Source organism: Pseudarthrobacter sp. alpha12b, assembly GCF_054130495.1.
Genome location: NZ_CP196746.1, coordinates 3413926 through 3526616 on the forward strand (window position 1 = coordinate 3413926; position 112691 = coordinate 3526616).

113 protein-coding genes (2 of these 113 only partly in view) are annotated in these 112691 nt (G+C 66.5%); 48 read left to right on the forward strand and 65 right to left on the reverse strand.

The window, feature by feature from the left end; all coding sequences use genetic code 11:
- Window positions 1–151 carry the end of an ATP-binding protein gene (locus tag ACTAQI_RS15715; RefSeq protein WP_457947063.1) on the forward strand. Its footprint begins 1166 nt before the window's first position, so only the last 151 of its 1317 coding nucleotides appear in the window; its start codon lies beyond the left edge, outside the window; its stop codon occupies window positions 149–151.
- Window positions 152–230: 79 nt separating this feature from the next.
- On the forward strand, window positions 231–779 hold the full coding sequence (locus ACTAQI_RS15720) for a flavodoxin domain-containing protein (protein ID WP_457947064.1): 549 nt from the start codon (window positions 231–233) through the stop codon (window positions 777–779).
- On the opposite strand, the gene ACTAQI_RS15725 is transcribed toward ACTAQI_RS15720, so the two are convergent.
- Window positions 746–1369 (reverse strand): HD domain-containing protein, encoded by a 624-nt coding sequence (locus ACTAQI_RS15725; protein WP_457947065.1) that lies wholly within the window; start codon window positions 1367–1369, stop codon window positions 746–748. The genes ACTAQI_RS15720 and ACTAQI_RS15725 overlap by 34 nt on opposite strands.
- 9 nt (window positions 1370–1378) lie before the next feature.
- Complete coding sequence (gene gluQRS / locus ACTAQI_RS15730) at window positions 1379–2275, reverse strand: tRNA glutamyl-Q(34) synthetase GluQRS (RefSeq protein WP_457947067.1); 897 nt, start codon at window positions 2273–2275, stop codon at window positions 1379–1381.
- A gap of 327 nt (window positions 2276–2602) precedes the next feature.
- On the opposite strand from gluQRS, the gene ACTAQI_RS15735 reads away from it, so the two are divergent.
- Complete coding sequence (locus ACTAQI_RS15735) at window positions 2603–3061, forward strand: Lrp/AsnC family transcriptional regulator (protein WP_457951081.1); 459 nt, start codon at window positions 2603–2605, stop codon at window positions 3059–3061.
- 221 nt (window positions 3062–3282) lie between these two features.
- Window positions 3283–3840: a hypothetical protein gene (locus tag ACTAQI_RS15740; RefSeq protein ID WP_457947068.1), complete on the forward strand. Its 558-nt coding sequence runs from the start codon at window positions 3283–3285 to the stop codon at window positions 3838–3840.
- Window positions 3841–3848: 8 nt separating this feature from the next.
- Here ACTAQI_RS15740 and ACTAQI_RS15745 read toward each other — a convergent pair whose 3' ends face one another.
- Complete coding sequence (locus ACTAQI_RS15745; protein ID WP_457947070.1) at window positions 3849–4304, reverse strand: Lrp/AsnC family transcriptional regulator; 456 nt, start codon at window positions 4302–4304, stop codon at window positions 3849–3851.
- Window positions 4305–4410: 106 nt separating this feature from the next.
- Between ACTAQI_RS15745 and ACTAQI_RS15750 the strand changes: the two genes are divergently transcribed.
- On the forward strand, window positions 4411–5052 hold the full coding sequence (locus tag ACTAQI_RS15750; protein ID WP_457947071.1) for a LysE family translocator: 642 nt from the start codon (window positions 4411–4413) through the stop codon (window positions 5050–5052).
- Between the two features lie 15 nt (window positions 5053–5067).
- Here ACTAQI_RS15750 and ACTAQI_RS15755 read toward each other — a convergent pair whose 3' ends face one another.
- On the reverse strand, window positions 5068–6045 hold the full coding sequence (locus ACTAQI_RS15755; RefSeq protein ID WP_457947073.1) for a hypothetical protein: 978 nt from the start codon (window positions 6043–6045) through the stop codon (window positions 5068–5070).
- A gap of 140 nt (window positions 6046–6185) precedes the next feature.
- Between ACTAQI_RS15755 and ACTAQI_RS15760 the strand changes: the two genes are divergently transcribed.
- Entirely contained in the window at window positions 6186–6416 is a 231-nt protein-coding gene (locus tag ACTAQI_RS15760; protein WP_457947074.1) for a hypothetical protein, read from the forward strand.
- 40 nt (window positions 6417–6456) lie between these two features.
- On the opposite strand, the gene ACTAQI_RS15765 is transcribed toward ACTAQI_RS15760, so the two are convergent.
- The 4 genes from ACTAQI_RS15765 to ACTAQI_RS15780 all read right to left on the reverse strand — a co-directional run bounded on the left by ACTAQI_RS15765 (window position 6457) and on the right by ACTAQI_RS15780 (window position 10572).
- Complete coding sequence (locus tag ACTAQI_RS15765) at window positions 6457–6960, reverse strand: DUF456 domain-containing protein (protein ID WP_457947075.1); 504 nt, start codon at window positions 6958–6960, stop codon at window positions 6457–6459.
- A 94-nt stretch (window positions 6961–7054) separates the two neighbouring features.
- The gene (locus ACTAQI_RS15770; RefSeq protein WP_457947076.1) at window positions 7055–8254 is read right to left on the reverse strand and encodes an NAD(P)-dependent malic enzyme; all 1200 of its coding nucleotides are present in this window, start codon (window positions 8252–8254) and stop codon (window positions 7055–7057) included.
- A 287-nt stretch (window positions 8255–8541) separates the two neighbouring features.
- Entirely contained in the window at window positions 8542–9150 is a 609-nt protein-coding gene (locus tag ACTAQI_RS15775) for a TetR/AcrR family transcriptional regulator (protein WP_457947078.1), read from the reverse strand.
- Window positions 9151–9288: 138 nt separating this feature from the next.
- A complete protein-coding gene (locus ACTAQI_RS15780) occupies window positions 9289–10572 on the reverse strand; it encodes an MFS transporter (protein ID WP_457947080.1) in 1284 nt (427 codons plus the stop codon).
- Window positions 10573–10690: 118 nt separating this feature from the next.
- Between ACTAQI_RS15780 and rraA the strand changes: the two genes are divergently transcribed.
- The 3 genes from rraA to ACTAQI_RS15795 all read left to right on the forward strand — a co-directional run bounded on the left by rraA (window position 10691) and on the right by ACTAQI_RS15795 (window position 14587).
- Window positions 10691–11188 (forward strand): ribonuclease E activity regulator RraA, encoded by a 498-nt coding sequence (gene rraA, locus ACTAQI_RS15785; protein WP_457947082.1) that lies wholly within the window; start codon window positions 10691–10693, stop codon window positions 11186–11188.
- A 98-nt stretch (window positions 11189–11286) separates the two neighbouring features.
- Entirely contained in the window at window positions 11287–12951 is a 1665-nt protein-coding gene (locus tag ACTAQI_RS15790) for an MDR family MFS transporter (RefSeq protein WP_457947084.1), read from the forward strand.
- Window positions 12952–13150: 199 nt separating this feature from the next.
- On the forward strand, window positions 13151–14587 hold the full coding sequence (locus tag ACTAQI_RS15795) for a sugar porter family MFS transporter (protein ID WP_457947086.1): 1437 nt from the start codon (window positions 13151–13153) through the stop codon (window positions 14585–14587).
- Between the two features lie 115 nt (window positions 14588–14702).
- Here ACTAQI_RS15795 and ACTAQI_RS15800 read toward each other — a convergent pair whose 3' ends face one another.
- The 6 genes from ACTAQI_RS15800 to ACTAQI_RS15825 form a co-directional block, all read right to left on the reverse strand.
- A complete protein-coding gene (locus ACTAQI_RS15800) occupies window positions 14703–15929 on the reverse strand; it encodes an MFS transporter (RefSeq protein ID WP_457947087.1) in 1227 nt (408 codons plus the stop codon).
- A gap of 28 nt (window positions 15930–15957) precedes the next feature.
- On the reverse strand, window positions 15958–16398 hold the full coding sequence (locus tag ACTAQI_RS15805) for a MarR family winged helix-turn-helix transcriptional regulator (RefSeq protein ID WP_457947089.1): 441 nt from the start codon (window positions 16396–16398) through the stop codon (window positions 15958–15960).
- A 41-nt stretch (window positions 16399–16439) separates the two neighbouring features.
- Window positions 16440–16931: an N-acetyltransferase family protein gene (locus ACTAQI_RS15810; RefSeq protein WP_457951082.1), complete on the reverse strand. Its 492-nt coding sequence runs from the start codon at window positions 16929–16931 to the stop codon at window positions 16440–16442.
- Window positions 16932–17110: 179 nt separating this feature from the next.
- The gene (locus ACTAQI_RS15815; protein WP_457947091.1) at window positions 17111–18274 is read right to left on the reverse strand and encodes a mannitol-1-phosphate 5-dehydrogenase; all 1164 of its coding nucleotides are present in this window, start codon (window positions 18272–18274) and stop codon (window positions 17111–17113) included.
- Window positions 18274–20331, reverse strand: coding sequence for a PTS mannitol transporter subunit IICBA (locus ACTAQI_RS15820; protein WP_457947092.1), 2058 nt, complete (start codon window positions 20329–20331; stop codon window positions 18274–18276). The genes ACTAQI_RS15815 and ACTAQI_RS15820 overlap by 1 nt, the downstream gene beginning before the upstream one ends.
- 87 nt (window positions 20332–20418) lie before the next feature.
- Entirely contained in the window at window positions 20419–21147 is a 729-nt protein-coding gene (locus ACTAQI_RS15825; protein ID WP_457947093.1) for a TetR/AcrR family transcriptional regulator, read from the reverse strand.
- Between the two features lie 160 nt (window positions 21148–21307).
- Between ACTAQI_RS15825 and ptsP the strand changes: the two genes are divergently transcribed.
- From ptsP to ACTAQI_RS15840, 3 genes are read left to right on the forward strand one after another with little or no spacing between them, the layout of a single operon-like run.
- Complete coding sequence (ptsP, locus tag ACTAQI_RS15830; RefSeq protein ID WP_457947094.1) at window positions 21308–22993, forward strand: phosphoenolpyruvate--protein phosphotransferase; 1686 nt, start codon at window positions 21308–21310, stop codon at window positions 22991–22993.
- Window positions 22994–23037: 44 nt separating this feature from the next.
- Entirely contained in the window at window positions 23038–23460 is a 423-nt protein-coding gene (locus ACTAQI_RS15835) for a helix-turn-helix domain-containing protein (protein WP_457947096.1), read from the forward strand.
- An 11-nt stretch (window positions 23461–23471) separates the two neighbouring features.
- A complete protein-coding gene (locus ACTAQI_RS15840; protein ID WP_457947097.1) occupies window positions 23472–24290 on the forward strand; it encodes an alpha/beta fold hydrolase in 819 nt (272 codons plus the stop codon).
- Here ACTAQI_RS15840 and ACTAQI_RS15845 read toward each other — a convergent pair.
- Complete coding sequence (locus tag ACTAQI_RS15845) at window positions 24253–25473, reverse strand: PucR family transcriptional regulator (protein ID WP_457947098.1); 1221 nt, start codon at window positions 25471–25473, stop codon at window positions 24253–24255. The two genes, ACTAQI_RS15840 and ACTAQI_RS15845, sit on opposite strands and share 38 nt — an antisense overlap.
- A gap of 234 nt (window positions 25474–25707) precedes the next feature.
- Here ACTAQI_RS15845 and ald point away from each other — a divergent pair, with 234 nt between their 5' ends.
- Complete coding sequence (gene ald / locus ACTAQI_RS15850; protein WP_457947099.1) at window positions 25708–26826, forward strand: alanine dehydrogenase; 1119 nt, start codon at window positions 25708–25710, stop codon at window positions 26824–26826.
- Window positions 26827–26930: 104 nt separating this feature from the next.
- Here the strand turns inward: ald and ACTAQI_RS15855 are convergent, their stop codons facing one another.
- From ACTAQI_RS15855 to ACTAQI_RS15880, 6 genes are all read right to left on the reverse strand, one after another.
- Window positions 26931–28004, reverse strand: coding sequence for a Gfo/Idh/MocA family protein (locus ACTAQI_RS15855; RefSeq protein ID WP_457947100.1), 1074 nt, complete (start codon window positions 28002–28004; stop codon window positions 26931–26933).
- A gap of 104 nt (window positions 28005–28108) precedes the next feature.
- Window positions 28109–29824: an ABC transporter family substrate-binding protein gene (locus ACTAQI_RS15860; RefSeq protein ID WP_457947101.1), complete on the reverse strand. Its 1716-nt coding sequence runs from the start codon at window positions 29822–29824 to the stop codon at window positions 28109–28111.
- Window positions 29825–29873: 49 nt separating this feature from the next.
- Complete coding sequence (locus ACTAQI_RS15865; RefSeq protein ID WP_457947102.1) at window positions 29874–32072, reverse strand: dipeptide ABC transporter ATP-binding protein; 2199 nt, start codon at window positions 32070–32072, stop codon at window positions 29874–29876.
- Window positions 32069–33058: an ABC transporter permease gene (locus ACTAQI_RS15870; RefSeq protein WP_457947103.1), complete on the reverse strand. Its 990-nt coding sequence runs from the start codon at window positions 33056–33058 to the stop codon at window positions 32069–32071. Before ACTAQI_RS15870 ends, ACTAQI_RS15865 begins: the two co-directional genes overlap by 4 nt.
- A 2-nt stretch (window positions 33059–33060) precedes the next feature.
- Window positions 33061–34044 carry an ABC transporter permease gene (locus ACTAQI_RS15875; protein WP_457947104.1) on the reverse strand — a complete coding sequence of 328 codons (984 nt, stop codon included), beginning with the start codon at window positions 34042–34044 and terminating at the stop codon, window positions 33061–33063.
- Between the two features lie 267 nt (window positions 34045–34311).
- Entirely contained in the window at window positions 34312–34923 is a 612-nt protein-coding gene (locus tag ACTAQI_RS15880) for a TetR/AcrR family transcriptional regulator (protein ID WP_457947106.1), read from the reverse strand.
- Between the two features lie 120 nt (window positions 34924–35043).
- Between ACTAQI_RS15880 and ACTAQI_RS15885 the strand changes: the two genes are divergently transcribed.
- The 5 genes from ACTAQI_RS15885 (at window position 35044) to ACTAQI_RS15905 (ending at window position 38792) form a co-directional block, all read left to right on the forward strand.
- Window positions 35044–35601, forward strand: a complete 558-nt coding sequence (locus ACTAQI_RS15885; RefSeq protein WP_457947108.1) for an NAD(P)H-dependent oxidoreductase — start codon at window positions 35044–35046, stop codon at window positions 35599–35601.
- A 169-nt stretch (window positions 35602–35770) separates the two neighbouring features.
- The gene (locus tag ACTAQI_RS15890) at window positions 35771–36442 is read left to right on the forward strand and encodes a GerMN domain-containing protein (RefSeq protein WP_457947110.1); all 672 of its coding nucleotides are present in this window, start codon (window positions 35771–35773) and stop codon (window positions 36440–36442) included.
- A 74-nt stretch (window positions 36443–36516) separates the two neighbouring features.
- A complete protein-coding gene (locus ACTAQI_RS15895) occupies window positions 36517–37809 on the forward strand; it encodes an aminotransferase-like domain-containing protein (protein ID WP_457947111.1) in 1293 nt (430 codons plus the stop codon).
- Window positions 37810–37853: 44 nt separating this feature from the next.
- Window positions 37854–38282, forward strand: a complete 429-nt coding sequence (locus ACTAQI_RS15900; protein WP_457947113.1) for a universal stress protein — start codon at window positions 37854–37856, stop codon at window positions 38280–38282.
- Window positions 38283–38456: 174 nt separating this feature from the next.
- Window positions 38457–38792 carry a hypothetical protein gene (locus tag ACTAQI_RS15905; RefSeq protein ID WP_457951083.1) on the forward strand — a complete coding sequence of 112 codons (336 nt, stop codon included), beginning with the start codon at window positions 38457–38459 and terminating at the stop codon, window positions 38790–38792.
- A 33-nt stretch (window positions 38793–38825) separates the two neighbouring features.
- On the opposite strand, the gene ACTAQI_RS15910 is transcribed toward ACTAQI_RS15905, so the two are convergent.
- From ACTAQI_RS15910 to ACTAQI_RS15930, 5 genes are all read right to left on the reverse strand, one after another.
- Window positions 38826–39443: a phosphatase PAP2 family protein gene (locus tag ACTAQI_RS15910; RefSeq protein WP_457947115.1), complete on the reverse strand. Its 618-nt coding sequence runs from the start codon at window positions 39441–39443 to the stop codon at window positions 38826–38828.
- 3 nt (window positions 39444–39446) lie between these two features.
- Window positions 39447–40919, reverse strand: a complete 1473-nt coding sequence (locus ACTAQI_RS15915) for a dihydrolipoamide acetyltransferase family protein (RefSeq protein ID WP_457947116.1) — start codon at window positions 40917–40919, stop codon at window positions 39447–39449.
- A gap of 7 nt (window positions 40920–40926) precedes the next feature.
- Window positions 40927–41907: an alpha-ketoacid dehydrogenase subunit beta gene (locus tag ACTAQI_RS15920; RefSeq protein WP_457947117.1), complete on the reverse strand. Its 981-nt coding sequence runs from the start codon at window positions 41905–41907 to the stop codon at window positions 40927–40929.
- A complete protein-coding gene (pdhA, locus tag ACTAQI_RS15925; protein WP_457947118.1) occupies window positions 41907–43139 on the reverse strand; it encodes a pyruvate dehydrogenase (acetyl-transferring) E1 component subunit alpha in 1233 nt (410 codons plus the stop codon). The genes ACTAQI_RS15920 and pdhA overlap by 1 nt, the downstream gene beginning before the upstream one ends.
- A 149-nt stretch (window positions 43140–43288) precedes the next feature.
- Window positions 43289–44407, reverse strand: a complete 1119-nt coding sequence (locus tag ACTAQI_RS15930; RefSeq protein WP_457947120.1) for a histidinol-phosphate transaminase — start codon at window positions 44405–44407, stop codon at window positions 43289–43291.
- Window positions 44408–44513: 106 nt separating this feature from the next.
- Here ACTAQI_RS15930 and ACTAQI_RS15935 point away from each other — a divergent pair, with 106 nt between their 5' ends.
- Window positions 44514–44939 (forward strand): phage holin family protein, encoded by a 426-nt coding sequence (locus tag ACTAQI_RS15935; RefSeq protein ID WP_457947121.1) that lies wholly within the window; start codon window positions 44514–44516, stop codon window positions 44937–44939.
- 274 nt (window positions 44940–45213) lie between these two features.
- Window positions 45214–46056: a hypothetical protein gene (locus ACTAQI_RS15940; RefSeq protein ID WP_457947123.1), complete on the forward strand. Its 843-nt coding sequence runs from the start codon at window positions 45214–45216 to the stop codon at window positions 46054–46056.
- 30 nt (window positions 46057–46086) lie between these two features.
- Here the strand turns inward: ACTAQI_RS15940 and ACTAQI_RS15945 are convergent, their stop codons facing one another.
- Both ACTAQI_RS15945 and ACTAQI_RS15950 read right to left on the reverse strand, forming a co-directional pair.
- Window positions 46087–47346: a hypothetical protein gene (locus tag ACTAQI_RS15945; RefSeq protein WP_457947124.1), complete on the reverse strand. Its 1260-nt coding sequence runs from the start codon at window positions 47344–47346 to the stop codon at window positions 46087–46089.
- Window positions 47347–47432: 86 nt separating this feature from the next.
- Complete coding sequence (locus ACTAQI_RS15950) at window positions 47433–47735, reverse strand: hypothetical protein (protein ID WP_457947126.1); 303 nt, start codon at window positions 47733–47735, stop codon at window positions 47433–47435.
- Window positions 47736–47902: 167 nt separating this feature from the next.
- Here ACTAQI_RS15950 and purB point away from each other — a divergent pair, with 167 nt between their 5' ends.
- Window positions 47903–49345, forward strand: coding sequence for an adenylosuccinate lyase (gene purB, locus ACTAQI_RS15955; protein WP_457947128.1), 1443 nt, complete (start codon window positions 47903–47905; stop codon window positions 49343–49345).
- Window positions 49346–49480: 135 nt separating this feature from the next.
- A complete protein-coding gene (locus ACTAQI_RS15960; RefSeq protein WP_457947129.1) occupies window positions 49481–50158 on the forward strand; it encodes a histidine phosphatase family protein in 678 nt (225 codons plus the stop codon).
- Here the strand turns inward: ACTAQI_RS15960 and ACTAQI_RS15965 are convergent.
- Both ACTAQI_RS15965 and ACTAQI_RS15970 read right to left on the reverse strand, forming a co-directional pair.
- The gene (locus ACTAQI_RS15965; RefSeq protein WP_457947131.1) at window positions 50155–51135 is read right to left on the reverse strand and encodes a serine/threonine-protein kinase; all 981 of its coding nucleotides are present in this window, start codon (window positions 51133–51135) and stop codon (window positions 50155–50157) included. The two genes, ACTAQI_RS15960 and ACTAQI_RS15965, sit on opposite strands and share 4 nt — an antisense overlap.
- A gap of 392 nt (window positions 51136–51527) precedes the next feature.
- Window positions 51528–52043: a MarR family winged helix-turn-helix transcriptional regulator gene (locus ACTAQI_RS15970; RefSeq protein ID WP_457947133.1), complete on the reverse strand. Its 516-nt coding sequence runs from the start codon at window positions 52041–52043 to the stop codon at window positions 51528–51530.
- Window positions 52044–52199: 156 nt separating this feature from the next.
- Here ACTAQI_RS15970 and ACTAQI_RS15975 point away from each other — a divergent pair, with 156 nt between their 5' ends.
- The 5 genes from ACTAQI_RS15975 (at window position 52200) to ACTAQI_RS15995 (ending at window position 57377) form a co-directional block, all read left to right on the forward strand.
- A complete protein-coding gene (locus ACTAQI_RS15975; RefSeq protein ID WP_457947135.1) occupies window positions 52200–52703 on the forward strand; it encodes a GNAT family N-acetyltransferase in 504 nt (167 codons plus the stop codon).
- A 62-nt stretch (window positions 52704–52765) separates the two neighbouring features.
- Window positions 52766–53200 (forward strand): acyl-CoA thioesterase, encoded by a 435-nt coding sequence (locus ACTAQI_RS15980; RefSeq protein ID WP_457947136.1) that lies wholly within the window; start codon window positions 52766–52768, stop codon window positions 53198–53200.
- 168 nt (window positions 53201–53368) lie between these two features.
- The gene (locus ACTAQI_RS15985; protein WP_457947137.1) at window positions 53369–54445 is read left to right on the forward strand and encodes an extracellular solute-binding protein; all 1077 of its coding nucleotides are present in this window, start codon (window positions 53369–53371) and stop codon (window positions 54443–54445) included.
- 47 nt (window positions 54446–54492) lie between these two features.
- Window positions 54493–55557: an ABC transporter ATP-binding protein gene (locus ACTAQI_RS15990; RefSeq protein WP_457947138.1), complete on the forward strand. Its 1065-nt coding sequence runs from the start codon at window positions 54493–54495 to the stop codon at window positions 55555–55557.
- Window positions 55554–57377 (forward strand): ABC transporter permease, encoded by a 1824-nt coding sequence (locus ACTAQI_RS15995; RefSeq protein ID WP_457947140.1) that lies wholly within the window; start codon window positions 55554–55556, stop codon window positions 57375–57377. The genes ACTAQI_RS15990 and ACTAQI_RS15995 overlap by 4 nt, the downstream gene beginning before the upstream one ends.
- Here ACTAQI_RS15995 and ACTAQI_RS16000 read toward each other — a convergent pair whose 3' ends face one another.
- On the reverse strand, window positions 57378–58433 hold the full coding sequence (locus ACTAQI_RS16000) for an FAD-dependent monooxygenase (protein ID WP_457947142.1): 1056 nt from the start codon (window positions 58431–58433) through the stop codon (window positions 57378–57380).
- Between the two features lie 56 nt (window positions 58434–58489).
- On the opposite strand from ACTAQI_RS16000, the gene ACTAQI_RS16005 reads away from it, so the two are divergent.
- A complete protein-coding gene (locus ACTAQI_RS16005) occupies window positions 58490–59029 on the forward strand; it encodes a TetR/AcrR family transcriptional regulator (RefSeq protein ID WP_457947144.1) in 540 nt (179 codons plus the stop codon).
- 49 nt (window positions 59030–59078) lie between these two features.
- Here ACTAQI_RS16005 and ACTAQI_RS16010 read toward each other — a convergent pair whose 3' ends face one another.
- From ACTAQI_RS16010 to ACTAQI_RS16020, 3 genes are all read right to left on the reverse strand, one after another.
- A complete protein-coding gene (locus ACTAQI_RS16010) occupies window positions 59079–60269 on the reverse strand; it encodes a 4-hydroxybenzoate 3-monooxygenase (RefSeq protein WP_457947145.1) in 1191 nt (396 codons plus the stop codon).
- A gap of 117 nt (window positions 60270–60386) precedes the next feature.
- Window positions 60387–61130, reverse strand: coding sequence for an IclR family transcriptional regulator (locus ACTAQI_RS16015; protein WP_457947147.1), 744 nt, complete (start codon window positions 61128–61130; stop codon window positions 60387–60389).
- Between the two features lie 62 nt (window positions 61131–61192).
- The gene (locus ACTAQI_RS16020) at window positions 61193–62257 is read right to left on the reverse strand and encodes an FUSC family protein (protein ID WP_457947149.1); all 1065 of its coding nucleotides are present in this window, start codon (window positions 62255–62257) and stop codon (window positions 61193–61195) included.
- Window positions 62258–62412: 155 nt separating this feature from the next.
- Here ACTAQI_RS16020 and ACTAQI_RS16025 point away from each other — a divergent pair, with 155 nt between their 5' ends.
- From ACTAQI_RS16025 to ACTAQI_RS16050, 6 genes are all read left to right on the forward strand, one after another.
- Window positions 62413–63249: an ACT domain-containing protein gene (locus ACTAQI_RS16025; protein ID WP_457947151.1), complete on the forward strand. Its 837-nt coding sequence runs from the start codon at window positions 62413–62415 to the stop codon at window positions 63247–63249.
- A gap of 255 nt (window positions 63250–63504) precedes the next feature.
- The gene (locus tag ACTAQI_RS16030) at window positions 63505–64860 is read left to right on the forward strand and encodes an MFS transporter (RefSeq protein WP_457947153.1); all 1356 of its coding nucleotides are present in this window, start codon (window positions 63505–63507) and stop codon (window positions 64858–64860) included.
- A 79-nt stretch (window positions 64861–64939) separates the two neighbouring features.
- Window positions 64940–65623, forward strand: coding sequence for a GntR family transcriptional regulator (locus tag ACTAQI_RS16035; protein WP_457947155.1), 684 nt, complete (start codon window positions 64940–64942; stop codon window positions 65621–65623).
- Window positions 65620–66408, forward strand: coding sequence for an aspartate/glutamate racemase family protein (locus tag ACTAQI_RS16040; protein ID WP_457947157.1), 789 nt, complete (start codon window positions 65620–65622; stop codon window positions 66406–66408). The genes ACTAQI_RS16035 and ACTAQI_RS16040 overlap by 4 nt, the downstream gene beginning before the upstream one ends.
- Before the next feature lie 31 nt (window positions 66409–66439).
- Entirely contained in the window at window positions 66440–67870 is a 1431-nt protein-coding gene (locus ACTAQI_RS16045; protein ID WP_457947159.1) for an amidohydrolase family protein, read from the forward strand.
- An 8-nt stretch (window positions 67871–67878) separates the two neighbouring features.
- On the forward strand, window positions 67879–68604 hold the full coding sequence (locus tag ACTAQI_RS16050; RefSeq protein ID WP_457947161.1) for a maleate cis-trans isomerase family protein: 726 nt from the start codon (window positions 67879–67881) through the stop codon (window positions 68602–68604).
- 25 nt (window positions 68605–68629) lie between these two features.
- On the opposite strand, the gene ACTAQI_RS16055 is transcribed toward ACTAQI_RS16050, so the two are convergent.
- The 5 genes from ACTAQI_RS16055 to ACTAQI_RS16075 all read right to left on the reverse strand — a co-directional run bounded on the left by ACTAQI_RS16055 (window position 68630) and on the right by ACTAQI_RS16075 (window position 73349).
- Window positions 68630–69550: a diacylglycerol/lipid kinase family protein gene (locus ACTAQI_RS16055; RefSeq protein ID WP_457947162.1), complete on the reverse strand. Its 921-nt coding sequence runs from the start codon at window positions 69548–69550 to the stop codon at window positions 68630–68632.
- Window positions 69551–69622: 72 nt separating this feature from the next.
- On the reverse strand, window positions 69623–70996 hold the full coding sequence (locus ACTAQI_RS16060) for an NAD(P)(+) transhydrogenase (Re/Si-specific) subunit beta (RefSeq protein WP_457947164.1): 1374 nt from the start codon (window positions 70994–70996) through the stop codon (window positions 69623–69625).
- Complete coding sequence (locus ACTAQI_RS16065) at window positions 70993–71313, reverse strand: NAD(P) transhydrogenase subunit alpha (RefSeq protein WP_457947166.1); 321 nt, start codon at window positions 71311–71313, stop codon at window positions 70993–70995. The genes ACTAQI_RS16060 and ACTAQI_RS16065 overlap by 4 nt, the downstream gene beginning before the upstream one ends.
- Entirely contained in the window at window positions 71313–72524 is a 1212-nt protein-coding gene (locus tag ACTAQI_RS16070) for a Re/Si-specific NAD(P)(+) transhydrogenase subunit alpha (protein ID WP_457947168.1), read from the reverse strand. The genes ACTAQI_RS16065 and ACTAQI_RS16070 overlap by 1 nt, the downstream gene beginning before the upstream one ends.
- Before the next feature lie 177 nt (window positions 72525–72701).
- Complete coding sequence (locus tag ACTAQI_RS16075; protein ID WP_457951084.1) at window positions 72702–73349, reverse strand: GntR family transcriptional regulator; 648 nt, start codon at window positions 73347–73349, stop codon at window positions 72702–72704.
- Between the two features lie 201 nt (window positions 73350–73550).
- On the opposite strand from ACTAQI_RS16075, the gene ACTAQI_RS16080 reads away from it, so the two are divergent.
- Both ACTAQI_RS16080 and ligK read left to right on the forward strand, forming a co-directional pair.
- The gene (locus ACTAQI_RS16080; RefSeq protein ID WP_457947169.1) at window positions 73551–74576 is read left to right on the forward strand and encodes an amidohydrolase family protein; all 1026 of its coding nucleotides are present in this window, start codon (window positions 73551–73553) and stop codon (window positions 74574–74576) included.
- A 22-nt stretch (window positions 74577–74598) separates the two neighbouring features.
- Window positions 74599–75282: a 4-carboxy-4-hydroxy-2-oxoadipate aldolase/oxaloacetate decarboxylase gene (gene ligK, locus ACTAQI_RS16085; protein WP_457947170.1), complete on the forward strand. Its 684-nt coding sequence runs from the start codon at window positions 74599–74601 to the stop codon at window positions 75280–75282.
- On the opposite strand, the gene ACTAQI_RS16090 is transcribed toward ligK, so the two are convergent.
- Both ACTAQI_RS16090 and ACTAQI_RS16095 read right to left on the reverse strand, forming a co-directional pair.
- On the reverse strand, window positions 75279–76058 hold the full coding sequence (locus tag ACTAQI_RS16090) for an IclR family transcriptional regulator domain-containing protein (protein WP_457947171.1): 780 nt from the start codon (window positions 76056–76058) through the stop codon (window positions 75279–75281). The two genes, ligK and ACTAQI_RS16090, sit on opposite strands and share 4 nt — an antisense overlap.
- Before the next feature lie 95 nt (window positions 76059–76153).
- Entirely contained in the window at window positions 76154–76993 is an 840-nt protein-coding gene (locus ACTAQI_RS16095) for a shikimate dehydrogenase family protein (protein WP_457947173.1), read from the reverse strand.
- Window positions 76994–77126: 133 nt separating this feature from the next.
- Between ACTAQI_RS16095 and ACTAQI_RS16100 the strand changes: the two genes are divergently transcribed.
- Window positions 77127–78464: an MFS transporter gene (locus tag ACTAQI_RS16100; protein ID WP_457947175.1), complete on the forward strand. Its 1338-nt coding sequence runs from the start codon at window positions 77127–77129 to the stop codon at window positions 78462–78464.
- An 86-nt stretch (window positions 78465–78550) separates the two neighbouring features.
- Here ACTAQI_RS16100 and ACTAQI_RS16105 read toward each other — a convergent pair whose 3' ends face one another.
- From ACTAQI_RS16105 to ACTAQI_RS16160, 12 genes are all read right to left on the reverse strand, one after another.
- Window positions 78551–79363 carry an IclR family transcriptional regulator domain-containing protein gene (locus ACTAQI_RS16105; protein ID WP_255173732.1) on the reverse strand — a complete coding sequence of 271 codons (813 nt, stop codon included), beginning with the start codon at window positions 79361–79363 and terminating at the stop codon, window positions 78551–78553.
- A 35-nt stretch (window positions 79364–79398) separates the two neighbouring features.
- Complete coding sequence (locus ACTAQI_RS16110) at window positions 79399–80085, reverse strand: 3-oxoacid CoA-transferase subunit B (RefSeq protein WP_457947176.1); 687 nt, start codon at window positions 80083–80085, stop codon at window positions 79399–79401.
- Window position 80086: 1 nt separating this feature from the next.
- Window positions 80087–80776 (reverse strand): 3-oxoacid CoA-transferase subunit A, encoded by a 690-nt coding sequence (locus tag ACTAQI_RS16115; protein WP_457947177.1) that lies wholly within the window; start codon window positions 80774–80776, stop codon window positions 80087–80089.
- Window positions 80776–81975, reverse strand: coding sequence for a thiolase family protein (locus ACTAQI_RS16120; protein ID WP_457947179.1), 1200 nt, complete (start codon window positions 81973–81975; stop codon window positions 80776–80778). Before ACTAQI_RS16120 ends, ACTAQI_RS16115 begins: the two co-directional genes overlap by 1 nt.
- Window positions 81972–82412: a 4-carboxymuconolactone decarboxylase gene (gene pcaC / locus ACTAQI_RS16125; protein ID WP_457947181.1), complete on the reverse strand. Its 441-nt coding sequence runs from the start codon at window positions 82410–82412 to the stop codon at window positions 81972–81974. The genes ACTAQI_RS16120 and pcaC overlap by 4 nt, the downstream gene beginning before the upstream one ends.
- Window positions 82409–83227, reverse strand: coding sequence for an alpha/beta fold hydrolase (locus tag ACTAQI_RS16130; RefSeq protein ID WP_457947183.1), 819 nt, complete (start codon window positions 83225–83227; stop codon window positions 82409–82411). The genes pcaC and ACTAQI_RS16130 overlap by 4 nt, the downstream gene beginning before the upstream one ends.
- Window positions 83220–84698, reverse strand: coding sequence for a lyase family protein (locus ACTAQI_RS16135; protein ID WP_457947184.1), 1479 nt, complete (start codon window positions 84696–84698; stop codon window positions 83220–83222). Before ACTAQI_RS16135 ends, ACTAQI_RS16130 begins: the two co-directional genes overlap by 8 nt.
- Window positions 84695–85252 (reverse strand): protocatechuate 3,4-dioxygenase subunit alpha, encoded by a 558-nt coding sequence (gene pcaG / locus ACTAQI_RS16140; RefSeq protein WP_457947186.1) that lies wholly within the window; start codon window positions 85250–85252, stop codon window positions 84695–84697. The genes ACTAQI_RS16135 and pcaG overlap by 4 nt, the downstream gene beginning before the upstream one ends.
- 5 nt (window positions 85253–85257) lie before the next feature.
- A complete protein-coding gene (gene pcaH, locus ACTAQI_RS16145) occupies window positions 85258–86130 on the reverse strand; it encodes a protocatechuate 3,4-dioxygenase subunit beta (RefSeq protein WP_457947187.1) in 873 nt (290 codons plus the stop codon).
- Window positions 86131–86171: 41 nt separating this feature from the next.
- The gene (locus tag ACTAQI_RS16150; protein WP_457947189.1) at window positions 86172–88058 is read right to left on the reverse strand and encodes a bifunctional sugar phosphate isomerase/epimerase/4-hydroxyphenylpyruvate dioxygenase family protein; all 1887 of its coding nucleotides are present in this window, start codon (window positions 88056–88058) and stop codon (window positions 86172–86174) included.
- Window positions 88058–88939, reverse strand: coding sequence for a shikimate dehydrogenase (locus tag ACTAQI_RS16155; RefSeq protein WP_457947191.1), 882 nt, complete (start codon window positions 88937–88939; stop codon window positions 88058–88060). The genes ACTAQI_RS16150 and ACTAQI_RS16155 overlap by 1 nt, the downstream gene beginning before the upstream one ends.
- A 146-nt stretch (window positions 88940–89085) precedes the next feature.
- Entirely contained in the window at window positions 89086–89952 is an 867-nt protein-coding gene (locus ACTAQI_RS16160; RefSeq protein ID WP_457947193.1) for an IclR family transcriptional regulator, read from the reverse strand.
- Window positions 89953–90183: 231 nt separating this feature from the next.
- Between ACTAQI_RS16160 and ACTAQI_RS16165 the strand changes: the two genes are divergently transcribed.
- Window positions 90184–91503, forward strand: coding sequence for an MFS transporter (locus ACTAQI_RS16165; protein ID WP_457947195.1), 1320 nt, complete (start codon window positions 90184–90186; stop codon window positions 91501–91503).
- A gap of 169 nt (window positions 91504–91672) precedes the next feature.
- Here the strand turns inward: ACTAQI_RS16165 and ACTAQI_RS16170 are convergent, their stop codons facing one another.
- Window positions 91673–92761: an ATP-dependent DNA ligase gene (locus ACTAQI_RS16170; protein WP_457947197.1), complete on the reverse strand. Its 1089-nt coding sequence runs from the start codon at window positions 92759–92761 to the stop codon at window positions 91673–91675.
- 61 nt (window positions 92762–92822) lie between these two features.
- Complete coding sequence (locus tag ACTAQI_RS16175; RefSeq protein ID WP_457947199.1) at window positions 92823–93746, reverse strand: AEC family transporter; 924 nt, start codon at window positions 93744–93746, stop codon at window positions 92823–92825.
- Window positions 93747–93898: 152 nt separating this feature from the next.
- Between ACTAQI_RS16175 and ACTAQI_RS16180 the strand changes: the two genes are divergently transcribed.
- Window positions 93899–95125: a pyridoxal phosphate-dependent aminotransferase gene (locus tag ACTAQI_RS16180; protein WP_457947201.1), complete on the forward strand. Its 1227-nt coding sequence runs from the start codon at window positions 93899–93901 to the stop codon at window positions 95123–95125.
- 122 nt (window positions 95126–95247) lie between these two features.
- Window positions 95248–95484, forward strand: coding sequence for a hypothetical protein (locus ACTAQI_RS16185; RefSeq protein ID WP_141158887.1), 237 nt, complete (start codon window positions 95248–95250; stop codon window positions 95482–95484).
- A 29-nt stretch (window positions 95485–95513) separates the two neighbouring features.
- On the opposite strand, the gene ACTAQI_RS16190 is transcribed toward ACTAQI_RS16185, so the two are convergent.
- Both ACTAQI_RS16190 and ligM (ACTAQI_RS16195) read right to left on the reverse strand, forming a co-directional pair.
- Complete coding sequence (locus ACTAQI_RS16190) at window positions 95514–96350, reverse strand: NAD(P)-binding domain-containing protein (RefSeq protein ID WP_457947202.1); 837 nt, start codon at window positions 96348–96350, stop codon at window positions 95514–95516.
- A complete protein-coding gene (ligM, locus tag ACTAQI_RS16195; RefSeq protein WP_457947203.1) occupies window positions 96340–97752 on the reverse strand; it encodes a vanillate/3-O-methylgallate O-demethylase in 1413 nt (470 codons plus the stop codon). Before ligM (ACTAQI_RS16195) ends, ACTAQI_RS16190 begins: the two co-directional genes overlap by 11 nt.
- A gap of 226 nt (window positions 97753–97978) precedes the next feature.
- On the opposite strand from ligM (ACTAQI_RS16195), the gene ACTAQI_RS16200 reads away from it, so the two are divergent.
- From ACTAQI_RS16200 to ACTAQI_RS16230, 7 genes are all read left to right on the forward strand, one after another.
- Window positions 97979–99076, forward strand: a complete 1098-nt coding sequence (locus ACTAQI_RS16200; protein WP_457947205.1) for a 4-oxalomesaconate tautomerase — start codon at window positions 97979–97981, stop codon at window positions 99074–99076.
- 35 nt (window positions 99077–99111) lie between these two features.
- Window positions 99112–100077: a VOC family protein gene (locus ACTAQI_RS16205; protein ID WP_457947207.1), complete on the forward strand. Its 966-nt coding sequence runs from the start codon at window positions 99112–99114 to the stop codon at window positions 100075–100077.
- Window positions 100078–100123: 46 nt separating this feature from the next.
- On the forward strand, window positions 100124–101614 hold the full coding sequence (locus ACTAQI_RS16210; protein WP_457947209.1) for an aldehyde dehydrogenase family protein: 1491 nt from the start codon (window positions 100124–100126) through the stop codon (window positions 101612–101614).
- Window positions 101615–101734: 120 nt separating this feature from the next.
- Window positions 101735–102631: a methylenetetrahydrofolate reductase gene (locus tag ACTAQI_RS16215; RefSeq protein ID WP_457947211.1), complete on the forward strand. Its 897-nt coding sequence runs from the start codon at window positions 101735–101737 to the stop codon at window positions 102629–102631.
- A gap of 11 nt (window positions 102632–102642) precedes the next feature.
- On the forward strand, window positions 102643–103515 hold the full coding sequence (gene purU, locus ACTAQI_RS16220; protein ID WP_457947212.1) for a formyltetrahydrofolate deformylase: 873 nt from the start codon (window positions 102643–102645) through the stop codon (window positions 103513–103515).
- A gap of 38 nt (window positions 103516–103553) precedes the next feature.
- A complete protein-coding gene (gene ligM, locus ACTAQI_RS16225; RefSeq protein ID WP_457947213.1) occupies window positions 103554–104966 on the forward strand; it encodes a vanillate/3-O-methylgallate O-demethylase in 1413 nt (470 codons plus the stop codon).
- A gap of 69 nt (window positions 104967–105035) precedes the next feature.
- Window positions 105036–105674, forward strand: a complete 639-nt coding sequence (locus tag ACTAQI_RS16230; protein WP_457947214.1) for a PadR family transcriptional regulator — start codon at window positions 105036–105038, stop codon at window positions 105672–105674.
- On the opposite strand, the gene ACTAQI_RS16235 is transcribed toward ACTAQI_RS16230, so the two are convergent.
- The 8 genes from ACTAQI_RS16235 to ACTAQI_RS16270 all read right to left on the reverse strand — a co-directional run bounded on the left by ACTAQI_RS16235 (window position 105675) and on the right by ACTAQI_RS16270 (window position 112207).
- The gene (locus ACTAQI_RS16235; protein ID WP_457947216.1) at window positions 105675–106931 is read right to left on the reverse strand and encodes an ABC transporter substrate-binding protein; all 1257 of its coding nucleotides are present in this window, start codon (window positions 106929–106931) and stop codon (window positions 105675–105677) included.
- Entirely contained in the window at window positions 106928–108046 is a 1119-nt protein-coding gene (locus ACTAQI_RS16240) for a branched-chain amino acid ABC transporter permease (protein WP_457947218.1), read from the reverse strand. Before ACTAQI_RS16240 ends, ACTAQI_RS16235 begins: the two co-directional genes overlap by 4 nt.
- Window positions 108046–108927 (reverse strand): branched-chain amino acid ABC transporter permease, encoded by an 882-nt coding sequence (locus tag ACTAQI_RS16245; protein ID WP_457947220.1) that lies wholly within the window; start codon window positions 108925–108927, stop codon window positions 108046–108048. The genes ACTAQI_RS16240 and ACTAQI_RS16245 overlap by 1 nt, the downstream gene beginning before the upstream one ends.
- Before the next feature lie 5 nt (window positions 108928–108932).
- On the reverse strand, window positions 108933–109643 hold the full coding sequence (locus ACTAQI_RS16250) for an ABC transporter ATP-binding protein (protein ID WP_457947221.1): 711 nt from the start codon (window positions 109641–109643) through the stop codon (window positions 108933–108935).
- On the reverse strand, window positions 109630–110412 hold the full coding sequence (locus ACTAQI_RS16255) for an ABC transporter ATP-binding protein (protein WP_457947223.1): 783 nt from the start codon (window positions 110410–110412) through the stop codon (window positions 109630–109632). The genes ACTAQI_RS16250 and ACTAQI_RS16255 overlap by 14 nt, the downstream gene beginning before the upstream one ends.
- 134 nt (window positions 110413–110546) lie before the next feature.
- On the reverse strand, window positions 110547–110834 hold the full coding sequence (locus tag ACTAQI_RS16260) for a MoaD/ThiS family protein (RefSeq protein ID WP_457947224.1): 288 nt from the start codon (window positions 110832–110834) through the stop codon (window positions 110547–110549).
- On the reverse strand, window positions 110827–111936 hold the full coding sequence (locus ACTAQI_RS16265) for a WD40/YVTN/BNR-like repeat-containing protein (RefSeq protein WP_457947225.1): 1110 nt from the start codon (window positions 111934–111936) through the stop codon (window positions 110827–110829). The genes ACTAQI_RS16260 and ACTAQI_RS16265 overlap by 8 nt, the downstream gene beginning before the upstream one ends.
- A 70-nt stretch (window positions 111937–112006) precedes the next feature.
- Window positions 112007–112207, reverse strand: a complete 201-nt coding sequence (locus ACTAQI_RS16270; protein WP_457947227.1) for a hypothetical protein — start codon at window positions 112205–112207, stop codon at window positions 112007–112009.
- A gap of 279 nt (window positions 112208–112486) precedes the next feature.
- Between ACTAQI_RS16270 and ACTAQI_RS16275 the strand changes: the two genes are divergently transcribed.
- On the forward strand, window positions 112487–112691 hold the start of the coding sequence (locus ACTAQI_RS16275; RefSeq protein WP_457947229.1) for a hypothetical protein. It continues 542 nt past the right edge of the window; the window shows 205 of its 747 coding nt (coding positions 1–205); the start codon lies at window positions 112487–112489; its stop codon lies beyond the right edge, outside the window.

Below are 112691 nucleotides of genomic sequence, written 5' to 3' on the forward strand. Positions count from 1 at the left end.
CTCAGGAGGCGACGTTTCCGTCCGCGAGGCGGTCCGCAAGGGGCCCTCCACACAGGACTACCTGGACGCCATCGGCGATACCCGGACTACCGTGAGCGCCGAGGTGCAGGCGGACTTCCTCGAGGACATCGAGGCGCTCGGACGGGTTTAGCCGGCAGCCCTTCGACGGGACGTATGCGGGGGACTTTTGCCCCTTTGCGCGGCTCCTGCGGGACGCCAGAGTAGTTTCCATGGCAAAGATCCTGATCCCGTACGGAACCTCGGAGGGCCAAACGGCCCGTATCGCCGACTACATCTCTGATGTGCTGCAGGCCCACGGGCACCAGGCCGACACGTTGGACCTCAAACACGCAGACCACGACCTGCCGGACGGCTATGACGCCGTCATTGTGGGCGCTTCCATCCATGCCGGGAAGCACGAAGGCTACGTGGCTGACTTTGTCCGCAGGAACCGGTCCAGCCTGGAGAACATGCCGGCCGCCCTGTTCTCCGTCAGCCTCTCAGCGCACGGGGAGCCGGAAGAGGCGGAAAAGTACGTTGCAGAGTTCGAGGACAGCACCGGCTGGCAGCCTGACAAGGTGGCCATGTTCGGCGGCGCCCTCCTCTACACCCAGTACGGATTCCTGAAGCGCATGATGATGAAGAAAATCGTCGGCGGCCAAGGCAGCCAGGACACCGATACCGGCCGCGACTACATCTACACGGAATGGGACGGGGTGCGCCGGTTCGCGGAGGAGTTCCTGGTCTATACGGAGCGGAATCCCGGGCCCGCGTCGTAGCGGAGGTTCTCGTAGTCGGTGTCGTCGGCCTCGTCCAGCTGGGCGTCGAATTCCTCCAGCAGCCAGGGGTTGGCCCGGGCCAGGATCTTCCGGACTTCTTCCACTTCCACGGCGGCGTACAGCACCGGCCTGGCATCACGGTACTTGGTGACGGGAGGCTTGTCCGGCCACTTTGCCGCGAGAGCCTGGACCCGCTCCGGCAGCGAGTTGTGCGCATTGTCAGCGATCTTGACCAGCGCGGCGTCATGGTCCTGGGCGATCTCGAGGATGCCGGCCTGGTAGTCGTCCGGGTTGCTGTGCAGGCGGTTGGTAACGCGCTCGATGATGTCCACCGAGCGCTCCGGGACCCCCATGTCCAGTAAAGCCTGCCGGGTCATGGGGGTGTCCTCCGCGACGTCGTGGAGGTATCCGGCGATCCGGATCTCATCGTCGAAGTCCGCCAGGGCATCACCCACGGCAAGGACGTGCTCCCGGTACGGGCGCTTCAGCTTGTCCTTTTGCCGGTTGTGGGCCACTTCGGCCAGGACCTTGGCTGTCTCCACCGAAAACCTGGGTGCGGGGCTCTGATCCGGAATGTGCTCGTCTGACATGCACTAAGCCTAGGGCGTGGACGCAGCCTTGAACGTCCACACCCAGGGATCCCTGGGGAGGCGGGTGGGATCAAAAGCAGCCAAGGCCTGCTCCAGCGTCCCGCCAGGCAGCCCAACGGACGCAAGCAGCCGGCCCCGAACCTCCTCCAGCGGCATTCCGGCCCCGGCGAGGTCCGCAAGCGTGACGGCACCATCGCGCTTGGCCAGCCGCGCGCCGTCGCGGTTTACCACCAGGGGGACATGCGCATATTCCGGAACAGGAATATTCAAGAGGGATGCCAGGTAGGCCTGCCGGGGAGTGGAGGGGAGCAAGTCGTCACCCCGGACCACCTGGTCTATGCCTTGGTCGGCATCGTCAACCACCACCGCGAGGTTGTAGGCGGTGACGCCGTCGTTCCGCCGCAGCACAAAGTCGTCCACCACGCCAGTGAATCCACCGTGGAGGACGTCCTGCACGGTGAATTCCGCAACACCGGCGCGCAGCCGGAGAGCCGACGGCCGGATGGAGCGCTTGAACTCCAGCTCGGCGCGGCCCAGGTTGCGGCACGTTCCGGGATAGGCGCCCTGCGGGGCATGAGGAGCCGACGCCGCCTCCTGGATTTCCCGGCGCGTACAGAAGCATTCATAGGTCAGGCCGGCCTGTTCGAGCCGGCTGATCGCCCCGGCGTAGAGGGCCCCGCGGTCCGTTTGCCGCACCACGCCGCCGTCCCAGGTGACCCCGATGGCGGCCAGGTCCCGCAGCTGCTCCGCCTCAGCCCCGGCGCGGGCCCGGTCAAGGTCCTCCACCCGCAGCAGGAACTTCCGGCCCGTGGAGCGGGCGAAGAGCCAGGCGAGGATGGCAGTGCGCAGGTTCCCCACATGCAGCTCGCCGGAAGGACTGGGGGCGAAGCGGCCGGCGGAGGTCATGGATCCACCTTAGGCGGAACAACACAAGAGCCCCTCAGCTACCGAAGACTGCGTCAGATCCGACGTCGGTAGCTCAGGGGCTCTTGCCGTGTGTATGCGAATGACAATGGTGTGAACAAGCGTCATCAGCGGCAGCGTCCTTGCGGGAAGCCTGGTCCAGGGACCGGGTGGTGTGCCGGGGCTCCTGTAGCCTGCGGGACGAGGCGGTGGCCTGCTTCCCGTGTTGCCATCATTTCAGCAGAAGACCTACATTAGGTGCAACGAGCGTGCACTCAACTGGTCAGACTGATCAACTGAGGAATCAAAGGCTCGCAGGAAGTGGTCAAATTGCAGGAACTCGATTCAACGGACCGGCGGATCCTCGCCGCACTGGACGCCGATCCCCGCGTCCCCATCATGGTGCTGGCGCAGAAGCTGGGCCTGGCGCGCGGAACTGTACAGTCGCGCCTGGAGCGGATGGCGGCGTCGGGCGCCCTCCGGCCCAACAGCAGCCGGGTACTGCCTTCGGCCCTGGGCCGCGGGGTGGCCGCAGCCGTGAGCGCGGAGCTCGATCAGAGCCACCTGAACGAGGCCATCGCCGCACTGCGCAAAATCCCCGAAGTCCTGGAGTGCCACGCACCGGCGGGGGACACCGACCTCCTCATCCGCGTGGTGGCCAAAAGCCCTGACGACCTCTACCGCGTCTCCGAAGAAATACGCCTCTGCCCCGGCATCGTCCGCACGTCCACCAGCATGTTCCTGCGCGAGGTCATCCCGTACCGCACCACCGGGTTGTTGGACGGCTGAAGGGGCCTGGCGGGGGAGTTCTGCCCATCACGGCAATGCGTTGGAGCGGTTAGGCTGGCTGGTGACTTCAACCAGGGGGAATTGTGGCGGGGGAATTTTTGCGGCGCGAACGTCGCCGCGGTGGGTACTTTGTGGGGCACCGGCGGATTGCCGCCCTCCTGGGCAGCGCACTCCTCTTGGCTGGCTGTGGAGTCATACCGTCCCAGGGAAAGATGCCGGTGGTGGCCGACGGAAACTCGCAGTTCACCGCGGACGGCATTGAGGCCGTCAAAACCAGCGGGAAGGCCTTCTTCGATTTCACCAACCTGCCGATGAACATGTCCGCCCTCGGATTTGAGGCCGGATCCGACGGGGCCCTGGTGGCTGCTGAGTCCAACAAACTGATTGACGTCAGCATGACCACACCCCAGGGTGTTGTTGAAATGCGGACGGACACCATCCGCATCCGTCCCGGGGCCGACAATAAGGTCGACCACATAGACATTTTCATCAACTACCCCGACGCCCAGGACGCCAACCAGGAAATCAGGCGGGCTGCGGATGAACTGGGATTCGTCATTCTCCAGGACGCCGAACCCATCGGCGCCGACTTCAAGGACGGCTCGGGCAAGGAGCAGTGGAATCCCGGGATGGGCAACAAGACGGGAACGGTCTTTTCCGCCGAGATCCTGGCAAACCATGACACCGGCCGCATGACGTTCATCTACTCAGTCCACCTCGCCGGGGAGTACTACACCCCTGTGGCCAAGGCGAACATCGCTTCCACAGGAAAGCCCTAAGGCGGCTCCTACACGGGCGGGCCGGCGTTCGACTTCAGGTTCTTCATGACCAGCGTTGACGTCAGCCGCTCCACACCGGGCAGGGACGTCAGCTCCGTGTCGTAGAAGCGCTGGTAGGCCGGCAGGTCCTCGGCAATGACCTTCAACAGGTAGTCCGGCGAACCAAAAAGCCGCTGCGCCTCGACAATGTTCGGGTTGTCCGCCACCCGGTTTTCGAAGATCTCCATGGTGGGCCGGTCCACCTGGCGGAGCGTGACGAACACGATTGCCTCGAACCCCAAGCCCACGGCGGCCGGATCAATGTCCGCCTTGTACCCGCGAATTACCCCGGACTGCTCCAGGTCCCGCAGCCGGCGGTGACACGGCGCCACCGTCAGGCCCACCTTTGCGGCGAGGGCGGTGGCAGTCATCCGGCCGTCCTCCTGGAGGTGGCGCAAAATATTTCTGTCGATTCGATCAAGCACGCAATAAACATACTGGATCGGCCGTGGGGCGGGCGAAAACAGGACAGCACTTTTGGCAGGATTCTCCCTATGGTTGCTCCTGAGAGCCTTTTGACAGGAGAACCCCATGAATCCGCAGCTGTTCCTGGCCTTTTTAGTGGTGGCCGCGGCCCTGGCCTGCACGCCGGGAGTGGACTGGGCCTACACCATCGCGGCCGGCCTCCGGCAGCGGAGTTTTGTCCCCGCGGTCGCCGGGCTCTGCGGCGGCTATGTCCTGCACACCGCCCTGCTGGTGGCAGGCCTGGCCGCCGTACTGGCCGGAATGCCCGGCGTCCTGGGCTGGATCACCCTGGCCGGTGCCGGCTACCTGCTGTGGCTCGGAGTGGGAACGCTCCGGTCCTGGCGCGCCGCCAGCTTCAGCGCGGATGCCGCGGTCGGCCCCGGCACCCAACTGCGCACCTTCCTGCAGGGCATGGGCACCAGCGGCATCAACCCCAAGGGCCTGCTTTTCTACGTGGCCCTCATTCCACAGTTCGTCAGCACCGACGCCTCGCTGCCGGTGCCGGTTCAGTCGGGGCTCCTGGGGATGACGTTCGTGGCGCTGGCGGGGCTGGTCTACACGGTGGTGGCCTTACTCTCGCGCACGCTGCTGCAGAGCAGGCCCGGTGCCGCGCGGGCAGTGACCCTGGCCAGCGGCATCATTATGGTGGCGCTGGGAGCTGTGCTGCTCGGCGAGCAACTGGTGCCGTTCCTGGCCAGCCGCTCCTAGTTCCCAGCGGGGTTCCTAGTCCCCGTTGAGTTGTTTCCAGTCCTGCTCCCAGATTCGCCGCATCTCCTCGTCCTTGCGGATGGGCGCAGGTGCCTCGAGTTCCCGCTGCGGTTCCGCGTCGCCACGCCGGCGTCCCCAGTCGCGCGGGTTGAGGGACCGGCGGCTCGATTCCAGCACCAGCAGCGCCCGGTCCGTCAAGGCGTCATTGCGGAGCGCGAGGTGCGTCTTGCGGCGGCGCAGGACTTCGGCGATCGCCTGGTGCGCCGCGTCCAGCCGGCCTTCCCTCCGCAGGGCCCGGGCGCGGACCAGCAGCAGGGCAGCGGAGAGATCGTCCGCGTTCAGCAGTCCCTCCGTCCAGTCGATGACGGTGCGGCTTCGGCCCAAGGTAAGCGCAAGTGAGCAGCGTGCCAAGGCCATGGGGAGCGACGGCGGCAGCCCGGCCAGTGCGTCCAGCGCGGCCTCCGTCCGGCCGGTCTCGCGCAACGAGTGGGCAAGGGCAAGGAACACCGATTCCTCGCTGAAGAGCACGGGGATTTCCACCCGCTCGGCCAGCTCGATCCGGGTGACGATCCTGGTGAGGTAAGTGGATGAGTACCTGTTGGCTTCCTCGTCGTTGCGGGTGGTGAGGCCCCGCTGGAGGAGCTCGGAAGCGCGCAGGTAGCCGCCGTGCTTGTACACCAGCAGCCCGGCAATCAGGTAGCAGAGCCCGGCCCATCCGGGGTAGGCGCGGGCCAGGGTGATCAGGCGCTCCGGTTCGCGGCTGGTGAAGACGGCTTCGTGGACCGCCCTGGCCGGTTTGGGGAGCAGGCGCTTGAGCCGCGGCACCTCGCCGTCGATGGACAGCAGTGCGGGGTTGCGGCCGCCCAGGACGCCGGTCAGCAGGCCGCCCACTCCCCCCGCAAGATCGTGGACAGGGGTGCGCAGCTGGGCCTGCCCGAAGGGGGTGAGGTCGCGGCTGTCCCAGTAAATCGGTGCGGTGTCCCCGGCGCTCATCCTTACATGCTAACCGTGAGTCCGTGGCCACAGGCCCTGCGCATGCGTACCCGCAATCATGCCTGGGCCTTGTCCCCGCCCTCATTTTCGGGAAGGGTAGCAAGCATCCTTAGTACGCAAATTACGGCAAGGAGAAACCCGTGCAAATCGACAAGAACCAGATCCTTGAGCTCCTGCGGTCACAGGGAGACCAGGGAAAAGCCGCGCAGGCAGAATCGGAACTGCCGGACCAGGTGGACACGGAACAGCATGCGGGCCTGCTCTCCAGACTCGGCATCGATCCTGCCGAACTGCTCTCCAGGCTTCCCGGCGGACTCGGCGACAAACTTCCCGGGGGCCTGGGCGACAAGCTCGGCGGGTTGGGGCTCTAAGGCGCGGTTCTACCCGCGGACCGGCACGGGTGCAATGGCTTCACCCGTTGACGGCGGCTATCCACACACCGATCACCCAGGTGCTGGCGGCAAGGCAGGCGAGCCCGAATTCGGCAAGCATTCCCAAGCCCGTGGCCTTCAGGGCCGCCCAGCTGGACCTCGCGGCGAGCGGGAAGTTCCGCGTCCGGAAAAATTCACTCGCCAGCAGTCCACCGGCGAAGCCAACAAAGAGGCCCACCACCGGGATGATGAACATGCCCACCACGCCCGCCACCAGGGCAACCAGAATGCTGCGGCTGGGGATGGCGTGCTGCTTGAGTTTCCTGCCCGTGAGGACGGCGCCTGCCGTCATCCCCGCGGCGACGAAGATCATGGCCACCGCGAAGACCACCCATCCCGCCGTCCCGGCGCCGCCCCAGATGGCCCATGCCAGCAGGCTGATGCCGATAAGGACGCTGCCGGGCAGGACGGGGATGATGGTGCCGGCCACCCCCACCAGGATCGCCAGGCCGCACAGGATGGTCACCACGGTCTCGGAGCTCATGGTCCCCAGTCTAGGGGCCGGTCCTTAACGCCCGACGGCGGTGCCTCCTTCAGCTGGAGGAGGCACCGCCGTCGTGGTTTCCCGGCAAGGAGTGCTACTCCGCCTCCACCGCCGCGGCCACGGCAGCGGTGACCGCGGGAGCCACCCGCGGGTCCAGCGGGCTGGGGACGATGTAGTCGGCCGAAAGGTCCTCCGCCGCAAGCTCGGCGATGGCGCGCGCCGCTGCAAGCTTCATGGCCGGGGTGATGCGGCGGGCACCGGCATCGAGTGCACCGCGGAAGATGCCCGGGAACGCCAGGACGTTGTTGATCTGGTTGGGGAAGTCGCTGCGGCCCGTGGCCACCACGGCGGCGTACTTCACGGCAACCTCGGGCAGGACTTCGGGGTCCGGGTTGGACAGTGCGAACACGATGGCGTCCTTGTTCATCGACGCCAGGTGTGCCTCATCCAGCTTGGAAGAGGACACACCGATGAAGACGTCCGCGCCGGCCAGGGCTTCAGCCGGACCGCCGGTGACGCCGCGGGGGTTGCTGCGGCCGGCAATGTCTGCCTTCTTGCCCGCGGGGCTGGCGGCGAGGTCGGGCCGGTCGCTGTTGATGACGCCCCGGGAATCGAGCAGCACGACGTCGGTGATGCCGGCTGCGAGCAGTATTTCGGCGACGGCGATCCCTGCCGCGCCTGCGCCGGACACCACTACCTTCAGCTCTTCCAGGCCGCGCCCGGTTACCTTGGCGGCGTTGGTCAGGGCTGCAAGCGCAACCACGGCGGTGCCGTGCTGGTCGTCATGCATGACGGGGCAGTCCAGTGCTTCGATCAGCTTTTCCTCAAGCTCGAAGCAGCGCGGGGCTGAGATGTCCTCAAGGTTCACGGCGCCGAAGCTGGGGCGCAGGCGGACCAGGGTTTCCACGATCTCGTCCACGTCGGTGGTGTTGAGGACCAGCGGGATGGAGTCAAGGTCGCCGAAGGTCTTGAAGAGGGCGGACTTGCCTTCCATGACGGGCAGCGAGGCGCTGGCACCGATGTTGCCCAGGCCCAGGACGGCTGTGCCATCGCTGACAACAACCACCAGGCGCTCGGCCCAGGTCAGCGTGCGGGCGAGTTCGGGCCTGGCGTGGATGGCGCGGCTGACCTCGGCCACACCCGGGGTGTAGGCGATGGACAGGTCCCGCTTGTTGGACAGGGGAACCGTGCTGGTGACGGACAGCTTGCCGCCCTGGTGGGCGCCGAAGATTTCGTCTTCGGTCAGGGCCGTGGCTGCTGAGTTGTCGGTGGCGGTGAATGCGTCAATGGACACGTCGTTGTCTCCTGGTGCTTGCCGTGGGCGCACGGCACATGGGGCTGGAGCCCGGCCGGGCCCAAGCAGGGAAAGTAGTGCGACAGGAAACCCAGGGGTGGCGGGTCCGTGGGAACGCCGGGGATGTTTCCGCCCTGCCGCTCCGGTGTCTCCATGGTAGGCAGCCTGAAGTGTGCCTTTTGACGCCTCTTGACAGCTTCAGCGCTTGCCAAAACGTTTAAGCAAAGACTTTTGTGGTGCGCATCACGTGATTATGGCGGATTTAATCCTTCATTGGTCTAGACCAATTACGCGGATCGCCCAACTGTTAACCCGGATTCCGCTGCCGGGGACAACCGTCCGCACGCCTTTTTCAGGTCTTCCTCGGCTTCGAAGAGGGAAAGCCGGCGGTTCCGCACGGACTGGACCAGACCAGTGACCGTCAGGAGGAGGACCCTTGCTCCCACGGCATCGCCGCAGGCGTCGGCCACGAGCTTCTCGCTGAGCGCGTCAATCTCCCGCAGGAGCTCCGTGGTGTCCTTTTCCGGGAGGTACACGCCCCGGCTGAGGCACTGCTCCACGGCCGGCTGCATGACGCGCATGTGGAAGATCTCCATGAGCAGGCTGGAGAGCGCACGGCCCCGGAAGCGCGGGGAGGAGCCGCGGGAGCCGGCCTGCAGCTCATCCAGCTGCTGCCGGTACAGCGCCAGCATCAGGTGGGTGGGGGACGGAAAGTACCGGTAGAGCGTGCCCAGCGGCACGTCTGCTTTTTCTGCGACCTGGGAGAGTTCCACTGCATCAAGTCCCGTTCGGGCAAACCCTGCCGCGGTGTCCAGGATCCGTGCGTAGCGGAGGCGCTGGCGTGGAGCGGAAGGCCTGGCGGCCATGGGCGGATGGTCTGAAAAAGTCTCGGGCATCAGCATTCCGGGGTTGTGTCGAAGGGACTGCGGCCAGGAGCGCCCCCACTTCCGTACCGCCCTGCAGCCCGGTTCAACTATACGGCACAGGTCCGTGCCCTAATTAGTCAGCGGCCTTATCTTCAGGTGCCCCGGAGCTCAGTCGACGCCCTTGATTTTCACCACGAAGACGGCACCCAGCAGTCCTATGCCGGCTGCAGTCAGGAACAGCGTCCGGTAGCCGCCCCAGTAATTCACGGCCAGCAGCGCCAGGGCCGGAGCAACCACCTGCGGCAGCGAGTTGGCCACGTTGATGACCCCCATGTCCTTGCCCCGGCTGACGGCGAACGGCAGGACCTGGGTCAGGAGCGCAAAGTCCACGGCCAGGTAGGCGCCGAACCCGACGCCCAGGACAGCGGCACCGGCGAGCGCGCCGGGCCACACGGGGAAGAACGCCATGATGGCGCCGGCCATGGCGATGGTGGCGGAGGACCCGATGACGAACGGCTTCCGCCTGCCCACCCGGTCGCTCCAGGGGCCGGCAAGCACCGCAGTGACCATCACCATCACCGCGTAGATGCCGGTCAGGACCAGCACGCCCGCAGCGGGATCCTCGTGGTGGATGATGTCCCGCAGGAAGAAGAGCAGGTAGACGATGGTCAGCTGGTTGCCCACGTTGACCAGGAATCGGGTGAGCCAGGCCCAGGCGAAGTCCGGGTAGCGCCGTGGGCTGATGTAGAAGCCGCGGACAAAAGTGCGCGGCCGGAACGCCACAAGTTCTTTCCGGGGCAGGGCGGGGTCGTTCGGATGGAACAGGTACGGCAGCACGGACAGCAGCAGCGCGGCCGCACAAAGCCAATAGCCCACCATGAAGCTTCCGGAGACCACTGCCCCGAAAACGGCCCCCGTGAGGATGCCAAGGGTCTGGCCCATCGCAGCCAGCCCGCCCACTCCCCCGCGTTGGATGACGGGCACCCGGTCCGGGACGGCGGCGGTGATGGCAGCATAGGCGGCGTTTGCGCCAAGCTGCACCAGGCACCAGAAAAGCACCATCAGCGCCACCGCAACGGAGAAGGACATGGCCAGCAGCCCCGCGGTGGCCAGGACAGCCCCGGCCAGAACCCACGGCGCCCGCCGCCCGAAGCGTGACGTGGTCCGGTCGGACAAGGCGCCAAAGAGAGGGTTGGCCACCAGGGAGACGGCCGCCCCGCAGGCCGTGACCAGGGAAAGGATGGCTTCCTTGGCTGGTGCGTCGATGCTGATGGCCTGCTGGCCGATGAAGACGTTGATGGGGCCGAAAAACGCTGCGTTGATGCCCACGTTCACCAGCACCAGGCCGGTCACCCAGCGGGCGGTGACCTTTTCCACCGGCTCGGCGAGCGCCGCCGTCGTGGTTGTGCCTGCGGAAGTGCCGTCCGGCGCGGGCGTGTTGGACAGACTCATGGCGTGCTCCCCCTAGTGCGGCCGGTTGGCGGTGTGATCAGACTATCGTGGGCGGTAACGCGCCGCCCTGCGGCAGGCGCCGGAGGTGCACAATCCACCACAATGCGAGGAGAGCCACGTGACCACAACAGCAGGAAACGGATCCGCTCCGGCCGTGAACACCGCCGATCTCTATGACGAGCGCGGTGACGAACTGGCATCGGTGTCCCTGCAGTTCCAGTCCCTGGGCGGACGCTCCCACTTCAGCGGCCCGGTCCGGACCATCCGCTGCTTCCAGGACAACGCCCTGGTGAAGTCCACGCTCGGCTCGCCCGGGAACGGTGCGGTCCTGGTGGTGGACGGCGGCGGATCGCTGGGCACTGCCCTGATGGGGGACATGATCGCCGAAAGCGCCGTGGCCAATGGCTGGGCCGGCGTCGTCATCAATGGCGCCATCCGCGACCGGCTGGCAATCGAGGAACTGGACCTCGGCGTCAAAGCCCTCGGCAGCAACCCCAGGAAGAGCCAAAAGGCCGGGGCGGGCGAGGTCGACGTGGACGTGGTGATCGACGGCGTGACCTTCCGCCCCGGAGCCACCGTCTGGTGCGACCCGGATGGCATCCTCGTGGAGCCGTAGCAGGAAAATACGCGGGGCGGGGAATAGAAAGAACCAGTAAGATAGTTACTGAAAGCAACTATCGCTGCTTATATCCTTTTCTTCCCCTTGGAGCACCCATGTCCAAAGCCACTGCCGCGCCAGGCGTCGGAGAAGCCCTGACGCAACGCCAGATCGTCACCGTCATGGTGGGCCTGATGCTGGGCATGTTCCTGGCATCCCTTGACCAGACCATCGTCTCCACGTCCATCTACACCATCGCCAACGACCTCGACGGGCTCTCCCTGCAGGCGTGGGCCACCACGGCATACCTGATCACGTCCACCGTCAGCACCCCGCTGTACGGCAAGCTGAGCGACATCTTCGGCCGCCGCCCGCTGTACCTGACGGCCATCATCGTCTTCCTGGTGGGCTCGCTCTACGCCGGCTCGGTCCACTCGATGACCGAACTCGCTGTTGCCCGTGGCATCCAGGGCCTGGGCGCCGGCGGCCTGCTGGCCCTCGCGCTGACCATCATCGGCGACATCGTCTCGCTCAAGGACCGCGCCAAGTTCCAGGGCTACTTCATGTCAGTGTTCGGCATCTCCTCGGTCCTGGGCCCGGTGGTGGGCGGTGCGTTCGCCGGTTCCGCGAACATCCTGGGCTTTGACGGCTGGCGCTGGGTCTTCTTCATCAACATCCCCATTGGCCTCGCCGCCCTTACGGTGGTGTTCCTGTTCCTGCACCTGCCCGCCAAGCACCTGAAGCAAAAGATCGACTACTGGGGCGCCGCCGCCATTACCGTGGCCATCGTTCCGCTCCTCCTGGTGGCCGAACAGGGCCGCACCTGGGGCTGGACGTCCCTGAACTCCTTCCTCTGCTACGGCCTGGGCGTGGTGGGCATCGCCTGGTTCCTGCTGGCGGAAAAGCGTGCCGGCGACTACGCGCTGATCCCCCTGCGGCTCTTCCACAACGTCACGTTCGGGCTGTCCTCGCTGCTGAACTTCATCATCGGCATCGGGATGTTCGGCGCCATCGCCATGCTCCCGATGTACCTCCAGCTGGTGAAGGGACTCACCCCCACCGAGGCAGGCCTGATGATGATTACCTTCACCGTGGGCATCCTGTTCGGTTCCATTACGGCCGGCCGCACCATTTCCGCCTCCGGCACGTTCCGCATCTTCCCCATCATGGGCACCGGCATCCTGACGGCGGCCGCCCTGGTGATGGGCTTCTCGCTGGGAGTGGACACCGAACTGTGGGTGCCGGGCCTGATCGCGGTGTTCTTCGGCGTCGGCCTGGGCTTCTGCATGCAGCCGCTCACCCTGGCCATGCAGACCTCGGTACCGCCGCGGGACATGGGCGTGGGAACCTCCTCGGCAGCGTTCTTCCGCTCCATGGGCGGCGCCGTGGGCACCGCCGTCTTCATCTCCATGCTCTTCAGCCTCGCTGCCGGCCGGATTGCGGACGGCATGAAGTCCGCCGCCACGGATCCTGCCTACCTGGCAGTCCTGAAGGACCCGGCCGTCGCGTCGGACCCGGCCAATGCCAAGCTGTATGACTTCTTCAAGAACGGCGCATCGAACGACTCCCTGAACGACACCAGCTGGCTGCACACCGCCAACAGCACGCTCACCAGGCCCATTACCGAAGGCTTCGCCACCTCCATCGACACCGTGATGCTGACCGCGGCAGCCCTCACAGGGCTGGCGTTCCTCATCAGCTTCGCCCTTCCCCGGAAGAAGCTGACCGACCAGAAGGCATCCCCGCAGGACAAGGACAGCATGCAGATTCCGGCGCACTAATACGGAGGCGCAAGGAACAAACGACGACGGCGGCACGGCCCGCCGTCGTCGTTTGGCGTTGAGGGGCAAGAGGGCCCAAGTGGAACCTCGGGCGGTGACGTGCCACACTGTTTAGCGCGTGTGCGCCGGCCCTTTTGGCCGGTACCGCAGCCGACGACGTCCGCACCGCATCCATAAACCCCCAAAACCAGGGAGAACCATGCCCACTGCACAGGAGCAGACAACCACCGGGATACCGCGGCGGGTGATCTGGCTGGCGCTCGCGGGGGCGGTGGGTGGATTCCTCTTCGGCTTCGACTCATCCGTGGTCAACGGCGCCGTGGACGCCATGAAGGAAGAATTCGCCCTGTCCGAGGCCGTGACAGGCTTCGCCGTTGCCATCGCCCTGCTGGGCTGCGCCGCCGGGGCCTTCCTGGCCGGCAAGGTGGCCGACCGCCACGGCCGTATTCCCGCGATGAAGCTTGGCGCCCTGCTCTTCCTGGTCAGCGCCGTCGGCACGGGCTTCTGCTTCGGCGTCTGGGACCTGATCTTCTGGCGCCTGGTGGGCGGCCTGGGCATCGGCCTGGCGTCCGTGATCGCCCCCGCTTACATCTCTGAGATCTCCCCGCGAAAGGTCCGGGGACGCCTGGCCTCCCTGCAGCAGCTGGCCATCACCACCGGTATCTTCGCAGCCCTGCTCTCCGATGCGCTGCTGGCCACTACTGCCGGCGGTGCAGACCAGTCGTTCTGGCTCGGTATCGAAGCGTGGCGGTGGATGTTCCTTGCCGCCGCCGTCCCGGCCGTCGTCTACGGCTGGGTGGCCTTCACCCTGCCGGAATCCCCGCGCTTCCTGGTTTTCCAGGGCAAAGAGGACCAGGCCCGCAAGGTCTTCGATTCGATTGCGCCTTCCGAGGACACCGACCGGCACATCCGCGACATCCGGGAAGCCATCGAGGAAGACAAGCTGGCCGGGCAAAAGGGCTCCCTCCGCGGCAAGTCCTTTGGTTTGCAGGCCGTGGTCTGGGTGGGCATCATCCTGTCCGTGCTGCAGCAGTTCGTGGGGATCAACGTGATCTTCTACTACTCCACCACCCTGTGGAAGGCTGTGGGGTTCCAGGAGAAAGACTCCCTGGCCATCTCGGTGGCAACGGCCGTCACCAACATCCTGGTCACCCTGGTGGCCATCGCCCTGGTGGACCGCGTGGGCCGCCGGCCCATCCTGCTGACCGGATCCGTGGGCATGGCCGTGTCCCTGGGCGCCATGGCCCTCGCGTTCTCCTCGGCAACGGGCAGCGGCGAGAACATCACCCTGCCGGGCGCCTGGGGTCCGGTGGCGCTGGTGGCAGCCAACGTGTTCGTGATCAGCTTCGGCGCGTCCTGGGGGCCGCTGGTGTGGGTGCTCCTGGGCGAGATCTTCCCGTCCAGAATCCGCGCCCGGGCCCTGGGCCTGGCCGCTGCCGCGCAGTGGGTGGCCAACTTCGCGATCACCCTCAGCTTCCCGGTGATGGCCGCCGGCTCGCTGCCGCTGACGTACGCCATGTACGCCCTGTTCGCTGCCGCGTCCTTCTTCTTTGTCATGTTCAAGGTGCCGGAGACCAACGGGATGTCCCTGGAGCAGGCGGAGACGCTGTTCGTGCCGAAGGGCTCCGCCAAGTAACGCCCCATCACTTTTGGCGTCTTTTCCCCGAACGCCCCATCAGCTTTCGCAGGAAAACAACAAACCCTCCATCACCTGGCGTGATGGAGGGTTTCTTGTTGCCGGTACTCAGCGCTTACACGACGTGCGGTTCGTGTGAGGACAGGTAGGCGCGGCCGCCGAACGCGATCAGGATGGCCACCACCATGGCCGCTGCGCCCGCAAAGAACGGAACCTGCGGGCCAAAGTGCTCACCGAGCTGTGCAGCCGCGAACGGGGCCAGTGCGCCACCCATCCAGCGGACAAAGTTGTAGCCGGAGGATGCCACAGGCCGCGGCGAATCGGAGACACCCATGGCCAGTTCGGTGTAGATGGTGTTGTTGACTCCCAGCAGCGCACCGGCAGCGATGACCAGTACGACGACGACAGGCACCGAGTGCCCCGCCGCCAGGCCCAGCCCGGCCAGGTCCAGCATGAGCAGGAACAGCGTTCCGGTCAGGACCTTGACGGCACCGAAGCGGGCTTGCAGGGGCGGCGCCACGAAAACGGAGAAGACCGCCACTGCCACACCCCAGCCGAAGAAGACGCCGCCAATGCCGTACGCGTCCATGCCCAGGATGAACGGGGTGAAAGCCAGGATGGTGAAGAAGCCGTAGTTGTAGAACAAGCCGCTTGCCGCCGTCGTCCGCAGTCCCTTGTGGCCCAACGCCAGCAGGGGGTCGCGCAGCCGCACCTTCCGCTCAGGCAGCGGCGTCGTGGGCAGCAGTGCGATCAGAGCGATGAAGGCGGCGGCCATCAGGACCGCGGTGCCGAAGAACGGTGCGCGCCACTGCCAGCCGCCCAGGAGGGCGCCAAGGAGGGGGCCGAGGGAGATGCCCAGGCCCAGGGCGGCTTCGTAAAGGATGATGGCGGTACCGGCGCCGCCGCTGGCCACGCCCACGATCACGGCGAGCGCCGTGGCCACGAAGAGGGCGTTGCCCAGGCCCCAGCCGGCGCGGAAACCCACCAGCTCACCGACGCTGGCGGACAGGCCGGACAACGAGGAGAAGACCACGATGACGGCCAGGCCGATCAGCAGCGTCCGCTTGCCGCCGATACGGGAGGAGACAAATCCCGTGATCAGCATGGCCAGCGCGGTGACCAGGAAGTAGCTGGTGAACAGCAGGGACACCTGGCTGGGGCTTGCGTCCAGGTTGGTGGCGATGGCCGGGAGGATGGGATCCACCAGGCCGATGCCCATGAAGGCGAACACTGCGGCGAGGGCGGTGGCCCATACCGCCTTTGGCTGCTTGAGGAATGAGGCCTTTTCGGCCTTCAAGGTTGCTTCTGGTGCCGGCAGGGTTTCTGCGAGCTGGCCGTCCATGGAGGGTACTCCTAAATTCGAGGCTGGTTCAGTTCTGGAGGGATGCATTGATTTTGTCGATCACGGGCAGGGCCTCCGCCAGGGCTTTGCGGTCCTGGTCGGTGAGCGTGCTGAGGATTTCGGCCATCACCTGGTTGCGGCGCTTGTTCGCGGAGTCGACGGCGGCCCGCCCTTCGGGGGTGAGGATCACCCGGACGGCGCGCGAATCGGCGGGGTCAGGCTCACGCCGGGCAAGGCCCGCGCGTTCGAGCTTGATGATCTGTTCCGTTGCGCTGGGCACCCGGACACCCAGGTTCCGGGCGATTTCGCCGACGCGCTGGCCTTCGCCGAGCAGCATTTTGAGGGTGCTGAGCTGGGCGGCGCTGAGTTCGCCGTCCGCGTCGAGGCGACGGACCAGGTACACGCTGTGGCGGAGGGCTTCGCGGAACCCGGTGGCAAGTTCCTGCAGCTGGGGATCGCTGGTATTCATCGTTAGGTACCCTAACATTTAGGGTACCTAACAGTCAAGGGTTACAGCGCCAGCTTCATGCCCACGTGGCTGGCCTCAAACCCCAGCTGTTCGTAGAACCGACGCGCTGCGGCACGGCTTTGATGCGTGGTCAGCTGCATGAGGGTGCAGCCGCGGCGCCGGGACTCCCCGACTGCCCAGCCCACCATCAGCTTGCCGATACCCTGCCCGCGAAGGGACCCTGCCACCCGGACGCCCTCGAGTTGCGAGCGCCATGCTCCGTGCCTGGAAATTCCCGGCAGGAAGCTCAGCTGGAAGGTGGCAACCACCGCTCCGGACTTTTCGCCGGGCGGCACCAGCTCGCCCACCACCAGCAGGTGGGAGGGGTCGGCCTCGATCGCGTCAAAGGCCCGCTCGTAGGGCTGCATGTCCGCGCCGTACTCGCGCCCGGCACCCATGGCGTCATCAGCCAGCAGCCGCACCATGGCGGGCAGGTCCGCGCGGGTGGCATGGCGGAGGCGGAACGTCCCGCCGTCGACGTGGGCAGTAAGCAAAGCGGGCGCGGCATCTGCGGGAGGGATCACCTGCCCAGCTTGGCACAGCTACAGCACGACGCCGGCACTTGGGTAAGTGCCGGCGTCGTTGTGATGGCGCGTTGCCGGAATTCCTGCAGGATCTGATGGAGCGTTGGGTCAGGGGCTGCAGGACGTGATGGTGCGTGCCAGGGGACGCGTCAGGCGCGGGTGCCCGCCATTTCCGCCTGCCGCTCCTCCACAAGGGTGGCAACGGCGGCGAACAGCGGGTGGCCAGGCGCCAGCCCGGTGATCCTTTCGGTGGCATCGGTGGGGCTGGCCGATCCCAGGATGCCTGCCAGCTCGGTGGCCTCGGCATCGGCGGGGTCGTTGAACCGGAGCGCTGCGGCGATGGCACCGAGCAGGGCCTCCGGCACCACGCCGCGTTCAGCGAGTTCCGCGGCCGGACCGATGAACCGCTCGTGCCGGCTCAGCTTCCGCAGCGGAGCCCGGCCCACGCGGTTGACGGTGTCCGGCAGGTACGGGTTGGAGAACCTGACCAGGATCTTCTGGACATAGGCTTCCTGCTCGTCGTTGCTGAACCCGTGCTTGGCCACCAGGAGCTGCTTGGTTTCCTCCAGCACGGCCCGGACATCCTCCGCCACATCCTGGTCCGCCATGGCATCGGAGATCTTCTCCAGGCCTGCCTCGAACCCGAAGTACGCTGCCGAGGCGTGGCCGGTGTTCACGGTGAACAGCTTCCGCTCGATGTAGGGCGAGAGGTCATCCACGAAGGTTGCGCCGGGGATTACCGGAGCGGCGTCACCGAAGGCGGTGCGGTCGATGACCCACTCGTAAAAGGTCTCCACCGTGACGTCCAGGCCCTGGCCCGCCTCCTGGTTGGGCACGATCCGGTCAACGGCGGTGTTGGCGAACACTGCCTTGCCGTCGAGCACTGCGGCGGTGACCCCCGGCTGGGCGGCCACCTCCTTGGCAAGGATGTCCGTGGCGTTGATGGCGTTCTCACAGGCCATCACCTGCAGGGGCGCCCGGCCGGGCTCCCTCGCAACGATGCCCTTGGCGATCACCGGCGCCACGAACTTCAGGATGTGCGGACCCACCGCGGTGGTGACGATGTCCGCCGTGGCGATCTCGGAGACCAGTTCCGCTTCCTGGGCGTTGGAGTTCAGCGCCCGGAAGTTGTCCACGGTCCGCACGGCGGGGTTCTCCCCCACCTCGTGCACGGCGTAGCTGTCCGCTTCCTTGAGCCTGTTGATCAGGTCCTCGGCCACGTCCGCGAACACCACTTCGTAGCCGGCGTCGTGCAGGAGCAGCCCTACGAAGCCACGGCCGATGTTGCCGGCCCCAAAATGTACTGCCTTCACTATGCGTTGACCTTTCCGAAGAGCTCCAGGACTTCATCCTCGGACGTGGCGGCCTCGAGCCGGGCCACCTGTTCCTTGTTCGTGAAGACCTTGGCGATGGAGGACAGGATGTGCAGGTGCTCGTTGTTGATGCCGGCGACGCCCACCACGAACTTCACCTGCTTGCCGTTCCAGTCGATGCCTTCCGGGTAGCGGATGACGGACACTGCCGATTTGCGGATGTGGTCCTTTGCCGCGTTGGTGCCGTGCGGGATGGCGAGGAAGCTGCCCATGTAGGTGGACACGGACTCTTCCCGTTCATGCATGGCGGCGATGTAGCCCTCATCCACGGCACCGCGGGCCAGCAGGAGCCGGCCGGCCTCGTCAATGGCGGCGTCGCGGGTGGTGGCGGAGCCTCGCATGACCACGCTCTCGCGGGCCAGGATGTCGGCGCTTCCGTTCGCCGGGGCTCCGGCTGCGGCTGCACCGGCTGCGGCAGGCGCTGCGTCCACCGGGGCATCGGCGGCGTGGGCACCGTGGGTGGTGCCGGCGTCAGACGTTCCGCCCTCGGTGTTGCTCTCGCGGACCAGGTCCACGATCTCCTCGTAGCGCGGGCTGCTCATGAAGTTGTCCACCGAGTAGTGGACGGCGCTGGACGTGGCCGGCTTGGCCCGTTCGGTCAGGTCCTGGTGGGTGACCACAACGTCGTAGGTATCACTGAGGTTGGCGATGGAGGCGTTGGTGACCTTGACGTCCGGGAAGCCGGCCGCCTTGATCTTGTTCCGCAGCACCGAGGCACCCATGGCGCTGGAGCCCATGCCGGCGTCGCACGCAAAGACGATGTTGCGCACGGGACCGGCCAGGACGCCAACTCCGCCGCGGCCCGCCGCCGCGCCTGCAGCAGTTCCGGCACCTGCACCGGTCAGGTGGGAGGACACAGAGCTCTTCTTGCCCTTCATGCCCTCCATCCTGGAGGTGGCTGCGCTCAGGTCGTCCTCGTCGCTGTGCTTGGTGGTCTTCATGATGACCGAGGCCACCAGGAAGGACGCCGTGGCAGCGAGCACCACCGACAGGATCACGCCCAGGTAGCTGTCGCGGGACGTCTGGGCCAGCACGGCGAGGATGGATCCCGGGGCTGCGGGAGCAACAAGGCCTGCACCGGTGACGGCCAGGGTGGCGATGCCGGTCATGCCGCCCGCGATGGCCGCCAGGATCAGCAGCGGGCGCATCAGCACGTACGGGAAGTAGATCTCGTGGATGCCACCCAGGAAGTGGATGATCGCAGCACCGGGGGCCGACGCTTTGGCGGCACCGCGGCCGAAGAACATGTAGGCCAGCAGGATGCCCAGGCCGGGACCGGGGTTGGCTTCGAGCAGGAACAGGATGGACTTGCCCTGGTCCAGCGACTGCTGGACACCCAGCGGGGTCAGCACACCGTGGTTGATGGCGTTGTTGAGGAACAGCACCTTGGCGGGCTCGATGAAGATGCTGGTCAGCGGCAGGAGGCCGTTGTCGACCAGGAACTTCACCACCTCGCCGGCTTTTTCACTGAAGGCCGTCACCAGCGGTGAAATCCCGAAGAAGCCCAGCATGGCCAGCAATGCACCCCAGATGCCGGCGGAGAAGTTATTGACCAGCATCTCGAAGCCGGGGCGGATCTTGCCGTCCCAGAGCATGTCGATCTTCTTCATGGTCCAGCCGCCCAGCGGGCCCATGATCATGGCGCCGATGAACATGGGGATGCCGGCACCAACGATCACGCCCATGGTGCCGATGGCTCCCACCACGCCGCCACGGACGTCATAGACGTTCTTGCCGCCGGTGTAACCGATCAGGAGCGGCAGGAGGTAGGTGATCATGGGGCCTACCAGGCCGATGTTGGGCTTGCCGCCGGTCTCGCCGAAACCACCAAGTTGCGGAACGGGCAGCCAGCCCTTCTCGATGAAGAGGGCGGTGATGATGCCCCAGGCGATAAACGCACCGATGTTGGGCATGATCATGCCGGACAGGAATGTCCCGAACTTTTGGACGTGCACGCGCGCGCTGGTGCGGGGTTTTGCAACTGTCTCTGTTGCCATGTGATTTCCTAACCGTCATTCCTGCTGCTCCGCAGGATTGGTCCGATGATTACGACGACGAACTGCTGGGTATTACGAGGTTGGAGGCTAACCGGCGGGGCTGGTGGAGATCCGGTGCAGCCATTCGAGGAAGAGCTTGAGTTCCGAGCTGGAGAGCTGGTCAGAGTGCGAAGCCTGAAGTGCGGCGTTCAGGGCGATCGCTGCCACCACCACCGAGGACTTTCCGGTGCCGCCCGGGGCCGGCCCGCTGGCGGGCTCGGCGGACACCGCGAAGATCATGGCGTCCCGGGTCATGGTGGACAATTCGAGGTTGCGTTCGGAAGCGGGCTCCGCAATCAGCATCAGCGTCACGCCCACGTTGGCGGCCAGGATGGACCTGGCTGCCTCCCTGGGCTGCACGTTCAACTGGCCCCCCACCGCCGCCTTGTTCAGCATCTCCTCCATGAGCGCCTCCGCGTCTGCCACGATGGCAGGCCGGCTCTCCGGGCGGATATTGCCGAACATCACCAAGTACAGTTCGGGCTGGTTCAGGCCGAACTGGACGTGGTTGTCCCACATTCTCCGAATGTCCTCAAGCGGCTGTCCGGAGGGGGCGAAATCCCTTTCGCCCGCGACATATTCCTCAAACCCTGCGGCGACGACGGCGTCGAACAAACCTTCCTTGTCACCGAAGTGGTGGTACAGCGTGGGAGCCGACACCCCTGCCAGCTGGGTGATCTGGCGCGTGGAAACCGGAGCTCCCGCGGATTTTGCCAGCAGTTCCGCGGCAGCACGAAGCAGCCGCATTTTGGGGGGAAGCTGGCCATCCAAACTCATAACCGCTACCCTAGCACCTATAGCGTTGCTATATGAACTGAATCACATACAATTTTTTCAGGCACGTTTCCCGCCCTGGACGTAGCAGTCCTCCGGCGGACCCGGCACGGCGCCGGAGAACTTGGCGGGCCTGTCTACCGGCAGAGAATGAGGACCTTCAGTGCAGAACTTCCCAGGAGTAGGCGTCAGCCCAGGCCGCGTCATCGGCACCGTCCGGCAGATGCCTAAACCGATCAGTGAGCCTCCCGCCGGTGAACAGCTGGCCCCGGACACCACTGCAGAAGAAGCCACCGCAGCGCTCAAGGCGGCCGCGCAGGCCGTGCACGACGAACTGAAGGACCGCGCCACCCATGCCACCGGCGACGGCAAAGCCGTCCTGGAGGCCACTGCCCTGATGGCCAAGGACACCATGCTGATCAAGGGGGCGGCCAAACTGGTGGCCCGGGGCACCTCCGCCGAACGCGCCATCTGGGAATCCGGCTCCTCGGTGTCCGAGATGCTGCACAACCTGGGCGGCTACATGGCCGAACGCGCCACGGATGTCCTGGACGTGCGCGCCCGGATCGTGGCGGCGCTGCGGGGCGTGCCGGCACCCGGCATCCCAGCCTCCAACACCCCGTTCGTCCTGGTGGCGGAGGACCTGGCCCCCGCGGATACGGCAACACTTGACCCGAACAAGGTCCTGGCGCTCGTGACCGCGGGCGGCGGTCCCCAGTCCCACACCGCCATCATCGCCCGCTCCCTCGGCCTGCCGGCAGTGGTTGCCGCCGTGGGTGTTGATGAACTTCCGGACGGCACCGAGGTGTACGTGGACGGTGCGGCCGGCCTCATCACCTCCGAGCCGGACGAATCCCTCCGGGCAACAGCGGAAGCATGGGCAGCCACGGCGTCCCTGCTGGCTGAATTCACCGGCACGGGCGCGACGGCGGACGGCCACGAGGTGCCGCTGCTCGCCAACGTGGGCGGCGGCAAGGATGCCGAAGCGGCCGCGAAGCTGGGAGCCCAGGGCGTGGGCCTGTTCCGCACCGAGTTCTGCTTCCTTGAGCGCGATACCGAACCCAGCGTCGAAGAGCAGGCGGCAGCCTACAAGAGCGTCTTTGATGCCTTCCCCGGCAAGAAGGTGGTGCTGCGTACCCTAGATGCCGGCGCGGATAAGCCGCTGCCGTTCCTGACCGACTCCACCGAGCCCAACCCGGCCCTGGGCGTCCGCGGCTACCGCACCGACTTCACCACGCCCGGCGTCCTTGACCGGCAGTTGGAAGCCATTGCCCTGGCCCAGCAGCAGTCCCAGGCCGATGTCTGGGTCATGGCTCCCATGATCTCCACGGCGGAAGAAGCCTCCCGCTTCGCCTCCATGTGTGCGGATGCCGGCATCAAGACCCCCGGCGTCATGGTGGAGGTCCCATCCGCAGCACTCACCGCCGAGGCCATCCTCCGCGAAGTGGGCTTCGCAAGCCTGGGCACCAACGACCTCACGCAGTACGCCATGGCCGCCGACCGTCAACTCGGCCCGCTGGCCAACCTGAACACCCCGTGGCAGCCTGCGGTCCTGCGCCTTGTTGGACTGACTGTCGAAGGGTCCCGCGCGGAAGGCCACAACAAGCCCGTGGGCGTCTGTGGTGAGGCTGCCGCCGATCCTGCCCTCGCCGTCGTCCTTACCGGCCTTGGCGTCAGCACCCTGTCCATGACGGCGCGGTCGCTGGCCGCCGTGGCTGCAGTGCTGAAGACCGTAACCCTGTCCGAAGCCCAGGAGCTGGCCAAGCTGGCCCTCTCCGCGCCGAGCGCCACTGAGGCGCGGGCCTGGGTGCGGGAGAAGCTTCCGGTCCTGGAGGAACTGGGGCTCTGAGGCAGTCGCGGCCGGGCCCGCTGCGGCCGGGATAGGCTACGTCCATGGCACTGATAGCCCCCCGCGTCACGGCCGGCCTGCCCGCCGGCGAGGCCCGCGTCCTGACGCGCGCCCTTGAGGACAGCAATGACATCACCGTCTTCGTGGACGGCACCGTCCACCGCCTGCCCGGGCAGGCAAGGGACGCCGTCGTGGATCTCCTCGCCAGGCTGGGCCGCGGCGAAACGGTGACTGTGAGCAGCGTGGAGGAGATGCTGACCACCTCTCAGGCGGCCGAGCTGGCAGGAATCTCGCACACCTACCTGCGCAACATGACGGACCGCGGTGAGATCCCCGTGGAGTACCGCGGATCGCACCGCCGGATCCGGACAGCCGACATTATGGGCTGGCTTGAAAAGCAGAAGCTGGCGGAACAAAAGCGCAAGCGCGAAAAGAACGCCGCGGACACCGCCGGCACGGGCGAATAGTGCGGACCCGCTTGGCGTGGCCGCAGGGCCGGAAGGACCCGCGACTGCGGTCAGCCGACGTGGAAGCCCACGGACTCAAGGGCCGGATCCTATGGGCTGACGGGACACCCGCCCCTGGGCCGGACGCTGCCGGAGCCCCGGCGGCACCCGCCTATATCCTCATCCACGGCATCGGCGTCTCCCACCGCTACCTTCGGCGCCTGCACGGCGAACTCGCCGCCGTCGCCCCTACCTATTCGCTGGACCTGCCGGGCTTCGCCGGAACACCCAGGCCGGAGCGGCAGCTGTCCGTGGAAGACTACGGCGCCTTTATCGCCCAGGCGCTGAAGACGAGCGGTATTGGCTCCTACATCCTGGTGGGACATTCCATGGGCGTACAGTTCGCCATCGAGGCCGCGCTCTACGCACCGGGGCACGCACAACGGCTGGTGCTCATGGGGCCGGTGGTGGACTCGCGGTACCGGAGCGTCCAGCGGCAGGGCCTGGCGCTCTTCCTGGACGCCCTCCTCAGGGAGAGTGCCGGGTCAAACTGGATAGTGTTCTCGGACTACTTCCGCTGCGGGCCGCGCTGGTACTTCACGGAGGTACCCGTGATGATGGGCTACCCCACGGAGCAGAGGCTGGCCGGGATCAATGTGCCCGTCCTGGTGCTGCGCGGCAACCACGACCAGGTGGCTGGCGCCGATTGGTCGCTCCGGCTCTCGCAGGCGGTGCCGGAGGGAAGCTTCGTGGAGATCCAGCGCGCTGGACATGTGGCCCAGCACCTGCGCCCGCGGCAGGTGGCGGATGCCATCAAATCCTGGGCCGGGCTGCCCACCGCCGCATCTTGAGGGCGGCGTGCAGTTCCAGCCGGGGCATCCCCTTGAGCGGGTCCACTCCCAGCAGCTGCCGGATCCGCCCCAGCCTGTTGTAGATGCTGCTGCGGTGCAGGTGGAGTTTGGTGGCTACGTCCTGGACCGAACCGTCATTGTCATAGAGCAGCTCCAGGACGGGAATGAGTTCGCCGTTGCGGTCATGGTCCTCAAGCATCCGGAAGTACACCGACCCGGAGTCGGCCCATGCACCCACCCCTCCCCCGGCGGAAGCGAGCAGCTGGTACACGCCGGTGGCCCTGCAGTCCACCAGTTCGCCGAGCTGCGGGTCCACCGCGGCGGCCTGGGCCGCCATCCGTGACTGCCGGTAGGCCTCGGAGAGCTGGCGGGTCTTGGCGAAGCCCTCGCTGATGCCAAGGATGATCCGGTGCACCGGCCTGCCGGAGCGCTTGGCCAGCTCCAGCTGGTAGTGCACCAGGACCTGGGCGTGGTTGGCCCGGCCGGTCGATTCGCGGAACAGCACCACCGAATGCGTTTCCGTGCCGGCACTGAAGAGGGCGGCGTCCACGCCCACGGTGGCCTGGAGCGCGGTGGACCGGTGGATCAGGGTTGACGCGATGGGGTCCGGGCCGCTGGCCCAGCCGTCCGCGTCCAGTACCGTGACCATCTGCCATGGCCCCCTGCCCTGGACTTCCTTCCAACCGGCCACGGCAGCCAGCGCGTTGGGTTCACCGGCACAGGCGGACAGGAATTCCCGCTCCCGTCCCCGCCGGAATTCGGATTCGGCAGTGTTGGAGTCGAGCAGGAGCCCGGACAGCAGCTCAAGCTCGTGGTTGACGCCCGGCAGCTGGGTGAGGATCGCCGTCGGGCTTTCCTCCGCGGAATCCTGCTGCACCCACAGGTACCCCACGCGGAAGCCGCGCACCATCAGCGGGACGCAGACCCGGCCCAGCATGCCCAGGTCCGGATTGGCCGGAACCACAACGGGCCGCACGGCGGTGGCGATCCCATGCGAGAGCTGCCACGCGCTCACGTCCGCCGGGACCTTCTTGCTCAACAGGAAATTCACCCGGACCCGGTCTGCGTGGGACTGGTTGGAGCTGTAGGCGAGCAGCAGGCCGTCCAGGTCCTCAAGGGACAGGCCGCGGCCCAGCTTCTGCGCCACCTGTTCGACGAGCTGTTCCACACCCTGCTGCTGCATGGGCCAACATTACTGCCCGCGCAGCCCTGCGGACGAACGGACACGAGGCGACACCTGACGCTCCAGCACTCGACAGGTGTCGAGCGTAGAGACCCAAAAACCCCAGAATCACGCGGTTTCCACGATCGGTCCCGCGCCGCATCATGTCAGCTGGCTCACAGCGGGATTTATCGTTGAAACACGAAAATCCTTCCGCCTTTCCCGGCCTACCGGCCCCAAAAACTGGAGCAGACGATGATCATCGGCGTCCCCAAAGAAATCAAGAACAACGAATTCCGCGTGGCCATCACCGCGGCCGGCGTCCACGAGTTCCGCACCCACGGACACACCGTCCTGGTAGAGCGCGGGGCCGGCCTGGGCTCGGGCATCACCGACGAGGAGTACTCGATCGCCGGCGCCGAGATCGTCAACGAGGCGGACGACGTCTGGGCCCGCGCGGACATGGTGATGAAGGTCAAGGAACCCATCAAGTCCGAGTACCACCGCTTCCGCAAGGGCCTGATCCTCTTCACCTACCTGCACCTCGCCGCCGAGCCGGAGCTCACCACTGAGCTCATCAACTCCGGCGTCACCGCCATCGCCTACGAAACCGTGCAGGAGGGCCGGTCGCTGCCGCTGCTCGCCCCGATGTCCGAGGTCGCAGGCCGCCTGTCCGTCCAGGTGGGTGCCACCTCCCTGATGGCCCCCGCCGGCGGCAAGGGTGTCCTGCTGGGCGGCGTGCCCGGCGTGCGCCCGGCAAAGGTGGTTGTCCTGGGCGCCGGCGTTGCCGGCACCAACGCCGCAGCCATGGCCCTGGGCCTGGGTGCCGACGTCACCATCCTGGACATCAACATCAACCGCCTCCGTGAACTGGACGCCCAGTACCAGGGCCGGCTGAAGACCGTTGCTTCCAACAAGTACGAGATCGAAAAGTCAGTGGTGGACGCCGACCTGGTGATCGGCTCCGTCCTGATCCCCGGCGCCAAGGCTCCCAAGCTGGTCACCAACGACCTCGTGGCCCGGATGAAGCCCGGATCGGTCCTGGTGGACATCGCCGTGGACCAGGGCGGCTGCTTCGAGGACACCCACGCCACCACGCACCAGGAACCCACGTACAAGGTGCACAACACCATCTTCTACTGCGTGGCCAACATGCCCGGCGCCGTACCCAACACCTCCACGTACGCGCTGACCAACGTCACCCTCCGCTACGCCGTGTCCCTGGCCAACCTGGGCGTCAAGGCCGCCTTCGACCGCGACCCCGCCCTCGCTGCCGGCCTGAACATCGCCGCCGGCCACGTGGCACACCACTCCGTGTCCGAGGCCCACAACCTGCCCCTCGTGGCCGACTGGCACGAGCTCGTCTCGGCCTAGGCCCCCTGCCGCCCGCTGCGCTGGGCGTCAGACATCCTCTGCGTGCTGGCTCCTTCGTCGCCTTTGACGCACGCTGCCGGATGTCTGACGTCCAGCGTTGCCGGTTAATTCCTGTGCGACGCCAGTTCGCGGGCTTTTTCTATGATTCTCAGGACCTCGACTGCGCCCTCCGGGTTTACGGGGAGGGGCAGGGATGACCCTGCTCCGCCGTCGAGGATCTTCGCCGCCAGGATCCGGTAGAACTCGGGGTAGGCGCCGCGTTCGGTGGGGAGGCGGTCCAGGTGGCCGTCGCGGCCCAGGACACCCGCCCATTCGGGTGCCTCCACGCCGTAGTCCCCGTCCAGGGGGCTGCCGCCGGCCGCAAGGTAGGGCTCCTGCGGGTCCGCGCCGTTCTTGGTGAAGCCGCCGATCGAGCCCAGCACCCGGAAGCGGGGCCCCTGCTGGGCGCACAGCATGTTCATGGCCAGGTGGCTGGTCACGCCTGCATCGTGCCGGAGGACCAGGAAGACGTCATCCTCCGCCCGCTCGTCGGACCGGCGCGCCTTCAGTTCCGAGTGGAGGACGGTGGCCGGACCAAACAGCTGCAGCGCCTGGTCGATCAGGTGGCTGCCCAGGTCGAACAGGACGCCCCCACCGTCGGCAGCCGTGGCGCGGGCCTTCCAGGCCTTGGCGATGACCGGGGACCAGCGCTCGAACCGCGACTCGAACCGGGTCACCGTGCCCAGGGCCTGGGCGGCCAGCAGCTTCCGGAGGGTGAGGAAGTCCCCGTCCCACCTGCGGTTGTGGAACACGGTCAGCACCCGGCCCAGCTGCCGCGCCAGGTCAATCAGCTCCTGTCCCTGCTCACTGGTGACCGCGAACGGCTTGTCCACCACCACGTCCAGCCCCGCCTCCAATGCGGCCTTGGCCAGGGGGTAGTGGGTCATTGGCGGCGTGGCCAGGACCACAAGGTCAAGGTGAGCGGCCCGCTCAAGGACGGCGGCGCCGTCGCGCACCACCTCCGCTCCCGGAAGGCGGGATGAGGCAGCCGCCTGCCGCCCGGCGTCGGACGTTGCAATGACGTCCAGGGAGTAGCTGGTGTTGGCGGCCAGCAGCGGCGCGTGGAAGACGCTGCCGGCAAGCCCGTAGCCGACGACGGCGGTGCGGATGGTGCGGGGGTCGCCTTCAGTTCCGGTCATGGAAGCTACGCTACCCCCGGTCCCGCGTGGTTAAAGAAGCCGGCACCCCTGGTGGCCAGGGGTGCCGGCTTTGAACTACGCGGGTGCGCCCGCAGGGGCGGAGGCTACTTCTTTTCCCAGCCCAGGGTGGTCCAGTCCGGAACCTGCGAGAGGCTCTGGAACAGGGACGGACCATAGTTGGCCAGGCCGGTGCGGACGAAGGAGATCTGCGGGCCGTTGAAGACCACGCCCATGGAGTAGTACTTCGCCATGTGCTCCTTCTCTACGTCCATGGCTGCCTTGTTGCGGGCGGCGTTGTCCTCGATGGAGGCGAGGTCGGCGATCTTCTTGTCCAGGTCGGCGTCGCCCAGCTTGTTCTCGTTGACCTTGGAGTCGTAGTACTGCTTGACGGCGTCGGTGGCATCCGGGCCCACGGTGTAGCCCGAGATGCTGAGGTCGAATTCGCGGCTGCCCAGGACCTTGCCGAAGTCGGCGGAAGCGCGCTGGTCAATTCCGACGTCCATGCCGCCGGCCTGGAGCTGCTTCTGCAGGGTCTGTGCGACAGCCAGGGTGGTGGGGTCGTCACCGAAGTTGCTGATCTTGAAGGCGGCGGGCTTGCCGTCCTTCTCCATGATGCCGTTGGCGTTGGCCGTGTAGCCGGCATCGGTGAGGACCTTCTTGGCGGCATCCGCGCCGGTTTCCTTAACCGGGTAGTTGTCCTGGTAGTACTCGGAGAACGGCAGGAGCATCATGGAGCCGGAGCTGGGCTCTTCCCAGTTCAGGCCGTTGAAGCGGACCTTGCGCAGGGCTTCGCGGTCAACTGCGGCGAAGATGGCCTTGCGGACATTGACGTCGGTGATGCGCTGGGCGTTCAGGTTCAGGCCACCGGCGAAGAGACGCTGGCCGCGTCGGATCTCGGAGTCCTTGGTGCCGTCCAGCTGCTTGTACAGGGAGATGGTGTTGGCGTTCATGGCGTCGATCTCGCCGTTCTTGAACGCGGCGATCTGGGCGCTGGTTTCCAGCTGACGGAAGGTGACGTTGGCCAGGACCGGCTTCTGGCCCCACCACTTGTCATTCGGCACCAGGGTTACGGTCTTGGCAGCGGTGTCGTACTGGTCGAGCTTGAAGGGACCGGCCATCCACTCGGGGTGCAGGTTGCCGTTGAAGCCCTCGTTAAAGATTTCAGGGGTGTTGACGGCAGGGTGGATGAGTCCGAAGAAGAGCGAGTCCACCGGGAAGACCGGACGGCTGGTCTTGACGATGACTTCCTTGTCGCTGCTGCCTGCCTCGACGGAGTCAACGAACTCATAGGCGCCCGAGCTGACGATGTCGTAGCCGGCATCCGGGCTCTTGAGGATGTTCCAGGTGTTCTTGAAGGCTTTGACGTCGATGGGCGTGCCGTCATTGTAGGTGGCCTTGGGGTTCACCTTGATGGTGATGGTCTGCTTCCCGTCCTTGACTTCGCTGTCCACAGACTCGCAGAAGTCCGTGTTGGGCGTGACCTTGCCCTTGAAGTCCACCTTCCAGCAGCCGCCGATGCCGCCGCTGTTCATTCCGACGGGGTTCATGGGACCCTGCAGGGCGGAGTTGTCCGCGCTGTTGCCGTTGTTGGAGAACCCGTTGAAGTCGGGCCCGATGTTGCCCAGCGCAAGGGTGACCTTGCCGCCCTGCTGAAGGTCGGCTGCCGGCTTCTCGTGGATGCTGATCAGCTTGGACAGGTCGCTTCCTGACTCCTGTCCCTTGGCTGTCTCCGGGCCGCTGGCACCGCCACCGCCGCAGGCCGTCAGCGCCAGGGCCGCAGCAACTGCTGCGACTCCGCCGATCCTGTTCAGTTTCCTCATGGTTTTCCCTTCATTGGTGCGAGTGGTGGTGCTTGTGGGTCGAGAAATCCTAGGGCGCATGGTTGTCCGCCGGTTCGTGGACCACCAGCATGTCCTCATCCAGTTCCCCGTCGGGGAAGAAACAGGCGAACTGCTGGTCCGTTGCGGATGCCGCCGGTTCCAGGGGCGGTTCCAGGCTGAGGCACTTCTCCTGCTTGGCCGGCGGCAGCGCCGCGAAGACAGGACAACGGGTGGCAAAATTGCAACCCTTGGGCGCCTGCAGCGGGGAGGGCAGGTCGCCCTGGAGGATGATGCGTTCGCGGGTGCGTTCCAGCTGCGGATCCGGCACGGGGATCGCAGAGAGGAGCGCGCGGGTATAGGGGTGGCGGGGGTTGCCGAACACCCGGTCCACGGCACCGATCTCCACGATCTTCCCCAGGTACATGACCGCTACGCGGTTGGAGATGTGCCGCACCACCGAGAGGTCGTGCGCCACCAGCAGGTAGCTCAGGCCCAGTTCGGCGCGCAGGTGGTCCAGGAGGTTGATGACGCCGGCCTGGACCGACACGTCAAGGGCGGAGACGGGCTCGTCCAGGACCACCAGCTTGGGGTTCACGGCCAGCGCGCGGGCGATCCCGATCCGCTGGCGCTGGCCGCCGGAGAACTGGTTGGGGAAGCGGTTGACGTGGTCCGGCTGCAGGCCCACGAGCTTCATCAGCTCCATGATCCGCTTCCTGATGGCCGCACGGTCCATGCCCGCGTTCTGCAGGGGCTCGGCAAGGACTTCATAGACCGTGAACCGGGGGTCCAGGGCACCGGTGGGGTCCTGGAACACCATCTGGAGTTCGCGCCGCATCTTGCCTTTGGTTTTGGCGTCGGCCGCCTGCTTGTTGCTCAGGCCGCCGATCACCACCTCGCCGTCCTGGTCAGGATGGAACTCCATGATTTCCAGGAGGGTGGTGGTCTTTCCCGATCCCGATTCGCCCACGATGGAGAAGCATTCACCTTCGCGGATGTCGAAGCTCAGGCCGTCCACTGCCTTGACCGTGCCGATGGTCCGCTTGATGAGGGCGCCCTTGGTCAGCGGGAAGTGCTTCCGCACGTCCTTGAGCTGCAGCACCGTTGACCGCTCGCCCCGGGGAATTGCGTCGAACCGGGACACGGGCACCGGCGGGGCGGCGAACACATCGTGCACATCCACGGATCCACCGAGGGCCTCGGACTTGATGCAGGCTGCCCGGTGCAGGGCCGCGCCCGCGACAAGTGCCAGGGCGGGTTCGCCGTCCAGGCATGCGTCAGAGACAAGGGGGCAGCGGGGAGCGAACGAGCAGCCGGTGGGGGTGTGCAGCAGATTGGGCGGCATGCCCTCGATGGGAACGAGCGAGGACTTCTCGGCCACATCCACACGGGGCACGGCACCGAGGAGGCCCATGGTGTAGGGCATCCGCGGGTTGTAGTAGATGTCATCCACGGCACCGGTTTCCACCGGTTTGCCGGCGTACATGACCATGATGTCGTCCGCCATGCCGGCCACGACGCCGAGGTCGTGCGTGATCATGACGACGGCGGCGCCGGTCTCCTCCTGTGCCGTGTGGAGCACCTCGAGAACCTGGGCCTGGATGGTGACGTCCAAGGCCGTCGTCGGCTCATCCGCGATCAGGACGCGCGGATTGTTGGCGATGGCGATGGCGATCATGACGCGCTGCCGCATGCCGCCGGAGAATTCGTGCGGGAAGGCCCTCAGCCTGTCCTTGGGGCTCGGAATCCCCACCATGGCCAGAAGCTCGACGGCGCGGGCTTCTTTGGCCGTCCGGCTCATCGTGGGGTTGTGGATGGTGAGTGCTTCGATGATTTGGGTGCCCACGGTGAACACCGGAGTGAGGGAAGAGAGCGGGTCCTGGAAGACCATGGCAAGCTCGTTGCCCCGGTATTCGCACATGGCCTTGTCGCTCAGTCCCAGCAGTTCCCGGCCCTTGAGCCGGACGGAGCCGGAGACCTGGGCCGTGGGCGGAAGGAGTCCCATGATGGCCAGGGAGGTGACGGACTTGCCGGACCCCGATTCGCCCACGATGCCCAGCGTCTTGCCCGGCATCAGGTCGAAGTCGACGCCCCTGACTGCATGGACCACGCCGTTCTCCGAGTTGAAGCGGACGTTCAGGTCCCGGACGGACAGGACTGCGTCGCCCGGGGAATGCAGTCCCGCCACATGCAGGCGCTCCACGTCCCGCCGTGCGGGTTCGGTGGCTCCGGTGGTGGTTTCGCTGCTCATGCCGTCTTCTTTTCCAAGGTGGTTGTCCGGGCTTTCGCCTTTTTGGCTTTTCCGGCGGAGCTGGAGCTGGGGTCAAAGGCGTCGCGCAGGCCGTCGTTCATCATGGCCAGGGAGCCGGTCAGCAGGAACATGACGGTCAGGGGCACCCAGAACATCCACGGGAAGGTTGAGACCTGGGAGGTGGCCTGCCCGATCAGCACGCCCAAGCTCACGTCCGGGACCTTGATGCCGATGCCGATGAAGGAAAAGGCAACCTCGGCAAGGATCGCGGCGGTGACGCCACGGGTGATGTCCAGGATCAGCAGCGAGCCGATGTTCGGCACCAGGTGCCGCCACACGATCCGGCGCGGCGGGACACCCATGTACTGGGCCGCCTTGACGAAGTCGCGCTGCATGAGGGACATGGACATGGACCGGATCAGCCGGGCGGTACCCATCCAGCTGAACACGAGCAGGACGATGATCAGCAGCAGCCATGAGGGGAGGTTCCGTTTGAGGCCCGCACCTCCGCCGCTGGTGGCGACAGCCACCACCAGGAGCGCCGGCATCATGATCAGCGCTTCCAGGATGAACAGCATGACCTTGTCCACCTTGCCGCCGAAGTAGGCCATGGTGCAGCCGTAGACGGCGGCGATCAGGACCGACACCAGGCCCACCACCAGGCCGATCAGGATGGAGATCCTGGTGCCCTCCACGGTCATGGCGTACAGGTCGATTCCTGCCTGCGACGTGCCGAGGTAGTGGTCGGTGGACGGCGGCATGCCGATGTTGAAGGGGTCGATGGTTTCCTTGTCCCACTGGGTGAAGAACCCGCCGATGAAGGAGAAGACGGTGAGGGCAAGGAAGATGACCAGGCCTGCCACTGCGGTCTTGTTGCGCAGGAAACGGCGAAAGATGATGGTGGTTTTGCCAATGACGACGTCGGCATTTTCCAGGTGTGCGTCCTGCGCCACGGCTGCCGGGTCAACGGCGTTCAGGTTGGTCATGGCTACTGCACCCGCACTCTCGGGTCGACAAGCGTGGTGGCGAAGTCCGCCAGGATAGCGCCCAGGGCGAAGATCACGGAGCCGTAGGCCAGCGTGGCCGTGGCGGCGTTGACGTCCTGCAGCGAGATGGCATCGATGCTCCAGGACCCCACGCCCGGCCAGGCGAAGATCTTTTCAGCGAAGAAGCCGCCGGCGAAGATGGCCGGGATGGTGAAGGCGATGCTCTGGGCCACCGGAATGAAGGAAACGCGAAGCGCGTGCCGGGCAATCGCCTGGTTCCTGGTCAGTCCCTTGGCCCGCGCGGTACGGACAAAGTCCGCGTTCACGTTGTCCAGCAGGTATTGCCGCTGCGCGATCTGGTACGCGCCCCAGCCGACGAGCGTGATGGCCACGGTGGGCACCACGTAGTGCGCCAGCATGTCGACGAATTGGCCCCAGCCCGGCGCGATGCCCGGGGTGGAGATGCCGGTGACGAAGAAAATCCGGTCGCCCACGGATTCGTTGATATTGATGGCACCCAGCTGCACCAGGAAGTACGCAATGGGTGCGGGCACAATGTAGGCAAGGTAGCTGTAGGACGTGATGACGCGGTCCTGGAACTTGTACTGCCGGGCCGCCGAATAGACGCCGAGTGCGACGCCGATGACCAGGGTCAGGATGATGGAGGCCAGGAAGAGCCGGGTGGAGATCCAGACGCGGTCTCCAAACTCGGCATTGATGTAGGCGCCGTTGGGGCTGCGGCCCCAGTCCCAGCGGGTGAGGATGCCGGTGAGCCAATCCACGTAGCGCTCCCACGGGCTGAGGTCCGGGTCCAGGCCCTTCAGCCGCATTGAATTGGCCACCTGTTCCGGGGTAGGCCGGGGGATGCGTTCCTGCTCGAGCAGCGCCGGCTTAAGCGAGCTGACAGCCAGGAAGTAACCGGCGGATGTGGTGAGGAAGATCATCACCACATACGTAATGCCGCGCTTGGCGAGGTACTTGAGCATGGGCGCTGCTGGATCCTTCCGTGTTCCCCGGACAAGCACGGGTTGTGCCGCCTCACCGGGTCCTGCACCAGCGGGTAGCTGGCCTCCCGCAGCCTTGGAGGCGTGTCCTGGTGGACTATGTCGCGGGTCACATTCCAGAGGAAACTATCACAAGCCCCAACCCGAAAAGCGCGGGAATCCCCCGAATTTGGACGCGCCGTATCAGATCGTTATGAATAGTTCTGTGAAGTTGGTTTGACTGGACGAAAATGCGGGTCAGCGCGTAACCTACGCGCTGATGACAAGCCGTGTCACAAGGTCACACCATGACGCAGCCAACCGCTCGCTTGTGACTCCGTGTTCACGGATGAGGTGCAGGAGCCGTTCGGGGTCCAGGGTGGCATTGAGGGAGCCGGCCATCAGCAACGGTTCCGGGGAGTCAACGCCACCTTCGCGCAGCAGCATCTCCACGTGCCGGTCCCAGAGCGCGGCAGCGGGGACTTCGAACTTTCCCCGGGCAGCGTTTCCGGCTGCGAGGACCAGGTCCCCGTATTCCTGCACGTAGGCAATGCGCTCGGCACCGAAGGCGATAAGCCGGTCGAGCGGCGGAGCGCCCGGCCCCAGGGGCGGCGGCCCAAACAGGAACCGGGCCTGGAAGGCGGCCTCCGAATCATTCAGCAGGGCCAGCATCAATCCCGCCCGGCTGCCGAAGCGGCGGAAGACGGTACCCTTTCCCACGCCGGCCTGCTCGGCCAACCGGTCCATGGTGAGCGCCGCGGCGCCGCCCTGCGCTATCAGTTCCCGGGCAGCCAGCAGGAGGCGCTCCCGGTTCCGGGCAGCATCGCTGCGCTCCGCGGCCGTTACCGGGGTCATTCCCGGCCGCACTGGGATGGAACTCACAAACACAGTGTAATCATGGGGAATATAACCGGACTACGGTCCGTTTAGTCTGGTGAAGGTTCCAAGAGCCTGAAGTTTGACCGAATGCGGCCCCCGCCGCTCCCCTAGCCAGGAGTTCCCATGACCAAGAACACAGTCCTTACCCTCGTCGGCAGCCTCCGCGCCGAGTCAACCAACCAGAAGCTGGCGGAAGCCATCCAGCTCAACGCCCCGGAGCAGGTGGACGTGGTGATCCACGAGAGCCTGGGCAACATCCCGTTCTACAACGAGGACCTCGACGTCGAAGGCCAGGTCCCTGCCGCCGCCGCAGCCCTGCGCGCCGCAGCCGAGGAGGCCGACACCCTCCTGCTGGTTACCCCCGAACACAACGGAACCGTTCCCGCTGCCCTGAAGAATGCCATCGACTGGCTGTCCCGCCCCTTCGGCGCCGGCGCCCTGGCAGGCAAGCCCACCGCCGTCGTCGGCACCGCGTTTGGCCAGTACGGCGGCGTCTGGGCCCAGGATGAGGCCCGCAAGGCCGCCGGCATTGCCGGCGCGCAGATCCTGGAAGACGTCAAGCTCGCCGTCCCCGGTTCCCTGGTGCGCTTCGCCGAAGTCCACCCCAAGGACGATGCCGAGGTAGTGGAGCAGATCAAGGGCATCTTCGACGCCCTTGCCGCAGCAGCTCCGGCAGCCTAGTCCCCCGGGTCACACAGTGCCCGGCATGCAGTCTGCGTGCCGGGCACTTTTGCGTCCAGCGGCGCCGTGACCAACTCTTGTCCCAACCGGTACCGTGCGGACATCCGCGGCGGCAAGGGCCGCCGTAGCGTTAATCCACTGGACCTGACGGATCGGATTGCGGTGCCCCATGGCAAAAAGCTGGAGCTGGGAAGGGTATAGGCGCGGCGCCCTGGCGGTGGCCGCGGGCTGCCTGGTGCTGGTGCCTTCCGGCTGCAGCCTCCCCCTTTCCCAACCCGGCGGCTCCTCCCCGCCCCTGGCCGGGGCCGATGCCGGATCCAGTGCAGCCCCGCTGGCCCTTCTTCCCGCCACGCCGCCCGGCACTCCTTCCGAAGGAGAGTCCGGAAAAGCGGAAGATCAGCACGCAGCGGGCTTTCCGGACCCGGGCAGCAGCGCCGGGGCCACGGTTCCGCCGGTAACGGCGTACTTCGTGCTGGTGGACGACGGCGGGAGGCACGGCGTCCGCTTCGGCTGCAATGACAGCCTGGTTGGCTCCGCCCAGGCGGGAGGCGCCGGGGATGCCCGGCTCAAGGCGGCGGTCGGCGCCCTGCTGGGTGACGGGCGGCAGCCCGGGAACCTCTACAACGCGCTGGGCGCCTCCCGGCTGAAGTTCCTCTCCGGCAGCTTCGACGGCACCACCGTCACCGTCTACCTGGCGGGAACCCTGAATGCAGGCGGAACGTGCGACCTCTCACGGGTCGAGGCCCAGCTCACCCAGACCGCCCTTGAGGCCGTAGGTGCCATCCGGGCCAACATCTACATCAATGGAGAAAGCCTGGCGGACTACCTGAAGCTGAAGTAGCAGGCCCAACAGCCAGTAAATCAGGGATAAACAGCTGTTGCTTTTAGGGCAACAGCTGGCTGTATCCTGACTCTGTGACCCACGAAACACTTGACGCTTCGGCCGGGACGCTCCCCGCCGAAGCCATCGACGCGATCGAACGCGCGGCCACGTCGGCCCACCGCCACGAGGAGCTGTTCTCCGCGCGTGCGGCGAACATCCGCCAGTCAGCCGTCAGGGACGTCTTCGACATCTCCATGCGGCCCGGCCTGGTTTCCCTGGCCGGGGGAAGCCCGTATCTGCAGTCGCTTCCCCTGGACCGCCTGGCAGCGACGGCAGCTAAAATCATCGCCGACGACGGACTCACGGCCCTGCAATACGGCGCCGGGCAGGGAACCCCGGAGCTCCGGGCGCAAATCTGCGAGGTCATGGCCGCCGAAGGCATCCTCGATGCCTCGCCGCAGAACGTGGTGATCACGGCGGGCTCCCAGTCGGCCCAGGACGTGGCTACCAAGCTCTTCTGCAATCCGGGAGACGTGGTCCTGGTGGAGGACCCCACCTACGTGGGCGCACTGAATACCTTTGAGGCCTACCAGGTGCAGGTGGAGACCGTGGAGATGGACCAGTACGGCCTGGTCCCGGAACTGCTGGAGGCGCGGATAGCGGCCCTGCAGCTGGCCGGCAGGAGCATCAAGTTCCTCTACACCATCCCCAACTTCAACAATCCCTCCGGTATCACCCTGGCCAGGGAACGGCGGCAACAGGTAGTCGATATATGCCGCAGGGCGAATATTCTAGTCCTGGAGGACAACCCCTACGGTCTGCTCCGTTTCGAGGGCGAGCCCCTGCCTCCCCTGCGCGCCGCCAACCCTGACGACGTGATCTACCTTGGCTCCTTCTCCAAGATCTTCGCCCCCGGCCTCCGGATCGGCTGGGCGCTTGTGCCTGAACACCTGCAGCGCCGGTACTACCTCGCCGCGGAAGCGGTGACGCTCTGCCCGCCGGCCCTGAACCAGATGCTGGTCTCCGCCTACCTGCGCGACTACGACTGGAAAGGCCAGATTGAAACCTACCGCGGGCTGTACGCCGAGCGCTGCCGGGCCATGCTGGCCGCCCTCAAGGAATACATGCCGGCAGGAACCACCTGGACCAGTCCGGAGGGCGGCTTCTTCGTCTGGGTGACACTGCCGGAGGGCCTGGACACCTACCCGCTCCTGCACAAGGCGATCGACGCCGGCGTGGTGTTTATCCCGGGCGCCGCCTTCACGCCGTCGGACGAGCCGTCCAACAAGCTGAGGCTCGCCTTCAGCGCCGTACCTCCCGATGCCATCGCCGAGGGAGTGCGCCGATTGGCGCCGGTGCTGCAGGAAGCCATGGCGGCGCTGTAGCGTAAGCCACACGAACGCCGAAAACCGAGCAAAGGAGCATGCATATGGGTGGAATCATCGTTGTGGGGGTTGACGGCAGCGAGACCGCGAAAAGGGCGGCCGAATCGGCCAAGAATCTGGCTGCCGGCCTGGGCGCCGCACTGCACGTCGTGTCGGCCTTCGACAGCGACCGGACCGAGGTGTTCGGCAGCGGCAGCGACCGGTGGATCGTGTCCGACGCGGACGCCGCGGAGCAGGTGGCGCGGACGGTGGCTGAATCATTGGGCCGCGACATCACGGTAACGTATTCGGCAGCCCGCGGCCGGCCCGCCGACGCCCTCATCAAGGAAGCCGTCCGCATGGACGCCCGGATCATCGTGGTGGGAAACCGGCGCATGCACGGCATCGGGCGGGTCCTGGGCAGCGTGGCCAACAGCGTGGCCCACAACGCACCCTGCGACGTGTACATCGCCAACACTTACGACGCCGACTGAGCCGCCGCACCGCTTGAGGTAACGCAGGACACCCCCCGTGGTGGCGGACATCGCCACGGGGGGTGTCCGTTCTCACCGCCATATCACCGTTTCAGCTACCGGCGCAACGATAAAATTGGATGGGCCCCCAAAGGCGTGGACACTGCCAAATCCACCCCCAGCGAAGGGCTCCCCTTGATCACCATGCAGCGCCGCCAGCTCGTTGGCCACGACATCCTCCTGGCCCGCCACGGCAACCACATCAGCTCCATGCGGGTGGACCGCAGCAACGACAGGGTGGTTGCACTGCTGGATGACGGCAGCCTGGACAGCGCACCGAACCTCATCACTCCCGGACTCCAGCTTCCCCAGACCGTGCGGAGCGTCCTGCGCGAGGACTGGAAGCTGCTGAGCGCCTGGGCCGGCATGGCCGCGCTCATGGGCGGCCTGATGACTGCCGCCGCAGTTGTCCTGGGCACCACGGCCGATCCGGCCATGCTCGAGGCCTTCACCGCCTACTCCGCGTACTAGGCCAGCCTCCCGCGCGCGGACCCGAGGGGGCGTTCAGCCCGCCAGCCAGCCCTGCAGCACCCACCAAATCCCGGCCATCACCAGGCCGCCGAAGAGCGAACCGGCCACCACCTGGGCCAGGGAATGGGCCCGCAGGACCACCCGCGACCAGCCCACCGCCGGGATCAGAACCAGCAGCGGGGCCCACGCGGCGCCAAGCATCAACACCGATACGACGGCGGCGCAGGACACGGCGGCGGCGTGACCGCTCATTTTCCAGAACGGGCTGACCACGGCGAGTACCGCCACGCCGCCCACCACCGCCAGGACCATCGCAAAGACGCTTTCCGGCGCATCCACGGCGCGCAGCACCAGCAGCCCCAAGGCGATGCAGCCCAGCGCCATTAGGAGGACGGGGGCGCGCTGCTTCCGGTCGCTGACGTGATGGTCCGTGACCTTCCCCAGCCTGACCAGCACCAGCAGCACCACCAGCGGCAGCACGCACACGAAAAGGGCCGCCAGCGCCCCGTAGCCCATGGTTCCCGGGAATCCTGCCTGGGCCAGGGGGCTGATCAACAGCTGCAGGGAAACCACCACCGGCGGCTGGAAGACCTCAGTCAGCCACCTGGCCGTGCGGTTTTTGACCCGAATCGACCCGTTGTCTACCGCCACGTCCTAGTCCAGCAGGAGCGCGGGCTCTTCCAGGATGGCCGCGACGTCGGCCATGAAGCGGGCGGACAGATCACCATCCACCACGCGGTGGTCGAAGGATCCCCCGAGCGTGGTGATCCAGCGGGGAATCACCTCTCCATCCAGGACCCAGGGCTTCTGCTTGATGGTTCCGAAGGCAACAATGGCCACCTCGCCCGGGTTGATGATGGGCGTACCCGTGTCGATGCCCAGGGCGCCGATGTTGGTGATGGTGAGCGTCCCGCCCTGCATCTCCGCCGGCTGCGTCTTCCCGGCCCGGGCCGTGGTGGCCAGGTTGTTCAGCGCCAGGGCCAGCTCCTTCAGCGACAGGTCCTGGGCGTTCTTGATGTTGGGGACCATGAGGCCGCGCGGGGTGGCTGCGGCAATGCCCAGGTTCATGAAGTGCTTGACATGGATTTCCGCCGTGTCGGAGTCTTCGTTGTCTACCCATGATGCGTTGACGCTGGGGTTCCGTGCAGCGGCCCAGATGACAGCCTTGGCCAGGATGAGGAGCGGGGAGACCTTGATGCCCTCGAAGTCCCGGGAAGACTTCAGCCGCTTGACGAACTCCATGGTGCGGCTCGCGTCGACGTCCACGAAGATGCTGACGTGCGGGGCGGCGAAGGCCGATTCCACCATCGCCTTGGCCGTTGCCTTGCGGACGCCCTTGACCGGGATGCGCTCCACTCGCTGGTCCTGCGGCTTGCCGGCCTTGCCCCAGAAGCCGTCCGCCTTGTCCAGTTCGGCGTCGCGCTGCGCCTGGTAGCTGACCAGGTCCTCGCGCGTCACCTCGCCGCGGGAACCGGTGGCAACGACGTCGGCGAGGTCGATGCCAAGGTCGCGGGCGATCTTGCGGACCGGCGGCTTGGCCAGCACCCGGTTGACCAGGCCCGTGATGGTGCCTCCAAGGGTCGGCCGGTTGTCGACGACGGCGGCAGGTCCGTAGGCGGGAACTTCGGCGGCCGTGAGGGGCTGGACAGGTTCAATCCCGGGGGCGTTGACCGTCACGGCGGCTGCCGGTGCCGTTTTGCGCGGGCGTCGTTTGACGGCGTCGGCCTTGGGTCCGGAACCCACCAGGGGGGCGTTGGACGGGGCACCGGCCGCGGTGTCCTCCGGCGCATCCACGGGCAGCTTGCCGTAGAGCGGCTGTGCGGGGACAGCAGGGGCAGCGGCAGCTTGGGGGGCGCGGACATCGGCAGGAGTGGGGTCGCCGGAGACCTCGTCGCTGACGCTGATGATGGCGGTCCCGACGTCGACAGTCACCCCTTCCTCCACCAGCAGTTCGGTGACGGTCCCGGCAAAGGGGGACGGCAGTTCCACGATCGACTTTGCGGTTTCGATCTCGCAGATGACGTCGTTGACGGCGACGGTGTCGCCGGGCTTGACCTTCCAGGAGACGACTTCCGCCTCGGTGAGGCCCTCGCCGACGTCGGGCAGGTTGAACTTGTTCAGGGTCATGGTGTCCTCAGTAGGAGAGGGCGCGGTCCAGCGCCTCCAGGATGCGGTCGATGTCCGGAAGGTAGTCTTCCTCCACCTTGGCAACGGGGTAGGGCATGTGGAACCCGCCCACGCGGATCACCGGGGCCTCCAGGGAGTGGAACGCCCGCTCGCTGATCCGCGCTGCAATCTCGCCGCCGATTCCGCCGAACGTGGGGGCCTCGTGCGTCACGATCAGCCGGCCGGTCTTTTGGACAGAAGCGGTGACGGTGTCGAAGTCGATCGGGGAAATTGACCGGAGGTCGATGACCTCGATGCTCCTGCCGTCCTCCGCCGCTGCGTTGGCGGCCGCCAGCGCCACGGGCACCAGCGGGCCGTAAGCCACCACGGTGGCGTCCGCACCCTCCCGAAGGACATGGGCCTTGAACGGATCCTCCGACGGCCCCGGCGCTTCGACATCAACGTCGCCCTTGAGCCAATAGCGGCGCTTGGGTTCGAAAACGATGACCGGGTCCTGGCACTCCACGGCCTGCTGGATCATCCAGTAGGCGTCATGCGGGTTGGACGGGGTGAGGATGCGCAGGCCCGCCGTGTGGGCGAACAGTGCCTCCGGGGACTCGGAGTGGTGCTCAATGGAGCCGATGCCGCCGCCGTACGGAATCCGGATGACCACGGGCACGCTGAGGTTGCCGTTGCTGCGCGAATGGATTTTGGCGAGCTGGGTGGTGATCTGGTTGAAGCCGGGGAAGACGAACCCGTCGAACTGGATCTCGCAGACGGGGCTGTACCCGCGCAGGGCCAGGCCGATGGCGGTGCCGATGATTCCGGATTCCGCCAGCGGGGTGTCCACCACACGGTCCGGGCCGAACTCGCCGATCAACCCGTCCGTTACCCGGTAGACGCCGCCCAGCGGCCCGATGTCCTCGCCCATCAGCAGCGTCTTGGGGTTGGCGGCCAAGGTGGCACGAAGGCCTTCGTTGATGGCCTTCGCGATGGTCATGGTGGTCATCAGTGGCCTGCCTTTGCTGCGTGCCCGGCGGACTCTTCCCCGCCGGCGAATCCTGCGCTGTACTCTTCGAACCACGCCAGTTCCTCGGCCACCAGCGGATGGGCTTCCTTGTAGACGTTGGCGAATGCCTGCCGGATGTCCGGGTTTTCAAGATCGTGGGCGGTTCGCCGTACGTAGGCGGCCAGCTCGTCGCCGTCGGCCTTGACCTTGGCGAAGTAGGCGTCGTCTGCCAGGCCTTCGGCGCGCAGGTACTTCTCCAGCCGCGCCAGGGGGTCCTTGGCGCGCCAGGCGTCTTCCTCCGCCGACTGCCGGTACTTGGTGGGGTCGTCTGCCGTGGTGTGGGCACCGACCCGGTAGGTGAAGGCTTCGATGAGGACCGGCCCCTTACCCTGGCGGGCGTGCTCCAGCGCCCACTCGGTGACAGCATGCACGGCGATCACGTCATTTCCGTCCACGCGGATGCCCGGGAAGCCGTAGCCCTTGGCGCGGTTGGAGAGCGGAACGCGGGTCTGGACATTGGTGGGCACGGAGATGGCCCAGTGGTTGTTCTGGCAGAAGAACACCACGGGCGCCTTGTACGAAGAGGCGAACACCATGGACTCATGGACGTCGCCTTCCGAGCTGGCGCCGTCGCCGAAATAGGCGATGACGGCGGCATCCGGCTGCTTGCCTGCTGCGTCCGATGCTGCGGCGAGCTTCTGGTCGCGCTGGATCCCCATTGCATAGCCCACCGCGTGGAGGGTCTGTGCAGCCAGGACCAGCGTGTACAGGTGGAAGTTGGTGTCCTTGGGGTTCCAGCCGCCGTTGGAAACACCGCGGAACTGGCGCAGGAGCTCTGCCAGGTCCACGTTGCGGGTCAAGGCCACGCCGTGCTCCCGGTAGGTGGGGAAGATGTAGTCCTGGGGCTGGCTGGCCCTGCCTGAGCCGATCTGCGCTGCTTCCTGGCCGGTCAGCGGTACCCAGAGCGCGAGTTGGCCCTGGCGCTGGAGGGCGGTGGCTTCGACGTCGAACCGCCGGATCGCGGCCATGTCGGCATACAGGCCACGGAGGTCCGCCGGGGTGAGTTTGTCCGCGTAGTCGCTGAAGACCGGATCGGCGCCCAGCTTTCCGTCGGGACCGAGCAGCTGCACCATCTGGGCAGCCGGCTCGCCCATGACGGCTTCAGCATCGGCTTCCCGCTGGTCGTCTACCGCTGTTCCGTCGAACTCGGTGGAAGGCAGATTAGTGCCCATACCGTCTCCTTGCTTGCCGCATCCGGATGCAATGCAATGTCGCTGGGATATATGCAGCACGGGGAATACATTCCCGGTACGGCATATACATTGGCTTACTGATCCTAACTTTATCTTCGGTAAGTAGCGGGAGGGCTACTTGTTAAGTGCTAGGAAGTTGCCGGCGCCTTTGTATAGTCGGCACACAACTGGAGGAATCTGGTGTTGGCTTCAGGTTCCGCGATGCTGACCCGCACGCCTTCCCCGGCGAAGGCACGCACGGAAAGGGCATGTGCCCCTGCCATCTGCGCGAAGGCGGCGCTTTCGGCACCAAGCGCCAGCCACACGAAGTTGCCCTGGGCGTCAGGAACGGACCAGCCGAGGTCGCGGAGGCCGGCGGTTACCCGCGTCCGCTCGTCCACGAGTGTTTGTACCCTTTCCACAACCTGGGCGTAATTCTCAAGGGAAACAATTGCGGCCTTTTCGGCTATTTGGGATACCGCAAAGGGTGTTGCGGCAACCCGGAGATACTGGGTCAGTTCGGGGTGGGAGACGCTGTAGCCAACGCGGAGCCCGGCCAGGCCGTGCGCCTTGGAGAAGGTCCGGAGCACCACCACGTTGGGGTATTTCCGGTAGAGGTCGATCCCGTCCACGGCGTCCTCCGCCCTGACGAACTCCTGGTAGGCCTCATCAATGACCACTACGACGTCGGCCGGGATGGACCGGATGAAGGCTTCGGTTTCGGCTGCGGCAAGGGCGGGGCCAGTGGGGTTGTTGGGCGTGCAGAGCAGGATGACCTTGGTGCGGGCACTCACGGCGGCCGCCATGGCCTCCAGGTCATGCCGCCCGTCTGCGGTCACCGGAATGCGTACGCTCTCGGCCCCTGCCAGGCCCACGCTGATGGGGTACGCCTCAAAGGAGCGCCACGCATAGATGACTTCGTCCGCCTTGCCGTCGTCGTTCTGGCCGGCAAAGGCTGCCAGGATCTGGTTCAGGGCGCCCAGGCTTCCGGCTCCGGTAACGATGTCCTCGGCCGGCACGCCCAGGAATTCCGCGAGCGCCGCGCGGAGCTTGCTGCTCAGCGGGTCCGGGTACCGGTTGAAGTCCGTCTGGCCGGCTATGGCGTCGAGCACGGCCGGAATGGGCGGCAGCGGGTTTTCGTTGGAGGACAGCTTGTAGCTGGCCAGACCGCTGACGGCGGCCGGCGGTCTGCCTGCGGCGTAGCGGGGCAGCCGGTCCAGCACCGGGCGCGGTGCGATTCCGCCGGCCCTGGTATCAGATGAAGTCATGGCTCCTAGCCTACTTCCAAGCCCCCACAGGGGCTCCGGGAGCGAGCCGCCGAAAATCAAGGCCAACGCCGCCCGCTCATGGGGGACCGTATGGAAGCATGGTGCCATGGGTTCATTTATCCTTCGGGTCGTCGTCAATGCCGCAGCTCTTTGGGTGGCCAGCTGGATCCTGCCGGGAATGGACATTTCGAGCACGGCGGCATCGGATGCCGTGGCAAGGACCGGTATTTCGCAGGACACCGAGACTGTCGGCATTGTCCTGGCCTACCTCTTTATCGGCCTCATCTTCGGTGTGGTCAACGTTTTCGTGCGCCCGTTGGTGCGGCTCCTTGCGCTTCCCATCACCATCCTGACGCTTGGTTTGTTCGCCATCGTCATCAATGCCGCCATGCTTTACCTGACCGCTTGGATCAGCAATTACACGCCGGTGCACCTCACCATCGATTCCTTCTTCTGGACTGCGCTCCTTGCCGCGATCATCATCTCCCTGGTGTCACTGGTGGCGGGTCTGCTGCCGGGCGGCAGGCGCTGACTCCCTGGCAGCGAGCCCGCCCTTCCAAGTAGTAGGCGGGCAGAAAACAGGTACCCAATAGGTGCCAGCCCCCGAAACAGCTGCCAAAACTCCAGTACCGAACACCCATGACCCCTACGGGGCCAGCCCCTTAGGCTGCCAATCGGGCCACCAACGGCCCATTGCTGTCAGTTCCGGATAACGGGGTCCCAGAATGAAGCCCATAAGATTCCTGCTTGCTGCCTGCCTGCTGTTCGCTTGGCAGGCCAGCCCTGCTCACGCCGAAACAGAAACAGTGCCCGCACCGCAGGGCACCGCCATGCTGGGCAATGACATCTCCTGGCCACAGTGCGGCGGCGACCTTCCGGTGCCCCCGGCATTTGCGATCGTGGGTGTTAATGGCGGACGGCCGGACACGGTTAACCCGTGCCTGGATGCTCAGCTGGCGTGGGCGGACCAGAGCGGGGAGGGAACCGCAGGCATCCCGGCGGCGGTATATGTGAACACCGCGGCAACAGGGCCTGTGGAGTCCTTATGGTGGCCTGTGAACAACACGTACCACGGGACGGAAGTCAGTAACCCGTATGGACTCTGCGATGGCACCGCGTCTCCGGCCTGCGCCTACGTCCACGGCTACGCCATGGCCTTCAACGACGCCGCAGTCCTAAGGGAAGCGGATGCCGGGGTGATTCGCCGTATATGGTGGCTGGACGTTGAAACCGGGAACAGCTGGCTGTTCGACAAAGCCGTCAATACCGCAGAACTTGAAGGCATGACCGCCTACGTGCAGGGGACCGGCGCGGATGTTGGAATCTACTCCACTGCCTACCAGTTCGGCCTGATTGTGGGCGAGGTCAGTCCCGGCAGCAACCTTTACCCGCTGAGGAACTGGCTGGCAGGCCCCGACTCGGCATCCTCCGCGCGGGAGTTTTGCGCGGCCGCCCCTCTAACCGCCGGCGGGACCGTCACCACGACCCAGTTCACTGAAGACAACCTCGACTACAACTACCGGTGCCCCGCCGCCGCTCCGGCACCCGCTCCGCAGCCTGCCCCTCAGCCCGCTCCCCTACCCGCCCCCCAACCCGACAAGACACGCTTCAATCGGTTCGCTGAACTGCACGCCGCCCAGATCTCGTAAACCCTGCCTTCGGCGGCCACAACCACCCGCCTACTTGGCACCCCGTTGAGGTTTGCCTGAGAAGGGATCCCTGCGGTCCATGGGCGGAGTGGGCGGTGGAGGCTTCGACAAGGAAAAGCGGGTGGCAGTAGCAGCACCACCCGCGCCCAGCACTCCGCCCAGCACTGCGGTGGACTGGGCCAGTGATGGATCTTTGCTGGCCCCCACCAGGGTTGCCGCCTCCTCATAGCCTGTCAGGCGGTGCCCGGGTCCCAGGCCGGCGTCTTCTCCCCCGCGCACGTACAGGTCATTGGTCACGGTTACGGTGACCTGGTTCCTGGCGTCCCGGTTCGGTAAGCCATCACTGCCCGGCACCCAGTCCGTGCGGTGTTCCAGGTGGAGTGTGCTGACCTCCGGCGGAGGCGTTATGCGGGCAACGGGCGATCCGGCAGTCAAGACGTATTTCACCTGGTACTCCTGGAGGAAGTCCTCATCAGCCGCCAGGTTCATGGCGTGGATGCCGCCCTGGCTGTATCCCACGGCCACCACGTCCGCTCCAGGTGCCGCACCGGCGGCCCGCAGCGCTTGGCGGACAGCGGCATTCACCTGTTCCGAACTGCTGCCCATTCCATCGACAATGCCGGAAAGATCGAAGGGGTTGGTGCCTTCGTCGGCGCCGTTCACCTGGGTTCCTGGAATGACCACAACGTACGCCTTCCCGCCGCCGGTATCCACCTCCACAACTTCGATGTAGCCGCTGCCGCGCTCCTCGATCAGCCGGACCCGCTCAAGCAGCCCGGCGGGAGTGGCGTCGAGATCGATGCGGACGCTCTCTTCCTGCCTGACCGTCACCGGCCCGGGGCGCAGCGCGGGAACGAGCCATTCAACCCCCGGCTTAATCACGGGAAGGACGGTTACCGCATTTGCCGCCAGTGTTTCGGTGGCGGCACCGTTGAGGAATCCTGTGCGCCAGAAGTCAACGTGCTTCTGAAGTTCCACCGCGGGGTCGGACAAGCCATGCATCCGTTGCATGTGGGCAGTCGATTCCGCCATTTCGTAATCCCACCGGCAGCTGCGCACCTGCCGGCTGATCCGCTGCAGTTCCAGGCGGACTTTCTGGACCGCATCCCGGGCCTCTCCAACGGCGATAAGCGCGGCGGTGCCCGTGGAGCGCGGTTGGTTCTGGTGGGAACCAAGCTCCTGCCAGGCGCCAAAAAGCTCGGCCTCAACGGCGGTGAGCCGCCCGGCAAGCCCATCGAGCTTCGCGGCTCCCATTTCCAGTTCCTCCAGCTGCACGGTAATGCCACCCACGCCGCCGGAAATTGTCAGGATGCCGTCCGGAGGTGGTAGCGAAAGATGGATGGGACCACCTGACCCCGAGGGCGTTGCGTCAGCCATCAGAACCGTCCGTCAGCCGAACACTCGGCTGTCAGTGCTGCGCGCGCATGGACAGCCACTGCGGCAGAAGCCTCCTGGATCCGGTCCACCGCGCGCCGTAACGCCACCGCCTGCAGGCTCACGGAATCGCGGTACGCCTGTCCGGCCGGTGATTCCCAGTCCACCAGCCGGATCTCGTGAAATCCCGCAAGCACCTCTGCAGTCCTGTCGGAACACTGCGCCACCTTTCTGCCCACCTCCTGGACTTCAAGGCTGATGCCCAGCCCACCGCCCCATACCCCGTCCATCAGATCGTTCCCCATGCCCAGCTTCCCGTCGCATCCTCCCGGCCGGATACCCCGCCCTGACCTTGCCCTTTCCAACGCTAAGGACGCGTCCCTTCCCGGGTAAGCGCCGCCGTCGGCTATGTGGACAAGTAACGTGGCCGGCCCGCTTAAGGCGGCGCCGGACTTCATGAAAGAATCAGCACATGCCTGAAACTGCCGCCACAGCTGACACCCGTACGCCCTCAGGACGCCTGGCCCTCGCCGCGTCACCGGAAAAAATTGCGCTCGGACCCCTGGACGGCCGCTACCAGTCCGCCGTCGCACCCCTGGTGGACTACCTGTCAGAGGCCGCGCTGAACCGGGACCGCGTGGCCGTTGAAGTCGAATGGCTCATCCACCTGACCAGTAACAACGTCCTCCCCGGCGCCGGACCCCTGAGCGGCGCTCAGCAGGAGCAGCTCCGCGCCATCGTCACCGAATTCGACGCCGCATCCGTCACGGAACTGGCCGAAATCGAGGCCGTGACCGTGCACGACGTGAAGGCCGTGGAGTACTACATCGGCCGCCGCCTCCCCGCAATCGGCATCGAAAACCTGACCGCCATGGTCCACTTCGGCTGCACGTCCGAGGACATCAACAACCTCTCCTACGCTTTGGGCGTCAAGGGCGCTGTGGAGGACGTGTGGCTGCCGGCAGCCCGCGCCCTGGTGGCACAGATCAGCAGGATGGCAGAGGACAACCGGGCCGTTCCCATGCTGTCCCGCACCCACGGCCAGCCCGCCACCCCCACCACGCTGGGCAAGGAACTGGCCGTCATCGCGCACCGCCTGACCCGCCAGCTGGACCGGATCGCGAAGACCGAATACCTGGGCAAGATCAACGGTGCCACCGGCACCTACGCGGCCCACGTGGCTTCCGTCCCCAGCGCTGACTGGCAGCAGGTATCCAAGTCCTTCGTCGAGGGCCTGGGCCTGACCTGGAACCCCCTGACCACGCAGATCGAAAGCCACGACTGGCAGGCCGAGCTCTACGCCGACGTGGCCCGCTTCAACCGCATCCTGCACAACGTCTGCACGGACATCTGGAGCTACATCTCCATTGGCTACTTCGCGCAGATCCCGGTGGCCGGTGCAACGGGCTCGTCCACCATGCCGCACAAGGTCAACCCCATCCGCTTCGAAAATGCCGAGGCCAACCTGGAGATCTCCAACGGTCTCCTGGACACCCTCGGCGCCACACTGGTGACCTCACGCTGGCAGCGTGACCTCACCGACTCCTCCAGCCAGCGCAACATCGGCGTGGCGTTCGGCCACTCCCTGCTGGCCATTTCCAACGTGGCCAAGGGCCTGGAGCGCCTGGACGTTGCAGAAGACGTCCTGGCAGCGGACCTGGACACCAACTGGGAGGTCCTGGGCGAGGCCATCCAGATGGTCATGCGCGCCGAGGCGATTGCCGGCGTCGAAGGCATGGAGAACCCCTACGAGCGCCTCAAGGACCTCACCCGCGGCCACCGCGTGGACGCTGCGCGCATGCAGGAGTTCGTCCAGGGCCTGGGCCTTTCCCCGGAGGCCGAAGCACGCCTCCTCGCCCTCACTCCCGGCGGGTACACCGGCATCGCGGACCAGCTGGTGGACCACCTGAAGTAGGGCCCGCGGCAGGGCAGGCAGGTACGACGGCGGCGCCAGGCTCCCAGGGGGGCCCGGCGCCTTCCTCATGCCCCGTCAATGTGACGCCATCTCCGGCGTGCGCCTCCGACCCTCCTGGGGTGGGAAACTGGGAATATGAAGTTGCTCCTGATCCGCCACGGCGAAACCCCCGGCAACGTGCTGGGCCAGCTGGACACCGACCATCCCGGCCCCGGACTGACTGAACTCGGGGAACGCCAGGCAGAGGCCATGGCGCGGGCGCTGGCCAACGAACGCATCGGCGCGCTTTACGCTTCAACGCTGGTCAGGACGCAGATTACTGCCGCCCCGCTGGCGCGGCTGCACACCCTTGATATCGAGGTGCTGGACGGGCTGCACGAGATCGAGGCCGGATCCCTGGAGAAGCTCACCGACCACGAATCCCACAAGCGCTACATGGGAACGGTCATCTCTTGGGCTGCCGGCGACCTGAACCGCCGCATGCCGGCAGGGCCGGACGGCCATGCCTTCTTCGAGCGGTTCGACGCCGCCATCGCACTGGTGGTGGAGCGGGCGGAACGGCAGCAGCACGGCACCGTTGCCGTAGTCAGCCACGGTGCCGCCATCCGCACCTGGGCGGGGCTCCGGGCCGACGGCGCAGACCACGAGTTCGCGGCCCGCCACGTCCTGGCCAACACCGGAATCGTGGCACTGGAGGGCAGTGTGGCCACGGGCTGGAAACTGATCCACTGGGACGGAAGCCCGGTGGGCGGCCTTGCCCTGGCAGACCCCACCGCGGAGGATCCGACAGGCAGGGGCGTATCCGCCCCCTAGGCCTGCTGCCGGTGGCGCCGGGGAGAGAATGCCCGCATCGCGCGACACGGACCTGCACCCATCTGGCTGCCCAAGCTGCCACGGGCACCCTGGATGCTCTTGGCGCGGGACGGGACCGCGGGGATGAGCTGCGCCGCCATCGCTGCGGCGGCTGCCGCCGTCGGACGTTCCCCGGGATCCATTGCTGTCAGGGAACGCAGCAGGAGGGCCCAGCCGCCGAGGTGGTCCGGAACCTCCGGTGACCTAAGGGTCCGGGCAACGAGGGATTCGATGGCGGTGCCCGGAAAAGCCTTTGAGCCCGTGAGGAGCTCCAGGAGGACCAGCCCCATGGCGTACACATCCCAGGACGGCGAGGCCACCCCGCCGGACGCCTGCTCGGGACTCATGTAGTGCACTGTGCCGGACGAGATTCCGGGTTCGGGAGCCGAGCCGGTTGCGGCGGCAATTCCAAAATCGATGATCCGGACGGGACTTCTCCGCAGGCCGCTCAGCATCAGGTTCGCGGGCTTGATATCACGGTGCACCAGCCCGTTGGAGTGAAGGTGGGCCAGCGCATCGAAAAGGCCGCGGGCCCAGAGTGCCACATCACCGGGCCTGGCGCTTTCCACCCGGATGGTCTCGGCCAGGCTCGCGCCCAGGGCCAGTTCCTCCACGAGGTAGGGGCGCCCGGAATGGGCTCCGCCGCCGGTCACGACGCCCTGGTCCACAAGCCTCGCAATGGACGGGTGGTTGAGGCGGGCCAGGACGGCGGCTTCGTGCCGGATCCGCTGGTGCTGCTTCCGGCCGTCGGCTGCCGCAATCTTCGCGGCGACGTCCGGGCCGCCCTCCAGGTCCACCGCACGGAAAACCTCGGCGGCAGACCCCCTGCCCAGGCGTTCCCGAAGCTGATAGCGGCCCGCCAGGAGCGTCCCGGCATTCGTCCCGGCATTCAGCGACGAATGCGGCCGCGCCGCCTGTGCTGTCCCGGCGGCCCTCATGCGGGGAAAACTGCGGAGGGGTACGCCGCGCGGGGACCAGTTGTCCACGCATCGAGCTGGAACCCGCAAGCGCAACGCCACACAGGAGGAAGCTCGGTGCCATCGGCATCAGTGGGCGCAAATGTATAGCTGGCACCCTCCCGCCCGAGGGCCGGCGTAACGAGCTGCATTGGAGTACCGCAGTGGACAGCTGCCCTTCCCTGCGGCGCAGTGGTGCCGTCCAGGGTGGATCGCATGAGGTCCATGGGGTCATCCGCGATTGCCGCGCCTATGCGGGAGGGCTCACGCGGTGAAACTTCGGTGAAAGTAACCAACACACTCACGACTCCGTTGGGAAGCAACTTTAGGAACATCGTAAGCTTACATATAACTAGGTCATCTAGCTAGTCAGGCTAGTGAACTTTTACTTCTTCACTTTCACGCGCCTGGAGCGACTCGGTCATTCGCTGGAGGAAGTCGACCACCGTGCGCGCTTCCTCAGCAGTGAGGCCTTCCGCGACCGCCATCATCCGGCGGTGCATGGCGCCGAGCGCCTCCCGGACCTCCTTGTCCGACTCAACCGTGGGGACTACCACGACCGATCGGCGGTCCGAGGGGTGCGCTTCGCGGCGAACGTGGCCGCTGGCCACAAGGCGGTCAATCAGCGAGGTGGTGGAAGCGCTAGTAATATTGAGGAATCGGCTGAGGTCCTTGGGGACCACCTGCTTTCCCGACGCCTGGACCCTCAGCAGGTACCTTAGGGCAAGGATGTCCGTCTCGCCCATGCCCATGGAGTCCCTGGTGCTGCGGCGGATCTCGGTCTCCGCTGCGCGATAGTCCCGGAGGGCCTTCAATACCGCCGCACTGTAGTCCAGCTGCCCGTCGGGTCCGTACCAGTAGCCGGATCCCTCATTGCCCATAGAAGCCATGCCATCATTTTAGACCAGCTGGTAACTAGACTGCCAAGTAACTTGCGTTTGAGCCGCTCCGTTGACGTTTTCCGCCTGCTAACCGGCAGGAAACACCTGCGTAACTCCCCGCCCCTAGCCTTATCAGGCATACCCCTCCGGCGAATCGAGGCAGATATGCAGACCAATCCCAGACTGAACATCCGGCAGGTCTCCTGGACCAACCCCGTGGGTGCCGACCTTCGCCGCGCGCAGCAGGCCGAACTGGACGCCCGCTTTGGCCGGCCTGACCACGAACCCGGCCCGCCGCCGTCGGAGGCCGACTGCGCAGTGTTCCTGGTGGCCTACGACAAGGGGTCGGGACAGCCCGTGGGCTGCGGCGGGCTGCGGCTCCTGGATGGGTCGACGGCCGAAATCAAGCGGCTCTACGTCCTGCCGTACACCAGGGGTTCCGGCGTGGCCAGCTCCATCCTCGCGGCCTTGGAGGCAGAGGCCTTCAGGCAGGGCATCACCCGTATCAAGGCGGAGGCAGGGTCAGCCCAGCCCGACGGCCGGAATTTCTACGAAAATTCAGGTTTCGAGCCGATTCCGAACTTCGGGCCCTACATCGGCCTGGAGCACTCGCACTGCTACGCCAAGCGCATCAATGCCCTTAGTGCCGCGCAGACCGCCATGGCATAGCCGGGGCCCGGCAGGCCCGTCACACTGGGAGGGCACGCACTCCCGTCAGCTAATCTCAGCCTATGGAAACAGCGGACATCACCTTCCGGACCCGCAAATGGGTCCGGCCCGAGGACCTCAACGCCAACGGGACACTCTTCGGCGGCAGCCTGCTGAAGTGGATTGACGAAGAGGCCGCTATCTACGCCATCCTCCAACTCGGAAACGGCCGCGCCGTCACCAAGTACATCTCGGAGATCAACTTTGTCAGCTCAGCTGTTCAGGGCGACCTGATCGAGATGGGCCTGACGGCCACCCGGTTCGGCCGGACCTCGCTGACCATGCGGGCCGAGGTCCGCAACATGATCACGAGGCAGAGCATCCTCACCATCGAGGAGATCGTCTTTGTGAACCTGAACCAGGAAGGCAAGCCCGAGCCGCACGGCTACACGGAAATCACCTATGACCGGGACCGGATCCCCACCCACCACCTGAGCGGGACTGCGGTCCAGGACTAACGTTTCCCCTCGGTTTACACCCAGGTCCCCAGCCGTTTCCCCAACTGGTCCAAAGTGAGCAGCCGGGCTGTTTATCGAATCGATAGCTATAACAGCCCGGTTTTTGTCATGCCCGGCTATAGGCTGTGCGGACATGCTCCGATTCCAGTCCAGAAATGAGTCCTGATCGTGCGTAAATTGAAGACTTTGGTTGCCGCCGCCGTCGCCGTCACCCTTCTCGCCGGCTGCGGCGGGGCCTCCACCCCGCCGGCCGCAACCGGTGAAGCCTCCGGGGCTCCGGCAGGCGCGTCCGGGGACACCCTGGTTCTCTACACCAACTCCAACGGCGAGGGCCGGGGGGATTGGCTGGCCGCGAAGGCGGCCGAGGCCGGGTTCAAGATCGAGATCGTTGGGGCCGGGGGCGCCGATGCCACCAACAAGCTCATTGCGGAGAAGAACAACCCCATCGCGGACGTGGCTTTCGGCCTGAACAACATGTACTTCTCGCAGGTAAAGAACGAGGGCGCACTGGAGGCCTACCAGCCCGCATGGGCAAGTGAGGTGGACAAGGGCCTTGGTGACGGGGAGACATACTGGCCCCTGGTAAAGCAGGCCATCCTCCTTGGCTACAACTCGGACAAGATCGCCAAGGACGCCGCGCCGAAGGACTGGACGGACCTCTGGACCAAGGATGAGTTCAAGAGCCGCTACGAGCGGGTCACCGGCTTGGGCACGGCCACGGCGCAGCTGGTCTTCGCAGGCATCCTCTCCCGGTACCGGGACGACTCCGGCGATCTGGGCATTTCCGACGACGGGTGGAAGCAGGTTGAGCAGTACTTCAAGAACGGCAGCCCCGCCGTGGCCAAGACCGACCTGTTTGCCCGCATCGCCTCCGGCGAGGTGGACATGGGCCAGATGCCGTCCTCGATCATCGCCGACCGCGAAAAGTCCTTCAAGGTGAACGTGGACACGGTCATCCCTTCCGTGGGTGTCCCGCTTGCCGTGGAGCAGATTGCCCTGGTGAAGGGAACCAAGAAGAAGGAGCAGGCGCAGAAATTCATCGACTGGTTCGGCAGCGCAGAGGTCCAGGGCGAGTTCGCCCAGAAGTTCAACTCGATGCCGGTCAACAAGGGGGCACAGGCCAAGGCCAATCCCGAGGTGGTGGACTTCTTCGCCGGCCTTAAGCAGCAGGACATCGACTGGGACTTCGTCCAGAAAAATATGGGCGCCTGGGTGGAGAAGATCGAACTTGAATACATGACGTAACCCGTACTGCCAGCCGCCTTCCCCGCGTTCCATCAGACAGGTTAGCCATGATCCGCTTGGAAAACATTGAAGTTACCTTCGGCGATTTCACCGCCATTCCGCATCTGGACCTGCATGTCCGGCCCGGCGAGTTCTTCACCCTCCTGGGGCCCTCCGGCTGCGGAAAGACGACGGCGCTGCGCACCCTGGCCGGCTTCATCCAGCCGGCCGGGGGGACGGTCAGGGTGGACGGGAAGGATGTGACCCGCCTGCCAAGCGACAAGCGGCAGGTGGGCATGGTGTTCCAGAACTATGCCTTGTTCCCCAGCATGAGCGTGTGGGAGAACATCGCTTTTGGGCTCCGGGTCCGGAAGGAAAAACCGGCGGACAGCGACCGCCTGGTGCGGGACATCGCACGGCGTGTGGAGCTCAGCGATGAGCAGCTTGCCAAAAATGTGGCTGAGCTGTCCGGTGGCCAGCAGCAGCGGGTGGCCGTTGCCCGGGCCCTGGTGCTGCGGCCCAAGATCCTGCTGCTGGACGAGCCGCTGTCCAACCTGGATGCCAAGCTCCGCCACCAGCTGCGCCAGCAACTCAAGGACCTGCAAAGCGAATTCGGCATCACCACCGTGTATGTCACCCATGACCAGGACGAGGCCTTGGCCATGAGCGACCGCGTGGCGGTGTTCAACAAGGGAGTGATCGAACAGGTTGGGACGCCGCAGGACATCTACGACCACGCCGCTACAGAGTTCGTCTGTAATTTCATTGGTGACAGCTCAGCCCTGACACCGGAGTTCGTGGCGGAGGTCAACCGGCTCTCCGCAGGCAGCCTCAGCACGGACGCCAGATCCTACCTGCGCGTGGAAAAGGCCTCGTTGGACCAGCCCGCGGACGGAGGAACCGCCGTCGGACTTCCCGCCACCGTCATCTCCCGTACCTATCACGGGCTGCACAGCCGATACGTGGTCCGCAGCCACGGCGCGGACATCCGCCTCCTGGTCAGGGAGGACGGGGGCGCGCACCCGGAGGCGGGCACGGCCACCACGGTCTACGTCCAGCCCGGACACATCCTCCAGTACCATCCGGGGACCGGGGCCTCACTGCGCCAGGACCAGGCGGTTGCCCTGCCATGAGCGCCAACTCCACAGTGCGCAGCATGGGCCGTTCGCCCTTCACTCTGGTGGTGGGCGTCGTCCTCACCTGGTTTATAGCCGCGTTCCTGGTCTGGCCCAACGTCAACATCCTGATGGCCACCTTCTTCCCTGACGGCAGTTTTTCGGGCCGCGCCGCTGAGAAGCTGTTCTCTTCACAGCGGGCAATGAAGGCGCTGGGCAACAGCTTCCTCCTGGCCGTGGCGCTGTCCGTCACCGTCAACCTCGTGGGCGTCTTCATCGTTTTGGTAACGCACTACTTCCGGATCCGCGGCTCGAGGATCCTCTTCCTGGGATATGCCTCCACGTTCATCTATGGCGGCATCGTGCTGGCGGCGGGGTACAAGTTCATTTACGGCGACAAGGGCATTGTCACTTCGCTGCTGGTCAGGCTGTTCCCCGGGATGGACCCCGGCTGGTTCTCAGGTTTCTTTGCCGTCCTGGTGGTCATGACCTTTGCCACCACCACCAACCACATGCTGTTCGTTGCCAACGCCCTCAAGGGCATCGACTACCAGACCATCGAGGCCGCCCGGAACTTGGGCGCTTCCACGTGGACCATCCTGCGGCGCATCGTCCTGCCCATGCTCAAACCCACGCTGTTCGCCGTCACCATCCTGTCCTTCCTCACCGGTCTGGGCGCCTTGAGCGCCCCGCAGGTGCTGGGCGGCCGCGACTTCCAGACCATCACGCCGATGATCCTGACCTTCACCAACAGCCCCACCTCGCGGGACCTGGCGGCACTGCTGGCCGTGATCCTGGGCCTGGCCACCATGGTGATGCTCGCCGTCATGTCCCGCCTGGAGAAGGGCGGCACGTACTTTTCGGTGTCAAAGGTGTCATCCGACCTGCAGAAGCAGGACATCACCAACCCCGCAGCCAACCTGGCCGTGCATGCCGTGGCCTATCTCCTGTTTGCCATCTACACGCTCCCGGTGGTGCTGATCGTGCTGTACTCGTTTGCGGACGGCGCGGCCATCCAGACGGGACAGCTCTCGCTGGCCAACCTGACACTGGATAACTACGTCCGCGTCCTCACCCAGCAATCCGGGCTCCGGCCTTTCATCGTCAGCGTTGTGTACAGCGCCCTGGCGGCGGTCATCGCGGTGGGCGGACTGCTCTTCGTGGCCCGGCTGCTGCAAAAATACAAAAACTGGGTGGCCTCAGGCTTCGAATACCTGCTCCACATCCCGTGGATCCTGCCGTCCGCGCTGCTGGCCCTGGGCCTGATCGTCAGCTACGACCACCCCAATCCCCTGGTGGGCGGCGCCGTCCTCACCGGAACAACGGTGATCCTGCTCATTGCCTTCGTCACGGTAAAGATCCCGTTCACACTCCGGATGCTCAAGGCATCCTTTGCCTCCGTGAACTCCTCGCTGGAGGAGGCCGCTGCCATCATGGGCGCCAAGACGCTGTATGTCTTCCGGCGCATCCTGCTGCCGCTGGTGCTCCCGGCGGCAGCTGCCATCACGGCCCTGAACTTCAACAGCCTGCTGGACGACTATGACACCGCCATCTTCCTGGCCCATCCGCTGGTGCAGCCGCTGGGCCTGGTGATCAAGGCCAACACCGATGGGGCCGAAGGCACCGAGGGAATCGCGAACACCTTCGTTTACACGGTGCTCCTCATGGTCATCACCGGCGTGACGATGTATCTCGTGTACGGCAGGTCCGGACGGCGCAGGGCCAGGAAGCAACTGCCCGCGGACACTTCCGGCCCGCAGATCCCCGGCCCGGGGTTTCCCGGCGCCCAGGCCCCGGGCGAGGACGACGCCACACGGCCGGCCGCTGCCGTCCGCTGACTACGTCCCCGAACCGCTGCCGACGGCGGCCCGTTCGTTCCGCCGTCGGGCCAGGTTGAGCATCCGGTCGCGGAACGGCTGGGCACGGTCAGCGAGGGCTACGCGCCCCAGCGCCGAGGAGGCGAGGCTCACGGCGCGGGTCCGGAGCCGCCGCCGGCGGTCAAAGGCACGGAGCGCCTGGTCTTCGGGCAGGGTGTTGAGAAGGCCGGCCAGTGTCACCGCGTCCACCAACGATTCGCAGGCTCCGCGGCCAAGGGTGGGCATCATGGCGTGTGCGGCGTCACCGATGAGCACTGTCCGGCCGCGGACATAGGAGCGCAGGGGCGGCACTGTCCACAGTCGCTGGACCAGGCATTCCTCCGGAGTGGCTGCGGCCAGCGCGCGCCGGATGGCAGGTGCGTGACCGGCGTAGCGCTCCCGGGCCTGTTCCAGGGTTGACGGCACGTCGATGCCGTAGGGGCCAAGTCCGGACCGGTAACTGGCGTACCAGAAGGACCCGCCCCGGGCGGCGGCCATGCCGAACAGGTCGCCGCGGCCCCAGTACTCGCCCACCTCGTCCGGGGCGACAGGAGTTGGGAGGGTTCCACGGAGGGCAAGGTAGGGCGTCAGGCGGGCATCCGTGCCGGGGCCCCAGGCCTTGCTGCGGACCACGCTGTGAACGCCGTCGGCACCAACCACCAGTCCTCCGTCCGCGGGCACATCGCGTATCTGGGCGGTGATCCGGCGGACGCTTGCCGGGACGGCGGCATCGAGGAGCCGCAGCAGGTCGGTCCGGGAGATACCGAACATGTCCCCGGCATCGACGGTGATCCACGGCTCGCCCTGGGCGTTGCGGACCGATCCGCTGCCGAGCACCGGGCTCACCGCCCGCGCCTGGTCCAGTATCCCCAGCCGGGCCAGGGCTCGCTGGGCATTGGGCCACATCCCCAGGGCGTTGCCGACGGCGGGCAGCTCCGGCCGCTTCTCGTGCACCGTTACGTGGAAGCGGTTGGGGTCCAACGCCGCAGCGAGGGCAAGCCCGGCGATGCCCCCGCCAACAATCGTGATCGGTTCCATGCCGCAATTTTACTACTTTTGTAGTGAATCGGAAGGGGTCCCACTACACTGGGCCCATGCCCGACCGACGCACCCGACTGCTGGACGCCGCCCTGGCCGTAGTGGCGGACAAGGGCATGAAGGGCCTCACCCACCGGGCCGTGGACACCGCCGCAGGCCTGTCCCAGGGAACCACGTCCAATTACTACCGCAGCCGCGCGGTCCTGATTGAAGCCGTCCTGGACCGGCTGCTGGAGCTGGACGCCGCACTCCTGGCAAACCAGGCGCCGGCAGGGCCACCGCGGGATATTGGGGAGCTGGCCGGCCAGTTGGCGGACCTGGTGCTGGCACTGGCCGGTCAGCATTCCGGCCTGACCCGCGCCCGGCTGGCACTCTCACTGGACAAACCCGAGTCCGTGACCGCCGGCCACTTCCAGCTGGTGGGCGGCCTGGAACAGGCACTTGCCGGACTGGGAGTACCGGACGCCCGAGCCCGGGCACGGGATGTTGCCGACTACGGCGACGGCGTGCTGCTGCACCTGCTCACGGTCAGACGGGACGAGCAGCCCGACGCCGCCGCCATCGCGGCAGCCGTCCGGCGGCTGCTGGCACCGTAGGACGGCGCATGGTACGGGTGGCCACCCGCCGTCGTAATTCCCCCGAGCCTCAGGAAGCGGCGGCGGGCCAGCCGGTGTAGGCCTCGGCGAGGTAGGCCATGCCGTGCCGGGAGGAGACCACGGAATTCAGTTCGCCGAGCTGTCGGGCGCGGGAAAAATCGTCGGCGCCGGCGGGGGTGTGCAGCATGGTGGTCATCCAGTAGGAGAACTGCTGGGCCTTCCACACGCGGTCCAGGGCACGGTCGCTGTAGGTCTCCAGGAGGCGGTCCGAGCCGGAGTTGTAGTGGCTGTCCAGCCCCTCGAAGAGGACCTTGACGTCGTTGATGGCCAGGTTCAGGCCCTTGGCGCCGGTGGGCGGCACGGTGTGTGCGGCGTCGCCGGCCAGGAACAGGTTGCCGTACCGCATGGGGGTGTGGACGAAGCTCCGGAACGGCAGCACCATCTTTTCCAGGACCGGGCCTTCCTTGAGCTCAAAGCCGTTGCCGTTGACGCGGCTGCGGAATTCGGCCCAGATCCTGTCGTCATCCCATTCCGCCACGTTTTCCTTTGGGTCGCACTGGAAGTACATCCGCTGGACGGTCTCCGTGCGCTGGCTGATGAGGGCGAAGCCATTGGAAGAGTTGGCGTAGATCAGTTCGTCGGAGCTGCGCGGCGCCTCCGCCAGGATGCCAAACCAGGCGAAGGGGTATTCGTGGAAATACCACTTGCGGTGGGCCTCCGGAATCTGGAACCTGCAGTGGCTGCGGGAGCCGTCCGCGCCCACCAGGAAGTCGGCCTGGATCTCGAATTCGACGCCGTCGGCATCGGTGAACCAGACTTTCGGCTTGCCCTCCAGATCGTGGACGGAAGTGTCAGTGACGCTGTAGCGGACGTCGCCGCCGTCGTCCTTCCTCCGCGCTGCAAGGTCCAGGAAGACGTCCGTCTGCGGGTACAGCCACACGGACTCGCCCACCAGGTCCTTGAAGTCGATGCGGTGGCTCTCGCCGTTGAAGCGCAGCTCGATGCCGTCATGCCGGTCTCCGTCGCGGAGCACCCGGTCCGAGACGCCGCTGTCCACAAGCAGGTTGACGGTCCCGTGCTCCAGGATGCCGGCGCGGACCGTGTGGGAAATTTCCTCGTGGCTGCGGATCTCGATCACCGTGGACTCGATGCCGGCCTTCGCCAGCAGATGGGAGAGCATCAGTCCTGCCGGACCGCCTCCCATGATGGCTACCTGGGTGGTGATGACTTTTCGTGCCATGGCTGTGTCTCGCTTCGTTGCGGGGCCCGGGGGCCGGAATGGTTGCCTGGCTTCAGTGTGCGCCAGGACGGGTGACGGGCGTTACAGCCATTCCGTTGATCGGAACCAGGGAAACGATCAGGCTGACGCCAGGCCCCGTGCGATGCCCCGGGCTGCGGTCTGCAGGGCCGGAACCAGCGCCTGCAGGCGCATCTCCTGGAGGGGTACCACCACGCCCAGCGAGGCCACGGCCCGCTGGCGGCGGTCCAGGACGGGGACCGCGATCCCCCAGGTGCCCGGGTCCACCACGCCTTTCAGTTGCGCGAAGCCCTGGTGGGAGGTTTCTGCCAGGAGGGCCCGGACGTCGTCGGTGGCCAGTTTTCCGTCCGGGTCGGCGAACTGGCCCAGGTACTCCTGCTGCAGCGCCTTGTCCTGGTGGGCCATGAGCGCCAGCCCGGCGGAAGAGATGTGGATAGGCATCCTGCCCGCTACCTGCGCGCGGTTGGCCACCGAGCCCCGCCGGGACAGGCGCTCCACGAAGAGGGCCTCCCACCCGTCCAACACCGCCAGGTTGACGTTCTGGTTCAGGACCTGCTGGATATCCTCCATGAAGGGCATGGCCGCCTGCCGCAGCGCCAGCGCCGGTGAGGCGCGGTTCACCAGTTCCCACAGCCGGAGTCCCGGCCGCACCATGCCACCGGGGGCGGTTTCAAGCAACCCGTGCCCGGCAAGCTGGGCGACCAGCCGATGAGTGGTGGTCAGGGGAAGGCCGGACCGGTCCGCGAGTTCAGACAGGCGAAGGGCGCTGACATCCTGCGGGAAGGCGGAGATCAGCCGCACGATCCGGTCTACCACCGAATCACCGGAGGTTGAGTTTGCCACCGCGCCTCCTTCCATTGAACGGGAAGTCCAGCGTACCGCGCGGCAGGGCCTGGGCCAGGCGGTCAGGCCGTCGTCGTGCCTTTTCTGATCCGGCGCCACGCGCCCGGAGCCAGCACCACGGCGATGCCGACGGCGGCACCGATCACGGTCTCGATGATGCGGTCCCGCAGCAGGATGGCGGGTGACGCCGGGACCACCAGGAGTGTCGAGACCAGCGCCAGGGGTGTCACGAAGACCTGGGCCAGCAGGTATTGGCGGATGATGAACATCTCCGCGCCGAACTGGCACAGCGCCATCACCAGCACGGTCTGCCAGGGCTGCAGGCCCACCAGCAGGATGGCAGCCAGGACCAGCAGGCCCAGGACGGTGCCGATGATCCTTTGGACGCCGCGGCGCACCCGGTGCCGCGTGGTGTGGCCCACCAGGGGCACCACCGCGGCCACCATGGCCCAGTAGTTGTGCCCGAAACCCAGGCGTCCCCCGGCCCAGGTGGCCAGCGTTCCGGCGAGCCCCGCGGCCACCAGATAGCCCAACCCTTCAAGCCAGGCCGCACGCTTTTCCGCCGGCGTGCGCCGGATCCGGGAAGGCCGGGTCCAGGGAGTGCGGTGGCTGGGAAGGATCCGTGACGAGAAGCCGACGAGCAGGGCGAACACGGTGGTGAGGACGGCCACCAGCAGGCCCTGCCACAGCGGCGGCTGGTTGGGAATGGACGCGATGGCGGCGAAGGCGAAGATGTGGAAGAGCGAACCCGCAGGGCGCAGTCGAAGCCAGGAAATGGCGACGGAACAGGCGCCGGCCACCAGCGTGGTGGCCAGGACCAGCAGCCACGTGTGCGAGGCCGCATCCAGGCCCCAGGCGGGACCCATGCGCGCCGCGAGCGCCGCCAGGAAGATCACCAGGAGCATCAGCAGTCCGGCACGCAACTGCAGCATAAAGCGGACGGCGTGCGGTTCACCGCGGCCATAGATTCCGGTGAAGGCGCCGAAGGACGCGAAGATTGCCAGGTCCAGCCGTCCCAGCAGCACCAGGGTGATCAGGGGGACGAAGACGCCAACGGCGCAACGGAACGCCGGGTGGTGGTCCTTGTTACGGGGGCCAATGCTGAACATCTCGGCAAACATCTTCACGGGCAGCGCCTTCCCTGGGGGTGGATTCTAACGGGCGGCCGCGCTGACGTTCCTGGTAAATCCTACGCGGGGACCCCCCGGCGGTGCCCGATGCGTTCCCATGAATGGAATCGGCAGGCAATGCGGCGGAAACAGCACCCCGCAATGCTTGGGTCATGAAGCGCCCTTCGCACAACACACCCGCTGCCGAACTGCGCTGCGAGGTCTGCGGCCAGATGCCGGAACCGCCCAAGGCCCGCCTGACCGTGGCCAACGTCGCCGTGATGCTGCCCATCGAGCTGGTGGTCCACGCCCTGGTGGTGGAGACCCACCTTCCCTACGCAGCCAAGGTGCTGGTGCTGGCCCTCACCGCGACGGTGCTGGTGATCTGGGTGGCCGAGCCGTCAGCGGCCCGGATCCTGCTGCGCTGGCTGCATGCCCCCGCCCTGCGGCACCGCCGGCAGCTCGCGGCGGCACCGTCCCTTTGGCGGGCGCGGACGCAGCTGCGTGACCAGCCCGGATCCCTGCAGCGGATCACGCGGGCGCTGGCCCGGAACGGGATCAACATCCTGGGCATCCATGTCCACCCGGTGCCGGGAGGGGTCCTGGACGAATTTGTCCTCTCGGCGCCGGGCGATGTGGGCGAACGTGACGTCCTGGCGGCGCTGCACGACGGCGGCGGCACTGGTTCCCACGTCTGGCCCACTACCGCGTTGGCCATGGCTGACGGGCAGACAAGGGCGCTGAGCCTGGCGGCGAGGATCGCTGCCGCCCCGGACGAACTGCCCCTGGCGGTGGCCGAGCTGCTGCACGCAAGGATTGTGCCGTCGTCGGACGCCGGCCTGCAAGGTCCCGACGATGGGACTCGCCTCAAGATCCCCACGGCATGGCACGGCCCCATTACCTTCGCCCGCCCGGGTGAGCCGTTCACCCCGGCCGAGTCAGCGCGGGCCCACCGGCTCGCTGAACTGGCCGAAATAGCATCCCACCGGCCGGCCGGACCACGGGCGTAGGCGTCCGCCGGGCAGTCATAATCCGCTTGCAGGCCATCCGAGCCCCTAGGGCAGGAAAAACCCTTGACAGTGGCGGGAGTCACTTCTACCTTTGATTTTGGGATCCCAAATTGGGATCCCAAAAGTCCAGCCCAGCTTGACGCTCCGGATCGTCCAGCGGGCCACTTTCGCCTCCAGGCCAAGCGCCCTCCCAGGCTGACAGCACGCACCATTCGCATCCTCCCCATCCGTAAACTTCCCCGTGAAGGAGAAGCTGTGTCCATCCCAAATACTGAAACAACGGCCACGTCCGACGAGGCCACCGGCATTGCAGAGCAACCCGGAAAGGACGGCCCGCAACGGCGCACCGCCGTCCGCTGGCGGCTGTTCCTGCTGCTCCTGGTCCTGGTATCGGTCAACTACATAGACCGCGGGTCCATCTCAGTCGCCCTGCCCATCATCCAAAAGGAATTCAACCTCGCACCGGAGATGGTGGGCCTGCTGCTCTCCGCCTTCTTCTGGACCTATGCCCTGATGCAGGTTCCCGTGGGCTGGCTGATCGACAAATTCGGCCCCCGCAAGGTCATGACAGCCTCCTGCCTCGGCTGGGGCGCTGCCACGGCGGCCTCCGGCATGGCCGGCGGCTTCCTCAGCATGTTCATCGCCCGGCTGGGGATCGGCGTGACCGAGGCCGGCGTCATGCCCGCAGGCGGCAAGCTCAACGCCATCTGGATGCACAAGTCCGAACGCGGCCGCGGGGCAACCATCCTTGATGCCGGCGCACCCCTGGGCGCAGGACTCGGCGGCATCATCATCGCCGGCCTCATCGCCTCCACCGGCAGCTGGCGCTGGTCCTTCGTCATCGCCGGCGCCGCCACCGTCCTCATGGGCCTCGCCGTCTGGTGGTACGTGCGCGACAACCCCCGCCAGCACAAGGGCGTCAACGACGCCGAAGCCTCCTACATCGAAGCCTCGCACGCCGCGGAGGACGCCGAGGCGGCCGTGGACGGCAGCAAAGGCAAGCGCGGGCTGCTCCCCTACCTGAAATTCCGTTCCTTCTGGGCCATGTGCCTGGGCTGGTTAGGATTCAACGGCGTCTTCTACGGCCTGCTGACCTGGGGCCCGCTGTACCTGGCCCAGGCCAAGGGCTTTGACCTGAAGACCATCGGCTGGTCCACCCTGGTGATCTTCGGTGCCGGATTCGTCGGTGAAATCATCGGCGGCACCATCGCCGACAAGTGGCGCGCATCCGGCGCATCCGCCAACCTGGTCATGCGTACCCTCCTGGGCATCTCCAGCGCCATAGTAATAGGCGGGCTGGTGGGTGTCACCGTGGTCCCGGACGCCACCACCGCGGTGGTCCTGCTCTCGCTGGTCCTCTTCTTCCTGCGCTGGGTGGGCCTGTTCTGGAGCATCCCCTCCATCCTCGGCGGCCGCACCAACGCAGGCGTCCTGGGCGGAGCAATGAACCTCAGCGGCAACATCTCGGGCTTCGTGACGCCCATCGTCGTCGGCCTGATCGTGGGCGCCACCGGCTCCTACACCTGGGCGCTGCTGTACTTCGTTGGTTCCGCAATCATCATGGGCGCATCAGTACTCACCCTGAACTACAACAAGCGGCTTCCTGTCTAAGCTGACCCTCGCAGGGAAACTTGCAAACGACGCCCCCGTAGCCGGGAGCAGTGCCATACAAAAATCCGAATGGAGCATCATGCTGACCGCAGAAGAGACCCAGGACAAGGACCGCCCCCTCCGCGAGACTGTCCGGGACACCCTCCGCACCCGGATTTTCGAAGGACACTACGCTCCCGGCACACGGTTGGTGGAACGGGACCTGGCAGCAGAATTTTCCGTATCGCGGCTGCCGGTCCGCGAAGCCCTGCGCATGCTCCGCCAGGAAGGCCTCATCAGTGACCGCGGCGCGCGCGGGGCCGAGGTGAGCAGCCTCAGCCCCAAGGACGTGGAGGACCTCTTCGACGTCCGCCAGTCCCTGGAGGTGCTGGCCTGCCGGCTCGCCGCCAGGCGGGCCACCAAGGACGACCTCGCCTACCTCAAAGCGCTGCTGGACAATGCGGAGGCCTTCCTGGCCAAGGGCGCGGTGATGGAGGCGCACCGCTCCAACAGCGAATTCCACGACGCCATCACCGGCATCGCAGACAACAACTTCCTCAAGTCCGCCCTGGAGCCCCTCCAGGGCCGCATGCACTGGCTGTTCCGGCACGTCAGCGACCTGCCCGAACTCATCCGCGAACACCGTGAGCTTTACTCCGCTATTGCCAGCGGCGATCCGGACAAGGCAGCCGCCCAGTCCGCATCACACATTGGAAAGTACCGGGACCAGTTTCCCGAGGACTTCCAGAAGACCGAACCAGAATTCCACCGGAAGAGAAAATGAAACTCCTGGTTATCAACCCCAACATCAGCGCCGATGTCACCGCACTGATCGAATCCGAAGCGCTCCGTTCCGCCTCCCCCGGCACTGAACTGCTGGTCCGGACGGCCGGCCACGGCGTGGAGTACATCGAGACCCGCTTCGAATCGCTGATCGCCGCCGGCGCGGTGGCCGAAATCATCGCCGAACAGACCCGTCCCGGTGCCGACGCCGTGGATGCGGTGGTGGTTGCAGCCTTCGGCGATCCGGGCATGCCGGCCCTCAAGGAACTGGCGGACGTTCCGGTCATCGGCATCACCGAGGCCGCACTGTGCGCGGCTGCATTGCAGGGCCACCGCTTCTCCATCATCGCCATCTCCGACCGGATCAAGCCCTGGTACCGGGAGTGCGTGGAGCAGTTCGGCCTGGCCGGGCGGCTGGCCTCCATCCGTTCCATCAACGACTCCCTGAACAGCATTGCCTCCGTGCAGCAGGACTTCAGGGAAACCCTGCTGGCACTCAGCCGGCAGGCAGTCGCTGAGGACGGCGCCGACGTCGTCATCCTTGCCGGTGCCCCGCTGGCCGGCCTTGCCCGCGAACTCAAGGGACAGATTCCCGTCCCTGTGGTGGATGGCATCTCCGCCGGCATCCGCATGGCCGAAGCCATTGCCGCACTGCAATCCGGACCGCACCGCGCCGGCGCCTTCGCCCCACCCCCGGCCAAGGACCGCAAGGGCCTGTCAGGCAACCTGGACGCGGCCCTTGCCGCCCGCCAGGAGCATGCCGGCACGCCCCAGCCCACGGCCTGACCCACACGACCCAAACCTTAGGAGGACACCGATGTCCCGCCAGCCTGAACTTGTCATAGCCCACGCCACAGTGGTCAACAGCCACGGCCGCCAGGAAGCCCACATCGTGGTGGACGGGGGGCGGATCACCGCGGTCGTCGATGCCGCCCGGCCGGTCCCTGCGGCGGACCGCACCATCGACGCCGCGGGCAAGCTCGTGATCCCGGGCGGCGTGGACGGCCACTGCCACGTTGCCCAGGTGACCGGACGCTTCCGCACCCTGGACGACTACCGGACCACCTCCACGGCAGCGCTGTGGGGCGGCACCACCACCATCATCGATTTCGGCATCCCCCGCGACGCCCAGGAAACCCCGCTCGCCGCCGTCCTGCACAAAAAGGAACTCGCAACGCAGTCCCGCTGCGACGTTGCCCTCCACGGCGCCGTGGTCACCTGGGACGAAACCGTCCCCTGGCAGCTTGAGCAGCTCACAGCGGAGGGCGTCCGCTCGGTAAAGATGTACACCACCAACCGGGGCAGCACCATGGCCGACGGCGACACCATCGTCAAGGTCATGCGGGAAATGGTCCGCCTGGACGGGTTGACGTACATCCATGCCGAACACGATCCGATCATTGCCGACTGCACTGAGCAGCACGCCCAGGACGGCCGGATCGGCATCGAACACCTGCACCGGACCCGGCCCGAACTGGCCGAGGAGATCTCCGTGAAGGAAACCCTGGCTATGGCCGAATATACCGGCGCGCCGGTGTATTTCGTCCACCAGTCCACGCCGGGATCAGTGGACCTCGTGTCCCAGGCACGGGAGCGCGGACTTGAGGCGTACTCCGAAACCTGCCCCCACTACGTCACGCTGGATGATTCCGTGTATGCCTCCGCCTTCCCCGAGTGGTTCGCCTGCTGCCCGCCCATGCGCAGCGCGGAAACGGTAGCCGCCCTCAAGGAGCGGCTGGTGTCCGGGACCATCCACACCATGTCCTCCGACCACTCCTGCTACGACCTGTCACAGAAGCGCGAGCGCACCGATGACGTACGCGCCATGCCCCACGGGCTGCCCGGCGTGGAAACCCGGATGCCGGTCACCTTCACCGCGATGACCTCCGCCGGGGCAACAGTTGAACAGTTCGTGGAGGCCTTCGCCGCCGCACCCGCGCGAATCAACGCTGTTCCCGGCAAGGGCCGGATCGCCGAGGGGTTCGACGCCGACCTGGTGGTGTTCGACCCTGCAGAGGAACGCACGGTCGACGGCGCCGCCCTGCATATGGGAACGGATTTCTCCCCCTTCGACGGGCAGGCACTCACGGGCTGGCCCGCCGTCGTGGTCTCCAACGGCCGCGTGGTCCTGGATGCGGACGGCTTCCACGATCCCGGCGCCGTGGGCCGCTTCATCAGCCGCAACGGTTTCCGCGAGCACCAGTCCACCGTCCCTGAAGCCACCCACCTCCCCGCCGCCGCTCTTTAGGAGTCCCCATGCCCGCCACCATCCGTCCCCGCAGGATCGGCATGATCGTGCCATCCTCCAACACCTGCCTGGAACCCCAGACCTACCGCATCCTGGGCAGCCGCACCGACGTCACCGTGCATTTCACCCGGATCCCGGTCACCCGCATCGCGCTGGACGATTCCTCCAACCGGCAGTTCGACCCAGCCGTCATGCAGGACGCAGCAAGGCTGCTGGCGACGGCGGACGTGGACGTGATTGCCTGGAACGGCACGTCAGGTTCGTGGCTCGGTTCGGCGCACGACCAGGAACTGGCCGACGGGATCGCCGCCGCCACCGGCATCCCGGCCACTACGTCCACCCTTGCCTATTTCGAGGCTTTCCGGACCTTCGGTACGGAACGGATCGGCCTCTTCACGCCCTACACGGAGGACGTGAACCATCAGGTCATCGCGTCCTACGAGCGCGAAGGCATCAAGACCGTGGACCACCGGGCGCTGGGCCTGAGCGACAACGAGTCCTTTGCCCGGGTCACCGACGACGAGATGCGCCCGGGGTCCCTGGAACTCGCAGCCACGGCCCCCGACGCCCTGGTGTACCTGTGCACCAACCTTTACGGGGCCAACATCACCGCCGAAATCGAGGACAGCACCGGAGTGCCGGTGCTGGACTCCGTGGCCGTCACCCTCTGGCATGCCCTGAAACTGGCGGGTGCGCCGCTACTGGAGCCGCGCTGGGGCCGGCTGCTGGCATAGGCCAAACCCGCCAGGCGCAGGAGCGTTACATCCGCAGGGTCAGGGCACCGGGCTCCATGGTCATGAGCACGTGCTTGCCCTCGCCCTCGTGGTCCCCGTCCAACTGGTAGTCGTCCTTGTGCTCCAGCGTGATCTCAACGGTCTTGCCCTGGAAGTACTCCACGGCAGTGTCCTTGCCGCGGCCCTTGCCGATCATTCCCGCCACCACGGAGAGCCACCCCAGCTTTCCGTGGTGGGGTGCCAGGACCGCGATGTCCAGCAGGCCATCGTCCATCTTGGCATCAGGGAAGATCTCCAGGCCGCCCTGGACCTTGCCGCAGTTGCCCACCATCACGCTCCGGACGCCCCTGTGCACCACGGCCTTGCCGTCGATCACCACGGTTGCCTTGACCGGCTTGCCGGGCAGGTTCCGGATGCCGGCGTCAACGTAGGCCAGCCAGCCCACCTTGTCCTTCAGGTCCTCGTTGGTATCCGCCATGATGGTGGCGTCGTAGCCCATGCCGGCCATGACCAGGAACAGCTGCTCCTTGTCCGGGTCGCTGCGGCGGGCACGGACCACGTCGATCTTCCGTTCGGTACCGATCAGCGCCCCGGCCATGGCGCCGTCGTAGTCGGTCACGTCCATGCCCAGGTTGCGTGCCAGCAGGTTGCCGGTCCCCAGCGGCAGCAGACCCATGGGGGTTTCGCCGCCGGCCAGGACCTCGGCGACGCACCGTACGGTGCCGTCGCCGCCGGCCGCGATGACGATGTCCGCGCCCTGCGCCAGCGCCTCCTTCGCCTGGCCCACGCCCGGGTCCTCTTTGGTGGTCTCGAGCCAGATGGCCTCGCCCCACCCGTTTTCCACGCAGTGCTTGGCCACCAGGCCGCGCACGTCGATGTCCACCGGCTTGGCGGGATTGACGATGATGGCGGCGCGTTTGGGCAAAGTGGAGCTGGTCTCAGTCATGGCGTCCTCTGGTGGCGAATGGAAAGCAAGCTTCTGAGAGAAGAGTAACCCGCCGCGGGAGCCGATCCGCGCCTACAGCGCCTTGACCGCACCCAGCACCTGCGCCAGGGAGTCCTTGGCGTCACCAAACAGCAGGGACGTCTGGGGCTCGTACAGCAGGTCGTTCTCGATGCCGGCGAACCCGGGGCGCATGGAACGCTTCAGGAACACCACCTGCCGGGCATCCGCCACTTCCAGGATGGGCATGCCGTAAATGGGCGAGCCGGAGGACGTCTTGGCGGCCGGGTTCACCACGTCGTTGGCGCCCACCACCAGGGCCACATCCGTCGTCTTGAACTCGGGGTTGATCTCACTCATTTCCTTAAGTGACTCATACGGCACGTTGGCCTCGGCCAGGAGCACGTTCATGTGCCCCGGCATCCGGCCCGCCACCGGGTGGATGGCGAAATCCACCTCGATGCCGCGGGCTTCCAGGGCCAGGGCCAGTTCGGCGGCCGTGTGCTGGCCCTGGGCAACCGCCAGCCCGTAGCCGGGCACGATGATCACCCGCTGGGCGTACCCCAACAGGACCGCCACGTCCTCAGCGGATGACGACCGGACCGGACGGTCGCTCACGGCCGTGGACCCCGCCGTCGAACCTCCCCGGAACGCCCCGAACAGGATGCCGGCCACGCTCCGGCCCATGGCAGCCGCCATGGCCCGGGTGAGGATGGTGCCCGAGGCTCCCACCAGGGTGCCCGCCACCACCAGCAGGACGTTGCCCAGCACCAGGCCGGACGCCGCCACGGCCAGGCCGGTGAAGGCGTTCAGCAGCGAGATGACGATGGGCACGTCGGCGCCGCCCACCGGCAGCACCAGCAGGACACCGGCGGCAAGGCCCAGTACCAGCAACAGGACAGCAAGGGCCAGTGAACCGGTGAGGACCACGGCCACGCCGGCAGCCACCGCGGCGAGCAGGACCACGGACATCACCACCGGCAGGCCCGGAAACAGCACGGGCCGGGTGGTCATCAGTTCCTGCAGCTTGGCGAACGTGATGCCTGAGCCGGCGAAGGAAACAGCACCCACCAGGAGCGTGAACACGATGGCCACGCGGACCCAGGGATTGTCCGAATGGCCCAGTTCCAGGAGGGCCACCAGGGCTGCCGCGCCGCCGCCCACCCCGTTGAACAGGGCCACCAGCTGCGGCATCTGCGTCATCTTCACCCGGCGGGCCACGGGTGCCGCCACCGCGCTGCCCACCGCGATGGCGGCCAGGATCCAGGGAATGTTTTCCAGCCGGGCGGACAGGAACACGGTGACGACGGCGATCAGCGCCCCGAGCGCGCCCACCAGGTTTCCGCGGCGGGCCGTCCGTGGGGAACTGAGTCCGCGCAGGGCCAGGATGAAGCAGACCGCGGCGGCGAGGTAGAGCAGGGACGTCCAGACGGGCCCAAGGAGGCTCATTTGCTGCCCGCCTTGGGATCCGTGACGGGCCGGGCGGCGTCCTTTTTGGCGTGGAACATGTGCAGCATCCGGTCCGTCACCACGAATCCGCCCACCAGGTTGGCGGTGGCAAGCACGACGGCGAGCAGCGCCACCGCCAGGACCCAGGGGTCGGCCGCCTGGCCGGCGACAATGATGGCCCCCACCAGGATGATCCCGTGGATGGCGTTGGCGCCGGACATCAGCGGCGTGTGCAGGGTGCTGGAGACCTTGGACACCACTTCGAAACCGACGAACACCGCCAGCACCGTGATGGTCAGCAGCGCTGTCCCGTCCATCAGAGCGCTCCTTCCTGCCGGACCGCGGCCCTGGCGGGCCCCGCGGTAATGCGTGCCCGGGCCACCAGCAGCTCCGCCGTGGGCTGGTGCCGCACCACGCCGCCGTGGGTGAGGCAGGCCCCCGCCACCACTTCGTCGTCGAAATCGAGCTTGAGTGAGGCGGCGCCGGCATCATCCATACGGAGCAGCAGGGCCAGCAGGTTGGCCACGTTCTTGGCGTAGAGCCGGGAGGCGTCCGAGGCCATGGCCGAGGCCGGGTCCTTCACGCCCACCAGGGTGATGTGCCCGGTTCCGTCGGCGGTGGGGATCGGGATGTCCTGGCCCGGCACCGATCCCTCCACGTTGCCGCCGGATTCGGCCGCCAGGTCGACGACCACCGACCCCGGCCGCATGCCCTGGACCATCTCCCGGGTCACCAGCAGGGGCGCCGGACGCCCGGGTACTGCCGCCGTCGTAATCAATACGTCCGACTGCGCCACGTGCGGCGCCAGCAGCTGCCGTTGCCTGGTGCCGGCGTCGGAACTCAACTGCCGGGCGTAGCCGCCGGCCGCCTCCGCCGTCTCGAGGTCCAGCCGGACGAAGGTGCCGCCCATGGACGCGACCTCGTCGGCGGAGGCGGGGCGGATGTCGTTGGCGAAGACCCGCGCCCCCAGGCGTTTGGCGGTGCCGATGGCCTGCAGCCCAGCCACCCCGGCCCCGAGCACCAGGACCCGGGCGGGCGGGACGGTTCCGGCGGCGGTCATGTACAGCGGGAAGAAGCGGGGCAGCCGGATGGCTGCCTCCAGCACGCAGCGGTACCCGGCCACCAGTGCCTGGGAGGTCAGGGCGTCCATGGACTGGGCGCGGGAAATGCGCGGCACCAGTTCCAGCGCGAAGGAGGTCACCCCGTTGTCCGCGAGCGCCTGCACGGCTGGAAGCTCGGACGACGGCGACGCGAGGCCCACGGTGACGGCTCCCCTTTGCAGGGACGTGGCGGTCTCCGGGTCAAGGGGGCGGACGTGGGCCAGGATGTCGAGGCCGGCGGTGTCCAGTTCCGGGACGATGGCGGCGCCGGCGTTACGGTACTCCGGATCAGCGTGCCCGGCACCGTCCCCCGCCCCGGTTTCCACCAGGACTTCCAGTCCCATCCCGGCCAGCTGCCTGACGGTATCGGGAGTGGCGGCGACGCGCCGCTCGCCCTCCCGGCGTTCCCGCGGAATCCCCAGTTTCACCCGCCGACTCCTCTTCCTGACGCGCGGTGCAGCGGCTCTGCTGCACGCAGTTGGCTTGAGTCTAGAGCGCGGCGGCCCACGGCGGGAGTAGCCGGCCGGGAGCTTGTGGGTAACAATTCGCCTGTCACCCCGCGTAATCCCGGGCTGCGGCGACCCATTCGGCAGGAAGGGCCGGGGCTATTTGTTGCTGGCGCGGATGGCGTCCGCGACGCTTTCAAGATGGACGCGCATGGCTTCGGCCGCGGCATCGGCATCATGGGCGCAGACGGCATCGATGACGGCAAGGTGCTGCGGCAGGGAGACGGCCGGGCGGCCCGGCTGGCGGGCAAGACGGAACTGGAAGCGGACTGCCTGGCCGCGGAGCCGCTGGATGGTTGCTGCGGCGGTCTTCTGCGCACTCATGGCAATGATCTTTTCATGCATCGCCTGGTTACCTTCGGAGTAGGACTCGCGGTCTCCCCGGTCCACGGCGCCCTTCATGCGGGCGGCCAGCTCCTGCAGTTCGGCGATGTCACTGTCGGTGGCCCGCTCTGCGGCCTTTCGGGCACAAAGGGCCTCCAGGGCAGCCCTGACCTCGGTGATTTCAACGGCCTCATCCACCGAGACAGCCCGGACCCTGGCTCCCCGGTTCTGGACGCGTTCAACGAGCCCTTCGACGCTCAGCTCCGAGAGTGCCACCCTGATGTTTCCGCGGCTCGCTCCGTACTCGGCAGCGAGGTCACCTTCCACCAGGCGCTGGTTGGGAACCAGTTCCCCACTGACAATGGCGGTGCGCAGCAGCTCCGCGAGCTCAGCGGCGGTGAGGGTCCGGCCCGTTCCATCCACGGTCTCCAAAGCCCATCATCTCCCTGTTCATACGGTTGCCAATTTTGCTGACAATTTTCCGGATTCAGCGTACTCCAGACTCGCATAGCGAAACCCACCCGGCGCATTGATTGTTTGCAATATTGCTGACAACATTTGCGTGTGCGGTTTTTCCGTTAGAACGGCGTCGTTCGGGAGGCGCCCCTGCCAGGAGCATGCGCGATGATTATTGACGTCCACGGCCACTACACCACGGCGCCCACCGCGCTTGGGGAATGGCGCGACCGGCAGGTGGCGGCACTGCAGGACCCGGCCGCGGCACCCTCCCCGGCGGAGTTAAAGATTTCCGACGACGACCTGCGCCTGAGCATCGACGCGAACCAGCTGCGGCTCATGGACGAACGCGGAATCGACCTCACGGTCTTCTCGCCCCGGGCGTCCTTCATGGCCCACCATATTGGTTCCTTTGAAACGTCTGCCGAATGGGCGGCGATCTGCAACGAACTTTGCTACCGGGTCAGCCGGCTCTACCCCGACCGGTTCGTCCCGGCCGCGATGCTTCCCCAGTCCCCCGGCGTGGACCCGGCCACCTGCCTTCCCGAGCTCACCCGCTGCGTGGAGGACTATGGCGCAGTGGCACTAAACCTGAACCCGGACCCGTCCGGCGGCCACTGGACCGCTCCGCCGCTGACGGACCGGTACTGGTACCCCATTTACGAAAAAATGGTGGAATACGGCATCCCCGCCATGGTCCACGTCAGCACCAGCGTCAACCCCGCCTTCCACACCACCGGCGCGCACTACCTGAACGCCGACACCACCGCCTTCATGCAACTCATCCAGGGCGACCTTTTCACCGACTTCCCCACCCTGAAGCTCGTCATCCCGCACGGCGGCGGCGCCGTGCCGTACCACTGGGGACGCTTCCGCGGCCTTGCCATGGCACTGGGAAAGCCCGCGCTGGAAGAACACCTGCTGCAGAACGTCTTTTTCGACACCTGCGTCTACCACCAGCCCGGAATCGACCTGCTGCTGGAGGTCATCCCGACGCAAAACATCCTGTTCGCCTCCGAAATGATCGGCGCAGTCCGCGGCATCGATCCGTGGACCGGCCACCACTTCGACGACACGGCACGCTACATCGACGCCGCCGGCCTTGACGAGGCCGAACTCGGCGCCATCCAGGAGCACAACGCGCGCAACGCCTATCCACGCCTGGACACCCTGCTCAAGCAGCAGGGCCGGTGACAGGCCTTCGAAGGGAACTGTGATGCAGGAACTCGGCGTGGTCCACACCACCATCGCCCGCGCCGCGGAGGACGCCGTCAAGGCCCTCTCCGCGTTCGGCGTCAGCACCGTCCATGAGGCCATGGGCCGGCTGGGCCTCATGCGCCCCTATATCCGCCCCGTCTACCCGGGAGCGGCCATGTGCGGCACCGCCGTCACCGTCCTGCTCCAGCCCGGTGACAACTGGATGCTTCATGTTGCCGCCGAACAGGTCCGGCCCGGCGACGTGGTGGTGGCAGGGTGCACCACCGAATGCGAGGACGGCTTCTTCGGTGAACTGCTGGCAACCTCGCTCCGGGCACAGGGCGCAGCCGGCCTGGTCATCGACGGCGGCTGCCGCGATGTTGCAGCCCTCCAGGCCATGGACTTCCCGGTCTTCAGCCGCGCCATCAACTCCAAAGGCACCGTCAAGGCAACCCTCGGCTCCGTCAACATCCCTGTGGTCTGCGCCAACGCACTCGTCAACCCGGGCGACGTGGTGATTGCCGACGTCGACGGCGTGGTGGTGGTTCCCGCCGCCCGCGCCGCCGACGTAGCGGCAGCCGCCCGGAAGCGCGAAGACAACGAACAAGCCAAGCGGGAGCGCTTTGCCAGCGGAGAACTCGGACTGGACATCTACAGCATGCGCGGACCGCTCCAGGCAGCCGGCCTGCGGTACGTCGACTAGCCGGCGCGGACGGCAGGGCCGCCGTAATCAAGGGCAATGCGCCGCGCAGCCTCCATCAACTGGGGGAGGACGGTTGCCTCGATATCCCGCGCCGCGGCCCTGTGGGTCTGAAGGGAGACGTTGGCGGCGGCAACTACCTCAGCTCCGCGGCACACCGGGACAGCCACGCCCCGCAGGCCCTCCTCAAGTTCCTGGGAAACCATGGACCAGCCCCTGGTCCGGGCCGCCTCCACCTCTGCCCGAAGGTCCTCAACGTTGCCGATGGAGCGGTCGGTATATCGGTGCAGCCTGACCGACTGGAGGTACTCCTCGAGCTGCGGCGCCGGCAGCCCCGCAAGCAGCACCCGGCCCATGGAAGTGGCCCATGCCGGAAAACGGGTGCCAACGGTGATGGAAACACTCAGCAGCCCCGGTGACGGCACGCAGACCACGTAGACCACCTCGCCGCCGTCGAGGATGCACAAGGCGGTTGTTTCGTTGAGCTCCGCCGCCAGGTCCCTGAGGTGTGGCTCCGCCACCCGGGGCAAGGTCAGGCCCGCGAGATAGGAGCGGCCGATGTCCAGGGACCGGGCGGTCAGTTCAAAGGCCGGCCCCTCGGCACGGAGGTACCCAAGGTCCGAGAGGGTCAGGAGGAAGCGGCGGGCGGACGCACGGGTCATGTCAGTCCGGGCGGCAACCTGGGACACAGTAAGCCGCGGCCTGTCCGGAGTGAAGGCGAGCAGGACGTCGAACGCCTTCTCAACCGACTTCACATAGTAGGCTGCCTGCTCCTCCATGGACGTTGCTGTTCCTCTCCGAACGATTGGCGCACCTGGATTGGCCTTCCGGTCTTCGGCGCTTGTTCGATCATATCGTTGGGCCCATTCCTCTATCAGTGCTTGTCCGAGAGGCCTGAAAGGGATTGCTGCAGCAGTTCGACGGCGCGCCCGTCCAGGCCAAGGAGGGGCACCATGGCCACGGCTTGCTCACGGAGGTGGTCCCACCCATCGATACACCGGACGCCCAACTCCCTGGCCCGCTGCATGCTGGCCGTGACATGGCTGGCGTAGACGTAGTCGTAGAGCACAGCATCGGGGGCCAGCGGTGCGCCGCCCCAGACCGGACCATCGGTGGCCCTCTTCCCCACAGGAGTCGCATTGACGATCAGGGATGCCTTGGGCGCCAGTCCCTGCGCCTCCTGCCAGGTGACTGTCTCCGCCTCGATTCCGAAGCCCCGGGCCAGGTCCCGCAACTCCTCCGACGCATGGGGATCGCGGTCCGCAATGGACACTCTTCCCAGGTTGTCCTTGAGCGCGATCAAGGCTGCCCGGGCTGCTCCCCCGGCACCCAGCAACACCGCGTGCCGCTGGTACCCGCCTTCCAGCAGGACGCCCACGGCGGTAACGTCCGTGTTGTGCCCTGCAAGCCTGCGGCCCTGCCGTACCAGCAGGTTGCAGGCACCGCTCAACTGGACGGGGCCGGTGGCTTCATCAGCAGTTTCCGCCGCCCAGTGCTTGTGTGGCATCGTCACGTTCGCCGCCACGATGTCCGGTTCCAGGAGCCTTCGCCGGACTGCACCAAGATCGCCGTCCGGCGCCACATCCCAGGCCTCATATGTCCATCCGCTGCGGAGCTCCTGCAGAACCGGATTCCACAAGCCGGGAGACAGGGCATGTGACGCGGCGGAGCCGATCAGGACAAGTCGGGATGCATGCCCGCTTGGTTCGATCATGATGCACCTTTCTACTGCCGTTGTGATTGGTGTCACCAGCTAGTATCCTCTTTCTAGGCGCATTCCGCACACCTGTTCGCATTGCGTACAAATCAACACAGATCCCCGCCTTCAGCGTGGAAGGAACCCGACCATGACCCACATCGCAGCAGGAGCCCAGGCACAGTCAGCTCCCGAAGCACAACGCCAGCTCAAGCGCGCCCGGAAAGCCGCATTGGCGGCCTTCCTTGGCGGCGCCCTGGAGTACTACGACTTCTTCATCTACGCCACCGCCGCTTCCCTGGTCTTCTCGAAGATCTTCTTCCCGGCCGGCGACCCCACCGTGGCCCTCATCGCTTCCTTCGCCACGTTCGGCGTCGCCTACGTCGCCCGGCCTTTCGGAGCCGTGGTGTTCGGGCACCTGGGAGACAAGATTGGCCGCAAGAACACGCTGGTGCTCACGCTGGTCCTGATGGGCAGCGCCACGTTCCTGATCGGCGCCCTGCCGGACTTCAACGCTGCAGGCTACTGGGCCCCGGCCCTGCTGGTGCTGCTGCGCCTGATGCAGGGCCTCTCAGCGGGCGCAGAAACTGCCGGGGCCTCAGCCCTGTCCACTGAGGAGGCACCGGAAGGCCGCCGCGGCTATTTCGCCAGCTTCGCCATGAGCGGCATCTCTGCCGGCATCGTCCTGGCGTCCCTGGCCTTCCTGCCGGTGGCCGCGATGAGCGAGGCTGACCGCCTCGCGTGGGGCTGGCGAATCCCGTTCTGGCTCTCCCTCATCGTGCTCATCGTCGCGTACCTGGTCCGCCGCTCGCTGGAAGAGCCCGAGGTCTTCGAGGAAAAGCATGACCATGGCGAACTGGTGAAGCTCCCCTTCGCCAAGATGTTCCAGACCCACCCCGCACAGTTCTTCCAGGTGGCGCTGATGTCCTTCGAGACAGTCACCAACACATTCATGCAGTCCTTCGGCCTGGCCTACGCCGTGTCGGTAGGCGTCCCCGCCTCCACCATGCTGTGGGTCAGCATCCTGGGCAACGTCCTGGCCATCGCCAGCCAACCGCTCTTCGCCCGGATGTCCGATGCCTTTGGCCGCCGGCCCATCTTCATCAGCGGCGTCCTGGGCTCCGGTGCCATGATCTTCGTGTACTTCTCAGTGATTTCCACGGGGAACATCCCCATGATTTTCCTGACCAGCACACTGATCACCGCAGGCACCTATGCCATGTCCAACGCGATCTACCCGGCATGGTTCTCCGAGCTCTTCAACGTCAAGGTTCGCTACTCCGGCATGGCCATCGGGCTCCAGATCGGCATCCTGTGCGCCGGTTTCACCCCGCTGCTCGGCACCGCCGTGGTGGGTGCGGACAAGGCCAATTGGGGACCGGCGGCCTGGATTGTGGCAGCTTCATCGATCCTCGCCGTGGCAGGCGCCTGGTGGGCGCGCGAGACCGCCAAGACCCCGCTCCGGGAGCTGGGCAACCACGTCAAGTAGCGGCTTCGCGGACACACCGCAAAACTGCAGAGGACGACGGCGGGAGGCACCCGCCGTCGTCCTCTGCAGTTAAGCTCCGGGTAGAGTCAGCCGCGGGCAGTGAGGTCCGCGGAGATGAGCTTGGCCGTGGCCACGATCTCCTGCGCCACTGAAGCCAGGTACGCCTGCGGGTCCGGCTTTGCCTCCACGGACTGGGCCTGCAGCGACACGTTTACCGCCGCCACTACCTTGGCCCCGTCATAAACCGGGGCGGCCACGGACATGAGGCCCAGCTCCAGTTCCTGGTCCAGCAGGCACCAGCCCTGCGCCCGAACAGTTTCCAGCACCTTCAGCAGCTCCGGGACGGTCCCCAGGGCGCGGGGGGTCAGCGGCTTGACGTCGGTGGCCGCCAGGCAGGCCTTGAGGTCCGCGGGCGGCAGGTAGGCAAGCAGCACCCGGCCCATTGACGTCGCATAGGCCGGGAACCGGGTACCCACCGTTATGCCGACGGTCATGATCCGGCGGCTGGTCACCCGCGCGATGTAGGCGATATCCGTTCCGTCCAGTACGGCCGCTGACGTGGATTCCCCCAGTTTGAGGGACAGCTCCTCCAGGTGCGGCTGTGCCAGCTGCGGCAGCGACAGCCCCGAAAGGTAGGCGTATCCCAGCTGGAGGACCTTGGCCGTGAGCGCGAACGTCTTGCCGTCGGTCCGGACGTAGCCGAGCTCCACCAGGGTGTGCAGGAAACGGCGGGCCGTGGCCCGCGTGAGGTTGGTGCGCGAGGCCACCTCGGTGAGCGTCATGACCGGGCGCTCGGCGTCGAAGGCGCGGATCACGGCCAGGCCCCGGGCCAGCGACTGGACGTACTGGTCGCTGGCCTGCGGGGCGGCCTGGGTATCTGTGCCTGCGGCGTCAATCATGGTTACCAATCCTAGGTGCGGTGACGGGCGCAGGCTTATCCGGCGGCGGGCGTGGCCTTGAGTGGGACGGGCACCAGGTCCTGGAGTTCTTCGAGGGTGCAGCCGAAGGTTTCGCGGACGGTGACGCCGTCCGGGCCGATGAGGAAGACGGCCTTGTCCGTGTAGACGCGGGTGACGCAGCCGACGCCGGTGATCGGGTAGGTGCAGGCGTCCACGATCTTCGAGGCGCCCTCGCGGGTCAAGAGCGTCATCATCACGAAGACGTCCTTGGCGCCGGTGGCCAGGTCCATCGCACCCCCGACGGCGGGGATGGCACCGGGTGCGCCGGTGTGCCAGTTGGCGAGGTCACCGGTGGCGGAGACCTGGAAGGCGCCCAGGACGCAGATGTCCAAGTGCCCGCCGCGCATGATGGCGAACGAGTCCGCGTGGTGGAAGTAGGACGCACCCGGGAGTTCGGTGACGGGGATCTTGCCGGCGTTGATCAGGTCGCCGTCGATCTGCTCGCCCTTGGCTTCCGGGCCCATGCCCAGCATGCCGTTCTCCGTGTGGAGCGTGATGTTCTGCTCCTCAGTGAGGTAGTTGGACACCAGGGTGGGCTGGCCGATGCCCAGGTTCACAAAGGACCCGGGTGCGATGTCCCTGGCCACCAGTCGGGCCAGGTCATCCCGGCCCAGCGGCGTCGCCGAGGTCTGGAGGGACTTTTCGTTGGACTGCACGCTCATCTCAGGCCGCCTTTTCTGCTGTGCTGCCGCTGCCGGCAACTTTGACGATGCTGTTGACGTAGATCCCCGGCGTGACCACGTTCTCCGGGTCCAGCCCGCCGGTCGGCACGATCTCGGACACCTGGACAATGGTCTGCTTTGCCGCGGCTGCCATGATGGGACCAAAGTTCCGGGCGGTCTTGCGGTAGACCAGGTTGCCCTTGCCGTCCGCCTTGAGGGCCTTGATCAGGGCGACGTCGGCATGGATGGGGGTTTCGAAGACCTGCCATTTGCCGTCCAGGAACCGGGTTTCCTTGCCCTCGGCCAGCATGGTGCCATAGCCGGTGGGGGTGAAGAACCCGCCGATCCCGGCCCCTGCGGCGCGGATGCGTTCGGCCAGGTTGCCCTGCGGGACCAGTTCCAGTTCGATCTGCCCGGCCTTGTACTTGGCGTCGAAGTGCCAGGAATCAGACTGCCGCGGGAAGGAGCAGATCATTTTCTTCACCCGGCCCTCCTTGATCAGCAGCGCCAGGCCCTGGTCGCCCTGCCCGGCGTTGTTGTTCACCACGGTCAGGCCGGTGGCACCGCATTCCAGCAGCGCATCGATCAGTTCGAAGGGCTGGCCGGCGTTGCCGAACCCGCCGATCATCACGGTGGAGCCGTCCTTGATGCCGGCAACGGCGTCCTGGACCGAATCTACGAAGTTCAGCATTACTGGTCCTTTCCAGCGGTGACGTTTTCAAGCACGACGGCCAGGCCCTGGCCCACGCCGATGCAGATCGCAGCAACGCCCCAGCGTTCCCCGGAGGCCTGCAGGGACCGGGCAAGGGTGCCCAGGATCCGGGTCCCGGAAGCACCCAGCGGGTGGCCCATCGCGATGGCGCCGCCGTGCCGGTTCACGATTGAGGGGTCGATGCCCCAGGCGTTGATGCAGGCCAGGGACTGCGCGGCGAAGGCTTCGTTAAGTTCGACGGCGCCCACCTGGTCCCAGCCGATGCCCGCCTTCGCCAGGGCTTTGTTCGCCGCCTCCACGGGGGCGTAGCCGAAGTACTGGGGATCGTTGGCGTGCGCGCCACGTCCGGCGATCCGGGCCAGCGGATCCAGCCCCAGCAGCCCCGCGGCAGCCTCGGACCCGATCCAGGCCGCGGAGGCGCCGTCGGACAACGGTGACGCGTTACCCGCCGTCACCGTCCCGTCCTCGGCCCGGAACACAGTCTTGAGGCCGGCGAGCTTCTCCGCCGAAGAACCCGACCGGATGCCCTCGTCCCGCACCAGATCCGTACCAGGGACCGGGGCCACCAGGTTGTCATAGAAGCCCTCGTCCCAGGCCGCCGCGGACAGGTTGTGCGAGGCGGCGGCGAACTCGTCCTGCGCCTCCCGGGTCACCCCGTACTTCTCCCGCAACCGCTCGGTGGCCTCGCCCAGGGAGATGGTCCACTCCTTGGGCATCGCCTTGTTCACCAGCCGCCAGCCCAGCGTGGTGGACGCCAGGGTCATGTCCCCGGCCGGGTACGGCTTCTCCGTCTTGGGCAGCACCCACGGTGCGCGGGACATCGACTCGGCGCCACCCACCAGCATCAGATCGGCGTCGCCGGCGTTGATCTGCCGCGAGGCGATGATCGCGGCGTCCAGCGAGGACCCGCAGAGCCGGTTCACCGTGGTGCCCGGGAGGGACACCGGGAGCCCGGCCAGCAGCGTGCCCATCCGGGCAATGTTCCGGTTCTCCTCACCGGCACCGTTCGCGTTGCCGAACACCACCTCATCAATCCGCTCAACATCAAGACCGGGGGCCCGCTTCACGGACTCCTTGATCACATGCGCGGCAAGGTCATCCGGACGCACCGCAGCCAGTCCGGAGCCGAACTTGCCGAACGGGGTGCGCACGGCGTCGTACACAAAAGCCTGGTTCATCGGGTGGTATCCATTTCTCGAAAGACCTGCTGGGCGGTCTTGAAGGCGGTGTTGGCGGAGGGGACTCCGCAGTAGATGGCGGTCTGCAGGAGGATTTCCTTGATTTCGTCCCTGCTGAGGCCGTTCCGGAGGGCGGCGCGGATGTGCATGGCCAGCTCCTCCCAGTGGCCGTGCGCCACCATGGCGGTGATGGTGACCGCCGAGCGCATCTGCCGGGTCAGGCCGGGCCGGGTCCAGATTCCGCCCCAGGCGATGCGGGTGATCATGTCCTGGAAGTCGTCGGTGAATTCATCCTTGTTGGCGTTGGCCCGGTCCACGTGCGCGTCGCCCAGGACTTCACGCCGGACCGCCATGCCGCCGTCGTAGATCTCCTGGCTGGTGGCGCCGGGCTGGACCACGCCGTGGCGTTGCGCGCCGTCGTGCTCAGCGCCGCTCACTTGGCGGCCTGCCGTGATTCGGCCCAGGTGGCCAGGCTCCGCATCAGGTCCGCAACGTGTGCCGGAGCTTCGGCAGGTGCCAGGTGCGAGATCCCCTCCACGGTCACGGCCGTCGCGGTGCCGCCCCCGGCGGTGATTCCCGCTGCTACTTCCTCGGCCATGGCGGGCGTCGCCACGCCGTCCAGGGCCCCGGCGATGACCTGGGTGGGGACGGTGATGCTGCCCAGCTCCTGCCGGACGTCGAAGGCGGCCAGCGCCTCGCAGCAGAAGGCGTAGCTGAAGCGGTCGGCGTCGCGCAGGGCGTGCAGCAGCCGGCTGCTGAAATCGGGTTCCCGGTCCATGAAGCCGGGCGCGAACCAGCGCTCCGCGGACCCCTGGATCATCACCGGCGTGCCCTGGGTGCGGACGGTTTCAGCGCGCTCCAGCCAGCCTTCGGGGGTGCCGATCTTGGCGCCGCTGTTCTGCACCGAGAGGCTCTTCAGCCGTTCCCCGTGCTTGATGCCCAGCTGCAGGCCGACGGCGCCACCCAGGGAGACTCCTGCGCAGTGGAAGTTTTCACCGGGGGCGATGGAGTCCACCAGGTCCACGACGGCGTCAGCGAGCGCGGCGACGTCGAACGCTTCGGTGGCGGCGGGTGAGACGCCGTGGCCGGGAAGGTCCCAGGCCACCACGTCGTAATCGTTGCCCAGCAGGGACGCCACCCTGTTCCACAGGATCGACGAGGTGCCCAGGGAGGGCCCCACCACCATCAGGGGGTGGTCGCCCAGGGGACGTTGGGGGGACAGCAGTGCTGCCTTCAAGGCCGGCTTAGCCACGGGAAGCTCCATTCGCGTCGGTGGTAGGGGAAGTGAAGTCGGGAAAGGCGGACAGGACGCGGCGGGCGATCTCGGCCGCCTGGCCCAGGTAGCTGGCGGGGTCCAGGAGCTCTTCCAGCCGGGCGTCAGGGACGACGGCGGCGGGGACGGCGTCGCGGAACAGCTTGCGGTAGGTAGTGGCTTGCTCTGCGGGAGGCGCCTGGAGGGTCTGGTCCACCACGTCCTGCAGTTGCTGCTTGCTGCTGCGGCTGTCCTTCTCCTCAAGGAGGGGGGCCACCGCCGCGTTGACACCCTCAGCCAGCAGCAGCGGACCGGACAGGTCAAGGTTGCGGCGCATGGCGTCAGGGAAAACCTGCAGCCCGCCGGCGAGTTCGCGGATGTGGCCCGCGGCGCCGAGGGCCAGGGCCAGCAGCTGCCGCAGGGCCGGCCATTCGGTGTGCCAGGCGCCGTCCGGGCGTTCGTCGTTGAAGTTGGCGGCGGCCACGTGCAGCTGGGCGGCCAGCTGTGGCGCCTGCAGGGCGGCGCTGCGGACCAGGACGGACAGCACCGGGTTCTGTTTCTGCGGCATGGCGGAGGACACTCCCCGCCCGGCGGCCCGCGGTTCGGCGAGCTCCGCCACCTCGGGCCGGCTCAGGAACAGGACGTCGGCGGCGATCTTTCCGCAGGCGTCCAGCACGGATGCCAGTGCATGCCCCAGGGATGTGATGGGCAGGCGGTTGGTGTGCCAGGGAGCCACGGCCGGGGCCAGGCCCAGGTGGGCTGCCAGCGCATCGGCGAGGGTGAACGGCGTGGCGGAGGAGCCATCCGTCAGCACGGTTCCGGCAGCGAGTGTTCCCGCCGCCCCGCCGAACTGGACCGGGAACTCCAGGTTTTCCAGTTGCCGGCCCGCGGCGGCCACGCCCTGGAACCACTGTGCGGCCCGCAGTCCGAAAGTGTAGGGCAGCGAATGCTGGGTCAGGCTCCTGCCCACGCACAGTGTGTCTTCATGCTGCCCGGCAAGGTGCGCGAGCGCCGCCGTGGTGCCTTTCAGGTCCGCCAGCACCGCGTGGACGGTGTTGCGGGCCAGCAGCATCAGGGCAGTGTCCAGCACGTCCTGGCTGGTCAGGGAGGTGTGCACGGCCTTCGCGGCACCAACTCCGGCGGCATCGAGCGCCGCCACGTTCTTCCGGAGGTCCGCCAGCAGCGGGATCACCGGGTTGCCGCCGCCCTGGGCGCGCAGCGCGATATCGGCCAGGTCGTAGCGCCCCGCCTCGGCAGCGGAGGCGACGACGGCGGCCGAGCCGGCGGGTGCCAGCCCGGCCCGTTGCAGCACGGCGGCCCAGCCGGATTCGACGGCGAGGATGGCCGCCACCACTGCCCGGTCCCCCGTCAGCGCCGCTACCAACGGCGACGCTGAGACGGGGGTGAGCAGGCCGGCGTCGGCCTCTTCCGCGAAGGCGCGCAAGTCTCCCAGGGCGGCGGCGTGGGTCACTGGAAGTCCAGGAAGACCGTCTCGCCCTCACCCTGGAGGCGGATGTCCCAGGTGAGGCCGCCGTCCGGGTCGCGGCGGGCGATGAGCGTCTTGCGGCGCTCCGGATCCAGCGAGCTCAGCAGCGGGTCGTTGGCCAGGGCCTCGGTGTCCTCCGGCAGGTAGATGCGGGTGAACAGCCGGTTGGTCAGGCCGCGGGCGAAGAGTGCCACGGAGATGAACGGGGCGGCACCCGGCTTGGTGGGGCCCGGGTTGACGGTGGTGAAGGTGTAGACCCCGGAGTTGCCCACGGCGCCGCGGCCCCAGCCGGTGAAGGTGTAACCGTCGCGGACCAGGGAGCCGGTGCGCTGGACAACCTTGCCCTCGGCGTCCGGCTGCCAGATTTCCAGGATGGCGTCCGGGATGGTGTGGCCGGCGCCGTCGTAAACGGTGCCCTGCAGGCGGATGGAGCCCGGGAAGCCGGGAGGCAGGAGCTCGTTGTCCTTCTCGAACGGGAGCGCGTAGCCGTAGAACGGGCCCACGGTCTGGCCGGGGGTGGGTACCAGTTTGGTGCTCATCTTTCCTACTCCTCGTCGCCTGCGGCGCCGAGCGCCTCGTTTTCGGTCCAGGTCCGCTTGGGACCGGTCAGGACGATGTCCCAGTTGTAGCCCAGGGCCCACTCGGGCTCGGTGATGTTGTGGTCATAGGTGGCCACCAGACGGTCGCGGGCGTCCTGGTCCACGATGGTCTGGTAGATCGGGTCCAGCGGGAACAGCTGGTCACCGGGGAAGTACATCTGGGTGATGATGCGCTGGGTGAACTCGGTGCCGAAAAGCGAGAAGTGGATGTGCGCCGGCCGCCACGCGTTCAGGTGGTTCTTCCAGGGGTACGCGCCGGGCTTGATGGTGATGAACCGGTACGAGCCGTCCGGGCCGGTGATGCAGCGGCCAATGCCCGTGAAGTTGGGGTCGATGGGCGCGGGGTGCTGGTCACGCTTGTGGATGTAGCGGCCGGAGGAGTTGGCCTGCCAGATCTCCACCAGCTGGCCCGCCACGGGGCGGCCATCGCCGTCCAGGACCTTGCCGGAGACGATGATGCGCTCACCCAGGGGTTCGCCGTTGTGCTGGATGGTCAGGTCCGATTCCAAGGCGTGCACGTCCTGGTGCCCGAAGGCCGGCGAGTAGAGCTCGATGGTTTCCGGGTCCGCGTGCTGCAGGCTCTTGGTGGGGTGGCGCAGGATGCTGCTGCGGTACGGCGGGTAGTCCAGCCGGGGCTGGATCTCCGGCTGGCCGCCGTCCTTGAGGGCCCGCCGGTAGGCCTCGCCGATGGCGCTGATCTCTGCACTGAGGTCCGCCTGCGACTCGATGGCCTTGTCCAGGGGCTGGTGGGCAGCCTTGGGTTCGGCCGGGGGCACGAGTTCCTCCGACTCCAGCTCGGCGTTGATGTCTTCCTTCACGGCTGGCTCCTTTCTGATCTGTTGGGTTTGTTGCGTCTGGTTTAGGTGGTGCTGGTCCAAGTGGTGCGGTGCAGCGAGTCGTACTGCACTGCGTGCCGCACCGGGGCATTAGGCGCGCCATATCCGTCGTAGCCGCCGCGGCGTTCCACCATTTCGAAGAACACGCTGCCCACGGTTGCCGTGTAGAAGTGCAGGAATTCGCCGTCGGCATCCCGGTCGAACAGCAGGTTGAGCTCCTGCAGGGTGGCCAGGAACCCGGGTTCCAGGTCGAACCGCGCGTCCAGGTCCTCGTAGTAGTTGGCCGGGATCTGCAGGAATTCCAGGCCCCGCTCCCGGGCTGCGCGGGCGGTGGCCACCAGGTCCTCCACGGCGAAGGCGATGTGTTCCTGGTACGTCTTGGGGGCTTCGCTCCGTGCCTGCTGGATCGGGGCCAGGTTCAGGACAAGCCGCACGGCGCCGTCGGAGGTCTGCATGACCTGCGAGCGCACCAGCCCGCTGGGACTGGGCACCTCGGCGAACGGCTGGGGCTCCAGCGCCAGGGCGCTGGTGTAGAAGAGGACGGCCTCATCGAAGTGCTGCCACGGCTGGGCGAGGTTGACGTGGTCGATGACCGCCCTGGCTCCTGCCGACGGGTGTTCCAGCCCCTCCCCGAACTCGTGGGTCCACGCCGCCGTGCCGTCCGGGCTGCCTTGGCAGAGGAAAATCTCGGTGGAGTCCGGCGCGGAGATGCCCTGGAACACTTCCTCGTCCGCCTGGACCTTGCGGGCCACCACGGGGGCCTTGAGCTGCTGGGCGCGGGCGGAGGCAATCACGGGGGAATCGACGTCGAACCCCAGCGCGGCGATTGCCGGTTCGGCGTGCCGCGCTGCCTGCTCGTTGATGATCACCCGGGCCTGGCCCATGGTCCACAGCTGGACGTCCTTGGTCCGGTGCCGGCCCTCGAACTGGAAGCCGAGCTGGCCCAGGAGCTTTTCCAGCTGGGCGGTATCGTCCGCCTTGACCTCGGCAAAGTTGAAGCCTGCGGGTTCGTTCACCTTGGGCAGCGTGGCCAGTTCCATGGGATAACGACGGCGAAGGGCGCCGGCGTTGCCGGGCGCGGCGTCGGCGCCGGCGAGCCATTTGGCGCTTTGCTCCTCCAGCCAGATCAGCGACCGCATGGCATCCACCGCGGTGCGCTCGACGTCCGACTGGCGGAAGACGTCATTGAAGACCTCCAGCGAGACCGGCCCGGTGTAGCCGGCGCGGACCACGTGGCCCATGAACTTGGCCAGCTCAAACTGTCCCTCGCCCGGGAACACGCGGTAGTGGCGGCTCCAGGAAAGGACGTCCATGGAGAGCTTGGGGGCATCCGCCACCTGCACGAAGAAGATCTTGTCCGGGTTGATGTCCTCGATCGGCGCGGTGTCCCAGTCGCGGGAGAGGATGTGGAAGGAGTCAAGGCAGGTGCCCAGGTTGGGGTGGTCCACCATCTCCACCAGGCGGTACGCGTGCTCGTAGTCGTTGACGTACTTGCCCCAGGCCAGGGCCTCATAGGCCACCTTGACGCCGTGGTCCCCCGCCAGGTTGGCCAGCTGTGCCAGTTGTTCGGCGCGGAGGCCGTCGTCGTCGATCGTGGCGGTGGCGACGTTGGAGCACACCAGGATGGTGTCCATGCCCAGGTGTGCCATGAGCCTGAACTTGGCTTCGGCGCGCCGGAGGTTGGCCTTCAGCAGGTCCGGGGTGACGCCGTCGAAATCGCGGAAGGGCTGGTACAGGTCCAGGCCGAGCCCCAGGTCCGCCGCCATCTTCCGCACGTCTTCGGGGCTGAGCGGTGAGGTGACCAGGTCCTGCTCGAAGATCTCGATGCCGTCGAAGCCGGCGATGGAGCAGGCCTGCATCTTTTCCTTCAGGGTGCCGGAGAGGCAGACGGTGGCGATTCCGGTGCGCATCAGGCGGCCACCTCCTCGGCGGCCACAAGCTCCAGGAAGTGCGAGCGCATGCGGTCCGGGTCCGCGTCCAGGCCGGTGAAGATCCGGAAGGCGTCGGCGGCCTGGCCTACTGCCATCCGGCCGCCGTCCAGGACCTCGCAGCCCTTGGCGCGGGCGCCGCGGACCAGTTCGGTGTCGATGGGGCGGTAGACGATGTCCGCCACCCAGTGCCGGGGCTCCAGCAGGTCCATGTCCAGCGGGACGCCGGGGTGGGCTGCCATGCCAACGGGTGTGCAGTGCACCAGGCCGTCGGCAAGGCGCATGAGCTGCGGCAGCTCCGCCGTCGTGCGTGCCGTGACGGTGCTGTGGGGGAAAAAGCCCTGCAGTTCGGCGGCCCGTGCCACGGCCCTGGCAGGGTCCATGTCCACCAGGTCCAGGGATTTAACGCCTGCGCTGAGCAGGGCGTAGGCGACGGCGGATCCGGCACCGCCGGCACCGAGCTGCACCACGCGGTCCAGGCGGGCTCCGGGGAGGCCGGCAGCAAGTGCGGCACCAAAGCCGGAGAAATCGGTGTTGTGGCCGATGAACCTGCCGTCGCGGATCACCACGGTGTTCACCGCGCCAAGTCGGCGGGCGTCCGGGCTTACCTCGTCCAGGTGCTGCAGGACCAGCTGCTTGCAGGGGTGAGTGATGTTCAGGCCGTTGAAGCCCAGGGTGCGGGCGCTGTGCAGGATGGCGCCCACCGACTCCCCGGTCAAACCCAGTTCCAGCAGGTCAATGGGGCGGTACAGGTAGCGCAGGCCCTGCACGTCGCCTTCCCGTTCGTGCATCGGCGGCGTGAGCGATGGCGCAACGCCATCACCAACCAGTCCCACAAGGTAGGACTCAGTTCGATTGCTCATGCGTGCAGCTCCTTTGGTACGGCACCGGGCTGCGTTCACGTGGAAGGGCTGCGCCGGTGATGGGGATAACAATACAGAAAATGTTCACTTATCGCACTACCGTTCGAGATGCGAACGCAATATTTCTTGGAGGCGGTTTTGCGTGCCTAGCCGCGCTGCGGAAGGCGTGCAGCCAGCTCGGCGGCAGCCTCCTGCAGGACAGGGACGTGGGCCTCCAGTTCCTCGAGGCTCAGGCGGAAAACGGGCACGGCGGTTGCCAGGGAGGCAAAGGCGTGCCCCTGGCTGTTGAGCAGCGGCACCGCGACGGCCCGCATGCCGGCCTCATTCTCCTCATCCATGACGGCGTATCCCTGCCGGCGGACCTTCTCAACCTCGGCCCTGAAGGCTTCCCGGTCCGTAATGGATTTGTGGGTAAGCGCTTCAAGCGGGACCTCAGCCACCAGCTTTTCGCGTTCCGCATCCTCGGCAAACGCCACCAGGGCCTTACCCACGGCGGTGGTGGAGAGCGAGCCCAGGTGGCCGGGATCGCTGGTCACGCGGAAGGTCTGCGGTCCGTCCACCTTGCTGACCGTCAGGTGGTGCAGCCCATCGCGGACGCTGAGGATGGTGGCCTCGCCGGTCTGTTCGGTGACCCGGCGGAGGATAGGCATGGCCGTCCCCGCGAAACCATGGTGGTTGGAGACTCGCTGTCCCAGCTGGAAGATCCGCAGGCCCAGGTGGTAGCGGCGGCCGTCCGGTTCGTAGTCGACAAAACCGTCGCGGGTCAGGGAGCCCAGCAGGCGGTAGGTGGTGCTGAAGGGAAGTTCGGCGCGGCGGGAAATCTCCGCGGCACTGGCCCCGCGGGGTTCATCACCCAGGAGGACCAGCAGCCCCAGGGCCTTGCCCACCATATCCGTGCGGTCGGCGGGACGGGCGCCCACCTTGCCTTCCGGCGGCATGGCATTCACGGGCTCTCCGACGCGGGCGGCGGCAGCGGATTCTTCATTGGCCGCTGTGGTTTGGTTCACACTCATGCTTTGATGTTGCCACAATGTGAGAGCTATTTCTAGATGGTGATTATTTTCTTGACAGGTGACTGCCCTCACAGTCATAGTTTCTGTATCGCAAAAGTAGCTCCCACCATGTGGCTACAACTGCCGGGTCTTTCCACCGGACTCCAGCCGCATCCCCCCGCCCGCACCAAGGCATCGGCGGCTGCGACCCCAGATCCATCCGCGACAATGTCGTCACACCAAAGGAACACCATGAGCAAGACACTTCCGTCCGCAGGGGCGGGTGCCCTCACCTCCGCCGGGACACCCAAGAAAGCCGCCCTCGCCAGCTTCCTGGGCAGCGCCGTCGAATACTATGACTTCTTCATCTTTGGCTCGGCTGCGGCGCTGATCTTCCCCAAGGTCTTCTTCCCCGATGCAGACACCAACGCTGCCATCATGTCCTTCGCCACCTTCGGGTTCGCCTATGTGGCACGTCCCGTGGGCGCCATCATCCTGGGCCACTTCGGCGACCGGGTGGGCCGGCAGAAAGTCCTGATGTTCACCCTGGTGCTCATGGGCGCATCGACGTTCGTGATCGGGTGCCTGCCCGATTTCCACACGGTGGGCTGGTGGGCCCCGGTTCTGCTGGTCCTCGCCCGCCTTTGCCAGGGCCTCTCCGCCGCTGGCGAGCAGGCCGGCGCCTCCTCCATGACGCTGGAGCATGCCCCGGACAACCAGCGTTCCTTCTTTACCTCCTGGACCCTTACCGGCACGCAGGGCGGCCAGATCCTCGCCGCCCTGGTCTTCATCCCCGTCCTGGCCCTGCCGGATGAGATCAAGTACGGCATCGGCTGGCGCATCCCGTTCTGGCTGAGCGCCGCGGTGGTTGTGGTGGCGTTCCTTATCCGCCGCACCCTGCACGAGCCTCCGGCCTTCGAGGAAGCCCGGAAGAACGCCCAGATCTCCAAGCTTCCGGTCGCCGACCTCCTCAAGGGCCACTGGCGCGACGTCCTGCGTGTCGTCGCCTGCGCCTTCATCGCCGCTGTCTCCACCGTGTTCGGCACCCTGGCCATCAGCTACGCCAAGACAGTCGCCGGCGTGGACGGCACCACCACCCTGTGGCTCGTGGTCGGCGCCAACCTGGTGGCCCTGGGCACCCAGCCGCTCTTCGGCAAGCTCGCGGACAGAATCGGCCGCAAGCCTGTCTTCATCTACGGCGCCGTGGCCAGCGCAATCCTGACCCCGCTGTTCCTGCTCAGCCTGGAATCCCACAGCATCCCGTTGATGTTCGTTGCAGCCATCGGTTTCTTCTCCTTCGGCTACGCCGCCTCCAACGCCGTCTGGCCGTCCTTCTACGCCGAGATGTTCAGCACCAAGGTCCGCTTCTCCGGCCTGGCCATCGGCACCCAGCTCGGGTTCCTGATGGCAGGTTTCGCCCCGGCCATCGTGGCTGCCATGGGCGGCATCCAGCCCGGCGGCTGGGTGCAGATCAGCATCTTCACCGCCATCATCTGCGCCATCGCTGCCGTCTCGGCACTCACTGCCAAGGAGTCCTTCCGGACCCCCACCAAGCAGCTCGGGCTGAAGTAGCGGCGAAACGCGCACGTTCCTGCCCAGTTACTGATTGGCCAAAGCCCGCCACCCCCGGAAATGTCGAGGGGTGGCGGGTTTTAAGTGGGATTTACAGTGGCGGGATGCCAGTAACCGGGCAGGAACGTACGACGACGGCCCAAGGCCAATTGCCCGGCAGCAGTCCCGGCTACTCCTGGCCGGTCTCCAGCACCGAGGCCAGGTCGAAGTTCACCGGCTCCTCCAACTGCTCATAGGTGCACGATTCCGGGTCCCGGTCCGGCCGCCAGCGGTTGAACTGGGCAGTGTGCCGGAACCTCTCGCCCTCCATGTGGTCGTAGCGGACCTCCACCACCAGTTCGGGCCGCAGTGGAACGAAGGACAGGTCCTTGCCGGCGCTCCACCTGCTGCCCTCGGCGTTCCGCGGCGTCCGCTCCCCTTCTTCCTGCTTGGCCCATGCCCAAGGGTGGTTGTCGAAATCCGTTACCAGCGGCTGCAGTTCCTGGAACAGCTCCTGCCGGCGCTTCATGGGGAAGGCGCCAATCACGCCCACGCTGGCCAGCTCGCCGTCGTCCTTGTACAGCCCCAGCAGCAGCGAGCCGATGGCATCCGGCCCGCTCTTGTGCAGGCGGTAGCCGGCCACCACGCAGTCCGCGGTGCGTTCGTGCTTGACCTTGAACATCACCCGCTTGTCCGGCTCGTATCGGCCGTCCAGCCGCTTGGCCACGATGCCATCCAGGCCGGCCCCCTCGAACTGCTCGAACCAGTGCGCCGCCGTGTCCTTGTCAGTGGTGGCGGCGGTCAGGTGCACCGGTGCCTTGCTGGCCGCGAGCGCCTTCTCCAGTGCCGCCCGCCGCTCCGAGAAGGGCCTGCCGGTGTAGTCGTCGTCATCCAGTGCCAGGAGGTCGAACGCCACGAAACTTGCCGGGGTTTGTTCCGCCAGCAGCTTCACCCGGCTGGCGGCAGGATGGATGCGCTGCTGCAGGGTGTCGAAGTCGAGCCTGTCCCCGGAGGCCCCCACCAGGATGATCTCGCCGTCCACCACACAGCGCGGGGGCAGGTTCTCCTTGAGCGCGGCCACGAGTTCCGGGAAGTAGCGGGTCATGGGTTTCTCGTTGCGGCTGCCGATCTCCAGGTCATCGCCGTCGCGGAAAATGATGGACCGGAAGCCGTCCCACTTGGGTTCATAGCTGAGGTCGCCACCACCCGGGATGCCGTCGATTCCGCTGACGGCCTTGGCGAGCATGGGCGGGACGGGTGGCATCACGGGAAGTTCCATGTGCCCATTCTTGCCCGGCCCATGCCCTGCACGGTAGGGCGGCGCGGCGCCGGGAGGGATTTCAGCCGGCCAGGAGCCAGACGACCAGGACCAGCACCGGCGCCGCGGCGGCCGTGGAGAGCAGGATGGTCTCCCGCGCGACGGCCACGCCCCGCCCGTATTTGCTGGCGAACAGGAACACGTTCTGGGCGGAGGGAAGCGCCGCCATGAGCACCACGCCCAGCAGCATGTGGTGGTCCAGGTTGAACAGGAAGCGTCCGACGACGAACGCCACCGCCGGCATGACAGCGGACTTCAGTGCCGTGGCAGTGAGGATGTCGGCCGTGTGGCCGCCGCTCCGGAGCATCCTGGTTCCGCGCAGCGACATGCCGAAAGCCAGCAGCACCACCGGGACCGCCGCACCGCCCAGCAGGGTGAGCGGCGCCATCACCGGGGCGGGCAGCTCCACGTGGAACGCCGCCAGGACCACGCCCAGGAGCGAGGCGATGATCATCGGGTTGCGGAAGGGCTGCGTGAGCATCAGCCGGGGCGAGAACCGGCCGGCTTCCGATAGGTCAAGAAGAGTCAGGACCAGCGGGGCGAACAGGAGCAGCTGGACCAGCAGGACCGGGGCCACGGGGGTGGCGTCCCCCAGGGCATAGAGCGTGATGGGGATGCCGATGTTGTTGGCGTTGACGTAGGAGCCCGCCATCGCGCCCACGGCCGTTTCGGCCAGCGGCCTCGGGAACCAGATCCGGCTGGCGGCCACATAGAGCAGCGCGGTGACCGCTGCTGTGATCACGGCGAGCGGAACATAAGCGGAGAAGACCACGGACAGGTCCGATTTCAGCACCACAGTGAAGAGCAGAACGGGGTTGGTGATGAAGAAGGCGGTGCGGGTCAACGCCGAAATGGTGGGTTCGTCGCCCAGGCCGCAGCGCGCGGCGATGTATCCGACGGCGATGACGACGCCGATCACCGCCAGCCCGATCAGCACACCTCCCACGTGGGGTACTTCCTTCCGGTTCTGCCGTGCACCACCGCAGGAAGGCAGTACTACAAGTTCAAAACTTATCGAATAGGGAGCGTTGTTCCAGCAAGCGTCCACAGAATGGCCCACCCCGCCGCCCGCCGTCGTGCTTTGTGAAAAGATCAACCATGCGCGCCATGCAACACTCCAGCAAACTCCGGAACGTCCGCTACGAACTCCGCGGCCCCATTCTTGAGGCCGCCAAGAACATGGAGGCCGAGGGGCACCGGATCCTCAAGATGAACCTCGGTGACACCGCACCTTTCGGGCTGGAAGCGCCGGAGTCCGTGGTGGTGGACATGATCCACCACCTTCGCGGCGCCCAGGGCTACAGCGACTCAAAAGGCATCTTCACGGCCCGGACGGCCATCTCGCAGTACTACCAGACCCGCGGCCTCATGAACATCGGGGTCGAGGACATTGTGATCGGCAACGGCGTCAGCGAACTGATCTCCATGTGCCTGCAGGCGTTCATGGAGAACGGCGACGAAATCCTGGTCCCGGCACCGGACTACCCCCTGTGGACCGCCGCCGTGACCCTGACCGGGGGCAAGCCCGTGCACTACATCTGCGACGAGGCGGAGAACTGGTGGCCGGACCTGGCCGATGTGGAAGCGAAGATCACCAGCCGCACCAAGGGCATTGTGATCATCAACCCGAACAACCCCACCGGCGCCGTCTATCCCCGGCACATCCTGGAGCAGTTCGCCGGCCTGGCGCGGAAGCACAACCTGGTCCTGTTCTCTGACGAGATCTACGAGAAAGTGCTCTACGGGGGTGCCACGCACATCCACACTGCGGCCGTGGCAGAGGACGTCTGCTGCCTGACCTTCAGCGGCTTGTCCAAGGCGTACCGGATGCCGGGATACCGGGCCGGATGGGTGGCAATCACCGGGCCGCTGGCGGCTACTGCCGCATACCGTGAAGCCCTGGAACTGCTTGCCTCGCTGCGCCTGTGCGCCAACGTTCCCGCCCAGCACGCCATCCAAACCTGCCTGGGCGGCTACCAAAGCATTGACGCGCTGGTGAAGCCGGGCGGCCGGCTGCGCGAGCAGCGGGACCTGGCCCACAAACTGCTTACGGCCATTCCCGGCGTAACGTGCGTCCCGGCGTCGGGCGCCATGTACCTGTTCCCGCGCCTGGACCCGGAGCTGTACCCGATCGACAGTGACGAGAAATTCGTCCTGGACCTGCTTCGGGACCAAAAGATCCTGGTCTCCCATGGCTCGGCCTTTAACTGGCCTGCGCCTGACCACTTCCGCTTTGTCATCCTTCCCTCGGTGCTGGACATCGAGGAAGCCGTTCGGAGGATCTCCGCCTTCCTGGCGGCCTACCGGAGCGGGGCAGCAGCCTGAAACCGGGGCGGCGCGAAGAACTAACCGCGCCCTAACCGCGGGGAAACCGGCACGCAACATTCCCGGCCCACACTTGGTAGTGCAGGCAAGAGCCGGCACCAGCTCCAGCCAGGAGGCCCCCGATGTTGAAGAAAGCGACCACGCATGTAACAAGAGTCCGCGCCCTGGACCAGCTCCACCGCGGCGATGAGATCGAAGCCCGCCTTTCGGTGGGGCCCTCCTACGACGACGTGGTGATCCGCCGCGGCAGCGTCCAGGAAACAGCTCCCGGCATCGGGGTGGTCTGGATCCTGGACCGCATCAGTGGTGTGCGCAAAGCAATCAATACGGACGAGTGCAGCGTCTGGCGGGTGGCATAGCAGGTCCGGGAAGACGGTGGCGGGCGTAGTCAGGAAGGACTGTCCGCAACCTGTTCCTCCTCCAGCCCCTGCTGGTGATGTGCCAGCGAATGCAGCCACTCGATGGTCGCGTCTGTCACAGGATGGGCGGCCCCGAGCGAGTCCAGGAACTCCCGCGCCTCACGCATTTCCGCTTCCCTGCGGACGGCATGCACCCGCGTGCCCTCAAGCATCCGCACCACGAGCGCCTCGCCTGACGGGCCCAGCTCCGCGGCGATCTGGCTGATGATCCAGTCTCTTGCCCCTGCCGCTTCGGCGGCCGTGACTGATTCCAGGACAGTTGCTGCCAGCCCCTTCATGAACACGCTCCGGAGCAGCTTCAGGCCGGCCGCCGCACCCGCTTCACCGCCTGCGCTGGTGGCCGGGATGGCCCATCCCTCGAAGAGGGCCACCAACGCATCCGCCCCCGTGCCGCTGACCAGCAGGGGCGAATCAATCCGGCCGCGGGGAACGGGTGCCAGGATGGCGACGTCGGCGAAAAGGACTCCCCTCCTGGCTGCCCGTTCTGCGAGCTGCCGCTTTTGGTCCGGCCCGGCGGTGTTGAGGTCCGCGAAGATGGCCGCCGGGTCCATTGCGGCCAGCGCCTCCTCAAGGACGGATTCCGCCGCGCGGGCTCCCACCAGGCTGATCACGAGGTTAGCGCCCGCCACCGCTTCACTGATCCCAGGGGCCCGCAGCACCCCGGGCAGGACCGCATCGACGGCGGGATCCGTTCCCGTCACCCGCAGTCCACGGCCGGCCAGGTCCTGGGCGTAGATGCTCCCGGCTTCCCCCAGGCCGAGCACGGCAACAGACCGGCCGCCCGTTCCCGCCGGCTTACTGCGCACCGGCGGCCGCGGTCCGCCAACCGCCGTGGTACTCGGTGCGGGCGGTGACGGCATAAGGTGCGGGGCTGACCACGGCGCGGACGCTGATCTGCTCGTGCGGTTCCACGGTGGTCTTGCGGGATCCGCCGTCGGGTTCACCCCAGATGACCCGCACTTCGGTGCCGATCTCCACGTTGGGGTCCACCGTGGCCAGTGAGAGGCCGCGGCGTTCGTTGGCCGTCACACCGGTGAAGAGCGAGAGGCCCACCCCTGTGCCGTCGGCATCGATGACGGTGTCGTAATTGGATGACCCGTAGTTGGCGTTGGGGATGTCGAAGAACTGGTAGCCGGGCTTGTCGCGGTCCAGGAACGACGCCCAGATGTTGGCAAGGTCCTCATCGTTCCAGGCGAGCGTCACCTTTTTCCGCTGGGCGGCCGGATCGATCTGCTGGAGCGCGTCGCATCCGATGAAGTCGTGGTCGAATTTCACGAACGAGCCGTAGCCGAGTTCCCACGGCGTCAGGTAGTAGTCCTCGATGCTGCCGGAGACGAACGAGCCGGCGAGCGCGTTGACCGCTTCATAGCTTGTTGCCGGCAGCCATTCCCGGTAGGCCCGCTCGGCGTCACTGCTGTAGATAGCCGGCAGCGGCGACGGAATCCAGCCCGATTCCAGCGTGTTCGACGAGTAGGCCCGCGACCCGCACGGTTCAATGCCGAACTCCGCCCCGGCCTCGAGTACCGCATCCCGGATTTTTCCGTGCTGTTCGTAGGGCCCCCAGATTTCCAGCCCCGGAGCCCCCGCCATGCCGTGGCGCAGCGTGCGGACCTGCTCCCCTGCGATGCCCAGGTGGCCCATGTGGAAGAACTTCACCTGCTCGAGCGTTCCGCCGTTGAGCTTCTCGATGATCTGCCAGGCGCTGGGGCCCTGGATCTGGAAGCGGTAGTACTTTCGGGTCACGGCCTGGCCGTAGGGGCGCGACGGGGACCTGTCATCGTAGGTGCATTCGACGTCGTATCCGCCGGTTTCCGCGTGGAACTGGAGCCAGTTGGCAGCCGGTGCACGGCCCACGTAGACAAACTCCTGCTCTTCCAGGTGGAACAGGATGCCGTCGCCGATCACTCCGCCGTTGGAGGCCGTGGGAACGAACTGCTTTGCGGTGTTCACCGGAAAGTTGGTGAAGCTGTTGATGCCCGTGTCCGAGAAGAGCTTGAGGGCATCGGGACCCTTCACGAAGAAGTTGACCATGTGGTGGGACTGGTCGTACAGCACTGCCGTTTCCCGCCATGCCCGCTGCTCGCGCCGCCAGTTGGTGAACTCGGCCGGGACCACCGGATAGATGTAGGTACCGAGTTGGGAATTGCGCAGCAGGTCAACGGTGTTTCCCGCCGCATCAAGCACATCCTGCAGGGATTTCGGGGCCATCGGCTTTCTCCTTCGATTCAGCAAAATCCCTGTCACTGCGAACTCCATCGTTCGGTCCAAGGTGGAAAGCAGCCCGGGGACATCCAGTACCAACATGATTGCTAACAAAATTGTATCGGATCTCTTGACCAGAGTTCCAGAGCATGGTTTTCTGGCACTGTCCGCCGGAATGGACTGACCATGGGCCGCCCAGGCACCATGCCCGCCGTGGAACGCGAGGGTGGATATGCCCGAAACACAGGGGATCCCCTGCCTCCTCATGCGGGGAGGGACCTCCAAGGGTGCGTTGTTCCTCGCCTCCGACCTGCCCGCCGATCCCGGGGAACGCGATGACCTGCTGCTGAGGATCATGGGCTCTCCCGATCCACGCCAGGTGGACGGCCTGGGCGGGGCACATCCGCTGACCAGCAAGGCAGCGGTCATCTCACCGTCTCCGGACGCCGGCGCGGACGTCGACTACCTCTTCCTCCAGGTCGGCGTCGACACGGCACTGGTCAGCAGCCGGCAGAACTGCGGAAACATCCTGGCCGCCGTGGGGCCCTTCGCTGTCGAGCGGGGCCTGGTGCCGGCCTCCGACGGCCACACCGAGGTGCGTATCCGGATGGTGAACACCGGAAGCATGGCCATCGCGCGGTTTGCCACCCCCGGCGGGGTGGTGGATTACGACGGCGGCCCGGCTGCAGGGGGCGCCGTGGCGATCGACGGCGTTCCGGGAACGGCGGCGGCCATCCGGCTCAACTTCGAGGCCACAGCGGGATCATCGACGGGCGCCCTGTTCCCGACGGGCAAGGTCCTGGACCACGCGGAGGGCGTGGACATTACCTGCGTTGACAACGGAATGCCCAGCGTCCTGATGCGAGCCGCCGATCTGGGCGTCACCGGCGAAGAATCCCCCGCGGACCTTGAGGCAGACGAAGGCCTGGCACTACGGCTGGCCGGGGTCCGCCTCGCAGCGGCGGAACTGATGGGCATGGGCGATGTCAGCGGGGCCACCATCCCCAAGCTGGTGCTGCTCGCGCCGCCGCGGGCCGGCGGATCCATTGCCACCCGCAGCTTCCTCCCCGTACGCGTCCACACTTCCATTGGCGTGCTCGGAGCACTTACGGTGGCGGCGGGAGTACTGGCCGAAGGAGCCGTGGGCCATGGCCTGGCCGCGCTTCCTGCACCGGGGAAACCCTTCCGGGTGGAACACCCCACCGGCCACTTCGACGTCGAGGTGGCCATCGACTCCACCGCGGACGGCTACAGCGTGACCCGCTCAACCGCACTCAGGACAGCACGGAAGATCTTCGACGGGCGCGTCTTCCCGCGCCCACGCCTATAACGCCTTGCATTACGACCTTTAGAAGGGACAGCTCCATGACCGGGTATACCTCGTTCGACGTCGCCCACCTGGGGAACGTGGAACTGCTGACCCCCGTCTTCGAGGAAAGCCTCTGGTTCTTCCGCGACCTGCTCGCCATGCGCGTCGTTGCGGAAACCGGCAGCGACGGCGAGAAGTCCGCCTACCTCCGGACGTGGGACGAATACCAGCTCTACACCCTGAAGCTCACCGCCTCAGGCGATGCCGGCGTCGGACGCACCACCTTCCGGACCACCAGCCAGGAGGCGCTGGAGCGCAGGGTCGCCGCCATCGAAGCCACCGGCCTGGGCATCGGCTGGGTGGACGGGGAGGTGGGGACCGGACCCACCTACTCCTTCCGCGACCCTGACGGGCACCTCATGGGCATCTACTACGGGACCGAACGGTATGTGGCAACGGACGACAAACCCGCGCTGAAGAACCAGGCCTCGGCTTTCCCCGGCCGCGGCGTTAACGCGCGGCGGCTGGACCACATCAATTTCCTTGCCAAGGACGTGGTGGCCAATGGGGAGTTCGTGGCCGACGCCCTGCAGGGCCGGGAGAGCGAGCGCATCCGGCTGGACGACGGCGGTTACGCCGCCTGGTGGTTCCACTTCAACAACAAGTCCTACGACATCGTGTACTCCGACGACTGGCTCAAGCACGGGAACCGGCTCCATCATGTGGCATTCGCCCCCGATACCCGCGAGGACATCCTGAAGGCTGCGGACATCTTCCTTGAAAACGGCATCCACATCGAGTCCGGGCCGCACAAGCACGCCATCAACCAGACGTTCTTCCTCTACGTCTGGGAGCCCGGCGGCAACCGCATCGAACTGGCCAACGCAGGGGCCCGCCTGCTGTTGGACCCCGATTCGCCAGTGGTGGAGTGGAGCCAGGAGGAGCGCAAAAAGGGCCAGGCCTGGGGCATGAAAACCATCGAGACGTTCCATACTCACGGAACGCCAAACGTCCGCCAGTGAGAAAATTAAAGGATCCCCGCAGTACCGCACAGAGAGGTGCAACATCATGACCAACACAGTGGACACGTCCGCCCCGGTGACCACGGGACTCTACATCGGAGGCACCGAACGCCAGGCCGCCGCCACCATGGACATTGCCGATCCGGGCAAGCCCGGCACCATCGTGGGCCACGCCGCGGCGGCCGGCCCGGCGGATGTCCAGGATGCCATCGCTGCGGCAAAGGCCGCCTACCCCGGGTGGGCTGCCCTGGGCGCGCAGGAGCGCGCGGACCAGATGCGGCTGGCATTGGAGGGCATTGCCGATTTCCGTGATGAGGATGCCGCCATCCTGTCGCAGGAAAACGGCAAGATCCGCATGGAAGCCTGGGTGGACTCCCTGGTGTTCGAGATCCGGTGGAACCTCGCCCTGGAACTGGCGCCCGACGTCGACACCGCCAAGGTGCTGCCGCCCGCGCCCGGAATTCCCGTTTCCACCTCGGTCACCTTCCAGCCGCTGGGCGTAGTGACGGTCATCGTGCCGTTCAACTGGCCCATCGCCATCCTGGCCGCCTCGCTGCCGCACGCGCTGCTGGCAGGAAACACGGCAATCGTGAAGCCGCCACCCACCGCGCCGCTGGCAACCACCCGCGTGGTCCAGCGGATCGCCGAAAAACTGCCGCCAGGGGTGCTGAACGTGGTCACCGGCAAGGACGCGGACATGGCGGAGCTCATCACCAGCCCGGATATCGCCAAGGTCTGCTTCACGGGAAGCGTGGGCGGCGGCAAGCGCATCATGGAAATGGCCGCGAAGTCACTCACGCGGGTGACGCTTGAACTGGGCGGAAACGACGCCGCCGTCATCCTCGCGGACGCAGTCCTCGATGACACCCACCTGGACCGGCTCTACGCCGCCATCTTCGACACCACCGGCCAGATCTGCATGAACGCGAAGCGGCTGTACGTCCACCGTTCGCGCCTGGACGAAGTGGTGGCGGGGCTCTCGCAGCGGCTTGAGAAAGCGGTGATCGGCTACGGGCTCGACGACGGGACCACCATGGGCCCGCTGCACTCGCCTGCGCAGAAGGCCTTCGTCGCCGAACTCATCGGGGAGGCCAGGAAAGCAGGCGCCGATGTCAGGGAGTTCGGAGCCCTTCCCGCCGACCCCGAACTGCAGGGCGGGAACTTCCTTCGCCCCGCGCTGGTGGTCAATCCAGACCCCTCGCTGCGGGTTGTCACCCAGGAACAGTTCGGCCCCGTCATCCCCCTGATCCCGTTCGACACGGAGGACGAGGCGGTGGAGGCTGCGAACGCAACCTGGGCGGGCCTGTGCGGCTCGGTGTGGACCGCAGACCCCGCGGCTGCCGACCGCGTGGGCGGACGGCTGGTCTGCGGCTATGTCTGGGTCAATGATCATGGCGCAACCCGGCTCGACCTGCGCGCGCCATTTGGCGGAATGAAGCAGTCCGGCATGGGCAGGGAACAGGGCATCGAAGGGGTCCGCGCCTTCCAGGACACCCGCGCCATTGCCCATCTGGAACCGGAGGCCGCAGGAGGGTAGGTCCGCGACGGACGGTGGGCCGGAAGGTCCCGGATTCCATAAATAGCTATCGACATTACCTATGTGCATAGGTAATGTGGGAGGTGGGCGCACCGCTGCACCCGCCGAAAGGATGACCTGATGGCGACTCGAATCATGCCCGCCCCCAACCGGGCAGCATCCCTGGAACTCATCAAGAACTTCTCGCTGGAGATGACCGGCAAGGACATTCCCGCCCTCATCGAAGCAAAGGACAGCATTCCGCCGGGCACCCGCATCAACGTCACCTTCCTCGGCAACGAGGACCTGGAGATGCGGGTGGCCGCGGCCAAGGCCGCCCGGGACTTGGGATTCATCCCCGTGCCGCACGTCTCGGCGCGCCGGCTGGCATCGAAGGGTGACCTCGAAAAGTTCCTCCAGCGCCTCGCGGAAGTGGGAGCCGCCGAGCACCTGTTCGTGATCGGGGGCGACCCCGCCGAACCGGAGGGCCCGTACGAAGACTCCCTGGCGCTGGTCAACACCGGCCTCCTGCAGCAGTTCGGGGTCCGGGAGGTGGGAATCGGCGGATATCCGGAGGGCCATCCCGATATCCGCAAGGAAGACCTCTGGCGGGCGCTGGAGGACAAAACCGCAGCCCTCGCCGCAGAGAACCTCGAGGCTTCCATCATCACCCAGTTCGCCTTCGACACTGAACCGGTGGCTGCGTGGATCAATGAGGTCCGGGCCAGGGGCATCAAGGCTCCCATCCGGGTGGGCACCCCCGGCCCGGCCGGCATCAAGAGGCTCCTCGGCTTTGCGCGCCGGTTCGGCGTGGGAGCCAATGCGATGATCGTGAAGAAGTACGGCTTCTCGCTGACCAACCTCATGGGGGACGCCGGGCCGGACCGGTTCGTGAACGATCTGGCCGCCGTTCTTGCCGAGCGCGCACCCGGCCAGGACCAGCATCTTCCGGGGCAGGTTGGCCTGCACTTCTACACGTTTGGCGGGCTGCTGGCCACGGCCAACTGGGTCCGGCACTTCACGGCAGAAGAGGGCTAGGGCGGCAAGCCATGGTCCTGCACACCGAATCCCGCAAGGACCAGTCCTGCTTGATCGTCCACGGGCCGGACCAGCCGGGCATCGTGGCTGCAGTAGCCGCCCTGGTGACCCGCAACAGGGGAAACATCGTCTCCCTGGACCAGTACTCCAGTGATCCTTCTTCGGGTGATTTCTTCCAGCGGGTGGTTTTCAACCGGCCGGACCTGGCCGCCGCGGTGCCCGATATCGAGGCCGACCTCGCCAGGACCCTCACCCCGCTGGGGCTGTCCTGGACGCTGACCGACCGCTCCATCCCCAAGCGCATGGCCATCCTGGTATCCACCTCCGACCACTGCCTGCTGGAACTGCTCTGGCGGCACCGGCGGGGTGAACTGCCGGTAACCATCCCCATGGTGATCTCCAACCACACCAACACGGCAGAGGACGTGCGCTCCTTCGGCGTCCCGTTCTTCCACGTCCCCTCCGCAGGTCCTGACAAGTCCGGGGCCGAGGCGCAGATCCTGAAGCTGCTGGAAGGAAACGTGGACTTCGTTGTGCTGGCCCGGTACATGCAGATCCTGTCCCCCGGGTTCCTGGACGCGGCCGCCGTGCCGCTGATCAACATCCATCACTCATTCCTGCCCGCGTTCGTGGGCGCCGCGCCCTACCGCAAGGCCAAGGAGCGGGGCGTCAAGCTGATTGGTGCCACCTCGCACTACGTGACCAAGGACCTGGATGAGGGGCCCATCATCGAACAGGATGTGGCCCGGGTGACGCACGGCCACTCAGCCCTGGATCTGCAGGCGCGGGGTGCCTACGTTGAACGCGCGGTGCTCTCACGCGCCGTCCAGTGGCATGCCGAGGACCGCGTCATCCGGCACGGCAACCAGACCATCGTCTTCTAATACCCACCATCAATCCGATACAGAACAAGAGGTTCAACGTGGCACCGAAAAATCTGCAGGAAGTCCTCGACGCGTCGAAAGGGGCTGTAGACCTCCTCCGCAACTCCCAGATCGGCTCCTATATCTACCCCGTGGTGCCGGCGGACTTCCAGAACTGGATCAAGGAGCAGACCGCCTGGCGGCAGACCGCAGTCCTCTACGACCAGTCCCACCACATGGACAACCTGTTCATGAAGGGCCCGGATGCGATCAAGCTGATCACCGCCACCGCCATCAACTCCACCGCCGTATTCCCCGTGAACAGGGCCAAGCAGTACGTGCCCACCACCGAGTCCGGACATGTCATCGGCGACGGGATCCTCTTCCACGAGGCGGAGGACGAATACGTGTACGTCGGCCGCTCCCCGGCAGCCAACTGGCTGCTCTACCACGGCGAGAGGGGCGGCTACCGGGACCTGGACATCACCGTGGACCGGCGCTCACCGTCGCGGCCGTACGGCCACCCCGTGACCCGCCAGTACTACCGCTTCCAGATCCAGGGGCCCAACGCCTGGCAGGTCATCGAAAAGCTCAACGGCGGCGCACTGGAGCAACTCAAGTTCTTCAACATGTCCACCATGGCCATCGCCGGGACCACCGTCCGCACCCTGCGGCACGGCATGGCCGGCGCACCGGGCCTGGAAGTGTGGGGCCCGTACGCGGACCACGACCGCATCCGCGAGGCAATCGTGGAGGCCGGCGCCGAGTTCGGACTGGTCCCCGTGGGCTCCCGGGCGTATCCGTCCAACACCCTCGAGTCCGGCTGGATCCCGTCGCCGCTGCCCGCCATCTACACCGGCGAAGCGGAGCGCGGCTACCGCGAATGGCTGCCCGCTGACGGATACGAAGCCACCGGAACCCTGGCGGGATCCTTCGTGTCCGGGAACATCGAGGACTACTACCTGACCCCCTGGGAGCTGGGATACGGCTCGTTCGTCAAATTCGACCACGACTTCATCGGCCGCGACGCACTCCAGAAGATGGACCCCGCCGGGCAGCGCAAGAAGGTCACCCTGGCCTGGGATGCCGAAGATGTCACCTCCATCTTCGCGTCGCTGTTCAACGTGGACGGGCCAAGCTACAAGTTCTTCGACCTTCCCCTGGCGAACTACGGGTCGGCCAACTACGACTCCGTGGTGGACGCCGACGGAACGGTCGTTGGCTACTCGATGTTCACCGGTTACAGCGCCAATGAACGCCGGGCCCTGTCGCTCGCAACGATCGATCCCAACGTTCCGGAAGGCACGGAACTGAAGGTCGTGTGGGGTGAACCCAACGGCGGAACCGCAAAGGCCGCCGTCGAACCCCACGTGCAGACTGACGTGCGGGCCCTGGTCAGCCCCGTGCCCTACTCCAGCGTGGCCCGCGCCACGTACCACGGCGGGTGGCGGACGAACTACCAGTCGGCCTAGGCTGGGGAGCCCGGAGTGCGGGGGTGCAGGCGCCCCCGCACCTTCCTTGAGCCCTTGGAGGAGTACCGCATGAGCCTTCGGTACGCGCTGCTTGCGCTGCTGCGCGTCGGCCCGCTGTCAGGCTATGAACTGCAGAAGCAGTTTTCCATGTCGGTGGGGCACGTGTGGCATGCCCCCGACTCCCAGATCTACCCTGAGCTGCGCAAGATGGAAGCGGAGAACCTCATCGAGGGTGAGGAGCAGCCCAGGGGCCAGCGCGCCACCCGCCGGCTCTACCATGTCACGGACGCGGGGAACCAGGCCTTCCTCGATTGGATGCAGACCCCCCTGGAGTACGCGCGGGTCCGCGATCCAGCCCACTTGCGTGCCGCCTACCTTGAGGCGGCATCCCCGGAGACGGCCAAGGCCTTTTTCCGCCGGCACCAGGAGCAATGGGAGGGTGAGCTCGCCCAATGGGAGGGTGAGCTCCACCGCATCGCCCAGGTGGACAATCCAATGCTGGTCCGCCGCCTGGCCGTGACCGACCCGGCTGACCGCGAACGGACCATCGCGTTCAAGCGGTTCACCTATGAGGGCCTGGTGGACCGGGCCCACGCGGAGATCGCGTGGGCCCGGCGCGGGCTGGAACTGGTGGACAGCCTGGAATCCCCGGGCGGCGCTGAATCTTCGGGCGGCACCAAACCGGTGCCGAGCGCCGCCCGAACCTAGTCAGCCAAAGTTCTCGGCAGTCGCGTAGCCTTTGCCGTTGTACTTCTGCACCACCACCGAGGACACTGCCGGCTGGCCGTCCACCGTGGTGTTGACCGACGTACCCTCCAGCATCAGCGGCGCCTTCAGGTCCTTGATGTCCCGCAGAGCCGTCATGAAGCTGTCCCGCGTGGGCTCTTTCATGTTCTGGAACGCCTTCTCAAGCGTGGCCCCCACCATGTAGCTCCACATGCAGTGCGGGAACGCCGGCATGTCCGGGTAGTTGCCGTACTTCTTCAGTTCGTCGAGGAATTTAACCACGTCGGGGTCCTTGGCGAATGCCGGGCTCTGCGGTGCCTTGGCAAACGAAACCGAGTAGATGCCGGGGTAGGCGGAGCCGCCGCCGGGTTCGAGGATGGCGGTTGGGCTGGAGGTGTTGGAGGGCAGGAACCAGCTGGGCTTCCAGCCGATCTGCTGCGCCTTCTGCAGTGCGGCGATGGTGAGCGGCGTGATGGACATGGCGTTGAAGAAGACGTCCGCCCCGGAGGAGGCGAGCTGGGTGAGCTGGGCATCCACGGAGGTGTCAGTCGCCTCGTAGGTCTGCTCCCCCACCACGGTGATGTTGGACGAGCCCTGGATGGCCTCCTTGAAGCCCGCGACGTAACCCTTGCCGTAGTCATCGTTCTGCGACAGGATGGCCACCTTGTGCTGCGCACCCGACTTTGCCAGGAGCTTTCCGAACGCGGCACCCTCATTCTGGTAGACGGGCACGAAGCCCAGCTGCCAGGGGCTCTGCTTCCGGTCGCTGAACAGTGGGTCACCGGTCATCACCAGCACCTGCGGGACCTTCTGGCTAATGGCGGCATCGCGGAACGCCCGGTTGGTGGGCGTGCCCAGGCCGGCGGTGGCAGCAAACACGTTGTCCGACACCATCTGCTGGAAGTTGGCCAGCGACTTTTGTGGATCGTAGGCGTCGTCATAGGACTTGATGTTCACGGAGCGCGTCTTGCCGTCACCGAACTTCACCCCGCCCGCGGCATTCACGGCACCGAAGTACGCGGAAACACCGGCAACTGTGCACTTGCCCGGACCGGCGGTTGCGCCGCTGAGCGGCGTGGTGATCCCAAGCGTGATCGCCGAGTCCGTGATCCCCGGAGAGGACGCCGAACCGCCGCCCTGCCCGCCACTGTCGCCCCTGCAACCAGACAGGGAAAGCGCGACGGCGGCCGTCACGGCAACGATGCCAAGTACCCCGCCGGGCTTCTTCCTCATCTTCATGGTCCATCCTGCCTCTCTGTTTGTTCATGTCCCTCCAGCGAATCGTCCGGCACCGGACGATTCGCTGGAGCGGTCTGCTGGGAAGTCTCCGCTGCCGGGCGGGCGGTGGAGCGGCGCCCGGTGGAGCGGCCGGTACTGGCGCGCCCGGCGCCGGTCCGGCGGGTGAGCCTGAGCAGGGCCCGGGGCAGGCTCACCAGGCCGCCGGGCAACAGGAACAGCACCGCGAGAAGGATGGCGCCCTGGCTGACGGTGGTGAGGTTGGGATCGATGGCGTTGGTCAGTTGCGGAATGAAGACGTAGTAGGCGCCGCCCAGGAGGGAACCGGCGATGCTTCCGGCACCGCCGATGACCATGGCGGCCAGGAGGCTGATGGAGTGTCCAAAACTGAGGGTCTCCGGAGAGGTGTACTGCACGGCTGCGAGGTACAGGAAGCCGCTTGCGCCGCCGAATATGGAGGCAATGGTGAAGGCGAGGACCTTGGTGCGGTAGGGCGAGATGCCCATGGAGGCGGCAACAGCCTCATTCTCACGGACCGCCGCGAAGGCCCGCCCATACTTGCCCCGGACCAGGCTCCTGGCCAGCAGGAATGCCGCAGCGGCCACCACCAGCACGATGTAGAACTGCCACTGGTCATTGTCCAGCCCGGACCATTCCGGGGCGTCGGTGAAGCGCGCGGAGATTCCCTGGGAGCCGCCGGTGAAATCGGAGAGCCGCTTGGCCAGGGGGACGCCGACGATCGGCAGGGCGATGGTGACCATCGCAATGGCCAGGCCACCAAGCCGGGCGGCCGCAAGGGCCACCAGCAGCCCCACCAGGCCGGCAACGGCACATGCGGCGACGAACACCAGCAGGATGTTCCAGCCATGGTTGACCCCGTAGGCGGTGACGTAGGCGCCCAGGCCCACGAAAAAGATCTGTCCAAGGTTGACCTGGCCCGTGTATCCCATCACGATATTCAGGCCCAGCACTGCCACCGCATAGACACCGATGCGGATCAGTGTTTGGTTCGCAAAGGCCGGCAGCACCAGTGGAGCGGCGAGCAGCGCAACGGCCACGACGGCGGCGAGGAGAATCCGGACCCGCGGTCGGCGTACTGGGGCGGCAGCGGCACTCATCAGACCCTCACCACGACCTTCCTGCCGAACAGGCCCTGGGGACGGATGATGAGGATGACGAAGATCAGCGCGAAAGGCACTGCGATTTTGAGGTCGTGGCCGATGAGGGGAATGTAGACGGCCACCAGGTTCTCCAACACACCGATTGCCGACGCCGCCACCACACAGCCGATGGGGCTGCTCAGGCCGCCGAGGATGACGGCGGCGAGCGCGTAGACCAGGGCAGTGTCCAGCATGCCGGGAGTCAGCGTCAGCTGCGGGGCCACCAGGACGCCGGCGATCGCCCCCAGCGTTGCTGCAAGCCCCCAGCCGACCATGAGCAGTCGGCCCACCGGAAGGCCGGAGAAAGCGGCCGACGCCGGATTGTCGGCAACGGCGCGGAGGGCCAGTCCCAGCTTGGTGCGCAGGAAGAGCAGTTGCAGGACCACCATGATGACGACAATGGTCACGGCGGTGGCAAGAGACCTGACGCTCACCACCGCCCCCAGGATTTCAACACTTGTCAGTGGGAAAAGCGACGGAAAGCCCAAGTTGTTGTAGCCCCAAAGGACCGCGGCGATACCGGTGACGAGGGTGAGCAGGCCGATGGTCACCACCACTGCGGTGTCCGGATCGCCCCGTTCGAACCGGCGGAGCAGGAAACGCTCCACGAGTGCGCCGAAGAGGAAGGAGAACACGATGGAGATGAGGATGGCCAGGATGAGTGGCAGGCCGAGCTGGACGAACACGTAGGCGATGTAGGCGGACAGCACAGCCATGCCGCCCTGGGCGAAGTTGATCAGGCCCGTGGCTTGGTTCACCAGCACGATTGCCAGCGCCAGGGCGGCATAGATGGAGCCAGTGGCGAGGCCGTCGACCACGAGTTGGATGAAGGTTCCCATGCGGGTCAACCCCCCAGGTAGGCGCGGCGGATTTCGTCCATGCCCTTAAGTTCAGCCGAGGTGCCGGTGAGGACACTGCGGCCCGTTTCCAGGACGGTGGCAGTGTCCACCAGCGAGAACGCGAGGTTCGCGTTCTGCTCCACCACCAGCATGGCGATCCCGGACTCAAGCCGCAGCCGGCGGATGGCCTGGTAGACCGCTTTTGCCGTGCTGGGCGCCAGCCCAAGGGAGGCTTCGTCCAGGAGCAACAGTTTGGGTTTGGCCATGAAGGCGCGGCCCACCGCGAGCATTTGTTGTTCCCCGCCGGACAGTGCAGCGGCCCGCGAACCCACCCGGTCCTGCAGCTGCGGGAACAGGTCCAGGCAGTAGTCGATATCCCCGGCGATGGCCTTCCGGTCTTTGCGCAGGTAGGCGCCCACCATCAGGTTCTCGCGCACGCTCAGCTGGCCCAGCGTGCCCCGGCCCTCAGGTACGTGGGCTACACCCAGCGCCGCCACCTGGTCCGGCCGGTTGCCCCGGATGTCCCGGCCCTCGAACCTTATCCGCCCGCCGGTCCTGACGCTGCCGCTGATGGCGCGAAGTGTGGTGGTTTTGCCCGCTCCGTTTGCCCCGAGGATGCCCACCGACCCGCCCTCCGGCACGCTGAGCGAGACCCCCTCCAGGACCTGCACGGGCCCGTAGGACGCGGTCACATCCGTGAGTTCAAGCAGCGTCATCCGCGGCGTCCCTCCCGATGTAGGCCTCGATGACGCGGGGATCGGACTGGGCTTGTGCCGCGGTTCCTGACATCAGCTTCCGGCCGTGGTCCAGTACCACCACCTGGTCGGTGAGCGCGGAGATGAGTCCCATGTGGTGTTCCACGATGATGATGGTGACATCCTGCTCGGCGCGGAGTCGCTTCACGGTGGCAATCAGTTGCTCCACTTCCCCGTGCGAGAGCCCGGCTGCCGGCTCGTCGAGGAGGAGCAGTGTGGGCCGCGAAAGAAGCGCCCGCCACAACTCGATGCCTTTATGGAGCCCGTGGGAGAGTTCGTCGGCAGGCAGGTCGGCAGCCCACCCCAGTCCGGCCCTGGCAAGGAGTTCCAGCGCTTCAGTACGGACGGCGCGCTCGGCCCGGCCAGTGTAGGGCAGCCTGAGCGCCCACGAAACGGGGCCGCCGGGCAGCCGCGTGTGCCCTCCGAGGAGTACGTTCTGCAGCACTGTGGCGTTCAGCTGCAGCGCCGGATGCTGGAAGGTGCGTGCCAGTCCAAGGCGGGCCATTCGAGAAGGGGCGCTGCCGGCGACCTCGGTCCCGTTGATGGAAATGGACCCGGAGCTTGGCTTGTAGTGGCCGCTGATGCAGTTGAACAGGGATGTCTTGCCGGCGCCGTTGGGTCCCACCAGGCCGAAGATCACGCCGGGCTCGACGTCGAAGCTGACGTCCTGCAGGACCTTGACCCCGCCGAAGTGCAGGCTGACGTCCTTGAGGCTCAGGCTCGCGGCCACCCGGTACCTTCCTGTCGCATCATCGCTAGGAATGGATGCAGTTGATCACCACTGCACGAAACCGACGGTACGGATCGCCGACGAAATTGTCAACGATTTTGGATCCGCTTGGCGATCAGCTGTCCAGGCGCAGCTCAGCCGCCCGCAACGGACTGGATCACCAGCACTTCCTGGCCCGGCACCACCTCGGTATCCAGGCCCTGCAGCCGGCGCACGTCGTCGCCGCCGACATAGATGTTGACGAACTTCCGCAGTGCCCCGGTTTCGTCGCGGAGCCGACGGCCCAGCACGGCATAGTCCGCCGCAACGGCGTCGAGCAGGCCTGCCACCGTCACCGGCCCGTCGGCTGGGGTGGTCAGTACGGACTGCCCGCCGGCCAGGGGCTGCAGGACGTTTGGAAGCAGCAGTGAAATCTCAGGCACCGGCCACCACTGCCGCCCGGACGCAGAGGACGTCCGGCAGGTGGGAAGCCACGTCCCTGAACGTCTCTCCTTCGTCCGCACTGGCGTAGACGGTCCCTCCCCGCGTGCCGAAGTAGACGCCGGCCGGTTCCGCGGTGTCCACCGATGCGGCGTCCCTCAGCACACTGTTGTATTCATGCTCCGGGAGCCCGGTGCTGAGCCGCTTCCAGGTGTTCCCGGCGTCGTCAGTGCGGTGGACGGCGAGCTTTCCATCGGGAGGGATGCGTTCGCCGTCGGCCTTCAGCGGCACCACCCAGGCGGTGCCGTCCCGGCGCGGATGTGTCAGCATGACGAAACCGAAGTCCGCAGGCAGGCCCTCCGCGATGGAGCTCCAGCTGTCGGCATTGTCGTCCGTCCGGTAGACCCCGTGGTGGTTTTGGGCGTAGAGGCGTCCTTCCACCGCGGCATCCGCGGCGATCTTATGCACGCACTGGCCGAACTCGGGGTTGGGGTCCGGCATGAAATAGGCCGAGATGCCCTTGTTGCGCGCCTCCCAGGAGGTGCCGCCGTCGAGCGAGCGGTACACGCCGCCGGTGCTCATGGCAACGTGCACCGTTTCACCCGCCGGGTCCACCACGATTGAATGTGCCGCCGCGCCGCCGTAGCCCGCTCCCCATTCACTGCGGTGCGGGTGGTCCCACAGGCCGCGGTTCAGTTCGAAGTGATCGCCGCCATCCGTGGATTTCCAGACTGAGATAGGTTCGGCTCCCGCCCACACAACTCCGGGACGGGACTCGGCGTCAGGGTAAATCTGCCAGACCCGCTCAAGAGCTGCGCCGGTGTCCTCCGGAAACTTGATGGCGCCCTGCTCCGGCTCGGACCAGGTGGCACCGAAGTCATCGGAGTGTGCAACCGTGGGTCCCCAGTGCGGGCTGCGCACCCCCACCAGGATCCGGGTGCGGCCCTCCCGGGTATCAATGCCGATGCTGGGAATTTCAGCCATGAGGAAATGCGGGCCGGTGAACGACCACTCCTGCCTGTCCGGGCTCGTGGCCAGCCACAGCCCTTTCTTGGTGCCGATTGCCAGGAGGAATGATTCTGCCGCCGTTGCCATGCGGACCATGCAACCACCGGACGGGCCACCGCGCAACGGTTTTCAACCGCTCCGGCTTCCTAATCTCAGGTGGGAGGGGTCAGTCCACGAATTCCGACTGCGTCTCGATGAAGTCCCAGTCAGCGGTGGTGAGTACGGCAGCAGGATTGCCCGGGTGGGGGCCGCCTGCCTCCGCGATGCCCTGGAGCACCTGGAGCGGCAGCTCCTGGGCGCGCAGGTTCCCGCGCAGCCACTCCTTGCTGTCGAGATCCAGGTCCAGCCACCACATGAAGATTTCCATGATTCTCCCTTCCCGGGTTGATTTAAACGTTAGGCGCGGCCCCGACGGCGGACAAGGTGCTGCAGCGGAAGCAGGTGTGTCCGGCAGGGTTTCGGGTACTGGCAAGTAACCTGGCCCCACACTGCCGGAAAAAGACGAGTATCCCCTACTGGCGACTGTCCCCGGGCGGCGCCCCTAGCCTGAAATCTCAAAGCAAGCTGACCGTGCTGCTGGGGCAAACGGCGTCACCGCTGGGCTTTCCTCGCCATGGTCCGTTTCACACATATATGGGGAGACAACATGAAACGCACCTTAGCCACACTTGGGGTGGTGGGGCTCGGCCTCATCACCCTCACCGCACCTGCCATGGCCGCAGGGGAAAAAGTCACCGTCTGCCACAGCGACGGCAGCACCTGGGCACCCTTGGAATTCAGCATCAATGGGCTGGAAGGCCACGACCAGCATCCGCTGGACATCATTCCGCCGACGTCGAAATCGGCGGGCA

Coding starts and splice junctions, on each gene's coding strand:
- ACTAQI_RS15720 (WP_457947064.1), top strand. CDS start 231: ATGGCAAAGATCCTGATCCCGTACGGAACCTCGGAGGGCCAAACGGCC.
- ACTAQI_RS15725 (WP_457947065.1), bottom strand. CDS start 1,369: ATGTCAGACGAGCACATTCCGGATCAGAGCCCCGCACCCAGGTTTTCG.
- gluQRS (WP_457947067.1), bottom strand. CDS start 2,275: ATGACCTCCGCCGGCCGCTTCGCCCCCAGTCCTTCCGGCGAGCTGCAT.
- ACTAQI_RS15750 (WP_457947071.1), top strand. CDS start 4,411: ATGAATCCGCAGCTGTTCCTGGCCTTTTTAGTGGTGGCCGCGGCCCTG.
- ACTAQI_RS15755 (WP_457947073.1), bottom strand. CDS start 6,045: ATGAGCGCCGGGGACACCGCACCGATTTACTGGGACAGCCGCGACCTC.
- ACTAQI_RS15765 (WP_457947075.1), bottom strand. CDS start 6,960: ATGAGCTCCGAGACCGTGGTGACCATCCTGTGCGGCCTGGCGATCCTG.
- ACTAQI_RS15775 (WP_457947078.1), bottom strand. CDS start 9,150: ATGCCCGAGACTTTTTCAGACCATCCGCCCATGGCCGCCAGGCCTTCC.
- ACTAQI_RS15780 (WP_457947080.1), bottom strand. CDS start 10,572: ATGAGTCTGTCCAACACGCCCGCGCCGGACGGCACTTCCGCAGGCACA.
- ACTAQI_RS15790 (WP_457947084.1), top strand. CDS start 11,287: ATGTCCAAAGCCACTGCCGCGCCAGGCGTCGGAGAAGCCCTGACGCAA.
- ACTAQI_RS15795 (WP_457947086.1), top strand. CDS start 13,151: ATGCCCACTGCACAGGAGCAGACAACCACCGGGATACCGCGGCGGGTG.
- ACTAQI_RS15800 (WP_457947087.1), bottom strand. CDS start 15,929: ATGGACGGCCAGCTCGCAGAAACCCTGCCGGCACCAGAAGCAACCTTG.
- ACTAQI_RS15805 (WP_457947089.1), bottom strand. CDS start 16,398: ATGAATACCAGCGATCCCCAGCTGCAGGAACTTGCCACCGGGTTCCGC.
- ACTAQI_RS15820 (WP_457947092.1), bottom strand. CDS start 20,331: ATGGCAACAGAGACAGTTGCAAAACCCCGCACCAGCGCGCGCGTGCAC.
- ACTAQI_RS15825 (WP_457947093.1), bottom strand. CDS start 21,147: ATGAGTTTGGATGGCCAGCTTCCCCCCAAAATGCGGCTGCTTCGTGCT.
- ACTAQI_RS15835 (WP_457947096.1), top strand. CDS start 23,038: ATGGCACTGATAGCCCCCCGCGTCACGGCCGGCCTGCCCGCCGGCGAG.
- ACTAQI_RS15845 (WP_457947098.1), bottom strand. CDS start 25,473: ATGCAGCAGCAGGGTGTGGAACAGCTCGTCGAACAGGTGGCGCAGAAG.
- ald (WP_457947099.1), top strand. CDS start 25,708: ATGATCATCGGCGTCCCCAAAGAAATCAAGAACAACGAATTCCGCGTG.
- ACTAQI_RS15855 (WP_457947100.1), bottom strand. CDS start 28,004: ATGACCGGAACTGAAGGCGACCCCCGCACCATCCGCACCGCCGTCGTC.
- ACTAQI_RS15860 (WP_457947101.1), bottom strand. CDS start 29,824: ATGAGGAAACTGAACAGGATCGGCGGAGTCGCAGCAGTTGCTGCGGCC.
- ACTAQI_RS15865 (WP_457947102.1), bottom strand. CDS start 32,072: ATGAGCAGCGAAACCACCACCGGAGCCACCGAACCCGCACGGCGGGAC.
- ACTAQI_RS15870 (WP_457947103.1), bottom strand. CDS start 33,058: ATGACCAACCTGAACGCCGTTGACCCGGCAGCCGTGGCGCAGGACGCA.
- ACTAQI_RS15875 (WP_457947104.1), bottom strand. CDS start 34,044: ATGCTCAAGTACCTCGCCAAGCGCGGCATTACGTATGTGGTGATGATC.
- ACTAQI_RS15885 (WP_457947108.1), top strand. CDS start 35,044: ATGACCAAGAACACAGTCCTTACCCTCGTCGGCAGCCTCCGCGCCGAG.
- ACTAQI_RS15890 (WP_457947110.1), top strand. CDS start 35,771: ATGGCAAAAAGCTGGAGCTGGGAAGGGTATAGGCGCGGCGCCCTGGCG.
- ACTAQI_RS15900 (WP_457947113.1), top strand. CDS start 37,854: ATGGGTGGAATCATCGTTGTGGGGGTTGACGGCAGCGAGACCGCGAAA.
- ACTAQI_RS15915 (WP_457947116.1), bottom strand. CDS start 40,919: ATGACCCTGAACAAGTTCAACCTGCCCGACGTCGGCGAGGGCCTCACC.
- ACTAQI_RS15920 (WP_457947117.1), bottom strand. CDS start 41,907: ATGACCACCATGACCATCGCGAAGGCCATCAACGAAGGCCTTCGTGCC.
- pdhA (WP_457947118.1), bottom strand. CDS start 43,139: ATGGGCACTAATCTGCCTTCCACCGAGTTCGACGGAACAGCGGTAGAC.
- ACTAQI_RS15930 (WP_457947120.1), bottom strand. CDS start 44,407: ATGACTTCATCTGATACCAGGGCCGGCGGAATCGCACCGCGCCCGGTG.
- ACTAQI_RS15935 (WP_457947121.1), top strand. CDS start 44,514: ATGGGTTCATTTATCCTTCGGGTCGTCGTCAATGCCGCAGCTCTTTGG.
- ACTAQI_RS15950 (WP_457947126.1), bottom strand. CDS start 47,735: ATGGGGAACGATCTGATGGACGGGGTATGGGGCGGTGGGCTGGGCATC.
- purB (WP_457947128.1), top strand. CDS start 47,903: ATGCCTGAAACTGCCGCCACAGCTGACACCCGTACGCCCTCAGGACGC.
- ACTAQI_RS15960 (WP_457947129.1), top strand. CDS start 49,481: ATGAAGTTGCTCCTGATCCGCCACGGCGAAACCCCCGGCAACGTGCTG.
- ACTAQI_RS15965 (WP_457947131.1), bottom strand. CDS start 51,135: ATGAGGGCCGCCGGGACAGCACAGGCGGCGCGGCCGCATTCGTCGCTG.
- ACTAQI_RS15970 (WP_457947133.1), bottom strand. CDS start 52,043: ATGGCTTCTATGGGCAATGAGGGATCCGGCTACTGGTACGGACCCGAC.
- ACTAQI_RS15975 (WP_457947135.1), top strand. CDS start 52,200: ATGCAGACCAATCCCAGACTGAACATCCGGCAGGTCTCCTGGACCAAC.
- ACTAQI_RS15980 (WP_457947136.1), top strand. CDS start 52,766: ATGGAAACAGCGGACATCACCTTCCGGACCCGCAAATGGGTCCGGCCC.
- ACTAQI_RS15990 (WP_457947138.1), top strand. CDS start 54,493: ATGATCCGCTTGGAAAACATTGAAGTTACCTTCGGCGATTTCACCGCC.
- ACTAQI_RS15995 (WP_457947140.1), top strand. CDS start 55,554: ATGAGCGCCAACTCCACAGTGCGCAGCATGGGCCGTTCGCCCTTCACT.
- ACTAQI_RS16000 (WP_457947142.1), bottom strand. CDS start 58,433: ATGGAACCGATCACGATTGTTGGCGGGGGCATCGCCGGGCTTGCCCTC.
- ACTAQI_RS16005 (WP_457947144.1), top strand. CDS start 58,490: ATGCCCGACCGACGCACCCGACTGCTGGACGCCGCCCTGGCCGTAGTG.
- ACTAQI_RS16010 (WP_457947145.1), bottom strand. CDS start 60,269: ATGGCACGAAAAGTCATCACCACCCAGGTAGCCATCATGGGAGGCGGT.
- ACTAQI_RS16025 (WP_457947151.1), top strand. CDS start 62,413: ATGAAGCGCCCTTCGCACAACACACCCGCTGCCGAACTGCGCTGCGAG.
- ACTAQI_RS16035 (WP_457947155.1), top strand. CDS start 64,940: ATGCTGACCGCAGAAGAGACCCAGGACAAGGACCGCCCCCTCCGCGAG.
- ACTAQI_RS16040 (WP_457947157.1), top strand. CDS start 65,620: ATGAAACTCCTGGTTATCAACCCCAACATCAGCGCCGATGTCACCGCA.
- ACTAQI_RS16045 (WP_457947159.1), top strand. CDS start 66,440: ATGTCCCGCCAGCCTGAACTTGTCATAGCCCACGCCACAGTGGTCAAC.
- ACTAQI_RS16050 (WP_457947161.1), top strand. CDS start 67,879: ATGCCCGCCACCATCCGTCCCCGCAGGATCGGCATGATCGTGCCATCC.
- ACTAQI_RS16055 (WP_457947162.1), bottom strand. CDS start 69,550: ATGACTGAGACCAGCTCCACTTTGCCCAAACGCGCCGCCATCATCGTC.
- ACTAQI_RS16060 (WP_457947164.1), bottom strand. CDS start 70,996: ATGAGCCTCCTTGGGCCCGTCTGGACGTCCCTGCTCTACCTCGCCGCC.
- ACTAQI_RS16065 (WP_457947166.1), bottom strand. CDS start 71,313: ATGGACGGGACAGCGCTGCTGACCATCACGGTGCTGGCGGTGTTCGTC.
- ACTAQI_RS16080 (WP_457947169.1), top strand. CDS start 73,551: ATGATTATTGACGTCCACGGCCACTACACCACGGCGCCCACCGCGCTT.
- ligK (WP_457947170.1), top strand. CDS start 74,599: ATGCAGGAACTCGGCGTGGTCCACACCACCATCGCCCGCGCCGCGGAG.
- ACTAQI_RS16090 (WP_457947171.1), bottom strand. CDS start 76,058: ATGGAGGAGCAGGCAGCCTACTATGTGAAGTCGGTTGAGAAGGCGTTC.
- ACTAQI_RS16095 (WP_457947173.1), bottom strand. CDS start 76,993: ATGATCGAACCAAGCGGGCATGCATCCCGACTTGTCCTGATCGGCTCC.
- ACTAQI_RS16100 (WP_457947175.1), top strand. CDS start 77,127: ATGACCCACATCGCAGCAGGAGCCCAGGCACAGTCAGCTCCCGAAGCA.
- ACTAQI_RS16105 (WP_255173732.1), bottom strand. CDS start 79,363: ATGATTGACGCCGCAGGCACAGATACCCAGGCCGCCCCGCAGGCCAGC.
- ACTAQI_RS16110 (WP_457947176.1), bottom strand. CDS start 80,085: ATGAGCGTGCAGTCCAACGAAAAGTCCCTCCAGACCTCGGCGACGCCG.
- ACTAQI_RS16115 (WP_457947177.1), bottom strand. CDS start 80,776: ATGCTGAACTTCGTAGATTCGGTCCAGGACGCCGTTGCCGGCATCAAG.
- ACTAQI_RS16120 (WP_457947179.1), bottom strand. CDS start 81,975: ATGAACCAGGCTTTTGTGTACGACGCCGTGCGCACCCCGTTCGGCAAG.
- pcaG (WP_457947186.1), bottom strand. CDS start 85,252: ATGAGCACCAAACTGGTACCCACCCCCGGCCAGACCGTGGGCCCGTTC.
- ACTAQI_RS16150 (WP_457947189.1), bottom strand. CDS start 88,058: ATGCGCACCGGAATCGCCACCGTCTGCCTCTCCGGCACCCTGAAGGAA.
- ACTAQI_RS16155 (WP_457947191.1), bottom strand. CDS start 88,939: ATGAGCAATCGAACTGAGTCCTACCTTGTGGGACTGGTTGGTGATGGC.
- ACTAQI_RS16160 (WP_457947193.1), bottom strand. CDS start 89,952: ATGAGTGTGAACCAAACCACAGCGGCCAATGAAGAATCCGCTGCCGCC.
- ACTAQI_RS16165 (WP_457947195.1), top strand. CDS start 90,184: ATGAGCAAGACACTTCCGTCCGCAGGGGCGGGTGCCCTCACCTCCGCC.
- ACTAQI_RS16170 (WP_457947197.1), bottom strand. CDS start 92,761: ATGGAACTTCCCGTGATGCCACCCGTCCCGCCCATGCTCGCCAAGGCC.
- ACTAQI_RS16180 (WP_457947201.1), top strand. CDS start 93,899: ATGCGCGCCATGCAACACTCCAGCAAACTCCGGAACGTCCGCTACGAA.
- ACTAQI_RS16185 (WP_141158887.1), top strand. CDS start 95,248: ATGTTGAAGAAAGCGACCACGCATGTAACAAGAGTCCGCGCCCTGGAC.
- ligM (WP_457947203.1), bottom strand. CDS start 97,752: ATGGCCCCGAAATCCCTGCAGGATGTGCTTGATGCGGCGGGAAACACC.
- ACTAQI_RS16200 (WP_457947205.1), top strand. CDS start 97,979: ATGCCCGAAACACAGGGGATCCCCTGCCTCCTCATGCGGGGAGGGACC.
- ACTAQI_RS16205 (WP_457947207.1), top strand. CDS start 99,112: ATGACCGGGTATACCTCGTTCGACGTCGCCCACCTGGGGAACGTGGAA.
- ACTAQI_RS16210 (WP_457947209.1), top strand. CDS start 100,124: ATGACCAACACAGTGGACACGTCCGCCCCGGTGACCACGGGACTCTAC.
- ACTAQI_RS16215 (WP_457947211.1), top strand. CDS start 101,735: ATGGCGACTCGAATCATGCCCGCCCCCAACCGGGCAGCATCCCTGGAA.
- purU (WP_457947212.1), top strand. CDS start 102,643: ATGGTCCTGCACACCGAATCCCGCAAGGACCAGTCCTGCTTGATCGTC.
- ACTAQI_RS16230 (WP_457947214.1), top strand. CDS start 105,036: ATGAGCCTTCGGTACGCGCTGCTTGCGCTGCTGCGCGTCGGCCCGCTG.
- ACTAQI_RS16235 (WP_457947216.1), bottom strand. CDS start 106,931: ATGAAGATGAGGAAGAAGCCCGGCGGGGTACTTGGCATCGTTGCCGTG.
- ACTAQI_RS16240 (WP_457947218.1), bottom strand. CDS start 108,046: ATGAGTGCCGCTGCCGCCCCAGTACGCCGACCGCGGGTCCGGATTCTC.
- ACTAQI_RS16245 (WP_457947220.1), bottom strand. CDS start 108,927: ATGGGAACCTTCATCCAACTCGTGGTCGACGGCCTCGCCACTGGCTCC.
- ACTAQI_RS16250 (WP_457947221.1), bottom strand. CDS start 109,643: ATGACGCTGCTTGAACTCACGGATGTGACCGCGTCCTACGGGCCCGTG.
- ACTAQI_RS16265 (WP_457947225.1), bottom strand. CDS start 111,936: ATGGTCCGCATGGCAACGGCGGCAGAATCATTCCTCCTGGCAATCGGC.
- ACTAQI_RS16270 (WP_457947227.1), bottom strand. CDS start 112,207: ATGGAAATCTTCATGTGGTGGCTGGACCTGGATCTCGACAGCAAGGAG.